We start from the raw sequence: 113,122 nt of genomic DNA, 5'->3' as shown, positions 1-113,122 counted from the left end.
CGAGCACGCCGAGGCCGTTGACCATCGTGGTGTGCGAGTCGGTGCCGACGAGCGTGTCGGGGTAGGCGCGCAGCACGCCGCCGACCTCACGGGTGAAGGTGACGCGGGCCAGGTACTCGATGTTGACCTGGTGGACGATGCCGGTTCCCGGCGGAACGACCTTGAAGTCGTCGAAGGCGGTCTGACCCCAGCGCAGGAACTGGTAGCGCTCGCCGTTGCGCTCGTACTCGATCTCGACGTTGCGCTCGAGCGCGTTCTCGGTGCCGAAGAGGTCGGCGATGACCGAGTGGTCGATGACGAGCTCGGCCGGGGCGAGCGGGTTGATCTTGTTCGGGTCTCCCCCGAGCTCGGCGACCGCCTCGCGCATCGTGGCGAGGTCGACGATGCAGGGAACGCCGGTGAAGTCCTGCATGACGACGCGGGCCGGGGTGAACTGGATCTCGGTGTCCGGCTCGGCCGTGGGCTGCCAGCCGCCGAGCGCCTCGATCTGCGACTTCGTGACGTTGGCGCCGTCCTCGGTGCGCAGCAGGTTCTCGAGCAGCACCTTGAGACTGAACGGAAGCTTCTCGTGACCGGGGACCGTGTCGATCCGGAACACTTCGTAGTCGGTGTCACCGACGCTCAACGTAGTGCGGGCGTTGAAACTGTTGACCGTCGACACTGTGGGACTCCCTCTACCGTCCGCAGCGATCTCCTCGCCGCACACTCATCCTGTTCGCGACGCCTGGCGTCGTCCAGCAAGGCAAGCCTAAGCCCCGCCGGAGTGTCTCGCCCCGGGTCACGTGCGCCGATTTATCTCGACGTCAAGATATATTAGCGCGTTTTCTCGGCGGAATCCGACGGCGACATGCCGAAGCTCCAGACGCTGCGCACCAGCAGCCACGTGATCCAGAGCACGATCGCGTAGAGCGGCACACCCAGCAGGAGCTTCGCGGTCGCCAGAGCCGAGGTCTGATCGGTGAAATACAGCGGCAGCTCGACGGCCAGTCGCACCAGCGGGAAGGTCGCCCAGATCAGGGTCGCCACCACGGCGACCCGGAACTTCGCCCTGTCCGAGCGCCACTCCCGGTCGCCGACCGCGAAGCCGACGATCACGCCGATGAACGGCCAGCGCGCCAGCAGACTCACCACCATCGCCAGGGTGATTCCAGCGTTGATGAAGAAGCCGACCACGAAGTTGTCGCGCGCCTCCCCCGTGAACAGCGCGATGCCGGCCGACAGGGCGATCCCGAAGGCACCCGCGACGGCCGAGCCGAGCGGCTCGCGACGGACGAGCCGAACCCCGATGAACACCAGCGCAACCGCGACCGGCGCGAGCACCGACAGCACCACTTCGCCTGTCAGGGTGAACAGCACCAGGAACAGCAGTCCGGGCAGGATCGACTCGACGACTCCGCGCACGCCGCCCACCGCGGCCCAGAGTGCCGCGCCCGTGGGCTCCTCACCCGGGATGACGCGGCCGACGGCCGAGCGCCGCGCCGCCTGCGCCAGCGCCTCACTCATCGCGTCGCGCGGCGCATCCTCCTCGGCACCGGGCTCCTCGGAACGAGGACCGGTCATGACGTGGCGCCACCCGGACGCGCGTCCTGGGCCGACGCGGGAACGTGCAGCGGAATGAGATCGCGCGGCGGCATCGGCGTGGTGCCGCGCACCACCACCACGCTCCGGAACAGCTCCTCGATCTTCGCCGCGGCCTCGGCGTCGACCGCGGCCTTGCCGCTGATCACGCCGCGCAGGAACCAGCGAGGGCCGTCAACGCCGACGAAGCGCGCCAGGCGCGACCCGCCCTGCTGGCCGGTCGCGGGAATCTGCGCATGAAGCTCGGGGCCGAGCGATCCGTTCGCCTCCGCGACGGAGCCGCCCTGCTTGCGGATCTGATCCGCGATCTGGGCTCGGATCTCGTGCCACAGCCCGCTCGAGCGCGGCGCCGCGAACGGCTGCACCTGCAGCGTCGACTCGGCGAAGTCCAGCGCAACCGCCACAACGCGCTTGCTGCCCTCCTCCACCTCGAGTCGCAGCGCCAACTCGGGCCGCGGCAGGATCTTGACCCCGCCGAGATCGACATAGGGCCGAACGGCGTTGGCCTCGCTCTCGTCGAGGGGGCCCGCCGTCTCACGGTCGGCCGGAGCCGACTTCGGGTGCTCGGTGGGCGCGGACGTCGCGCCCGTGCTGGTATCGCTCACGCAGAATCTCCCGTGTGTGTCGTGGACTCGCCGGAACCGTATCCCGTCGAGCCGAATCCTCGCTGACCGCGATCGCTCCCCGGAAGAACGTCGACCGGAATGAAGCGCGCGCGCACGACCGGCATCACGATCAGCTGGGCGATGCGATCGCCTGCCGAGACGGAATACGGTTCACGCGCGTCGGTGTTGAGCAGGGTGACCCGGATCTCGCCCCGGTACCCCGCATCCACCGTGCCGGGGCTGTTGACGATCGTGATGCCGTGTTTGGCCGCCAGGCCGCTGCGCGGAACGACGAACGCGACGAACCCGTCCGGAAGCGCGATCGAGACGCCGGTTCCGAGCGTCACGCGCTCGCCCGCCGGAATGGTGACGCTCTCCGTCGAGGTCAGATCGGCACCGGCGTCGCCGGGGTGAGCATAGGTCGGCTCGGCGGCTGCACGCAGCAGAACTTCGATCGACTCGGTCACGCATCGAGGCTAGTCCATGGTCGAATAAAGACATGACGAGCACTCCCGCCCCCGCACCGTATCGCGAACGACTCTGGCCCTCGGCGTGGGTGTTCCTCGCCTCGGCGCTGGTGATCCCCGCGAGCCTGCTCGTCTTTCTGCCGATCTCGGTTCCCGCCGGGATCGTGACCGCGATCGTCTTCTACGCCGCGATCGTCGCGGGGCTGATCCTGGCGACACCGACGATCGAGGTCGACGACTCGCAGCTGAGGGCCGGCAGCGCGACCATCGCGCGCGAGCTGGTCGCCGGAGCGCACGCGCACCGCGATCACGCGGCCACCGCCGAACGCGGACCGCGTCTGGATGCGCGCGCGTGGCTGCTGCTGCGCGGCTGGGTCTCGCCCGTCGTGAAGATCGAGCTCGACGACCCCAACGACCCGACGCCGTACTGGCTGGTGTCGAGCCGACGGCCGGAGGAGCTCGCGACCGCGCTCACGCGCTAGCGGGCAGCGGCCTCAGCCGCCTGTTATGAGGCGCACTCCAGGCAGACCGGACCGAGCTTGCTCTCGTGGTCGACCTGCGAGCGGTGCTTCACCAGGAAGCAGCTGACGCAGGTGAATTCGTCCGCCTGCGGCGGAAGCACCACGACGTCGAGGTCGATGTCGGCCAGATCCTGGCCGCTGAGCTCGTATCCCGGGTTGTCGGAATCGTCGACATCCACGACTCCCGACATCTTGTCGGGCACACGCTCTTGGAGGGCCTGGATGGACTCGGTTTCCTCGTCCGTCTTCCTCGGGGCGTCGTAGTCGGTTGCCATGCTCGTTCCATTTCTCGGGTGCCGTCGGTGCAAATCGGCGGGCACAGTCTGCATGATTCGCTCGTGATTCGCAAACCTTCATTTCTCCGTGCCTCAGCGCTTCCCGTGCAACTCGCGGCGCGCCCGCGTTATTCCCATGATTACCGGCGATCCCGTGGCATCCTGTGCGTGAATCGTGACGGCTGGAGGTCGTTCGACATGCACGAGTTGAAGGTCACCGGAGTTGAGAGCGGAGCGCTCCTGCTCGCGGATGATGACGGCGGCCGCTATCGGGTCCCCGTCGATGAGGCGTTGCACGCACGACTGCGGCAGGCCTCGAGCAGCGGCACGTCCACCCGCAAGGTTTCTCCCCGCGAGATCCAGGCGCAGATCCGCGCCGGAATGTCGGCCGACGACGTCGCCAGTGTGACCGGAGCCTCGCTCGACGACATCCGACGCTTCGAAGGCCCCGTCCTCGCCGAGCGCGAGTACGTGATCCAGTCGGCGCTCGCCGTGGCCGTTCGGGGTCCGGGCGAGACCGAGCCCGCCGACACGGCGCAGTTCGGCGACATCATCCGCGGTCGACTCGTGGATGCGGGCGCGGTCAATGAGCGCTGGGCCAGCTGGAAGGAACAGGGCGGCGGCTGGATCGTCAAGCTGACCTTCACCGCCGACGACGTCGACCACGACGCCCGCTGGGGCTTCGACCCCAAGCGCGGCGCCCTCTCGCCGCTCAACCGCGAAGCCGAGTCGCTCTCGCAGCACGGCGACGTGCCCGCACCCCTGATCCCCCGCCTGCGCGCCGTCGCGCCGGACGACGTCGACTCCGCCGAACCCAACTCGCGCTTCGACAGCGGAGCCTTCCGCGTCGAACACGACGAGGACGGCTCCGGGCCGCGCCTCGAGGCGATTCCCCCCGCCCCCCGCACGCGCGCGACGGCCGATCGGCCGGAGCCGGCGGCACCTGCCGCGGCTCCGCCGCGCGAGCGTGCCAGTCGCAACAACGGCCAGACCGCCGACCTCTTGGAGGCGTTGCGTCGACGCCGAGGGGAACGCGATCCGATGGATCCGGAACCGGAAGAGCAGCTCGCCGATCGTCCCGGCACCGGAACCGTCCGCGTGATCGATGTGCCCATGGAGACGGTGTCGATCGAGACGGCCATCCCCGCGAAGAAGGCCGCGCCGGGGCCAAGCGCTCCGCCCGCCGCGCCGAAGAGCGGGCGCAAGGGCCGCGCCTCCATGCCGAGCTGGGACGACATCGTCTTCGGAGCCCGGCCCGACGACGAGTAGCCTTCCGCGGCGCCTCGGCGTCAGCGCGCGAAGGCGCCGAAGCGCAGCAGCGGAATCGATCGCTCCGTCGACGTGAGCGAACCGTGCTGGCCGACCATGCCCCGTCCGCCGTCCGCCGGGTCCGCGTAGTACGCGATCGGCCGCCGCGCGAACACGAATACGTCACCGAGCCGCGGCAGCACCTCCGGGTCGACCGCGCCGAACCATCCCGCGTCGATCGCCTCCGAGCGCGTCGCCACCCACGCGCGCGTGCCCTCGCTCGCGCGCCATGCCTCCGCCACCGCCTGCGCGTCGATCCCGGCCTCCAGGTGCAGCTGCAGCCCGCGCGGCTCGCCCGCCACGTGGCGCACCCCCGCCAGCAGCTCGGCGGGGACGATCCGGTGTGCCTCGGGGGCGATGTCGAGCATTCCGTGGTCTGCGGTCACCAGCAGTCCCTGCGAGCCGGTGAGGCCGGACACCAGGGGCGCGAGCGCCGCGTCGAAGGTCTCCAGTGCGGCCGTCCACTCCGCGGAGGCCACCCCCTTGGCGTGACCGGCGACGTCCAGTTCCGGAACGTAGAGGTAGACCAGACGCGGCCCCGCCTGGCGAAGCTCCTGCTCGGCGGCCGCGACACGATCCTCGATCGTCTCGCCCGAGCGGAAGTCGGCACCGCGCAGCACCGCGGCGGAGAAACCCGAGTCGCGATACCGTTCCCGGCCGATCGCCACCGACGCGACCCCGAACTCGTGCGCGCGCTCGAACACGGTCGCCGACCGCTGCCAGTGCTCGGGGTCGAGGCCGTCCGGTCCCCATCCGGTGAGCTGGTTGACGACGCGATCGCGGGCGGCATCGAGCACCGAGTAGCCGACCATCCCGTGCTCGCCCGGCCGCGTTCCCGTCGTCAGCGACGCCAGCGCGGCGGCCGTCGTCGACGGAATGCCGCTGTCGATGGGCGCATCGCGGTCCAGCCGCGTCGAGAGAGTGCGCGCGTGACCGCGGTGCGCCGCGAGGGTCTCGAATCCGAGCCCATCGACGAGCACCACGACCGCATGCGTCACCGTGGAAAGGCCCAGCGATCCGCGTTGCCCCCGCAAGGCCTGAAGGCAATTCGGAAGAACGTCGGCAAGGCTGAACCGGTGGGATTTCGCCGCCGGTAACATTGCCCCGATCTTATGACTCCGCGCGCATCTTCTCCCGTCACCCCTGCCCAGCCGAATGGCGAGCGCATCGAGGACATCGACGTCTCTGCCGAGATGCAGGGCTCGTTCCTCGAGTACGCGTACTCGGTGATCTACGCTCGCGCGCTGCCCGACGCGCGCGACGGTCTGAAGCCGGTTCAGCGACGCATCCTCTACCAGATGAGCGAAATGGGCCTGCGTCCGGACCGCGGCCACGTCAAGAGCGCCCGCGTCGTCGGCGACGTGATGGGCCGGCTGCATCCGCACGGCGACAGCGCCATCTACGACGCCCTCGTCCGGCTCGCGCAGGACTTCACCATGCGCGTGCCGCTCATCGACGGGCACGGCAACTTTGGCTCGCTGGATGACGGCCCCGCGGCCGCGCGGTACACCGAGGCGCGGCTTCGGCCGACCGCGATGGCCATGACGGAGGGACTCGACGAAGACGTCGTCGACTTCGTTCCGAACTACGACAACCAGTTGACGCAGCCGGATGTGCTTCCGGCGGCGTACCCCAACCTGCTCGTCAACGGCGCCAGCGGCATCGCGGTCGGCATGGCCACCAACATGGCCCCGCACAACCTGGTGGAGGTCGTCGCCGCCGCGCGCCACCTCCTCGACAACCCGGATGCGACGCTCGACGAGCTGATGGCATTCGTGCCCGGGCCCGACCTTCCCACCGGCGGCACCATCGTCGGTCTGGACGGCGTCAAAGATGCCTACGCGACGGGACGCGGCTCGTTCAAGACGCGCGCGAAGGTCTCGATCGAGCCGATCACGGCACGCAAGACCGGACTCGTCGTCACCGAGCTGCCCTATCTCGTCGGACCCGAGAAGGTCATCGAGAAGATCAAAGATGGCGTGACGTCGAAGAAGATCACCGGCATCTCGGACGTCACCGACCTCACCGACCGCAAGAACGGTCTGCGCCTCGTGATCGGCATCAAGACCGGCTTCAGCCCGGAAGCGGTGCTCGAGCAGCTCTACCGGCTGACCCCGCTCGAGGACGGCTTCTCGATCAACAACGTCGCACTCGTGGAGGGCCGACCTCTCACACTCGGACTCAAGGAGCTGCTGCAGGTCTACCTGACGCACCGCCTCGAGGTCGTCACCCGTCGTTCGCGCTACCGGCTGGCGCGCCGCCAAGAGCGGCTGCACCTCGTGCTCGGCCTGCTCATCGCCATTCTGGACATCGACGAGGTGATCCAGGTCGTGCGCACCTCCGACGACACCGCGCAGGCCCGCACCCGGCTGATGGAGGTCTTCGACCTCTCGACCCTGCAGGCCGACTACATTCTCGAGCTGCAGCTGCGCCGGCTGACCAAGTTCAGCCGCATCGAGCTGGAGACCGAGCGCGACAAGCTCGAGAAGGAGATCGCGCAGCTCGAGAAGGTCCTCGGCTCCCCCACCCGCCTCCGCGCGCTCGTGTCGAGCGAGCTCGCCGATGCGGCGGAGAAGTTCGGCACCCCGCGACGCACGCTGCTCACCGAAGCCCGTCCGGCGCCGCCGCGCAGCGCCTCCGCGGCCGCCAAGCAGGCCGCCGCCGCGCTCGAGATCGCCGACGTGCCGACCCTCGTGATCCTGTCGACCACCGGCCGCGCGGTGCGCGTCGACCTCCCCGAAGGCGTCGACGCTCCGGCGGCCCCGGCGCGACGAAGCCGGCACGACGCGATCCGCTCCACCGTCTCGGCCACCTCACGCGGCGAACTCGGCGCGATCACGAACCGCGGTCGCCTGATCCGGTTCACCCCGGTCGACCTCCCGGCGGTTCCGCCCAACTCGGTGCAGCTGGCCGCGGGGGCGAAGCTTCGCGACTACCTGGGGCTCAGCGATAAGAAGGAGCACGTCATCGCGTTGGTCTCGCTGACGAGCGACGAGCCGATCGCGCTCGGCACCGCGCAGGGGGTCGTCAAGCGGGTGACGCCGGGCGTCTGGCCCAGTCGCCCCGACTTCGAGGTGATCGCTCTCAAGCCCGGTGACGAGGTCGTCGGCGTCAGCCACACCACCGAGGCGAGCGAACTCGTCTTCGTCAGCAACGACGCCCAGCTTCTGCACTTCGGCGCCTCGAGCGTGCGTCCGCAGGGACTCTCCGCGGGCGGCATGGCCGGCATCAAGCTCTCGCCCAAGGCGCGCGTGATCTTCTTCGGCGCGGTGGAGCAGCCCGACGACGCCGTCGTGGTCACCATCTCGACGCCGGACGGCGTGCTGGCGGGCACCGACGCCGGTCGCGGGAAGGTGAGCGCCTTCAGCGAGTTCCCCGGTAAGGGTCGCGCCACCGGAGGGGTGCGCGCGCAATCCTTCCTCAAGGGCGAGAGCAGCCTCGAGCTCGCCTGGGTCGGCCCGGCGCCGGCCGTCCCCGTCGGTCCCGACGGGTCGCTGCGGGCGCTGCCGGAGTCCGGCTCCAAGCGCGACGCCTCCGGCATTCCGCTCGACGCCGTCATCGGCTCGGTCGGAACGTCCCTGTAGCTCGACCGCGGCCGGGCTCCGTCCCCGCCGTCCCCGTCCCCGATCCCCGCTCCCCCGCAAACTCGGAGATTCGCCGCTGACGTCCACGACTCGTGGACGAGGTGGCCGAATCTCCGACTTTGCGGAAAGGCAGCGACCGTAACGCGGGCGCGACGCCGGCGCGAATCGAGTCCCGTCGAGGGTCAGACGTCCACGCGGGCGTGGTCGAGACCCTGCCCGGCGATGATGAACTCCTTGCGCGGGGCGACGTCGTTGCCCATGAGGAGCTCGAAGACCCGCGCGGCGTTCTCGGCATCGTCGATGCGGACACGGCGCAGGGTGCGATGCGCCCGGCTCATCGTCGTCTCGGCGAGCTGGTCGGCATCCATCTCACCCAGGCCCTTGTAGCGCTGGATCGGGTCCTGGTACTTCTTGCCGCGCTTCTCCAGTCCCTTCAGCACTCCCTGCAGCTCCGCCTCGGAGTATGTGTAGATGACGTCGTTGGGCTTCGACCCCGGATTCATCACCACCACACGATGCAGCGGCGGCACGGCCGAGAACACGCGACCGGCATCGATCATCGGTCGCATGTAGCGGAAGAACAGGGTGAGCAGCAGCGTGCGGATGTGCGCGCCGTCGACGTCGGCATCCGCCATGATGATGACCTTGCCGTAGCGAGCCTGGTCGAGTTCGAAGCTGCGACCGGAGCCGGCGCCGACGACCTGGATGATCGACGCGCATTCGGCGTTGCTCAGCATGTCCGACACGGATGCCTTCTGCACGTTGAGGATCTTGCCGCGGATCGGCAGCAGCGCCTGGAACTCGCTGTCGCGACCGAGCTTCGCGGTGCCGAGCGCCGAGTCGCCCTCGACGATGAACAGCTCCGTGTCGGCGACGTCCGTCGACCGGCAGTCGACGAGCTTCGCCGGGAGGCTGGAGCTCTCGAGCGCGTTCTTGCGGCGCTGCGTCTCCTTGTGCGCGCGAGCCGAGATGCGGCTCTTCATCTCGGCGACGACCTTGTCGAGAACGAGCGCGCCCTGCGCCTTGTCGGCCCGCGCGCTGGAGGCGTACTTCGCCGCCATCGCCTTCGCCACGGCGTTCGACACGATGTTGCGCACCGCGGGCGTGCCGAGGATCTCCTTCGTCTGCCCCTCGAACTGCGGTTCGGGCAGACGCACCGTCAGCACAGCGGTGAGGCCCGCGAGCACGTCATCCTTCTCGAGCTTGTCGTTGCCGACCTTGAGCCGGCGCGCGTTCTTCTCGACCTCGGCGCGCATGAACTTCAGCAGCCCCTGTTCGAAGCCCGCCTGGTGGGTTCCGCCCTTGGGCGTCGCGATGATGTTGACGAAGCTGCGGAACACGGTCTCGTAGCCGGATCCCCAGCGCAGCGCGATGTCGACCTCGCACTCGCGGGAGAGCTCGGTCGAGACCATGTGGCCGTTCTCCTGCAGCACCGGCACCGTCTCGGTGTAGCCGCCGGAGCCCTGGATGCGCCAGACGTCGGTGACCGCCGCGTCGGGGGCCAGGAACTCCACGAACTCGGCGATGCCGCCGTCGAAGCGGAAGCTCTCGCGCACCGGCTCGACGGAGGCGTCGCGGGCGTCGACGATCTCGATGCCGAGCCCGGGCACCAGGAACGCGGTCTGTCGTGCACGCGCGACAAGCTCGTCCATGACGAAGCCGGCGCCGCGCGCGAAGATCTGCTGGTCGGCCCAATACCGCACCCGGGTGCCGGTGACGCCCTTGGCGACCTTGCCGACGACACGCAGCTCGCTGCCCGAGATGAAAGGGCTGAACGGCGCGTCGGGGCGCGGCGTGCCGGCATCGTCGAAGACGCCGGGCTCCCCACGGTGGAACGACATCGCCCAGGTCTTGCCGTCGCGATCGACCTCGACGTCGAGTCGCTCCGAGAGCGCGTTGACGACGGAGGCGCCGACGCCGTGCAGACCGCCCGAGGCCGCGTAGGAGCCGGAGCCGAACTTGCCTCCGGCGTGCAGCTTGGTGAAGACGACCTCCACGCCCGACAGGCCCGTCTTGGGCTCGATGTCGACCGGGATGCCTCGCGCACGGTCGCGCACCTCGACGCTGCCGTCCGGGTGCAGCTCGATCTCGATGCGTGAGCCGTGACCGCCGAGCGCCTCATCGACGGAATTGTCGATGATCTCCCACAGGCAGTGCATCAGGCCGCGAGAGTCGTTCGAGCCGATGTACATGCCGGGCCGCTTGCGCACGGCTTCGAGACCCTCGAGGACGGAGAGATGACGGGCGGAATAGTCGCTGCTCATACCGGGTTAACACTATTGATCCCGGCACCGCTCAGACGGCGCCCCGCCGCGAATGCGGCTGGATACGCCCAAAGCGAAATGTAACGTCGGCGACACACGTCACAGAGAGCGACGTGTTTGACTGGATACGTCAGAATCGCACGCAACACACACCCCACGGTTCATGACGGAGAGGGAGCAGACCATGTCGCAGATCACGAGCGAAGTCGACGAGCTGGATGCCCCCGAGCTGACGGCATTCGACCGATGCGACAGCTGCGGTGCGCAGGCGTACGTCCGAGTGACCCTCGCCTCCGGCGAGTTGCTGTTCTGCGCCCACCACGGTGCGAAGTTCAAGGAGAAGCTCGCCGAGACCGCACTGGAGTGGCACGACGAGAGCGCGCGACTCAGCGCCGTTCCCGCCACCGACGAGCGGTAGGTGTCGCAGACCCGCGGGCTCGGCCTTGGACGGCGGGTTCGCTACCTTCTGACGCGCGCCAAGGCGATCAACCTCGGCAACGTCACGCGCATCGCCCGTGAGGCAGCCAAGCTGTCCCGCAGGCCGGTGCCGCTGGTGGTCGTCGACATGCTGTGGTGCTCCGTGCGCTACGAGACCGGGTTCCAGGACTACCTGGACTGGGACTTCGTCCTGCTGAACCGGCACGAGCGCCGCACCTACATCACCCATCCCAAGTCGAATCACCTGGCCAAGAAGCTGAACGACCCCGAGCTGCGGAAGATCTTCGCCGACAAGGCGCAGTTCAATCCCCGCTTCGACCGCTGGCTGGGCCGCGAGTGGCTCGATGTGCGCTCCTCGGATGCGGCAGCACTGCGCGAGTTCGTGACGCGCCGCGGGGTCGTGATGATCAAGGTGCCCGACAGCCTCTCCGGCTACGGCATCGAGCGCATCGAGGCGTCGGATGTCGCCGACTGGGATGCCTTCCGCGAGCGACTGCTGGAGCGTCGGCAGTTCCTCGTCGAGGAGTTCATCACCCAGCACGACGCGATGGCCTCACTCAACCCGTCGAGCGTGAACTCGCTGCGCGTCATCACCTACTTCGACGGCGACCGGACCCACCTGCTCGCGAGCGTGCTCAAGATGGGCAACGGCGGTCCGATCGACAACTTCTCCGGCGGCGGCATGTACACGATGCTCGACGACGAGGGCGTGGTGCACTCCCCCGCCTTCGACGAGAGCGGCACGACGTTCGCGACGCATCCGCTCTCGGGCACGCCGATCGTCGGATTCCGTGTGCCGTACTTCGACCAGGTGATCGCCTTCGTCGACGAGCTCTCGCGCGAGATCCCCGAGGTGCCGTACGTCGGCTGGGACGTGGCGATCGCGCCGGACGGACCCGTCGTGATCGAGGGCAACCCCAATTCGGGCGTCTACCAGTCGAAGCCGAGCGTGTCGGGCATCCGCACCGGGCTGCTGCCGCGCTACCGCGCCGCGATCGGCTTCTAGGCGCCGCAGCTCGTCAGCGGCGCGGCGCCGTCACCCGCTCGAACGGATGCCAGCGCTTCGCGTCGCGGAAGTCTCGCAGGCGCGCCTCATAGGCGGCCGTCGCGAGCGCCTCGTGGGCGAGGTTCGGCTCGGTGTCGGGGTCGATCGTTGCCAGCAGCCAGCGCGTCAGGTGCGGGTTGGTGATCAGCAGCGGGCCGAGCAGCGAGGTGCCGAGGAAGTTCTGACGGCGCACCCCTTCGATCGCGGTGCCCGCGTTGCGGCCGATGCCGCGCTCCGCGACCAGGAAGCCGGGCAGAGCGTCGGACGCCGTGACGGTCGAGAACTGCGACTTGTAGCCGACGATCGGCGCCTCCGCCCCCACCTCGACGAGGTTTCCCATCACCTTGCCGTTGTAGCGGCCGAACATCGACAGCGTCGACTCGAGTTCGAAGATGCCGAGGCCGGCAACGTCGTAGCCCATCTCGTCGTTGCGGATCCGCTCGCCGAGCACCTCGAGGGCGTTGTGCGTGAACAGGAACGCCGTGCCCGCCTCGATGAGCTCGACCAGTCGGTCGCGGTGCGGCCGCAGCCGCTCGAGCGCCTTGAGCTGCCCGTGCTCGGTGAGCGGACCGAGGTAGACCAGGTCGACGTCGCCGGTGGCGAATGCCGGCGTCTCGGTGAGGGCCGTGCGCACGACTCGCGCATCCGGGCGGCACTGGGCGAGATAGTCGATGTTGGCGGTGTCGCCGTGAAGATTCGCGACCTCCGGGTAGAGCATCTCGATCGTGAGAGCGCCGGTCATCGGGTCGCCGCCTCTCGCTCGGCAAGACGGGCGCGCAGGCGAGCCTGGACCGGCGTGCCGGTGATGACCGCGTTGTGCACGCTGTGCAGGTTGAAGACCTCGTCGATGCCGTCGAGGGTGACGATGTCTGCGGTCTCGATCTCCGAGGCGACGGTGACGATGCGGTCGGGGTCGACGCCGGCGATGGCCAGGCGCAGCGCCTGGTCGTGCCGGCGGATGCCGCCGACGACGATCTGCCGGACGCTGTCATCGGCCAGGTACTCGTAGTCGGCGTCGTAGGTCCACGCGGTGTTCTCGACATCGGTGGTCCGCTCGCTGACCTCGTCGATCGAGAGCACGATCGACTTGCGACCCGGGAACGACCGCAGGTAGTCGAAGGCCCGCGAGCACGCAACACCGACGAGGCCCTTGGTCAGGATCCGCACGACGCGGGTCGCCCCCACGGCGTCGGTCATGAAGCGCGTCTCTGGCGGCGCGAGTTCGTCGAACGCGCCTGCGACCGTGTCGCGGTCGTAGCCGAGCACGCCGAGCGCCGCGGCGACCGCGACCTGGTTGTACACGTTCACGATGTTCTCGTTGACGAGCGCTGCCGTCCGCGTCTCGCCGTCGAGACTCAGCACGACCTGGCGCGCAGCGGCGTCGACCTCGCGGGCACGGTAGGCGGCCGCGGGCGAGCGGAATCCGCAGGCCTCGCAGTGCGCAGCGCCGATGTGGTTGTAACGCCAGTAGTCCCAGCTGAGCCGATGGTCGCACACCGGGCAGATGGCGGCGTCGACCGCCGCGCCCGCCGGCCGATCGCCGTCGGTCGGCATCCGATCGACCGCGAAATAGACGCGCGGGTTGGATTCACCGCCGAGCCCCGCGACGATCAGATCGTCGGCGTTGAGCACGAGCGTCGTCGACGTCGGCAGCGCCGAGGAGAGGATCCACGCGATGTAGGCCGGGTGCGCGTTGCGCTTGATCGAGTCGCGCGTGAGGTTGAGCCCGACGAGCACGTCCGGTCGCAGCCCCGGCAGGACGAGCTTCGCGGAGCGCTCATCCACCTCGAACACGCCGACATCGACGCGCGAGCGACCGCGCCAGTCGACGGCGGAGATCAACGTCGCCGCCACCCCCGCCGCCAGGTTCGACCCGTTGCGGTTGCTCGCCACGCGCAGGCCCCGGGCGGCCAGCGCCGCGGCCAGCAGATTCGACGCGGTCGTCTTGCCGTTGGTGCCGGTCACCGCGATCACCTTCGGCGGATGCGCGATCGCACCGATGATGCCCGGGTGCACCCGGCGCGCGATGATGCCCGGCACGTGCGTTCCGGCACGCCCAAGCGCGCGCAGCGTCGCACTCGCGAGCTTCCCCGCCCAGATCGCGAGCAGGACGCGCAGCACGGTCGGCCTACTCGAGGTAGTCGCGCAGCGACTGAGACCGCGACGGGTGGCGCAGCTTCGCCATCGTCTTCGACTCGATCTGACGGATGCGCTCACGCGTCACGCCGAAGGTGTCGCCGATCTGGTCGAGCGTCTTCGGCATGCCGTCGCCGAGACCGAATCGCATGCGGATCACGCCCGCCTCGCGCTCGGAGAGCGAGTCGAGCAGCGACTCGAGCTGCTTCTGCAGCATCGTGAAGCCGACCGCGTCGGCCGGAACGACCGCCTCGGTGTCCTCGATCAGGTCACCGAACTCGCTGTCGCCGTCCTCGCCGAGGGGCGTGTGCAGCGAGATCGGCTCGCGACCGTACTTCTGCACCTCGACGACCTTCTCGGGCGTCATGTCGAGCTCGCGGCTGAGCTCCTCGGGCGTGGGCTCGCGGCCCAGATCCTGCAGCATCTGACGCTGAACACGAGCCAGCTTGTTGATGACCTCGACCATGTGCACGGGGATGCGGATCGTGCGCGCCTGGTCAGCCATGGCGCGGGTGATCGCCTGACGGATCCACCAGGTGGCGTAGGTCGAGAACTTGAAGCCCTTCGTGTAGTCGAACTTCTCGACCGCACGAATGAGACCCAGGTTGCCCTCCTGGATGAGGTCGAGGAACTGCATTCCGCGACCGGTGTAGCGCTTGGCGAGCGAGACCACGAGTCGCAGGTTCGCGCCGAGCAGGTGGCTCTTGGCGCGCTGGCCGTCGCGCGCGACCCAGGCGAGCTCGCGTCCGAGCTGCGAGCGCTTCTCCGCATCGGTCATGCCGCCGAGCTTCTCCTCGGCGAACAGGCCCGCTTCGATGCGCATCGCGAGCTCGACCTCTTCGGCCGCGTTCAGAAGCGCGACCTTGCCGATCTGCTTCAGGTAGTCCTTGACCGGGTCGGCCGTGGCGCCGGTGATCGCCGCGGAGTAGACCGGGATCTCGTCTTCGTCGTCGCGCGACGAGAGCCGAATCGCGCCCGAGGGCAACGGCTCGTCGAGCGAGGTCGACTTCTCCTCGTCGTCATCCTCATCGTCGGAGTCGTCGCTGTCGCCCGACTTCGCCGACTTGGCGGGGGCGGCGTCGTTGTCGTCCTTGGAGTCGACCTCGACGTCCTCGGCATCGACCTCGACCTCGTCGAGATCCTCGTCGTCCTCGGTGGCCTTGCTGGCCTTCGCCTTGCTCGCCTTGGCGGGGCTCGCTTTCGCGGCGCCCGCCTTCGTGGTGCTCGCCTTGCGCGCCGCGGGCTTCTTGGCGGGCGTCTTCGCGTCAGCCGCCTTCGCCTCGGCCGCCTCCGCGGTCGCCTTCGTGGCGCGCGCCCGCGTCGTCTTCTTCTCGCCGGTGTCGGCGGCGTCCTTCGCGGTGGTTCGGGTTGCCATTCTGACCCCTCCCGGGTGGATCTGGGCAGTACAAGGACCCATGTCAAGTCCTCCGGGCGATGCTCGCAACGCCCATCCGAAGACCTGACCGGGTCCAGAAATTCGATTATCTCACAGTCTTGAACTGACCGTTGACACCGGACCCGCTTTGACGCTAGCGGCGACCGCCAGGCCCGCCGCGGCGCGTCCGGAACAGTGCAACCCAGAGCGGGGTGATCTCTATTCCCTCATCGCGCGTCATGACCGTGCGCGCGCGGCGGCGCGTCACGACGACTCCCACCACCGCGACGGCGGCGATCGCCAGCGGCGCGAGCAGCGCCAACCTGAATGCCTCCCAGGCGTACAGGTCGGAGACGTGACCGGTCGCCACGCGGACGGTGTCGACGATGTCGAGGACGACGCCGATCAGGAACATCGACACGAAGCCGCCCAGGAATCCGCCGACGTTGACGAACCCGCTCGCCGTCCCGACCGAGTGCGACGGATTCAGCGTGCGCGCGTAGTCCATTCCGATCAGCGAGCTGGGCGCGCCCGCGCCGATCAGGAAGAACAGCACGCAGACGAGCGCGAGCGGAGGCTGGCCCGGCCAGACCAGCACCGCGACCAGCGCCCCGTAGACCAGGGCCGCCATCCCGAGTACGAGATCACCGCGCCGGAAGGGGTAGCTGGCGACCGCGTAGCCGATCAGCGGAGCCGGCAGCACGGCCCCGACGACGAGCAGCGAGAACACCCCCGCCGCGGTCGCCACGTCGTAGCCGAGAGCCGCGGTGAGGAACGGGTAGCCCCACAGCACACCCATCGTCTGCGGGGCGGTGCCGCCGAGCAGATGCGACCAGAATCCGAGCTGTGTTCCGGGTCGCGCGACGCTGGCGCGGAGGCGCGACCAGGTGGAGCTGGTGGTGATCTCCTCGGTGAGCGGAGGTCGGGTGCCGGTGCGGATCACCGCGACTCCGATGAGCACCGCGAAGAGCGAGATGCCGGCTGCGATCAGGAAGGCGAGGTTCCAACCCACGGCGTGCAGCAGGAAGGCGAACGGGATGGCCGCCACCAGTTGACCGGTCGCTCCGATCATCCCGACCCACTGCGCCAGCTGCGGCAGGATCCGTCCGCTGAACCAGTTCGGCAGCAGGCGCAGCACCGAGACAAAGGTGAACGCGTCGCCGGTTCCGACCAGCACTCGGGCGGCGATCGCGAGCCCGATGTCGTCGGCGAAGGCGAGCAGCACCTGACCGAGAGCCATGATCGCGGCGCCGCCGATCAGCAGGACGCGCGGACCGAGCCGGTCGACGAGCACGCCCACCGGGATCTGCAGCGCCGCGTAGGTGGCGACCTGGACCACGGCGACGGTCGAGAGGGTGGCCGCGCTCACCCCGAAGCGATCGGTGGCCTCGACGCCGACGATGCCGAAAGTCGTGCGCTGGGTCACGGCGATCAGATACACGGTGACGGCGCCCGCAAACACCACCCAGGAACGCCAGGAGTTCACGCCGGAGTCCCGGCCGCAGAGCTGAGGTGCACGGCAGAGAGGCTAGCGCGCCCGCGGTGCCCTCCGCCGCTCAGGACGGCTCGTCGTCGCGTCGGTTGGCGAGGAACTTCTCCAGCTCGGCCGCGATCGTGTCCGCCGACGGCACCTCGCCGTGACGATCCACGAACGGCGAGGGAAGCGGGTTCTCCTCCATGTAGCTGTCGTGCCGTTCCTCGAGCGTGCTGATCAGGCGCTGAAGCTCCGGGTTGCCGCGCACCTGGTCCTCCACCTTGACGATGAACTCGCGGCCTCGCTCACGCAGTTCATCCGTCGGGAAGATGAGGCCGGTGGCGGCGCTGATGCTCTCGAAGGCGACGACCGCGGCCGTCGGGAACTCCGTGTCGGCCAGGTAGTGCGGCACCAGCAGCACGAAGCCGGTGGTCGGATGCTCGAGCTCTTCAAGCCGGTACTGCACCAGATGCAGCGCGTTGGCCGGCAGTTCGGTCTGCGGCCGCCAGACCGACATCGCGTCGATCAGCTCGCGCCGGTTGCCGCTCACCGTCACCCCGAGCGGCCGAGTGTGCGGCGTGGGCATCGGGATCGCGTGCACCCAGGTCGTGTCCGTGACGCCGTACTTCTCGATGAGCTCGACCACTGCGGCGCTGAACCGCTCCCACTGGAAATCCGGCTCATAGCCGGTGAGCAGCAGGAAGGGCTGATGCAGTTCATCCTCGACCAGGTACAGCGAGAGCTTGGCCGGCCGGTACTCGGTCAGGTGGTCGAGATCGAAGTACATGCTGGGTCGGCGGGCGCGGTAGTCCAGCAGCGCGTCACTGTCGAAGCTGACGATCTCGCGCGCCTCGAGGTTCTCCAGGATGTACTCGCTGAACTGCGTGACGGCCGAGCCGGAGTCCGTGAAACCGGTCAGGCCGGCGACGAGGTGGAGACCGCGCGGAACCTCGACAAACTCGGACGTGAGGTCGTAGAGCCCGTGAGGATCGCGCATGCCCCCCAGTCTATTCGGGGGTCTGGGCGGGCACCGGGGGCCGCGCAAGCCGAGAGCGAACACGGCGAACGGAACCCGCATCCGGCGCGATTAGGCTGAGCGAATGCCGATGCCTTCGCTCGAACTTCGTTCCGAATCCGTTCTCGACTCGAGCGCCGAGGTGCTCGTGGTGGGGGTGGCCAAGACCCCCGCCGGGCCGCGCCTGTTCGCTCCGACCGACGACTTCTCCGGAGTAGAGGCCTCACTTGCCTCGATCGGCGTCAGCGGCGCGAACGACGAACTCCGCCGTCTGCCCGCTCGTTCGCCCCGGTACGCCGTCGCTCGCACTGGTCGGTCTCGGGACTCTGCCCGACGGCGCCGATGAGCCCACGACGGATTCGCTGCGCAACGCCGCCGGTTCGGCGATCCGTCAGCTCGCGGGCACCGGATCGGTGGCGTTCGCGCTTCCCGGAGCTGCGAGCGAGCAGATCGGCGCCGTGCTCGAAGGGGCAGCGATCGCCAGCTACAGCTTCGTCGCCTACCGCTTCTCGACCCTCGAGAGCGCCAAGCAGCCGGTGGCCGAGATCACGGTGCTGGTCGACTCGCTCCCGGATGACGCGGAGGCGCTGGTAGCCCGCGCGCGCGCCGTCGCCGGGGGCGTGCACCGCGTGCGCGACCTCGTGCACACTCCCCCGAACGATCTCTACCCGGCGAGCTTCGTGGAGCGCGCCCGCAGCTTCGCCGAGGGGCTCCCGGTCGAGATCGAAGAGCTCGACGAAAAGGCCCTCGCCGACGGCGGCTTCGGCGGCATCCTCGGTGTCGGCCAGGGCTCGAGCCGGCCCCCGCGTCTCGCGATCGTGCGCTACGCGCCGGCCGGGGCGACGAAGCACCTGGCCCTCGTCGGCAAGGGCATCACCTTCGACTCGGGCGGGCTCTCGCTCAAGCCGGCCGGTTCGATGGTCGGGATGAAGTACGACATGACGGGCGCGGCGACCGCGCTCGCCGTGATCATGGCGGTGGCCGAGCTCGAGCTCCCCGTGCGCGTCACGGCCTGGCTGTGCCTCGCCGAGAACATGCCCTCGGGCACGGCGATCCGCCCCAACGACGTGCTCCGCATCCGCGGCGGCAAGACGGTCGAGGTGCTCAACACCGACGCCGAGGGGCGCCTCGTGCTCGCCGACGGCCTCGTCGCGGCCAGCGAGGAGCAGCCCGATGCGATCATCGACATCGCGACGCTGACCGGCGCCGCGCGCGTCGCCATGGGCGAGCGCACGATCCCCGTCATGGGCGACGCTGAGCTCTCGCGGACCCTGGTCGAGGCGGGCGTGCGCGCGGGCGAGACGCTCTGGCCGATGCCTCTCCCCTCCGAACTGGCATCCCTTCTGGAGACCGAGGTCGCCGACATCGCCAACGCGAAGCCGGGCAACACGGCGGGCGGCATGCTCTTGGCGGGCGTGTTCCTCAAGTCGTTCATCGGCACCCGCGACGGGTCGCCCATCCCCTGGGCGCACCTGGACATCGCCGGGACGGCGAGCAACGGCGGCGCGCCGTATGGCGTGACCGCCAAGGGGCCGACCGGTGCCACGGTCCGCACGCTGATCGCGATGACGGAAGACTTTTCCCGACCGTAGTAGTGTCGTTCTGGCACGCAACCACGTGTCGTCAGATCGCGCCGCTCGCCACCCTGATTGCGGTGCCGCAACTGCATCTCGAGGGAGTCGCCGGGTGTCCGAGCAGAACTTTGACCTTGTTGTTCTTGGCGCAGGAAGCGGTGGCTACGCCGCTGCGCTGCGCGCGAGCCAGTTGGGGATGAGCGTCGCGCTCATCGAGAAGGGCAAGGTGGGCGGCACCTGCCTGCACGTGGGCTGCATCCCGACCAAGGCGCTGCTGCACTCGGCTGAGGTTGCCGACGTCACCCGCGAGTCCGCCAAGTACGGCGTCACCAGCACCTTCAGCGGCATCGATGTCGCGGCGGTGACGAGCTACCGCGAGGAGGTCGTCGCCAGCAAGTGGAAGGGCCTGCAGGGCCTCATCAAGGCCCGCGGCATCACCACGATCGAGGGCGCGGGTCGCCTCGTCTCCCCCACGAGCGTCCAGGTGGGCGACCAGACCATCACCGGCAAGAACGTCATCCTGGCGACCGGCTCCTACTCGCGCTCGCTCCCGGGTCTCGAGATCGGCGGACGCGTGCTCACCTCCGAGCAGGCACTCGAGCTGAACTTCGTGCCGAAGAAGGTCGCCGTGCTCGGCGGCGGCGTCATCGGCGTCGAGTTCTCGAGCGTCTGGAAGTCGTGGGGCGCCGACGTCACCATCATCGAGGCGCTGCCGCACCTGGTCCCGAACGAGGACGAAGCCATCTCGAAGCAGTTCGAGCGCGCGTTCCGCAAGCGCGGCATCGAGTTCAAGCTCGGCGTCCGCTTCTCCGGAGTCACGCAGGACGACAACGGTGTGGTCGTCACGCTCGAGAACGGCGAGACCGTCGAGGCGGACATCCTGCTCGTCGCCGTCGGCCGTGGCCCGCAGACGGCGAACCTCGGCTTCGAAGAGGTCGGCCTCGCGATGGATCGCGGCTTCGTCCTCACCAACGAGCGCCTGCAGACGAACGTTCCCGGCGTCTGGGCGGTCGGCGACATCGTGCCCGGCCTCCAGCTCGCGCACCGCGGATTCCAGCACGGCATCTTCGTGGCCGAAGAGATCGCGGGCCTGAACCCGGTGGTCGTTTCCGACGTCAACATCCCGAAGGTCACCTACTCCGACCCCGAGGTGGCATCGATCGGCCTCAGCCAGGCCAAGGCGGTCGAAGAGTACGGCGCCGACGCGGTGACCGCGTACGACTACAACCTCGCCGGCAACGGCAAGAGCCACATCATCGGGACCTCCGGATCGATCAAGGTCGTCCGGCTCAACGACGGCCCGATCGTCGGCGTTCACATGATCGGCGCGCGCGTCGGCGAGCTGATCGGCGAAGCGCAGCTCGCGGTGAACTGGGAGGCGTACCCCGAGGACGTCGCTCCGTTCCTGCACGCGCACCCCACCCAGAACGAGGCGCTCGGCGAGGCCTTCCTCGCGATCGCTGGCAAGCCGCTTCACGCCATCTGATCCCCCCCAACCTTTGCGCGAAGCGCGAACTAAGCTAGAACCGACCAGGTTTCCAAAAGGAGTTTTCCCGTGAGTGAATCCGTCACCCTTCCGGCGCTCGGTGAGAGCGTCACCGAAGGAACAGTGACCCGTTGGCTGAAGCAGGTCGGTGACCGCGTCGAGGTCGACGAACCGCTGCTCGAGGTGTCGACCGACAAGGTCGACACCGAGATCCCCTCGCCTGTTGCTGGCGTGATCGAGCAGATCCTGGTTGCCGAGGACGAGACCGTCGAGGTCGGCACCGCGCTGGTCACCATCGGTGACGGCTCGGGAGCCGCTGCCGCGCCCGCTGCTGAGCCCGAGGCTCCCGCTGCCGAGCCCGAGGCGCCCACCGCGCCGGAAGCTCCGGCACCGGCACCGGAGGCCCCTGCTGCACCCGCCGAGGCCGCGCCGGCTCCCGCCGAGCCTGCACCGGCACCTGCTGCCGCTCCGGCACCCGCTGCTGCACCGGCTCCCGCTGCTGCTCCGGCACCTGCCGCGGCGCCGGCTCCCGCTGCTGCTCCGGCACCTGCCGCGGCGCCGGCTCCCGCTGCTGCTCCGGCCGCCGCTCCGGCACCCGCTGCCGCTCCGGCTCCCGCTGCCGCCCCGGCCGCTGCACCCGCTCCGGCCGCCGCGCCGGCACCTGCCGCTGCCCCGGCAAGCCACGCCGGCTACGTGACCCCGATCGTGCGCAAGCTCGCCAACGAGCGCGGCGTCGACCTGGCCACCGTCACCGGCACCGGCGTCGGCGGACGCATCCGCAAGCAGGACATCCTCGACGCGACCCCGGCCGCACCGGCCGCCGCGCCCGCGGGCACCCCCGCTCCGGTCGAGCAGCTCGAGGTGTCGCCGCTGCGCGGCACCACGGTGCCGATGTCGCGCCTGCGCAAGGTCGTCGCCGAGCGCGCCGTGCTGTCGATGCAGTCGATGGCGCAGCTCACCACGGTGGTCGAGGTCGATGTGACCCGCGTCGCCGCCTACCGCGACCAGGTGAAGGCCGACTTCCTCTCCAAGACCGGCGTGAAGCTCAGCTTCCTGCCGTTCTTCACTCTCGCTGCCGCGGAGGCGCTCAAGGCGTTCCCGATCATCAACGCGACGGTCGAGGGCGACAGCATCGTGTACCCGGACCACGAGAACGTCAGCATCGCCGTCGACACCGAGCGCGGCCTGCTCACGCCGGTGGTGCGCAACGCGAGCGAGTTGACGCTCGCGCAGCTCGCCCAGGAGATCGCCGATCTCGCCGAGCGCACGCGTGACAACAAGCTGAAGCCCGACGAGCTCGCCGGCGGCACGTTCACCGTGACGAACACCGGTTCGCGCGGAGCGCTCTTCGACACCCCGGTGGTGTTCCTGCCGCAGGTGGCCATCCTCGGAACCGGCATCGTCGTCAAGAAGCCGGTCGTCGTCAGCGACAACGGCCTCGACGCGATCTCGATCCGCTCGACCGTCTACCTCGCGCTGTCGTACGACCACCGGATCGTCGACGGAGCCGACGCGGCGCGCTTCCTGACCACGGTCAAGAACCGCCTCGAGGGCGGCAACTTCGCAGGAGTGCTGGGCGTCTAGCCCGAACTCATCGCGAGATACTCGCGAACCCGCCACCCGGCCTCGCCCTTCATCAGAAGGAGCGAGGCCGCGGTGTTTTCCGGCCCCAAACGCACGAGCGCGGTGCCGCCGAGGCGCTCGACGAGGACCCACTCGCTCGCGCCCGAGTCGATCCTCCAGCGCGTCGCCTCGCCCTCGCCGCCGGACTGCAGTGCGAGGATCACCGCCCGATCCGCGTCCAGCGCGGTCGAACCCGGCTGGAACACCTCATCGAGGCACAGGAGGGACAGGTCGGCGAGGCAGCGCGAACGCGTCTCGACCAGCGCGTCCGCCGCGGCGAGAGGATCATCATCAACAATCGCGGTCGTGTCGTTCCTGTCCGTCTCAGCCTCGGCCGCCGGGGACCGGCCCGTCCCGGCGTCCGAGGCGGCCGGCACCTTCGAGTCATCGATCTGCGACCCGGAATCGGAGATCCCGTCCCCGGGCAGGCCGAGCACGCCGACCCCGACCACCAGCGCGGCCGTTCCGCCCGCGATCACCGCGCGACGGCGGCCACGGCTCGCGTCGGCCCAGGCTCGCGCGAGACGCGCAAAAGCGGCGCGCGCGGGCTGAGCGCCCACGGCGTCGCCCAGCTCACGCCACCGGCGCCGTCGCACCGCAGCGAGCAGGTGATGCACGCGATCCGGCAGCACCCCCGCCAGAAGCGCCGCGAGCTGGCCCGGCAGGGCGTCGTCGTCGCGACTCGCTGACTCTGGCGCGGGCGCCGGGTCACCGGCGGGCACGAGCCGCGGCGCCGTGCCCGGAGCGCCGCCGATGGCGCGGGTGGTCGGCGGCGCGCCGGGCGACAGATCCGGGTCCGTGCTGCGCAGCGGCGACGCCGCCGCGAGACCGAACAGCTCGCGTTCGCAGACCTCGAACAACCGGTCATCGGGGCAGGCCTCGATCCGGGCACAGAGCCGGTCGCGCAGCGGAGCCTCCTCGAGCTCGACCAGCGCCATGACCCGCGCCAGCAGCGCGCGCACCGCCCGTCGATCCGCGCGCACGCCCGGCTCCCGCTCGAGCACCACTTCGGCGGCGCTCGGCTCGAACAGGTCGGCGCTCCCCCACCCGATGAGTCGCGGCTCGCCGCGAGCACCCACGGCGATGTGCTCGGGAGTCACCGCGGCGTGGGCCACCCCGGCGTCGTGCAGGCGCGCCAGGGTCGCGACCACGGGCGCCAGCAGCGTGACCGCCTCACCCGCGCCCAGACGGCGACGTCGGCGAAGCAGTTCGGCGAGCGTGCCGCCCTCGCAGCGCTCCAGCACCAGGCATCCGCGGTCGTCGCCGGTGGCGGAGGAGCCGGTGGCGACATCCCGCAGCCCCACCACGTGCTCCCCGGCGGCCCTCTGCAGCGCGGCCGCCTCGCGCACCGTGCGTGCAACGGCATCGGGCCCGTGCCGAGCTTTCAGCACCACGACGCCAGCCTCAGGATCGTGGCCGATCAGCACGACCTGCTGCGCGCTGCGGGCGATCGTGCGCGTCACGCGGTATCCCGCCATCACCTCGGGCTCCACGACCGTCACCATCGAAGTTTGAACCTCTGCGCGAGTCGACGCGCGTCCGGAGCCGCCGCCGTGGACGAAGCCGGCGTTGGGTGGCGGCGGAGGACGCGTTCGCTCCCCCGCGCGCCTAAGCTGGTCGCATGGTCGACTTTGTCGACGCGGGGCTAAGCGCCAACTCCGTGTCGTATTCGACGGCCCTCGAACGTCAACGTGCCCTGCACGCCGACGTCACGAGTGGTCGGGCGCCGGACACCGTACTCCTTCTCGAGCATCCCAGCGTCTACACCGCCGGGAAGCGCACCGAACCCCACGAGCGCCCCACCGACGGCACCCCGGTGATCGACGTCGACCGCGGGGGCAAGATCACCTGGCACGGTCCCGGTCAGCTCGTCGGCTATCCGATCCTGCGCCTGCGCGACCCGATCGATGTGGTCGCCTACGTGCGGCGGCTCGAGGACATGCTCATCGCGGTCCTCGCCGAGTTCGGCGTGCCCGGGGAGCGAGTCGACGGACGCAGCGGAGTGTGGCTGCGCGGAAGCGACAAGATCGCCGCCATCGGCATCCGCGTCGCTGACGGTGTCACCATGCACGGCTTCGCCCTCAACTGCAGCAACTCCTTCGAGGCCTACCGAACAATCGTGGCGTGCGGCCTTCGCGACGCCGGTGTCACCAGCATCTCGCGTGAACTGGGCCGACAAGTGACGCCGCAGGAGGTGGTCCCGGTGATCGCCCGGGTCTTCGACTCGCACCTCGCCGACAGCCTCTCCTCGACCGAAACGGTGACCGCATGACCCTCAACGAGACCCGCGCGACCGAGCCCGCCGGCCGCAAGATGCTGCGCCTCGAGGTGCGCAACGCCTCCGTGCCGATCGAGCGCAAACCCGACTGGATCAAGACCCGCGCCAAGATGGGGCCCGAGTACACGGCGCTGCAGAGCCTCGTGAAGGACGAAGGCCTGCACACCGTGTGCCAGGAGGCCGGATGCCCCAACATCTACGAGTGCTGGGAGGATCGCGAGGCCACCTTCCTGATCGGCGGCAGCCAGTGCACGCGGCGCTGCGACTTCTGCCAGATCGACACGGGGAAGCCCGCCGACTACGACACCGACGAGCCGCGGCGGGTGGCGGAATCGGTCGTCACGATGGGCCTGCGCTACGCGACGGTCACCGGTGTCGCCCGCGACGACCTGCCCGATGAGGGCGCGTGGCTTCACGCCGAGACGGTGCGCGCGATCCACGCGGCCAACCCGGGCACCGGGGTCGAGATCCTGGCGACCGACTTCTCGGGCAACCCCGACCTGCTCGGCGAGGTGTTCTCGTCGCGGCCGGAGGTCTTCGCGCACAACGTGGAGACCGTGCCGCGGATCTTCAAGCGCATCCGCCCCGCATTCCGCTACGAGCGCTCGCTCGATGTGATCACGCAGGCGCGGCGCGCGGGACTCATCACCAAGTCGAACCTGATCCTCGGCATGGGTGAGGAGCCCGCCGAGGTCACGGAGGCGCTGCGCGACCTGCACGAGGCGGGCTGCGACATCATCACGATCACGCAGTACCTGCGACCGACCCCGCGACACCTGCCGGTCGCTCGCTGGGTGAAGCCGGAGGAGTTCGTCGAGTTCAAGGCCCAGGCGGAGGAGATCGGCTTCCTCGGGGTGCTGGCGGGACCCCTCGTGCGCTCCAGCTACCGTGCGGGGCGGCTCTGGGCGCGCTCGATGAAAGCGAAGGGCTGGGCGGTGCCTCCGGAGCTGCAGCATCTTGCCGACGCCGCCGAGTCCGACTCCGCCTTCGCCCAGGCGGTGTCCTGAGTAGCAGCGACATCGAGCGCCTTGAGTAGCGACGCAGTCGCGTATCGAAAGGCACCCCCATCGAGCGCCTTGAGTAGCGACGCAGTCGCGTATCGAACGGCGACCCCGCACCCGACTCCCCTGAGCATCCCCGGCGCACGTGTCCCGAGCATCCGCGCCGACCCGTATCCTAGTTTTCATGGCCCGCACCCCTCGCCCCGCGAAAGAACCCGGTCGTCTCAAGCAGATGTGGCAGGTCTTCCAGATGACCCGCCGCTACGACAGCAACATCGTCTGGATGCTGATCCTGGCGCTGATCGCCCCGATCGGCGCGGCGATCGTGATCTCGATCCTGTTCTCGAGCGACAACATCATCGGCATCATCCTCTATAACGTGTCGGGTGTTCTCGGCGGTGTGCTGCTGGTGCTGATCGTGCTGGGGCGGCGTGCCGAACGCGCGGCGTTCTCGCAGATCGAGGGCCAGGCGGGCGCGGTGGGCGCCGTGCTGAAGAGCTCGCTGCGGCGCAGCTGGGTCGGCAGCGAGATGCCGATCAACGTGAGCCCGCGAACCCAGGATGCGGTCTACCGCGCCGTCGGCAAGGGCGGCGTCGTGCTGATCGGCGAAGGACCGCGCTCGCGCACCCAGCCGATGCTCGACAAGGAGCGAGCCAACGTCTCGCGCATCCTCCCGAACGTCACCGTCACGCTCATGTACGTGGGCCCCGACCACGACTCGACGCCGCTGCACAAGATCGTGCCGACGCTCGCGCGTCTCAAGAAGACGCTGCGTCGCGATGAGGTCACGGCTGTCTCGAACCGCCTCGCCTCGCTCAACCGCAACACGCTGCCGATCCCGAAGGGCATGGACCCGACCAAGGTTCGCGCGCCGCGCCCGCGCTAGTCCGCGTCACCGGCTTGCCGAGCGCTACCGAAATACACCAGCGCCACCGAATTTCTGGTCGCGCTCGCGAGTTTCGGTAGCGCTCGGCGACCGCGGGGGGCGCGGGCGGGGGCTAGGTGCGGACGAGGACCGTGCCGGCGGCCACGTCGTGCATGCCGCGCTGGTTCTTGTCCCAGATCAGGGCGGGGATCGCGAGGCACAGCAGAAGCGTGCGAACGAGCGGCCGCCACATGCCGAGCGGCCCGCCCGTGATCGGCACGACGCGCATCCCGAGCATGAGGTGGCCCAGCCCGCCGCCGAAGAAGATCTGGAAGACCACCTGCAGCACGGCAAAAATGCCGAGCGTGGCGAAGGGGTCGGTCTGCCAGTCGCCGGGAGAGAAGAACGCGAGCGAGAGCAGCGTCGCCAGCGCCCAGTCGATGGCCAGCGCAGCCGCTCGGCGCCCCACGCGGGCGACCGAACGCCGCCCCGTTTCGGGGAGCCCCAACGCGCGTCCCGGCCAATTCTCAGCGGCTCCCGTACTCACCCCACGAGCCTATGCGCTCGCGCCGCCGTAACATGCCGGAAACAATTGCGTCATGGCAGAGAAACCCCCTCCGCCTAAGGTCGAGGGGCAGGCTGCACCTGCAGTCTCAACCGTTCTACGGCCCTTGGAGTCATTCCCTATGTCCAGCCCTCTGTTCAGCGACTCGTCTGAGGTCCTGAAGTTCATCAAGGACACGGATGTCAAGTTCATCGACATCCGGTTCACTGACCTTCCGGGTATCCAGCAGCACCTCACCATCCCCGCGTCGACCGTCGACGAAGACTTCTTCACCGTCGGCCAGATGTTCGATGGTTCGTCGATTCGCGGCTTCCAGTCGATCCACGAGTCCGACCTGCAGCTCGTCCCGGACATCTCGACCGCGTACCTCGACCCGTTCCGTGTCGCGCGCACCCTCGTGATCGTCTTCGACATCTACAACCCGCGCAACGGCGAGATCTACACGCGTGACCCGCGTCAGGTCGCCAAGAAGGCCGAGAAGTACATCGCGTCGACCGGCATCGCCGACACCGCGTTCTTCGCCCCCGAGGCCGAGTTCTACATCTTCGACGACGTGCGCTTCGAGGTGAAGCAGAACAAGAGCTTCTACGAGGTCGACTCGGAGGAGGCTGCCTGGAACACGGGCCGCGTCGAGGAGGGTGGAAACCTCTCCAACAAGACCCCGTACAAGAGCGGATACTTCCCCGTCTCGCCGGTCGACAAGCACGCCGACCTCCGCGACGACATCGTGCTCAAGCTGATCGACGCTGGCTTCGAGGTCGAGCGCGGCCACCACGAGGTGGGCACCGCCGGCCAGGGCGAGATCAACTACAAGTTCGACACCATGGTTCACGCCGGTGACGACATCCTGAAGTTCAAGTACATCGTCAAGAACACGGCGCTTGAGTGGGGCAAGGTCGCGACCTTCATGCCGAAGCCGCTCATGGGCGACAACGGTTCGGGCATGCACACGCACCAGTCGCTGTGGAACGACGGCAAGCCGCTGTTCTACGACGAGAGCGGCTACGGCGGCCTCTCGGACATCGCGCGCTGGTACATCGGCGGCATCCTGAAGCACGGCTCGGCGATCGCCGCGTTCACCAACCCGACGGTGAACTCGTACCACCGCCTGATCCCGGGCTTCGAGGCTCCGGTCAACCTGGTCTACTCGGCCGGTAACCGCTCGGCTTCGGTGCGTATCCCGATCACCGGCACCAACCCGAAGGCCAAGCGCATCGAGTTCCGCGCGCCGGATGCCTCGGGCAACCCCTACCTCGCGTTCGCGGCGCAGCTGATGGCGGGCATCGACGGCATCAAGAACAAGATCGAGCCGCACGAGCCGGTCGACAAGGACCTCTACGAGCTTCCGCCCGAGGAGGCGGCTGGCATCCCCAAGATGCCCGGATCGCTCGACGAGGCGCTTGCGGCGCTCGAGGCCGACCACGACTTCCTCCTCGAGGGCGGCGTGTTCACGAAGGACCTCATCGAGACCTGGATCGACTACAAGCGCGAGAACGAGCTTCTCCCCTTCGCGCAGCGTCCGCACCCCTACGAGTACGAGCTGTACTTCGGGGTCTGATCCCGCGTTTCACCGGCAACGGGCCGTTCTCCTTCGGGAGGGCGGCCCGTTCCGCGTTTCCGGCTCGACACCGCACTGAAGAACATATGATGTATGCTCTTTAGTGCGGGCGTCGCCCGCCCGAACGTCAAGGGCGATGATGAAGATCACGGGATACCACTGCCTCACCAGCTATCAGGACTGGGGACGGCCCATCGGCGACGCCAACGGCGTCATCGAATCGGGCATCACTGAGGTGCCCATCGTCGTGCTCGAAACCGACGAAGGCGTCAACGGCTACGCCACCGGATCTGCCCACGACATCGAACGCATCTTCCCGGCGATCGAGGGCGAAGACCCGCGCGCGGTGAGCGCCCTCTATGACCGGATGCTCTCCCGCGTCTTCAAGTCGGGCCATTCCGGCGCGACCTTCGGCGGCATCGGCACGCTGGATTCCGCCCTGTGGGATCTCAAGGCCAAGGTCGCCGGAGAGCCGTTGTGGCGCCTGCTGGGCGCTCGCGACCGCTACGTCGCGGGCTACGCCTCCGGACTCGACATCGCACTGAGCGACGAGCAGCTGGCGGAGTTTTATCGCACGATGTCCGATCGCGGCTTCACCAGCGGCAAGCTCAAGGGCGGCCAGAACGCCGCCACCGACCTTCGGCGACTCGACATCATGGCGGGCGAGCTCGCCGCTGCGGGCGTCGAGCCAGCGCTCATGCTCGACGCGAACGAATCCTGGAACCTCAAGCAGGCGGTGCGCTACCTGCACACCATCGAGAGCGAGGTCGAACTGACCTGGATCGAAGAGCCGCTGCGACGCTGGGACGCCGCGGGCCACGCCCGGCTCTCGAGCGCCATCCGCGCGGGGGTCGCCACCGGTGAGAACCTCACGGGATTGGAGCAGTACCGACCGCTGCTGGACGCGGGCGCCGTGGACATCGTCCAGGCGGGAGCCGGCTGGGGCGTCACCCACTTCCTGCGCGTCGCCGCGGCGGCGCACAGCCGCGACCTCCCCGTCAGCCCGGTCGGTCTGACCGCGAACGCGGCGGTTGCGCACGCGGCCGCCGCGATTCCGAATCACCTCGCCGCAGAGGTGCAGGATCTCGGCGCGCCCTTCGGCGTCACCGTCGATCAGGAATTCAGCGACGGCGGCATCGTCCTCGGCGACGAGCCGGGCGCCGGCATCCACGTCGACGAGGCCGCAATCGCGGCCCACGCCTCCGCTGACGGCTCGTGGCTGGTCGCACAGGGCCCGCACGTGCGCTCGAGTCGGGCGGGACTCTCTCTGGCCGCCGATCTGCCCTCGCGCCCGTAGAGCCGTGTTCGTCACCCTTCCGCATGCCGCACCGTGCCCAGGACAGCCGCGGAATACACTGACAGCATGACGGACCCTGCCGCAGACCTCGGCGCGCTCGGCAGCCGGACGCCCCGCGTTCCCGCCGCGCGTCTCGGCGTCGCGGTCGTTCACGACCTCGTCACCGCGATCGTCACTGGACAGGTGAAGCCCGGCGAGGTGCTGCCCCCGGAGGGCGTGCTGAGTCAGACCTTCGGCGTCAGCCGAACGGTCGTGCGCGAGTCGGTGAAGCGCGTCGAGGAGAAGGGCATGCTCACCGTCGCGCAGGGCCGCGGCACCCAGGTGAACCCGCCGTCGTCGTGGAACGTGCTGGACCCGGTCGTGCTCTCCGCTCTCGTCGAGAACGACGACTCGCTCGGCGTGCTCGATGAGCTCGCCATCGTCCGTGGGTCGTTGGAGGGTTCAATGGCCGCCGCCGTCGCGGCCCACCGCACCGAGGACGACATCCGGGACCTGACCCGCGCCTACGACGAGATGGCCGCGACCATCTCCAACATCGAAGACTTCGCCGAAGCGGATGCTCGCTTCCACTTCCTCGTGATGGAGCTCTCGAAAAACCGGCTCGCGGCGAACATCACGCAGATCCTGTTCTCGCGCGCGCTGGAGAGCATTCGCTTCGTCGGCGCTCCCCCCGTCGAGTCGCTGCAGATCACCCTCGACGAGCACCGCGAGATCCTCGCGGCGATCGAGCGCGGCGACGCCGCGGGAGCCGATCTTGCCATGCACCGCCACATCGAAGAAGCGTGGCAGCGCCGCCGATTCCCCGACTCCGCCTCCTCGTAGCGACTGCTCCCGCGGACGAGACCTCGAGGCACGTCGCCCCGCAATCAGCCCTTCGTGCCGCCCGCGGTCATTCCCGTGACCAGGAACCGCTGCGAGAAGAGGAAGACGATCAGCACCGGCGCAACCGACAGCACCGTCGCGAGCGCGAGTGCAGGAAGATCGATCGTTGTCGAGGCCGCGGTCGTGGGGTTGAACTGCGGCACGTTGGACAGGAGCTCTGCGAGGCCGACCTGAATCGGAGCGCTGCGACCTGGAACCGTCACGAACGGCAGGAAGTAGTTGGTCCAATTGCCGGTGAATGAGAAGAACCCGACGAGCGCCACCACGGGCGTTGCCAGCGGCAGCGCCACCTGGCGGAACACGCGCAGCTCGCTCGCCCCATCGATGCGAGCGGCATCGAGCAGATCTTTTGAGATCGTCGTCGAGAAGTAGATGTAGGTCAGATAGACGCCGAACGGGAAGAACGAGAACGGCAGGATCACGGCGAGCGGGGAGCCGATCAGACGCACCGCTGACAGTTCGAGGAACACCGGCAGCACGAGCGCCGTGTTCGGGATGAGCATGACCACGAGCGTCACGACGAGAAGCAGGTGACGGCCGCGGAACTCGGTGAGCGCGAGCGCATAGCCCGCGGGGATGCTGATCACCAGGGTGATGACGAGCGCGCTGAGCGAGTAGAGCGCCGAGTTGCCGAGCCACGTCCAGACCAGACCGTTCTGGTAGGTCATCAGGCTCTCCCAGTTCACCGCGAACTGTTCAAGCGTCCCGACCGAGAACGGGTTGTCGAGCAGCAGCTGTCGCCCGTCCTTCGTCGGCGCGATGAGCAGCCAGGCGATGGGAACGATGAAGAACATCAGGAAGAACACGACGACGCCGCCAGCGAGGATGCGCCCGAGGAACATCCCTGGGGTCACCGCCCGGGCGCGCCGGGCGAGCCCGGCACGTGATGTCACGTTATTCGCGTTCAAAGAGACCACCCCGGAAGACGAAGAAGACGCTCAGGCCGAGAGCGACGACCAGCAGCACGAGCGAGATCGCGGCCGAGCCATTGAAGTCGTTCTGGCGGAATGCGTAGAGGAAGGCGAGCTGGTTGAGCGAGTAGTCCTGCGTGACGACACCCTTGCTCGCCTGGGCGAGCACGCGCGGCTCCACGAACAGCTGGGTCCCGGCCGCGAGCGACAGGATCGCCATGTACGAGATCCACTTGCGCAGCAGGGGGATCTGGATGTGCCACGCGGTGTGGATGGGTCCGGCACCGTCGATGCGCGCGGCCTCCATGACCTCATCGCTGATGTTGTTCAGGGCTCCGTACATGATGACGATCCAGCCACCGGCGCCGGTCCAGAACGCGATGATCGCGAGGACGATGTGAAGCGTGTCGGTCTGCACGACCTGCACGAAGGTTTCTTTGCCGAGGGCTTCGAGAATGAAGGAGACCGGGCTTACGGCGGGGTCGAGCACGAACAGCCACAGCATGACGCTCGAGGCGCCGGCGAGAGCGCCGGGGATGTAGAACAGGAATCGGGTCGTCGTGGAGAGCCAGCGCACGCGCACCGCGTGCACGATGAGCGCCAGCAGGACGACGAAGACGATGAGGCTCAGAAGCCAGACAACCACGAAGAGCGCGACGTGCCCGACCGCCGGCAGGAACCGGTAGTCGGCGAAGACCCGGACGAAGTTGTCGAAGCCGACGAAGGCACCCTCCCGGGTGAACGCGAGGAACAGCGCGTAGACGGCCGGGCCGACGCCGAAGGCCAGAAGGAACAGCGTGTAGCCGCTCGAGAAGATGGCGCCCATGCGAGCCTGAGCGCGGGCCGGCGCGGGACGCGCACCGGCCCGCTGCCGCCCCCGGGTGGAGGAGGCGGCAGCGGCGGTTGTGGAACTCATGAAGACATCTTTCAGGTGGTGAGCGGATGACGGGGCGGATCAGCCGATCGTGTAACCGACCGTCTGCGCCTCGTTCTCCATCTCCTGCTGCCAGTCGGCCGACAGCTCGGCGATCGTCTTTCCCTCCGCGAGTCCGGGCACGATGATCTTCGCGTAGGCGGTCTCGGGCGAGAAGTTCGGGAAGCCCCAGCCGGTCCACACGGTCGCGGCGGCGGTGCTCATCGCGCCTTCGAAGTCGCCGACGAAGAACCCGCTCTCCGCCTGGCCGGCGAGCCACGCCTGGGCGGCCGACTCGTACGCCGGGAGGCCGCCGGTTCCTGCGGTCTGCTCATCCGAGACGATGAACTGCATGAACGTCTTCACCGCGTCGAGGTTGGCCGAGTGGCTCGAGGCATACCACATGCCGCCGCCGATGTTGCCGGTGACCTCGGCGCCGTCCTCCCAGACGAGCGGCGCTGCCGCGCCCCATTCGCCGGCGTCAGCACCGACGTTGTCGGGGTTCTGGAAGAGCGCGCCGCTGTACCAGGCAGCACCGGGGATCGCGAGGAGCTTGTCGGACTGGGCGACGAACTCGGCGCTGAACAGGCTGTCCTGAATCAGGGAGCCGTTGGCGACCATGTTGTCGAGCATCGTCGTCACCTTGACCGAGTTCGGGTCGGAGAGGTCCGAGCTGAAGGTGTCGCCGTCGACCGTGAAGATCGGCGCCTCGCCCGCCCAGTAGTACACGTACGGGCCGACGAACGAGTCGCCGATCGAGCCGAGGAAGTAGCCGGGGTGCTCCGCCGCGAGGGTCGCGCCGAGCGCCTCGTACTCCTCCCACGTCGTGGGGACGTCGTATCCGAACTCCTCGAAGAGCGCCGCGTTGTACCAGAACAGCACCGGCGCGAGGTCATTGCGCAGGCCGTAGACCGTGCCGTCGATGGTTGCCGGCTCGAGAGCACCGTCGGTGAATCCGTCGAGGAAGTCGTCGTCGAGGAATCCCTGGTTGAGAGGGGCGGCGAACGCCTGCTGCCCCGCATTCGACTGCGACGCCCACGACGCGTCGTTCGCCTGCGAGGAGAACACCACGTCCGGCCAGCCGTCGCCAGCCTGGTCGGCGAGAGCGATCTTGGTCTGGAAGGTGCCCGAGGCGCCCGCCGAGCCGTCGTCGACGACGAGGTCGACCTCAATGTCGGGGTACGCGGCCTGGAACGCCTCCACCGCGGGCTGACGCGTCGCGTCGACCCAGATCGTGATGGGGCTGTCGGCGATCTGCTCGACGGTCGCGAAACCGTACTCGGGGTTGATCTCCCCCGCGCCAGTGCTCGCGCATCCGGCGAGGAGCCCGACACTCGCGAGCGCGGCGCCGATCAGGAGCTTTCGAGGAGCGCGGACAGAGGTGCTGTGCTGTGGGGCCATGTCACGGGCCTTTCTGGTCGACTTCGTTGACGACGCACCGCCCCCTGTGGGCGGGCAGGACAAGTAGATCATACGTGTGATGTATTTGCAACGCGACACGATTGCTCGCCGAACTGAGCGCAACGCACCCCGCCTCTGACGGGTCTGCGCGCGCGGCGCGCGCGTCCCGGCCCGCCCCCGCACGCGTCAGTCGATGCCGTAGAAGCCGCGCTCGAACACCTGACGTGCGAGCCGCGTCAGCCGCAGGTAGTCCTCCTCGAGCTGCGAGGCGGAGTAGCGCGGGTACTCCATCAGCCGCGCCACGCCCTCCAGCGAGCGGCGGTCGCTCGGAAGCACGTCGGCGGTCTTCGCCGTCCACAAGGTCATCGCCGAGCGGGCGCGCGAGGCGATGATCCAGGCGTCGCGCAACCGCGCCGCATCCGTCGTCGACACCAGGCCCGCATCGACAGCCGCGGCCAGGGCGCCGAGCGTCGACGTCGTCCGAAGCTCCGGCACACGGGCGGCGTGCTGCAGCTGCAGCAGCTGCACGAACCACTCGACGTCGCTCAGCGAACCGCGCCCGAGCTTCAGATGGCGCGCCGGATCGGCCCCCTGCGGCAGCCGCTCGGACTCGACGCGGGCCTTGATGCGCTTGACCTCCCGCACATCCGCATCGGAGATCTGCTCCGGATAGCGCACCTCGTCGGCCAGCGCCTCGAACTCGGCGAGCAGCTCGGGGTCGCCGACGGCACCGCGCGCCCGCAGCAGGGCCTGCGCCTCCCAGGTGAGCGACCAGCGCTCGTAGTAGGCGCGGTACGAGTCGAGGGATCGCACCACCGGGCCATTCTTGCCCTCGGGCCGCAAGTCGATGTCGAGGTCCAGCGGAAGTCGCAGGTCCTGGCTGAGCTGCGACAGCTCGCGCACGATGCCTTCGGCGCGCTTCTGCGCCTCTTCCGGTTCGATGCCGGCCGGGCGGTACACGTAGAGGATGTCGGCGTCGCTGCTGAAGCCGAGCTCCTGTCCGCCGTAGCGCCCCATCGCGATGATCGCGAACTCGATGCCGTCGCCGTAGCGGTGCGCGACGCCGAGCATGCCGGTCAGGATCGCATCCGTCACGTCGCTGAGCGCCCGCCCCAGCTCCTCGACCGAGATGACGCCGAGCACGCCCGCGAGGGCGAGCCGGAGCACCTCGCGCCGCCGCGCGATGTGCAGCGCCGACTTCGCCCCGTCGGTATCATCGCGGTGCCGCGAGACGATCGCGGCCGTCTCCTCCAGCAGCGCCTCCCGGGACCGCGGACGCAGCTCCTCGTCCTTCTCCAGCCAGGCGGCCGCCTCGGGGATGCGCTCGAACAGCCCGCCGATGAAGCGCGAGCTCGACAGCGCGTGCGTGAGCCGTTCGGCGGCGCCCGAGGAGTCGCGGAGCATGCGCAGATACCAGTACGCCTCCCCCAGCTGCTCGCTGAGGTTGCGGAAGGTCAGCAGTCCGTAGTCGGGGTCGGCGCCGTCGGAGAACCACTGCAGCATGACCGGCAGCAGGGTGCGCTGGATCGCCGCACGACGCGAGACGCCACCGCTGAGCGCAGCGATGTGCCGCAGCGCGCCCTCGGGATCGACGAAGCCGATCGCCGCGAGTCGGGCGGTGGCCTGCTCGCTCGTGAGCGAGGTGCCCTCGTCGGGGAGGGACGCCACCGCCTCGAGCAGCGGACGGTAGAACAGGCGCTCGTGCAGCGACCGCACCGAGGTCTTGATCTTCTGCCACTGGCCGAGCAGATCATTCGCCGAGGTGCCGAGCCCGGCGGCGCGCGCCAGCACGCGCAGCACCCCCTCGTCGCGCGGCATCAGATGGGTGCGCCGCAGACGTGACAGCTGGATGCGGTGCTCCACCACCCGGAGGAACCGGTAGTCGCGCGAGAACTCGGCCGCTTCGACGCGCCCGATGTAGCCGCGCTCGGACAGCGCGCGGAGCGCCCCGAGCGTCGAGCGGTCGCGCACCTGGTCGTCGTTCGCGCCGTGCACGAGCTGCAGCAGCTGCACCGTGAACTCGATGTCGCGCAGTCCGCCCGGACCGAGCTTGAGCTGCACATCCACCTCGTCGCGCGGGATGTGCGCGGTCACGCGCTCCCGCATCTTCTGCACGGACTCGACGAAGCCGTCGCGCGAGGCGCTCGTCCAGACGAGCGGGCCGATGCTGCCGAGGTAGCGCTCGCCGAGCCCCGGGTCACCGGCCAGCGGACGGGCCTTCAGCAGGGCCTGGAACTCCCAGTTCTTCGCCCAGCGCTCGTAATAGGCCAGGTGCGACTCGACAGTGCGCACGAGGGCGCCGTCCTTGCCCTCGGGGCGCAGGTTCGCGTCCACCTCCCAGAGCATCGGCTCGAGCGCAAGGTCCTGGATCCCGCGCATCGTCTCGGCGGCGAGGAACGTGGCGATCTCCACCGCCCGGCCGTCCGCAAGCTGCTCACTGTCGGCGCTCTCGCCGACGAAGATCACATCGACATCGCTCAGGTAGTTGAGCTCACGGGCCCCCGACTTGCCCATCCCGATGATCGCCAGCCGCGTCAGTTCGATCTGCTCGGCAGGAAAGCGCGAGGACCGCTGCGCCACCGCGAGCGAGGCATCGAGCGCTGCTCCGGCAAGATCCGCGAGCGACGCCGCGACCTGGTCGACGACACTGAGCGAATCCTCCTGATCGAGGTCCCAGGCCGCCAGCCGCACGAGTTCGCGACGGTAGGCGAGCCGAAGCGCGTTCCAGCCGTCCTCCCCCGTCAGCCCGTCGGTCGCCGACACGATCGTGGCACGCGCCTGCTCGGGGCTGAGCAGGTCGGTCAGCGGGTCGAGCAGCGCATCCAGCTGCTCCGGATGGCGCACCAGGAAATCGAAGAGCCCCTCGGATGCGCCGGCGAGCAGCAGCAGACGCCGGCGGGCATCGACGTCATCGAGCACCCGCGCCAGCTTCTCCGGCGCACGTTCGTGGAGCGTGAGCACACCGCGCAGCGCGAGATCGGAGTCGGCGCTGACGGAGAACGAGTCCGCGAGCCCCGACGGCAACCCCTCCAGGGCGCCGTGCGCCCAGTCCAGCTCGACGAAGCCGAGTCGGGCGAGGTGGGTCAGGGTCAGCGTGGCACGCGTCATCGCAGCTCCGTCGCCGCCGGAGGGGCGGCGTCCGTCAGAGAATCTCCAGGTTGTTCTGCAGCTCGTAGGGCGTGACCTGGGCCCGGTAGCCGGCCCAGTCGCGACGCTTGTTGAGCAGCACGAATTCGAAGACCTGCTCGCCGAGGGTCTCGGCCACCAGCTCGCTCTTCTCCATCAGCCGCACCGCGTGGTCCAGGCTCGCCGGAAGGGACTCGTAGCCGAGCGCACGACGCTCGGTGTTCGTCATGTTCCAGACATCGCCATCGGCCTCGGGAGGAAGCTCGTAACCCTGCTCGATGCCCTTGAGTCCGGCCGCCAGCATCAGCGAGTACGCGAGATACGGGTTCGCGGCCGAATCGATGCCGCGGTACTCGACACGCGCGCTCTGCCCCTTGCCGGGCTTGTACATCGGCACACGCACGAGAGCCGAGCGGTTGTTGTGACCCCAGGTCACGTAGCTCGGAGCCTCGTCCCCGCCCCAGAGCCGCTTGTAGGAGTTGACGAACTGGTTCGTCACCGCCGTGATCTCCGGCGCGTGCCGGAGCAGGCCCGCGATGAACTGCTTGCCGATCGTCGAGAGCTGGTACTGCCCGCTCGGGTCGAAGAACGCGTTCGTGTCGCCTTCGAACAGCGACATGTGGGTGTGCATGCCCGAGCCCGGCTGCCCGACGATCGGCTTCGGCATGAACGTCGCGTAGACGCCCTGGTCGATCGCCACCTCCTTGACCACCGTGCGGAAGGTCTGGATGTTGTCGGCCATCGTGAGCGCGTCCGCGTAGCGGAGGTCGATCTCGTTCTGGCCGGGTCCCGCCTCATGGTGGCTGAACTCGACCGAGATGCCGAGGTCCTCCAGCATGCGCACGGACGCGCGACGGAAGTCGTGCGCGGTGCCGCCGGGAACGTTGTCGAAGTAGCCCGCCGAGTCGACGGGGACCGGCTGGCCGTTCTCCAGCTTGTTCGACTTCAGGAGATAGAACTCGATCTCGGGGTGCGTGTAGAACGTGAACCCGCGATCGGCGGCCGTGGCCAGCGTGCGCTTGAGCACGTTGCGCGGGTCGGCGACTGCCGGCTGACCGTCGGGGGTGCGGATGTCGCAGAACATGCGCGCCGTGGGGTCGATCTCGCCGCGCCACGGAAGGATCTGGAAGGTCGTCGGGTCCGGATGGGCCAGGACGTCGGCCTCGTAGGAGCGGGTGAGCCCCTCGATCGCCGAGCCGTCGAATCCGACACCCTCGCTGAAGGCGCCCTCCACCTCAGCGGGGGCGAGTGCGACCGACTTCAGGGTTCCGACGACGTCGGTGAACCACAGCCTCACAAACTTCACGCCCCGCTCTTCAATGGTGCGGAGAACGAAGTCACGCTGCTTGTCCATGCAGGCCCCTTTCTTGCTCGTCACTAGGCTATCGGTATGCCCCGCCTCCGACTGGCCTTGGCCCAGACCAACCCGATTGTCGGAGACTTTTCCGGCAACATCGTGCACATCCTCAACGCAGCGCGACAGGCCTGGGCCGACGGCGCCGACATCCTCGTCACCGGGGAGATGGCGCTCAGCGGCTACCCGATCGAAGACCTCGCCCAAGAACCCAGCTTCCTGCGCGAAGCCAGCGCCGCGGTGGAGACCCTGGCGTCCCGTCTGGTCGAGGAGGGACTCGGCGACCTCATCGTCGTCGTCGGGCACCCGGACGGCCCGCACGCGCCTCGCACCCTCGGCACCTCGAACGCCCCGACCGCGATCGCGCAGAACTGCGCGAGCGTGCTGCAGCACGGCGTCGCGCAGGCGCGATACGTCAAGCATCACCTGCCGAACTACTCGGTGTTCGACGAGTACCGCATCTTCATCCCCGGCGACGAGCTGCTGGTGATGCGCATCCGCGACGTGGACGTGGCGCTCGTCATCTGCGAGGACCTTTGGCGCGACGGGGGCCCGGTGAGCCGGGTGCTGGATGCCGACGCGGGACTGCTGCTCGTCATCAACGCGAGCCCGTTCGAGCGCGACAAGAACGAGGTCCGTCTCCCCCTCGTCACCCGCCGCGCCGTCGAGACCGAGACGGTCGTCGCGTACGCGAACATCGTCGGCGGTCAGGACGACCTGGTCTTCGACGGCGACAGCGTCGTGGTCAACGAGCGCGGAGAGATCCTGGCGCGCGCGCCGCAGTTCCGCGAACACCTGCTCGTGGTGGATGTGGAGCCGAGCGCCGCGACCGACCCGGTCGAGGTCGACCACGTCGCGCGCGTGGCGCTGACCGCGCGGCCGGCCTCCGACGCCGCCCGCGAGCCGGACATCGCCGAGCTGCCCGACGACCACGAGCAGCTCTGGAACGCTCTCGTGCTGGGTCTGCGCGACTACGTCGAGAAGAACGGATTCCGCAGCGTCGTCCTGGGACTGTCCGGCGGAATCGACTCGAGCGTCTGCGCGGCCCTCGCCGCCGACGCGATCGGCGCCGACCGCGTTTACGGCGTGAGCATGCCGAGCCGTTACAGCTCCGAGCACTCCAAGGATGACGCCGAAGACCTCGCCGATCGGATCGGGCTGCACTACTCGGTCGAGGCGATCGGCGAGCTCGTCCATCCGATCGAGACCCAGCTGGGGCTCACCGGAACCGCCGCCGAGAACGTGCAGGCACGCATCCGCGGCATCATCCTGATGGCCGAGTCGAACATGCACGGTCACCTCGTGCTGACGACCGGCAACAAGACCGAGCTCGCGGTCGGCTACTCGACGATCTACGGCGACTCGGCGGGAGGCTTCGCCCCGATCAAAGATGTGCCGAAGCTGTTGGTGTGGGAGCTCGCACGCTGGCGCAATGAGCACGCCCGCGCGCTCGGACAAGTGGAGCCGATCCCGGCCAACTCGATCGAGAAGCCGCCGAGCGCCGAGCTGCGCCCCGACCAGACCGACCAGGACACGCTGCCGCCGTACGAGGTGCTCGATGCGATCCTCGAGCTGTATGTGTCCGAGCGCCTCGGTCGGCGCGATGTGGTGGCGCGCGGATTCGACGCCGAGACGGTGAATTTCGTGGCGAATCTCGTCGACCGCTCCGAATGGAAGCGCCGCCAAGGGGCGATCGGCCCGAAGATCTCGGGCATGGCCTTCGGCCGTGACCGGCGCCTTCCGATCACGTCGCGCCCGGCGGGGTGATGGCGCGCCCGGCGGGCGGCGGATCGCTCACCCTAGACTGACGGCATGGCAGACGCGGTCGTCAAGAAGGTTCGCACCCGGCATTTTCAGAATGCCAAGGAACAGGGCATCAAGATCACCGGCCTCACGAGCTACGACGTGCTCACCGCGGGGATCTTCGACCGCGCCGGCATCGACTTCCTGCTGGTCGGCGACTCGGCGGGCAACACCGTCCTCGGCTATGACACGACGATCCCGGTCACGATCGACGAGCTGATCCCGCTGACACGCGGCGTGGTGAGCGCGGTGAAGCGCGCCTTCGTCATCGCTGACATGCCCTTCGGCTCCTACGAGACCGGCCCCGACGAAGCGCTGCACACCGCCTTCCGCTTCATGAAGGAGACCGGCGCTCACGCCGTGAAGCTCGAGGGCGGCGAGCGAAGCGCCGAGCAGATCCGCCGCATCGTCTCGGCGGGCATCCCGGTGATGGCGCACATCGGCTTCACCCCGCAGAGCGAGCATCAGCTGGGCGGACACGTGATCCAGGGCCGCGGCGACCGCGCCGATCAGCTTCTCGCCGACGCGCACGCGGTCGAGGCCGCCGGAGCCTTCGCGGTGGTGCTCGAGATGGTGCCCTCCGCGGTGGCGGCCCGAATCACCAAGGCGCTCTCGATCCCGACGATCAGCGTGGGCGCGGGCCCGCACACCGATGGGCAGCTGCTCGTCTGGACCGACTGGGCGGGACTCACCACGGGGCGCATCCCCAAGTTCGTCAAGCAGTACGCCAACGTGGCCGAGGTGCTCACGAATGCGGCGACGGCCTACATCTCTGACGTGGCGACGGGTGCCTACCCGGCACCCGAGCACGAATACGAGGAGTGAGCTAGGCCCCGTCGCCTTCTTCCTCCTCGGCCCACCGCCGGGCGCGCTCCCGCGCGATCTCCGGCGCGCGCTCCGCCTCCGCGCGGGTCGCGTACGGGCCGTCCCGGTCCGACCCGAGGGACTGCGGCCCCTCCTCGACTTCGCCGGTTCTGTGGTTGTACCACCACTGCGTCGTGTGCTCCGTCATGCCCCGACCCTACGCCGAGTGCGGAGGCGCGCGATGGGCCGTGCGCGGCTTCGGGGCCGCCGAGGGGGCCGGGCGCGCCCGGTAGACTCGCGGCATGCCTCGGGACAGCGCAGGACACCTCATTCCGGGAGCGATCTCCCCCGAGCGACCGGTCCCGCGCCACATCCCCCGCCCGGAGTACGTCGGGAAGCCCGGGCCGCAGCCGTTCACCGGCTCCGACGTGTACAGCCCCGCGGACATCGAGCGCATCCGCACCAGCGGCCGCATCGCGGCGCAGGCCGTGGAGGCCGTCGGAGCCGCGATCCGCCCCGGCATCACCACCGACGAGCTCGACCGGGTCGCGCACGAGTTCCTCATCGCCCACGACGCCTACCCGTCGACGCTCGGCTACCGCGGATTTCCCAAGTCGTGCTGCACCTCCCTCAACGAGGTGATCTGCCACGGAATCCCCGACGACACGGTCCTCGTCGACGGCGACATCATCAACATCGACATCACGGCGTTTCACGACGGCATGCACGGCGATTTGAACAAGACCTTCCTCGTCGGCGACGTCGCGCCGGAGGCGGTCGACCTGGTGGAGCGGACCCGTGAGGCGCTGAACCGCGGCATCAAGGCGGTCGCGCCGGGGCGACCCGTGAACGTCATCGGGCGTGCGATCGAGAGCTACGCCAAGCGCTTCGGCTACGGGGTGGTGCGCGACTTCACCGGACACGGCGTCGGCGCGGCCTTCCATTCGGGGCTGATCATTCCGCACTACGACGCCGCACCGGCGCACGCCGAGCTGATCGAGGTCGGCATGGTCTTCACGATCGAGCCGATGCTGACCTTGGGCACCGTCACGGCGCCCGGCCGCACCGACTGGGACGAGTGGGACGACGAGTGGACGATTGTCACGCGCAACCGCGCGCTGACCGCCCAGTTCGAGCACACCCTGGTCGTGACCGAGCGCGGCGCCGACATCCTGACCCTGCCCTAGAAAGGCGATCACCCCATGAGCACTCTCGCGATCGGCGTCGATATCGGCGGCACCGGAATCAAGGGCGCCCTCGTCGACGTCGACACCGGCGAACTCGTCAGCTCACGCGAGAAGATCGCCACCCCGCGCGGTGGCCGCCCCGACGACATCCTCGCCGCGACCGTCGAGCTGGTCTCGCGCTTCGGAGACTCGGCGGACGGCGTCCCGATCGGGGTGACGTTCCCCGCGGTGGTCCGCGACGGTCGCACGATGACCGCCGCCAACGTCTCCGACGAGTGGGTGGGACTGCAGGCGGAGAAGCTCTTCGAGAAGGCCCTGGGACGCGACATCCACTTCGTCAACGATGCTGACGCCGCCGGCTATGCCGAGGCCCGCTACGGCGCCGCGAAGGGAATCGAGGGGCTGGTGATCCTCACCACCCTCGGCACCGGGATCGGGAGCGCGTTCCTCTACAACGGAGAACTCGTGCCGAACACGGAACTCGGGCACCTGGAGATCGACGGTCGGGAGGCGGAGAAGCGCGCGTCGAACGCGGTCCGCGAGAAGCGGAACCTGAGTTGGAAGTCCTGGGCGAAGCGGCTGACCCGCTTCTACGCCCGCGTCGAGTTCCTGTTCTCCCCCGAGCTGTTCATCGTCGGCGGCGGCGTCAGCAAGCAGCACGAGGAGTTCCTGCCGCTGATCAAGGTGGAGACCCCGCTGGTGCCGGCGACGCTGCGCAACAACGCGGGAATCCTGGGTGCGGCCGCTCTCGCGGCCAAGCCGCGCGCCGCGCGGAACTAGACCCGGCGGAGGTTGCCGAGCGCCGGGCAGTTGAACGGGTCGCGTGCGTGCAGGCCGACCCGGTTCATGTACTGGATGACGTTGATGTACGAGCGCCCGATCGTCTGCTCGGTGTAGTCGATCCCCTCGACGCGGCAGTGCTCGCGCACCATCGCCCGTGCACGGGCCAGGTGCGGACGCGCCATGCTCGGGAACAGGTGGTGCTCGACCTGGTGGTTGAGCCCGCCGAAGAGGACCGTCGCCCAGGTTCCGCCGATGATGTTGCGGGAGGTCAGCACCTGCTTGCGCAGGAAGTCGAGCTTCGTGCCAGCCGGGATGACCGGCATGCCGATGTGGTTGGGGGCGAACGCCGCACCCATGTAGAAGCCGAACACGGCGAGCTGCACGCCGAGGAACGCGAAGGCCATTCCGAGCGGAAGCACGAGGAACACGGCCGCGACGACGGCGGCGAGGCGCGCGACGACCAGCGTGATCTCGAGCCAGCGACGGTCGACCTTGCCGCGGCCGAAGATGTGGCTGATGGAGTGAACGTGGAGGTTGACGCCCTCGAAGGTGAGCAGCGGGAAGAACAGGTAGCCCTGACGGCGAACGATCGCCGCGCGCCAGCCGCGCGTCGCGGCCGCATCCTCGTCGTAGAAGGAGACCGTGTCGGGGTCGATGTCGGGGTCGCGACCGATCTGGTTGGGGTTGCCGTGGTGGCGGGTGTGCTTCGTCATCCACCACGAGTAGCTGAGGCCGGCGACGCCGCTCGCGAGGATGCGGCCGAGGCGATCATTCGCCTTGCCCGATTCGAAGACCTGGCGATGCGATGCCTCGTGCCCGAGGAAGGCGAACTGCGTGAACACGATGCCGAGGGCCGCCGCGATCAGCAGCTGGAACCAGCTGTCGCCGAGCAGGATGAATCCGGTGATGCAGCCACCGAGCGCCAGCACGAGCGTGGCGAGAAGGCTCATGTAGAAGACGCGGCTGCGCTGGAGCAGACCCTCTTCGCGAACCGACGCCAGCAGGGCCGTGTACGTGCTGGTCGGATTGACCCGGTTCGGGTCGCGACGCGATGTCGCACGCACCGGGCCGAGGGTGGAGGTGTTCGTCATGGCTGGCCTTCGCAAGTCAAATTCGACTTCTCAGCCGCCGGGGTGAGCGTGTGCTCTCAGATGCTTGATGCTATCCCGCCTGCCTGCCGATCCCCCGAGAATCGCGTCACTGTCGCCAATCGTTTACGACACCGTGATAAATCCGACATGAAAACTGACTGTCCCTCTGCACGTTCGTGCACTAGCGTTGCAGACGAAGTTGTTGTGTTGCGCAGGATGTGCAGGCAGTGAGGCGCCGTCGGCGCCGTGCCGCCTTCATGAACGCGGAAGAAGAACACCGCGACGGACGGACGCGAAGTACGCGACCGGCAGTTCATGAAGGAAGTCACTATGCCCACCGGCACCGTGAAGTGGTTCAACGCCGAAAAGGGATTCGGGTTCATTACCCCCGATGACGGCAGCCAGGACCTGTTCGCCCACTACTCCGCGATCGAGGCCAAGGGATACCGCAGCCTCGAAGAGGGTCAGCGCGTCGAGTTCGACGTCGCACAGGGCCCCAAGGGGCCCCAGGCCTCGGCCATCAAGCTGGCCTGAGTCTCGCACTCACTCTGAAAAGCGTCGCCCGGTTCGCCGGGCGGCGCTTTTCGCATCTCCGGCGGTCGAAACCGTTTCTCACGCGATTCATAGCCGACAGATAGCGAGCGCGCCCACTCTGGGCTCCACGACGTCATCGTCAGGAACCCGAGGAGTCAGATGAGCGCAACACACGCCGACACCGCTCGACCGCGCGTCGTCGTCGCCGAGAGGCGCGACTCGGTCACGGACGAGTTGGCCCGGCGAACCGCGCGACGCGCCGCGCTCGCCGACGTGCTGGAGGTCGCAGCGTGGAGCTCCGGCGCCGTCGCCGCCGCGCTCGCCCTGGCCTCCGGCGTGCTCTCCGAGGTGGCCGACCTCGGCTCGGCCCTCACCGCGGCCGGCATCCTCACCGGACTCATCGCGACCGACCTGGTGCTGGTGATGCTCGTGTTGGCCGCACGGATCCCGCTTCTCGACCGCGCCATCGGCCACGACCGCGCCATCGCCTTGCACGGGCGACTCGGCAAGCCAGCTCTCTACCTGCTCCTCGCGCACGCCGTCCTCCTGACGCTCGGCTACACCATCGCCGACGGCACGGATGTGGTCAGCGAGACGCTCCTGCTGTTCTCCATCACCGACATGCCGTTGGCCTACCTCGGCCTCGGGCTGCTCATCGCGGTGGTCGTGACCTCGGTGATCGCCGTGCGACGCCACCTGCCGCGCGAGCTGTGGCACGGCATCCACCTGCTCAGCTATGCCGCCGTGGTCGTGGCGCTCCCGCACGAGCTGAGTCTCGGCGGAATCCTGATGGAGGGCACCTGGCAGCGGGTGTATTGGATCGGCCTGACCGCCATCGCGTTCGCCAGCATCCTGGTGTTCCGGTTCGCGGTGCCTGCCGTCCGCTCGCTGCGACACCGACTCGTGGTCGACAAAGTTGAGTGGATCGCGCACGACGTCGCCTCGATCTGGCTCCGCGGACGCGACATCTCCCGCCTCGCCGCGCACGGCGGACAGTTCTTCACCTGGCGGTTCTGGACCGGGCAGACCTGGTGGCACGCCCACCCCATCTCGCTGTCGGCCGCGCCCGCCGGCGACCGCTTGCGCATCACCGTGCGCCTGCTCGGCGCGGGAACTCGACGACTGACCGCGGTACCGGTCGGAACGCGCGTCAGCTTCGCGGGCCCCTACGGCCTCTTCCGCGACGCCGCGCGAACCACTCCGCGACTCGCGATCGCGGCCGCCGGCATCGGAATCACTCCCGCCCGCGCTCTGCTCGAGGGCGCCTCGACCTCACCCGGCGACGCCACCGTGCTGCTGCGCGCGTCCACCAGCGACGGCCTGTACCTGCTCGACGAGATCGTCGAGCTCGCCACCGAGCGCGGGGCGGCCGTGTACTCCTCGGTGGGCACCCGCGACCCGCACGGCTGGCTCGCCGCCCGCGATGTCGCCCGCGGCGTCACCATCCGCTCGATCTTCCCGGACCTCCTCGACTCCGACCTGTTCATCTGCGGACCCGACGCCTGGTCGGAGGCGGTCGAGCGTGACGCGCTCGCGGCCGGAGTTCCGGCCCGGCGCATCCACGTGGAGAGGTTCGCCTCATGAGCGCCCGCGCACGGGCGTTCGGCACCCTCGCGTCGCTCGGCATTCTCGGCGTCGGCTGGCAGCTCGGCGTCGCGGGACTGCCGGACGCGACGGTGTCCTCCACCGCGACCGGGGGAACGACCGACGCGACCACGGATGCTGTTACCGGCGCCGAGACCGACACGGGCGCCGCCACCGACGCCGGCGGCAGCACCGACGCGGCGAGCGATGGCACGTTCACCGGAAGCGTCGAGTCGACGCGGTGGGGCGAGGTCCAGGTCGCGGTGACGATCAGCGGCGGCCAGATCACCGAGGTGTCGGCCCTTCAGACCCCCGATGCCGACAGCCGTTCGATCCAGATCGCGGCGAACGCCACGCCGATCCTCGCCTCCGAGGTGATCAGCGCCCAATCCGCGTCGGTCTCGACCGTCAGCGGCGCCACCTACACCAGTGAGGCCTACCTGAGCTCGCTGCAGGCGGCCCTCGACGAGGCGGCCTTCTCGTGAGTCGCCATGTGTTCCCGACCATGGGCACGGTCAGCTCCCTCGAACTCGTCACCGAGGATCAGCTGGCGGCGGCGGCCGTCGCCCGCATCCTGAACGCGGCGGATGCGCGGTTCAGCCTCTTCCGCGCCGACTCCGAGCTCTCGGCCGTCGCCCGCGGACTCCCCCTGGTCGAGGCCTCTGCCGAACTGCTCGCCGCCTACGCCCTCGCGCTCGACTGGCGCCGGCGCACCGGCGGCCAGTTCACCGCACATCGCCCCGACGGCGTGCTCGATCTCTCCGGCATCGTGAAGCCGTGGGCGATGGCCGCCGCGGCCGATGCCTTGCGCGAACGGGGCGCCGAGAACTGGTGCCTGAACGTCGGGGGCGATGTCGTGACCGACGGAACCGACCAGCGGGGTCGACCCTGGGTTGCCGGTGTCGCAGACCCGGATGACCGCGCTCAGCTGCTCACCGCCGTCTCTCTCGACGATGCGCGGCGCGCGATCGCCACCAGCGGGTCGGCCGAGCGCGGCGACCACATCTGGGGAGCCCGCGCTCTCGACGCGAACGGCTTCCGCCAGGTCACGGTGATCGCCGCCGACATCGTGACCGCGGATGTGCTCGCCACCGCGATCGTGGCCGGCGGACACGACTATCTGGACGAGGCCACCTCCCGCTTCCCGATCGAGGTGCTCACCGTCGACCGTGCGGGCGAGATGCTGATCACGCCCGGCATGCGCGAAGCGATGCACGCTGCCGCGTGAGGTGAACGGGTCGACCGATACGCCGGGTTCTGTCGCCGCCCCGAAGGGCGTCGGACGGTCATCTATCTCGGACGTACGTTGCCGCACATCTCCAGCGGTCTACCCGGGAACTCGGCGAGCCGCCTCAACGTTCCCTGTCTGACCTTGCTCCAGGCGAGGTTTACCCAGCGAGCCCGATCACTCGGGCTCCTGGTGGTCTCTTACACCACCGTTTCACCCTTACCGCGGCCGAAGCCGAGGCGGTCTGCTTTCTGTTGCACTTTCTCGCGGATTGCTCCGGGTGGGTGTTACCCACCGCCCTGCTCTGTGGAGCCCGGACGTTCCTCGGCAGTCATCCCGAAGGATTCCTGACGCGACCGTCTGGTCGGCCCGTTCACTGGGTCCAGGGTACCGCTACCGGCGGAAGTCGCGACGCGTGTCCATCGCCTCGTTCGCGAGCTTGTCCGCCCGCGAGTTCTCAGCGCGCGGAATCCACTCGAACGCGACCGGGGTTCCGGTGAGCGCCTGACGCGCCTCCGCGGCGAGCGTCGCCATGTCGGGGTGCTTGATCTTCCAGCGGCCCGACATCTGCTCGACGACGAGCTTCGAATCCATGCGCACGCGCAGCACCGCCTCCGGGTCCAACTCGATCGCCGCCCGAACGCCCGCGATCATGCCCTTGTACTCGGCGACGTTGTTGCTCGCGATGCCGACGTACAGCCCCAGCTCGGCGAGCACCTCGCCGGTGGCCGCGTCGAGCACGAGCGCACCGCTTCCCGCCTGACCGGGGTTGCCGCGTGAGCCCCCGTCGGCCTCGACGATGAGCTCGCGCGCCCCGCCGCCGCTCACAGGCCGGACTCCGCCGTGCGAATCAGCACCGCGTTCGAGTCCGGGCACAGCAGCACGGCGTCCGGGGCAGCCGCACGCACCGCGCCGAGATCGGTGGAATTGAGGGCGACGCCGCTCGCACTCGAGACGCCCGCGCGAAGCAGCGAGGCTCCGACGCCATAGCGTGCGCGCTGCTTCTCGTAGAGGGCGAGCAGGTCAGCGGGCACCTTGCCGGCGACGGTGGCCCGATTGGCCTCGGCGTGGCGTCGGTCGGCCGCGATCACCTCGAGCGCCGCGTCCCGCGCCGAGATCGCGGCCGCGATGCGCTCATCGAGCTCGGCGAGTTCGGTGCGCGTGGCGGCAAGCTCCGCGTCGCGGGCCTCCACCGTTTCCATGACGGCCAGCTCGATGTCCTCCAGATCGGACTTGCGCACCGCCAGCGCGGCAAGCTCCTGTTCGAAGGCCTGGATGTCTTTCACCGAGCTGCTCGACTGCAGACGCTCGCGGTCGCGTGCGATCCGCGCGTCGACGACCTCGACATCGGACTCGGTGCGCCGGAGCTCGAGACGAGCGTCTTCGGCCGCGCCGGTCTGCTCGACGAGTCGCCGCTGCAGGGCATCACGTCCCGCGGTGAGCTCCGTCACGACGCCGGCCTCCGGCAGGGTGGACGCGCGATGCGCCAACTGGGCGAGCTTGGTATCCAGCGCCTGCAGATCAAGCAGCAGGGCCTGATCCTCGGGTGCAGCCGTCAACGCCATGGTTTCTCCTTCATCACACGATCGCAAAGTCCCAGGGATCGGTGCGCAATTCACTCACGAGCACCTCCACCGTCGGGAGCGCGGCGCGCAGTTGCGCCGCCGCAGTATCAAGCCACAACCACTCGCTCGCCCAGTGCGAGACATCCAGCAGGGCGGGACCGCCCCGAAGGCGGGCGAGCTCGCGCGCCTCGGAAGCCGGGTGGTGGCGCAGGTCACTCGTGATGTAGACGTCGGCCGCCCGCACCTGGGGATCCGCAAGCAGGGAATCGCCGGCGCCGGCGCAGAGGGCGACCGTCTCGATCGGACGGTCGAACTCGCCCGCGGCGCGGATCCCCTGCGCCGTCGCCGGGACGACGTCGGCGAGGGCGCGCGCGAGCGCACCGAGGGTCATCGGCTCGGGGAGGCGCCCGACCCGGCCCAGCCCCAGGGCCGCGTCGGCGGCCGACGGCACGATCGGACGCGTGTCGACCAGCCCGAGACGTGCGGCCAGCACCGCCGAGGTGCCGTCGGCGACGATGTCGGCGTTCGTGTGGGCGGCGATCAGCGCGCACCCGCCCCGGATCAGGCGGGAGACGACCGAACCCTTGTAGGTGTCCTCGGCGACCGTGGTGACACCGCGCAGGAACAGCGGGTGATGGACGAGCAGCAGCTGAGCGCCCTGCTCGACGGCTTCCTCCGCCGTGTCGACGACGGCGTCGACGGCGAGCAGGATGCGGGTGACCTCGGTCGTCGGATCGCCGGCCAGAAGCCCCGGCGCATCCCAGCCTTCGGCCGAGCCGATCGGCCAGAGCGTCTCGACCACATCCGCGACATCGGCAAGGGTGGGAGGCATCCCCCCAGTCTACGAGTGCGGGTCAGCCGGTGACGTCGCCGCGCGGGGTGCTGACGGCGCCAGTGTGGATCACCGAATCGGTGGCGACGCTGCGCTCCTGACGGCGAATGGACGGCAGTGCGGTCGCAAGCGTGGCAACCAGCCCGAGCGCGAGCGCGACGAAGACGCCGACGTTGCTGGTCGACCACAGGTCACTCGCCGAGATGCCGAGCGCCGAGTAGAGGAACCCCTGCCAGGACAGCCACGACACTCCGGCCGAGGTGAGCCCCCAGCCGAGCACCGTTGCCGCGACCAGGATCGCCACATTGCCCCATCGAACGTCGGGATAGTGACGCCCGCGCTCGAGCAGGGAGGAGGCATCAAGACGAGTGCTGCGGAACATCATCTCGGCCGCCAGGATCCCCACCCACGCCGCGACCGGAACAGCGATCGTGACGATGAGGTCGAACAGGATCTCACCCGGTTCGAGAGCGACGAAAGCGAGAACCGCCGCCACGACGGCGACGAGCAGCACGGCGAGGACCGCCGTCGACGTGCGCGGCGCCCGGACCCCGAGCGACTGGATCGCGAATCCAGCCGAATAGGTCGCGAGCGTCGCGCCCGAGATCAGTCCGATTCCCAGCGCGAGCACCAACGGCACCGGGTACCACAGCGGAAGGAGCGAGGCGAGCGCGCCGACCGGATCCAGAATGAGCGCCGCCCCGAGCTCCGGATCGGATGCGGCCAGCAGCGCGCCCCAGGCGATCAGCGCGAAAGGCGGCAGCGTCGCACCGAGCGAGCTCGACACCATCGCGGCCCCACCCCAGCCGTCCGGGCGCTGGTAGCGCGCGACGTCGCCGGAGGACTGAGCCCAGGCGAGCCCGACGACACTGAACACGAGCGCAGCGCCGGGAACGACCAGCAACCAGGATCCGTCACCGTTGGACAGTGCCGTGCCGAAGTCCAGCATCGGCGCGGTCAAGATCATCAGGCCCAGAATCAGCAGCAGCGAGGCGATCGTCGACACGAGCTGGACGAGCGCCAGCAGGCCGTACCCGATGACCGCGACGGTCGCGATCACGATGACCCCGACGATGATGCCGAGGAAGGTCCAGAGTTCGACCCCGAGACCGGGATCCACACCCGCGATCTCGACGATGTGGGCGGCGCTGGCGGCGAAGAGCCAGAGCAGCGCTCCGCCCCAGAACACCCGTGTCACCAGGGCGAGGGCGGCCGGTCCGAGGTTCCCCAGGTGGCCGAACACGGCGCGCGAGACGACCATCACCGGCTGCCCTGTCCACTTGCCGGCCAGCGTTCCGAAGCCCAGCGGCATCCAGGAGACCGCGACGCCGGTGAGCGCCGCCACGATCGCCTGCCGCAGGCTCATGCCCGAGGCAGCCAGGATGGCGCCCACCGCGATGGAGATCACGGAGGCGTTCGGGGCGAACCAGAGCCAGAACAGCCGCACCGAGCGGCCGGCACGACGATCGAGAGGTGTCGGCTCGACTCCGGTCGCTTCGATCTCACGCGCACTCGGCATCCGGCGCGCCTGCGCCGCCAGCAGCGGGTCGTCGTCGGCGACGCGCTGCACGGCGATCGGCTCCGAGGGCGGTGCGAGCACGTCGGCGACGCCGGCCGCGCCAACCGCGATCGGCACGGAGCCCGTCAGCCGATCGACCTCGTCCACCACGTCGTCGTTCTCGAGGTCGAGATCGACGTCTTGGGCCACCGGAGCCAGCGGCGGCACGTATGCCCTCGGCACCGTGCGGTCATCGAAGTCATGCGTCACGGGTTCGACCGCGACCGAAGGCGGCTCGCTGGCGGCGGGCGGGGAGTCGTTCGTCTCGCCTTCGGGAACGTAGGGCGGCAGATCCGCGGGCTCGATGCCGATCGGCGGCGGCATCGAGCTGAAGTCGAGCAGAGGAGGCAGCTCCTCGGCGTCGTCCGCGGGTTCCTCGTCCGCCGATTCCGAGGGCATCGGCTCGGCGAGTGTCGGCTCGAAGGGCATCGGCTCGAAGGGCGTCGGCTCGGCGGGCATGGGCTCGGCGGGCATGGGCTCGGCGAGCTCGGGGTCGAGCACGATCGCCTCGGGGTCGGGCGGCGGCATCGGCGGGCGAAGCGTCGGCACCTCGCCGGATGTCGGAAACGCGGGCGGCTCGACCAGCAGCGGAGGCGCTTCCTCGGGCGGAGCGAACCGTGACGGAAGCTGCTCCGGTTCGGGGAGTTGCTCTGCCGAGGGCTGCGGCTCGGGCTCGGCCCGATCGACCGGCGAGTCCTCCAGAAGACTCGGCATGCCCGGCAGGGAGACCGCGCCTGTCGCGAGCGCCTCCTGCCAGGCGCGGAAGGCGTCGGGATCCTCCTCGCGGAGGCGCAGCTGCTGCTCGAGGATCTCGATCGCCGCGAGCGTCGAGCTCTCGCCCATCACCGCGTCGAGGTCGCTCTCGTCGCCCGTCACCGGCGGCGTCGGGGCGGGCTCCGGCTCGACCAGTTCGACGGGTTCTGCTGCGATCGGGATGTCATGGAACGAGTTCGGGTCGGGCTCCACCAGATCGGGATCCGGCTCGGGCTCGGGCTCGGGCTCGGGCTCGGGCTCGGGCTCGGGCTCGAACGAGTCGGGCTCCTCCGAGAACGAGTCCGGCTCCTCATCGAACGCGACCGGCTCCGGCTCACTCGGCTCCGCCTCGAACGCGACCGGCTCCGGCTCACTCGGCTCCGCCTCGAACGCGACCGGCTCCGCCTGACGCGGGTCCGGCGCACCCGGCTCCGACTCGAACGCGACCGCGGGCTGCTCTGGCTCGGGATCGAAGTCCGGAAGCGGCAGGAACTCCTCATCGGCGGGCTCGGACACCGCCGGTGCGTCGAGCAGATCCGGCACGTCCGACAGATCTGGTGCATCCGGTGCATCCGGTGCATCCGATGCTTCCGGGGTCGGCGGAATCACCGAGACGGGGGCGGTGTACGTCGAGAACTGCGCCGCGAGCGCCTCGGCGATCGCATCGTCGTCGGTGAACTCCGACGGTTCGACTTCGGGCCCCGCGTCGCGCGCGCCCGACTCCTCCGCATCCACCGGCGCAGCGGGCGTCTCGAAGGCCGGCTCCACATCTCGCGGCAACGGCGTGAACGTGGATCGGCGCTTGCCTGTCGGCGCAGTGTCGTCCACGGAGTCGGGCTCCGCGCCACCATTGCCGAATGGAGCGTCGGTCATAGCAAAAGCCTAGAGGCGCTCACTCAATATCGGGGTACGACGAGCCGACACGAGAACAGTTAGCCCGACCAGGATCAGGACGATGCCGCCCCAGCCGAGCGGCGCGAGGCGCTCGCCGACGATGAGCACCGCGAGCACCGTCGCCACAACCGGCTCCAACAGCGTGATCGTGGTCACGTGGGAGCTGCGGAGCTCGCGCACCCCAACGCCGAACAGCAGATAGGCGAGCACCATCGGGCCGAGCACCAGATAGCCGGCGATGCCGACGGTGCCAGGGCTCTGCAGCAGCGGCGCCCCCGTCACCAGCAGCACCGGCAGAAGCAGCGCACCACCGAGCCCGAACATCGCCGCCATCACGCCGCGGCTCGTGCCGCCCGCCGCCATGGCCCGGCCGGACGCGTAGGTGTACAGCGCGTAGGCGAGCCCGGCGAGCAGAGCGACCGCGATCCCGAGCACCGGCGCGTCGCCCGGGCGCCCCTCCTCCGTGGAGCCGTCGCCGAAGATCGCGCGACTCGTGGCGAGCGCCGCGATTCCGAGCAGCGCGAACACGGTCGCGATGACCCAGCGCCGCGAGAGCGGTCGCCGTTCGAGCATCCACTCGAGGAGAGCCGCGAACACCGGGCCCGAGCCGAGGGCGACGACGTTGCCGACCGCCACTCCGGCGAGATCCATGCCGCTGTAGAACGCGAGCGGGTAGACGACAACGCCGAGCGCGCCGAGCGCCACCCAGCGACGCTGCACGCGATGCCGCAGCACCGCGACCGCGCGGCGGTGTGCGAAGACGAACAACAGCACCCCGCCGATGCCCATCGTGGCGGCACCCACGGCGATCGGGCTGACGTCGTCGGGGAAGAAGCTGGCCGCGGTTCCGGTCGTTCCCCAGAGCGTCGCCGCAATCACCAGCGCCACGACTGCACCCGGATTCATCGCGCCGCTCCTTCTCGTCCGAGGACGAACTGGGCCCGATACGAACGGTGGGCCCTGAGGGACTCGAACCCCCGACATCCTCGGTGTAAACGAGGCGCTCTACCAGCTGAGCTAAGAGCCCGGTCGATCGATGCTAGCGCGCTCTCCCTCCGCGCCGAGGCCGCCTCGCGCGGACCACCGGCGGTCAGAGTAGAAACTACGCAGTGACGCCCGCGGCGTGCGGCTGGGAGGGTGAGCCCGGCGCCGGCCGGGCGCTCACGCTCGCTCCCGAAGGATCCGACATGCTCATCGCGCGAAAGCGTTCCGTTCCTGCTCTTCTCACCGTGTTCGCCCTCGCGCTGACCGGATGCGCTGCCGCCGACAGCGGCGCCACGACGAACTCGGGAGGCGGGACCGAACCCGTGGAATCCGCTGCGACGTCGGAGCCGGTCGGCACGAGCTTCTCGGTCACCGGAACGGGCGCCTGCGAGTTCCTTGACGGCGCCGCGGTGGCGAGCGGGCTCGGGATTCCGGGCGCCGAGGTCTCGCTCGACGATGTGCGCGACAAGGACGACCAGAAGGTGTGCCGCTACGAGCTGCGCGACTCGGGGGCGTTCTCGGTGTTCATCCTCGCCATCGACGTCAACGACTCCGCCGACGTCACGCCGACGCCCTACACCGAGCGACTCGAGCAGGCGCTGACGGAGGGCCTCCCCGTTCCCGGATTCGATCTGATCCAGACCTTCGAACCGGTCTCCGGTCTCGGCACCGAAGCCGCGTACTCGGGAAACCTGCCCGACGACAAGAACCTCGTGCTCCGGCTCGACGACGACGTCCTGATCCAGCTCAACTACAACAGGTTCGCCGACGGCGCCGACATCGGCGACTACCGGGTTCAGCTGGTGGGGCTCGCGAACGAGCTGCTCAGCTAGCGAAACCGGCCGGTCAGCGCGACGCGGCGTCGAGGCCCGCAGGTGCGACCTCGGCGACCGCGGCGCGGTATTCCTCGAGCGAGCGCGACTCCCCCGGTGCCGTGATGAACGAGGCGCGGATGACGCCATCGACATCGATCACGAAGGTGGCCCGGTTGGCGAAGCCCTTGTCCTCCAGGAACACTCCGTACTCACGGGCGACGGCGCCGTGCGGCCAGAAGTCGGCGAGCAGGGTGAAGTCGTAGCCCTCCTGCTCGGCCCAGGCGCGCAGGCTCGCCTTCGAGTCGACCGAGATGCCGATCAGCTCGACGCCGTTCTCGCGGAACATCGCCAAGTTGTCACGCAACTCGCACAGCTCCCCCGTGCACCGGCTCGAGAACGCGAGCGGGAAGAAGACGAGCGCGACGGGCTTGCGCCCGCGGAAGTCGCTCAGCCGCACGTGCTCGCCGAACTGGTTCGCGAGATCGAAGTCGGGAGCCTGGGTGTCGTTCTCCAGCGCCATGGTCGCAGCGATTCCTCTCCGGCCGGGCATTCACCCGACAAGTCCAGCGACCGATCCTACGCCCGACGCCACGATTGCGCCGAGCGGTCCAGAACTGTGGCGTTCACACAACTAGACTGCCTTTCGATACCCCGCTCCCCACCACCGAGAACCCGGAGGGTTGTCGAGCGCGGACGCCACCGCATGGCCCACCCGCCATGCCGCGACTCCTAAGGAGAAGTCAGACGTGACGGTCAACGACCAGGACCCGTATTCGGTGAGCCACACTGACCCGGACCCGGAGGAAACCTCCGAATGGCAGCAGTCCCTCGACGCACTCGTCGAGGAGAAGGGCCGTGGCCGCGGTCGCGACGTCATGCTCAGCCTGCTCAAGCGGTCGAAGGATCTGCACCTCGGGGTTCCGATGGTGCCGACGACGGACTACATCAACACGATCGCGCCCGAGAACGAGGCGCCGTTCCCCGGTGACGAGGAGCTCGAGCGCGAGTACCGCCGCTGGATCCGCTGGAACGCCGCGATCACGGTGCACCGCGCGCAGCGCCCCGGCATCGCCGTCGGCGGACACATCTCGACCTACGCGTCGAGCTCGTCGCTCTACGAGGTCGGCCACAACTGGTTCTTCCGCGGCCGTGACCACGCCTCCGGCGGCGACCAGATCTTCTACCAGGGCCACGCCTCCCCCGGCATGTACGCCCGCGCCTACCTCGAAGGCCGTCTCTCCGAGCACCAGCTCGACGGCTTCCGCCAGGAGAAGTCGCACGCCGGCGGCGGGCTGAGCTCGTACCCGCACCCGCGGCTCATGCCGGAGTTCTGGCAGTTCCCGACGGTGTCGATGGGTCTCGGCCCGATCAACGCGATCTGGCAGGCGCAGAACAACAAGTACCTCACCAACCGCGGCATCGCCGATGCGGCCGACAGTCGCGTCTGGGCGTTCCTCGGCGACGGCGAGATGGACGAGGTCGAGAGCCGCGGCGCCCTGCAGTGGGCCGCCAACGAGAAGCTCGACAACCTGACCTTCGTCGTCAACTGCAACCTGCAGCGTCTCGACGGCCCGGTGCGCGGCAACGGCAAGATCATCCAGGAGCTCGAGAGCTTCTTCCGCGGTGCCGGCTGGAACGTCATCAAGGTCATCTGGGGTCGCGAGTGGGACGACCTGCTCGCCCGCGACGAGAGCGGTGCCCTCGTCAACCTGATGAACAAGACGCCCGACGGCGATTACCAGACCTACAAGACCGAGGACGGCGCCTACGTGCGCGAGAACTTCTTCGGCCGCGACCCCGAGGCGCTCAAGCTCGTCGAGGGCATGACCGACGACCAGGTGTGGAGCCTGCGTCGCGGCGGTCACGACTACCGCAAGGTCTACGCGGCGTTCAAGGCCGCTGTCGAGCACGAGGGCCAGCCGACGGTCATCCTCGCCAAGACGATCAAGGGCTACGGTCTCGGCAAGAGCTTCGAGGGCCGCAACGCGACCCACCAGATGAAGAAGCTCACGCTCGACAACCTGAAGCAGTTCCGCGACGAGCTGCGCATCCCGATCACGGACGCCCAGCTGGAGGAGAACCCCTACCTCCCGCCGTACTTCCACCCTGGCAACGACAGCCCGGCGATCCAGTACCTGCACGAGCGCCGCCGCGAGCTCGGCGGGTACCTGCCGGAGCGCCGCGCGACGCACGTGCCGGTCACCCTCCCCGAGGACAAGGCCTTCGAGGTCGTCAAGAAGGGCTCGGGCAAGCAGGAGGTCGCCACCACGATGGCCTTCGCGCGACTGCTCAAGGACCTGCTGCGCACGCCCGACCTCGGGCAGCGCATCGTGCCGATCATCCCCGACGAGGCGCGCACCTTCGGAATGGATGCGTACTTCCCGACGGCGAAGATCTACAACCCGAACGGCCAGCACTACACCTCGGTCGACCGCGACCTGCTGCTCGCCTACAAGGAGAGCCCGCAGGGCCAGATCGTGCACGTCGGCATCAACGAGGCGGGCGCCTTCGCCGCGTTCACGGCGATCGGCACCTCGTACTCGACGCACGGCCAGCCGCTGATCCCGGTCTACGTGTTCTATTCGATGTTCGGGTTCCAGCGCACGGGCGACGCCATGTGGGCCGCGGGCGACCAGATGGCGCGCGGATTCATCATCGGCGCCACCGCGGGACGCACCACCCTGACCGGTGAGGGTCTGCAGCACGCCGACGGGCACTCGCCGCTGCTCGCGTCGACGAACCCCGCCGTCGTCAGCTACGACCCGGCGTACGGCTACGAGATCGGCCACATCGTGAAGGCCGGCCTTCAGCGCATGTACGGCACCGACGAGAACGGGCTCACGCACCCGGACCCGAACGTCATGTACTACCTGACGGTGTACAACGAGCCGATCGTGCAGCCCGCCGAACCGGAGAACGTGGACGTCGACGGCATCCTCAAGGGCATCCACAAGGTCAGCACGGGCCCCGAGACCAGCGGACCCAAGGCGCAGATCATGGCCTCCGGCGTCGCGCTCGCCTGGGCGTACGAGGCGCAGGAGCTGCTCGCCCGCGACTGGGGCGTGTCGGCCGACATCTGGAGCGTGACCTCCTGGACGGAGCTGCGCCGCGACGGTCTCGCCGCCGACGAGCACAACTTCCTGCACCCGGAGGAGCCGCCGCAGGTTCCCTACCTGTGGAACAAGCTCAGCGGAGCCGAGGGCCCGTTCGTCGCCGTCACCGACTACATGCACGCGGTGCCCGACCAGGTGCGCCAGTTCGTGCCCGGCGACTTCGCGACGCTCGGCGCCGACGACTTCGGATTCAGCGACACGCGTCCGGCGGCTCGCCGCTACTTCAAGATCGACGGCCCGTCGGTCGTGGTGCGCACCCTGCAGTCGCTCGCGCGGCGCGGGGCTGTGGACCCGGCGACGGTGGCTCGCGCGATCGAGCAGTACCGTCTGCACGACGTGACGGCGGGAACGTCCGGATCGGCGGGCGGCGAGAGCTAAGTGGCGGAGCGCACCAAGAAGCAGACGCTCGCGTGGCTTCGCACGCTCACCGGAGAACTCTCCACCGCGACGCTGAAGCGGCTCGACGACACGCTGCCCTGGTACCGGGACATGCCCCCGGGCCGGCGCAGCGCCGTCGGGCTGGTCGCGCAGGCCGGTATCACCTCGTTCATCTCCTGGTTCGACGACCCGAAATCGACGCCGTGGATCGCCGCCGACGTGTTCGGCGCCGCCCCGCGCGAGCTGCTCCGCTCGGTGTCGCTGCAGCAGACGCTGCAGCTGATTCGCGTCACGGTCGAGGTGGTCGAGCACCGCATCAAGGACGACGATGAGGTGCTCCGCGAGGCGATCCTCCTGTACTCGCGTGAGATCGCCTTCGCGGCGGCGGACGTCTACGCCCGCGCCGCCGAGGCGCGAGGGCTCTGGGATGCGCGACTGGAAGCGCTCGTCGTCGACTCGATCCTCACCGGCGAATACGACAGCGAGCTTCCCAGCCGGGTCGCCGCCCTCGGCTGGAACGGCCACGGCGAGGTGAGCGTGCTGGTCGGCACGGCCCCGCGCAGTCTCGACGTCGATCAGCTGCGCCGCACCGCCCGTCACCTCGACGCGGACGTGCTGATCGGCGTGCAGGGCAGTCGCCTGGTGCTCGTCATCGGGCGCACCAACCCGGCGGAGGGGGAGGAATCCGCCGAGACGCGGGAGCGCCTGACCTTCCTCGAGATCGCCGCGCAGCTGGAGCCGGGCTTCGGCGACGGCCACCTGGTGCTCGGGCACACCGTGCCTTCTCTGGTCGACGCGGCGCGCTCGGCTCGGGCGGCGCTCGCCGGTTTCGCCGTCGCCAAGGCCTGGCGCAATGCGCCACGCCCCACCCACGCCGACGACCTGCTGCCCGAGCGCGCCCTGGCAGGAGATCCGCTCGCCCGCAAGGCGCTTGTCGAGCGGATCTACGTTCCGCTGCAGAACCACTCCACCGAGCTTCTGACGACGCTCTGGTGCTACCTCGACAACGGCCGCTCCCTCGAGGCCACCGCGCGTGAGCTCTTCGTGCACCCGAACACCGTGCGATATCGCCTCAAGCGCATCAGCGAGGTGATCGGCTGGGACGCCACCGGTGCCCGCGAGGCCCTCATCCTGCAGGTCGCGCTCGTCGTCGGCAGCATCTCCGACACCGACCGCAAGTGACGCGCCTGTAGGTTCCCTCCAGTCTTTTCGGCGATACTTCGTGGCACCTGTTTCGCGCCACCGGGCGACGGCTGACAGACTGGAGGGCGTGAGTGTCGTCATCGTTGCGCCCGGTCAGGGCTCGCAGACCCCCGGATTCCTGGAGCCCTGGCTCGCTGAGCCCACGATCGCCGCACACCTGGGCGAGCTCGCCGAGGCGTCGGGGGTGGATCTCGTCACGCACGGCACCGTCTCGGACGCCGACACCATTCGCGACACCGCGGTGGCTCAGCCGCTCATCGTCGCTGCCTCGCTGCTGTCGCTGCGGGCCGTGCTCGGCGACGACTCCGCGCGCGCAGGCCGTCTCGCCGGCATCGCCGGCCACTCGGTCGGCGAACTCGCCGCCGCGGCCGGAGCGGGCATCCTGAGCGACGCCGACGCCATGCGCCTGGTCGCGCTGCGCGGCCGCGCGATGGCCTCCGCCGCCGCCGAGGTCAAGACCGGCATGAGCGCCGTGATCGGCGCCGACGAGGGCGAGCTGCTCGGCATGCTCGCCGCCCTGGGCCTGGAACCGGCCAACTTCAACGGCGGCGGCCAGATCGTCGTCGCGGGCGAGCTTCCGGCGCTCGAGCGGCTCAAGGAGACCCCGCCGCCCGGCGCGCGCGTCATCCCGCTGCAGGTCGCCGGCGCCTTCCACACCCGCTTCATGGCTCCCGCCGTCGAGACGCTGCGCGTGGCCGCGGCCGACGTCGCGGTCAGCGACCCGGCCACCACCATCTGGACCAACCGCGACGGCAGCACCGTCAGCAGCGGCGCCGCCTACCTCGACCTCATCGTCGGGCAGGTCGCCAGCCCCGTGCGCTGGGACCTCACGATGGAGGCGTTCGCGGCCGCCGGAGTCACCGGACTCGTCGAGCTCGCCCCCGCGGGAGCTCTCGTCGGTCTCGCCAAGCGTGGGCTGAAAGGCCTTCCCACCGTCGCGGTCAAGACGCCCGACGACCTCCCGGCCGCGCAGGCCCTCATCGACGGAGCAGCATGAGCACCCCCACCCTGACGCAGTCCAGCGGAGCCCAGTACACCCGGATTCTGAGCGTGGGCGCGGCTCGCGGTGACCTCGTCGTTCCGAACGAGGACCTGATCGGGCCGATCAACTCCAGCGACGAGTGGATTCGCCAGCGCACCGGCGTGATCACGCGCAAGCGTGCCAGCAAGGGCATCAACGCGATCGACCTGGCTGAGACGGCGGCGAGCGAGGCGCTCGAGAAGGCCGGGGTTCCGCGCGAGAAGATCGGCGCCGTGCTGGTGTCGACGATCAGCAACGTCGCCGTCACCCCGTCGATGGCGTCCCTGCTCGCCGACCGCCTCGGCGTGACGCCGGCTCCGGCCTACGACATCAGCGCCGCGTGCGCCGGATACACCTACGGCATCGCCCAGGCCGACGCGCTCATCCGCAGCGGCGCCGCCGAGTACGTGCTCGTCGTCGGCGCCGAGAAGCTGTCCCAGTACGTGCACCCGGAAGACCGCTCGATCTCGTTCCTGCTCGGCGACGGCGCCGGCGCCGTCGTGGTCGGTCCGGCCGATGAGCCGGGCATCGCGGCGAGCGTCTGGGGTTCCGACGGCTCGAAGTGGGACGCGGTCGGCATGAACGCGACCTTCGAGGAGTACCTCGACGGCGAGAAGCCGTGGCCCACCATGCGCCAGGAGGGACAGACCGTGTTCCGCTGGGCCGTCTGGGAGATGGCCAAGGTCGCCAAGCAGGCTCTCGAGGCCGCCGGCATCACCGCCGACGACCTCGCCGCGTTCATTCCTCACCAGGCGAACATGCGCATCATCGACGAGCTCGCCAAGCAGCTGAAGCTCCCCGAGCACGTGATGATCGGCCGCGATATCGCGACGACGGGCAACACCTCGGCCGCGTCGATTCCGTTGGCCACCCATCGTCTGCTGGAAGAGCACCCCGAGCTGAGCGGCGGTCTCGCCCTTCAGATCGGGTTCGGCGCCGGACTCGTCTACGGCGCCCAGGTCGTGCGCCTGCCCTAGGATCGACACGGTCACCCCTACACCCGACTACCACGCACCACACAAGGAGAGAAACGACATGGCACTGTCCACCGAAGAGGTCCTCGCGGGCCTGGCCGAGCTCATCAACGACGAGACCGGCATCGCCACCGACACCGTCGAGTTGGACAAGTCGTTCACGGACGACCTCGACATCGACTCGATCTCGATGATGACCATCGTCGTCAACGCCGAAGAGAAGTTCGACGTCAAGATCCCCGACGAAGAGGTCAAGAACCTCAAGACCGTCGGCGACGCCGTCAACTTCATCGTTTCGGCCCAGGGCTGAGTTTCGACGCGCGCGCCGCAACCTCGGCGCGCGCGTCAACGACGGACGCCGCCCGGCGTTGTCGTCTGGCCTCGGCATGCCCGAGGATCTACGGGAGTTGGAATGACCAAGAAGATCGTTGTCACCGGAATCGGCGCGACGTCGCCGCTCGGCGGCACCGCGCGCGACAGCTGGAACGCGCTGCTCGCCGGCGAGACCGGCGTTCGCTCGCTCACCCAGGACTGGGTCGCCGAGCACGAGCTGCCCGTCACCTTCGCCGCACAGGCTCGCGTTCGCCCCGAAGAGGTGCTGGAGCGCCAGGAGATCAAGCGTCTCGACCCCTCGGCGCAGTACGCCCTCATCTCCGCCCGTGAGGCCTGGGCCGACGCGGGCATCACCGACCTCGCCCCCGAGCGGCTCGGTGTCGAATACTCCACCGGAATCGGCGGACTCTGGACCCTCCTCGACGCCTGGGACACCCTGCGTGAGAAGGGACCGCGCCGCGTCCTGCCGATGACGGTCCCCATGCTCATGCCGAACGCGGCCTCCGCGGCCGTCAGCATGGCGCTCGACGCGCGTGCGTTCGCCCGCACCGACGTGTCGGCGTGCGCCTCGAGCACCGAGGCGATCGCCAACGCCTACGACCACCTGCAGGCCGGGCTCGCCGACGTGATCATCGCCGGCGGCACCGAGGCGTGCATCCACCCGCTGCCGCTCGCCGCCTTCGCCTCGATGCAGGCGCTGTCCAAGCGCAACGACTCCCCCGAGACGGCGTCGCGCCCGTACGACGTGAGCCGCGACGGCTTCGTCATGGGTGAGGGCGCCGCCAGCATCGTGATGGAGACCGAAGAGCACGCCAAGGCGCGCGGCGCGAAGATCTACGCCGAGATCGCCGGAGGCGGCGTCACGAGCGACTCGTACCACATCACCGCGCCCGACCCCGAGGGTCGCGGAGCGGCCCGTGCGGTGCGTGCGGCGCTGGAGCAGGCCGGCGCGACCGCCGACCAGGTCACGCACATCAACGCGCACGCCACGAGCACGCCGGTCGGTGACATCGCCGAATACAAGGCGCTGTTCGCGATCTTCGGCGAGCGGGTGAAGGGCATCCCGGTCTCGGCGACGAAGGCGGCGCACGGCCACCTGCTCGGCGGAACCGGCGCCCTCGAGGCGATCTTCACGATCCTCGCGGTCCAGGAGCGCCAGGCGCCGCCGACCGCGACGCTGGTCGACCAGGATCCGGAGATCCCGCTGCTGGTGAGCGCCGGCGTGCAGAAGCTCGGCGACGAGCCGCAGCTCGCGATCAGCAACAGCTTCGGCTTCGGCGGCCACAACTCGGTCATCGCGATTCGCAGCTACGAGGGCTGACCCGCAGTCTGAGAATTCACTGGGGGCGTCGGACGAGTCCGGCGCCCCCTTTTGGCACCCTGCCAGACTGAGCGGATGAAACTGCGCGCCGGAGCCATCATCGGAATCCTCGCTGGCATCATCGCCATCGCGGTGATCGCGGTGATCGCGATTCAGGCATCGAGCGGAGAATCCGTGCTCGACACGACGCCCGAGACGACGACGTCCTCCCCGGCGACCGAGACGGACTCGAGCGATCCCTCGTCCGAGCCCGAGTCAGGCTCCGACGATTCGACCGTCGCCGGAAGCTACGTCGAGTACAGCGACACGGCGATCGCGAACGCCGACGGCCGCATCCTGCTGTTCTTCCACGCCTCCTGGTGCCCGCAGTGCCGTGACCTGGAGAGCGACATCCTCGCGCGCGGCGTGCCCGCGGGCGTCACCATCATCAAGGTGGACTACGACGACTACCAGGACCTGCGCCAGGAGTACGGCGTCACGATCCAGACGACCCTCGTCGAGGTCGACTCGACCGGATCCGCCCTGCAGAGCTACGTCGCGTACGAGGAGCCGACGCTCGCTGCCGTCGTCGCCGCGATGCTCTAGGGCGCGGCCGTGCTCACCCTCCTTCTCGTCGCGTTCGTCGCCGGCGTCCTGACGACCGCGGCGCCCTGCGTACTCCCCCTCCTGCCCGTGATCGTCGGCGGGTCGATCGCGCGCGGCCCCGGCGGCGCCCAGAGCGCCGCTGCGTGGCGACGGCCCCTGCTGATCGCCACGGGCCTCGCCGTCTCCGTCATCGCCTTCACGCTGCTCCTGAAGGCCACCACGGCGCTGCTCGGCGTGCCGCAGATCGTCTGGCAGCTCGTCGCAGGCGGGATCGTGGTGCTCTTCGGCGTGACGCTCCTGTTTCCTCACCTGTGGGAGCGCCTCATGCTCGTCACGGGACTTCAAGCGCGCTCGGGTGCCGCACTCGATCGCTCGTCACGCGTCGGCGGCCCCGCGGGCGACCTGCTGCTCGGGGCCGCACTCGGACCCACGTTCAGCAGCTGCAGCCCGACCTACGCCCTCATCGTCGCCGCGGTGCTTCCGGTCTCCTTCGGCGAAGGTCTGGCCGCGATCATCGCCTACGCGCTGGGACTCGCGATCACCCTGCTGCTGGTGGCGCTCCTCGGGCAGTCGTTCGCCCGCCGGCTCGGGTGGCTCAATCGGCCCGACGGATGGTTCCGGCGGGTCATCGGGATCATCATGATCCTCGTCGGCATCGCGGTGATCCTCGGGCTCGACAAGGTCGCGCAGACCTTCGTGCTCGATCAGGGCTGGTACGCCCCGATCGAGAACCTCGAGCGGCAGCTGTTGGGCTAGCCCGCGAACCGCGTCAGCGGGTGCGGATCGGGCGACAGCCGTCGTGCTCGGTGCAGTCGTCCTCCAGCTGGTACAGCTCGTCGGCGGTGACGAGTCGTTCGAGCTCCGCGAGGTCGAGCAGCGGCGGCGCGACGCCCTCCAGGACGTCATCCCACTCCCGGTGCAGAATTCGCATGATCGCTCCTAACCCACCTTGTGCAGCCACACCACGGGCGCCTCATCGCTCGCGTGCCGGAACACTTCCAGTTCGTCGTCCCAGGCCTGCCCCAGCGCGAGTCGGAGTTCGCGGTGGAGTTCGAAGGCATCCGAGCCGGCCGACTCCATGGCGAAGCGCACGCGGTCCTCGGGGATGACCGTGTTGCCTGCCGAGTCGGTCTGGGCGAAGTAAATGCCGAGATCGGGGGTGTGCATCCAGCGTCCGCCATCGGAGCCGGCGGACGGATCCTCGGTCACCTCGTAGCGGAGGTGCTCCCAGCCGCGCAGGGCGGAGGCGAGTTCGGCCCCGGTGCCGGCGGGACCCTCCCAGTAGTACTCGGTGCGCTGCGCGCCCTTGAGGACGGGCTGGGGACGCCAGTCGAAGTTGACCGCCCGACCGAGCGCGCGACCGGCAGCCCACTCGACGTGGGGGCACAGCGCGCGCGGCGCCGAGTGCACGTAGACAACGCCGCGCGTGAAGGCGCGACGAATAACGGTGTCATCACCGGCTACAACAGTCACAACTCCTCCGATCCTCAGATGCGACTTCCCCATCGATCTGCAATCGGATTCAGTTGTTGCTCGATTATCGCGCACAATGCTCAGGAATCACAAGCATGTGATTGCTGATCGGCGGTTGTGCTCCCGCTGTGCGCCCGCGCTCCGGCTACTTCGCCTCGGCGTAGCTCGCCGTGGTGACCACGCTCAGCGCGAACTCCACCGGGCCGTCGCCGAACAGGAGGCGCCCCGCCTCGACGGCCGAGTCACGCAGGGCGGCCTCTACCGCGGGGGCATGCGCCTGCGGCGTGTGCACGATCACCTCGTCGTGGAGGAAGAACACCAGATGCGGGCGCACCGTGAGCGGCGACGTCGACGCGTCGCCCCCGCCCAGCTCCCAGAGGCGCCGGCGCAGCGCCCCCATCCAGCACAGCGCCCACTCGGCGGCGGTCCCCTGCACGACGAAGTTGCGGGTGAAGCGGCCCCACGCGGCGGAGTCGGTGCGCGCGCGTCGCTGTTCCGCATCCGTGCGCGTCTCGTCGTAGCTGGCGGTGCTGCCCGCCGGCGAGCTTCGGCCGAGCCAGGTCGTCACCGACTCGCCGCGTTCGCCCGCCCGAGCCGCGGCCTCGACGAACTCCATGGCCCGCGGAAAGGCGCGGGCGATGCGCGGACGCATCCGCCCGCTCTCGCCCGTCGTGCCGCCGTAGATCGCGCCGAGCATGCCGTACTTCGCCTGCTGGCGGGACTCGACGGCCCCCGCGGCGACCATCCCCTCGTACATGTCGTGGGCCTGACCGGCGCGCGCCATCGCCAGATCGCCCGACATGGCCGCGAGCACGCGCGGCTCGAGCTGGGCGGCGTCGGCCACGACGAACGTCCAGCCCGGATCGGCGACCACCGCCGCACGCACCGACTTCGGAAGCTGCAGGGCGCCCCCGCCATCGCTCGCCCACCGACCCGTGACGACCCCAGCGGGCACATAGACCGGGCGGAAGCGCCCCGCGTGCACCCACTCGTCGAGCCAGTTCCAGCCGTTGGCCGTGAACAGGCGCTGCAGCGACTTGTACTCCAGCAGCGGCGTGATCGCCGGATGCTCAAGCCCGCGCAGCTCCCACTTACTGGTGCTCTGCACGCGAAGCCCCGCGCTCTGCAGAGCGCGCAGCAGGCTCGGCTGCGACTCGGGGTTGACGTCGTCGACGCCGAGCGCGTCGCGCAGCTCGGCGAGCTTGGCGGTCATCCGTGCGGGGCGCTCGCCCGGGGCGGGGCGGGGTCCGAGCGCCTCGGTCAGGAGCTCGTCATGGCGCTCGGCGTTCCACGGCAGCCCCGCGAAGCGCATCTCGGCGGCGATCAGCGAGCCGACGCTCTCCGCCGCGAGCAGCAGGGTCAGCCGACCGGGGGCATCGGAAGCCACCACAGCGGCACGCTGGCGGCGCAACTCCTCGACCGGGTCCGGATCGGGGGCCTGCGCCGGTTCGAGGTCGAACAGCCCGTCGCGGCGGATCGCGGCTCGCTCGGTCGCGGGCGCGTCCCAGTCGTCGCGCGGCGCGCGGGCCAGCGCGGTGCCGCGCGTGTGCGTCGATCCGCGCAAGATGCGGCGGCAGAGCCGCAGGTCGTGCGCCCGCTCGACGCGGACTCCCTCGGCCAGCAGCTCGGCATGCCAGCGCGTCGAGTCGCCCCACACCCAGCGCGGGTGCTGCGCCTCGCGCTCGGCGACCCAGCTCGCAAGCACGTCGCGCGGCAGCTCGTGCCGGGCGACCTCGGCGAGATCGTCATCGAGCTCGACCGCGACGACGTTCTCGCCCGCCGAGCTCAACGCGATGTGCACACCCCATCTTCGCGCCTGCCGCCGACGCGCGCCCGCGCCCGCCCTCGACGAAATGCAGGAACAACGCAGCGCGGATGCCGGGATCGCGGGGCAGGCGACCCCCGCATCCGCCAGATCTCCTGCATTTGGTGAATCGCGGAGGGTTGGCAGGCCCGCGCTCAGGTTGCCCCTCGCCGCGCGCGTCGCGCTGCCCCGCTCGACTCCCGCCCGGCTCCGCCATCGCCTCGCCTTTTGCGAAATGCAGGAGCGACGGAGCGCGGATGCCGGAATCACAGAGCCGTCGACCCCGGCATCCGTCAGATCTCCTGCATTTCTGAACGGGGGGGGGCGGGGCAGGCCTCGTGCGGGCGACAATCGGGCTCGGCGGCAGCCGGGGCCGGGACCGCCGGGCGGACGGCCTGGCTCAGTGCAGCGGCTGGCCGTCCTTGCCGAGCACGTTCTTCTCGCCCGCCTCGATGGCGAACGGGAAGCGGTTCTGCTTCGGCGGCATCGGGCAGTTGAAGGCGTAGCTGAAGGCGCACGGGGGAATCACCGCGCGGTTGAAGTCGAGCGTGATCGTGCCGTCGGCGTTCGGCGCCAGGAACAGGAAGCGCCCGACGCTGTAGGTCGACTCGCCGTTGGTGGCGTCGGCAAAGACGAGCTGCAGCGCGCGCCCCGCCTTGAACGCGGCGAGGTCGAACTCGTGGCCGTCGCGCTCGAACATGATCCGCCCGGGAACCACCTGCTCGCGCGTGACGCCGTCGTCCTTCAGGTGCTCGAAGCCGACCGTCGTGCCGGAGGGGTTCTCCTCCCAGCGCGCCGTGATCACCCAGTCGGGGTTGTAGTCGAAGACGTCGATGCCGCCGAAGTTCTGGATGCCCTCCGAGTTGGCATCCCACACCCGCAGCGCATACCCGCCGGTCGCCTGCGCGATGACCGCGCCGCGCACGGTGTCGCTGAACACGACGTCGCCCGGGGTCTCGTGATCCTTGCCGCGCACGACCGCCTCGCCGTCGACGAGTTCGCCATTGACGCGGATGCCGTCGGCCGCGGCCGCGATGACCTTGAGACCCGACTGCCCCGCCTCCAGCGGCGCCCAGCGCCCGGGAACGCCCCAGATCGGCTGCTCGGAGTCGACCACCTGCGTGTTGACCAGCGCGAGGCTGCCGAGCGGCTGCACGACCGCCTGCTCGCGCCGCGAGTGGTAGAGCGCGAAGGCGTCTTCGGCGGTGGTCGGGGCTGTCGCGGTGCTCTGCTCGGTCATGGTTCCATCCTGTCGGGTCGGCGTATGCAACGCACGCCGACACGAGCGCATTCCCCCGAGTCGGCGCGAGCCGGCGCGGGTCGCACTGCTAGCGTCATCGCGTGACCGATTCCCTCTTCGACGCCGTCGGCGATCCGCTCGACGCGATCGCCGAGCTCTCGGCCGCCTTCGCGGCCGAGTCCGGACGTCTCGACCCGGACGCAGCGGTCGCCAACCCGAACTGGGAGACCGTGGCACGGATGGTCGACCACCTCGGCGGCATCTACCGCTGGGTGGCGGCCACGGTGCGAAGCGGCGAGTGCGCCGAACGCGGCGCGCACACGACGCCGACGCAGAGCGATCTGGAGTCGTGGTTTCGCGAGTCCCGCGCGCTTCTGCTCGATGCCCTGACGACAACCGAGCCGACCCGGGCCTGCTGGACGCTCTACGACAAGCCCGGCACCGCCGGGTTCTGGCGCCGACGCATGCTGCACGAGACGACGATGCACCTGGGCGATCTGCGCACGGCCGACGGCACCGGCTACGCCCCGCCCGCGGAGGCGAGCACCGCCGTGTTCGCCGACGGCATCGCGGAGCACCTCGGGGTGTTCCTCGATCGCTCGCGCCCGAGCCTCGACCGGCTGCCGGCCCCGTTCGCCCTGCACGCGACGGATGCCGGAGTGCGCTGGACGATCCTCGAGGACTGGCAGGTGGCCCAGAACGATGGCGCCTCGTCGGCCCGCCCCGGGACCACGACGGTCGCCGGGCCCGCGGGATGGCTCGCCGCGTTCGCCTGGGATCGCGTGACGCTGGCTGACACCCCCGCGCTGACCCTCAGCGGCGACCCGGCAGTCGCGGCGGCGTACACGGCCGCGCCGGTGCACCCGTAGCGCAACGGCATCCCTAGAGTTCGGCGCCGCGGCGCTCGAGCAGCACCATGACCTCGCTGTGCGCGGTCTGCGGGAACATGTCGAACACGCGCACGCGCCGCGCCACGAAGCCGGGCAGCGCGCGCAGGTCGCACTCCAGCGAGTGCACGTTGCAGCTCGAGTAGACGATCGTCTGCACCGTGGAGGCGACCAGCCAGGTCGTGAGCCGCTCGCCGAGTCCGCGCCGGGGCGGGTTGACGATGACGAGCTCCGGATGCTCGGCGGCGGTCTCGGCGAAAGCCGTCGCGTCCAGCGCCACGAACTCGACGTCGGCGAGCCCCGCCTCGGCGGCCGTGCGCCGCGCGCTGAGCACCGCCTGCTCGCTCGTCTCGACCCCCAGCACCGCCCGGCCGGGTGCGGCGGCGTGCAGCGCGAACCCGCCGACGCCGCAGTACAGATCCCACACGCTCGACGGCGCCGCCTCGTCGACCCACTCGCGCGCCTGTGCGTACATGCCCTCGGCGATCGCCGTGTTCGTCTGGAAGAAGCCGCCCGGCCGCAGATGCAGGTCGAGGCCGCCCACGCGCATCCCGATGCTGTCGGCCTCGGTGAGCAGCTGCTCCTCGGGGCCTTCCAGCACCGCCTTGTGCTCGGGCTGCAGGTTGACACTGACCACCTCGAGCTGCGGCAGGGCGGCGCGCAGGCTCGGCAGGTGCTTGCGGATGCGCGACACCGACTCCGTCGAGCGCAGCACGAAGCGCAGCATGAGCGCCCCGCTCGGCGCCTCGGTGAGGAGGGCGTGCTTCAGCTCGCCGGCGCGCGCCGGCACGTCGTAGGGGGTGAGCCGGGCCTGCCCGATGAACTCGGCGATCGCCGGAACCGCGGCGCGCAGGCCGGGCTCGTGGATGCCGCACTGGCGCAGGTCGACCCCGCGCTGGCGCTCGTCGAGGATGCCGAGCGTGGGCGCGTCGACGGTGCCGCCGACGACGAGCTTCGCCTTGTTGCGGAAGCCGTCCTCCCGGCTGGCCACCGGCGGCAGCCACTCGGCGACGTCGGCGCCGGAGGTCTCCGCCAGCACCGCGCGCGCCGCGGACACCTTGCCCGCGAGCTGGGCCTCGTAGGGCTGCCCCATGAACTCGCACGAGCGACACACGCCCGCGTCGAAATAGGAGCACTGCATCAGGTCAGGGTATCGACAGGCACGAGTTTTAAACTGCGAGCATGTCTGCAGCGTCGCCCGAGTCGCGTGCCGAACCGGCCGCCGCGGATGACGCGCCGCTCAGCCGCCGGGAGCGCATCCGCCGCAATCCGGCGGCCAACCGCCTGTACCGCGCTGGCGTCGGCGTCGTCGGCGGCACGACGATCGTCGTCGGGTTCGTGCTCATGCCCCTGCCGGGCCCCGGCACCCTCATCGCCATCGGCGGGCTCGGCGTGCTCGCGACCGAGTTCACCGGAGCACGCAAGCTGAGCAAGAAGGTCAACCGCACCGCGAAGAAGGCGATCGACGCCGCGAAGGATGCGCGCGCACGGCACGTCGAGTCGAAGCGCGAGAGTAGGGCGGACGGGACTTGAACCCGTGACCGACGGATTATGAGTCCGCTGCTCTAACCAGCTGAGCTACCGCCCCGTGCGGGTTTGAGTGTATCGGGAGCGTGGGGGTGGGGCTCGATGCGCCGCGGTGGGGCTGTGGGGTCTCGATACGCCGCTGCGCGGCTACTCGACCGGCAAGGGCCGCTGCGCGGCTACTCGACCGGCATGAGGCCGCGCGGGGGCTGGTCTCGATACGCGGCTTCGCCGCTACTCGACCGGCTCGACCACGGGGACGCCGCGGTAGATCGCCTCGAAGGCGTCGATCGTGCGGTCGAGGTCGTGCGCCTGCACGGCCTGAAGCGAGGCGCGGCCCATGCGCTCGCGCTCGGCCTCCGGTGCGCTCAGCACGTCGGTGAGGCGCGCGGCGAGGGCGTCCACATCGCGCGGCGGGTACAGGTAGCCGTTCACGCCGGGCGTGACCAGGTGCGGCAGCGCCATCGCGTCGGCGGCGACGATCGGCAGCCCCGAGGCCATCGCCTCCATCGTGGTGATGCTCTGCAGCTCGGCGATCGACGGCATCGCGAACACGGAGGCGCGATTCAGCGTCGAGCGCAGCTCGTCGTAGCTCACCCGGCCGGGCACCCGGATGCGGTCCTGCAGTCCCAGTTCCGCCACCAGCGCGATGAGCTTCTGCCGTTGATCTCCGTCGCCGAGGATGTCGACCGCGACGTCGAGCGCCGGGTCGAGCTTCGCGACCGCGCGGATCAGATCCTCGATGTGCTTCTCCTCGTCGGCACGGCCGAGGAAGACGATGCGATTGCGCTCGCGGGCCGTGAAGTCGGGCGTGTAGGCATCCAGGCGCAGACCGTTCGAGATCGCGTAGGTGTCGCGCAGCCCGGTGTTCTCCTCCAGGTAGTCGGCGGAGCGTCGCGTCGGGCTCGTGACGGCGTCGCAGCGCTCGAACACGCGCGCGGCGGCGCGCCACTGGGCGCTGATGAGCGCCTTCAGCATTGACTTCGTCATGATCTGCACGTGCTGCGCGATGTTCTCGGGCATGGTGTGGTTGGTTCCGACGAGACGGATGCCCTGCTGCTCGGCGACGATCGACAGTCCGCGCCCGAGCACGAAGTGCGACTGGAAGTGCACGACGTCGGGCTTCGACAGCGCGAGCACGCGCTTCGAGTTGGCGACGGCGCGCCACGGCAGCGCGAAGCGCAGCCACGGGTGGAAGATCCAGCGCCAGCTGTAGATGCGGTAGACCGTGAACTCGGTGCCGCCGTGCATCTCGCGGTAGGTGCCAGCGCGCACGCCCTTCGGGGCGGGCGCCATGATCTCGACATGGTGGCCGCGGCCAGCCATGCCGACGGCGAGTTGGCGGGCAAAGCTCGCCGATCCGTTGACGTCGGGCGCGAACGTGTCGCAGCCCAGCAGAATTCTCAGCGGCGCGCTCGCGGCGGCCGGGGAGGCGTCAGGCACGCGGGGATTCCTTCGCTCGGGTGTCGGGCACCCTTCAAGGTACCCCAGTGCGGGGGGAACGCCGACGCGACTAGCGGTGAGTCTGCGGGTGGTGCCGCGCGAGCTGGAAGACGCCGATCACGGCGACGGTGCCCACGACGAGCCAGGTCAGGATCACCCAGAGCGGAACCTCGGATGCCTCACCGAACACGGTGATGCCGATCACGACCGCGACGAGCGGGTCGACGACCGTGAGCCCCGCGATCACCAGGTCGGGCGCGCCCACCGAGTACGCCGTCTGCACGAAGTAGCCGCCGAGCGCCGCGGCCGCCAGCAGCGAGACGATGCACAGCACGGTGAGCCACTCGAAGTTGCCGTTGCCGAGCCGGTTGATGACCGCCTTGGCGAGCGTGGCGACGAAGCCGTAGAGCACGCCGGCGGCGAGGATGTAGAAGATCGCGCCAGCGCTGGTGCGCCAGCGGACGAAGGCCAGGCCGAGCGCGACGAGGATCGCGGCGAGGGCCGAGAGCACGATGATGAGCTGCGCATCCCCGAGCACGTGCTCTTTGGCGTAGACGGCGGCGATGGCGACGAAGACGCCGATCCCGCCGACGCACATGAAGATCGCGTTCCGCGCCCGGTGCTCGAGCCGGTGCCCCGACAGCCGAGCGTTGAGGATCGAGGTCAGCACGAGAGCGACCACGCCGAGCGGCTGCACCACGATGAGCGGCGCGAAGGTGAGGCTCGTCAGCTGAAACACGATCGCCAGGCCGAGCATCAGGGTTCCGAGCGCCCACCACGGCCGCGCCAGAAGGCGGAACAGCTGCCCCGGGCTGAGGCCGGCTTTCGCCCCGGACCCGTGCGACTCCTCGACCTGTTCCACGCCGCGATGCTGGAACTGCGCCCCCAGCGAGAGGAACACCGCGCCGATCAAGGCGATCACGATGCCGACGGGGGCGAGCGAGCCGACGAAGCTCGAGGCATCGAAATCGCTCAGGACGGGGGGCACCAATCGAATCTAGCGGCATCCGCGCCGATATCCTTGACCCATGGCCGTTCTCCCTATCGTCATCACGGGAGATCCCGTACTCCACACCACCGCCGCCGCGGTGACCGACTTCGGGCCGAAGCTCGCCGAGCTGGTGCGCGACATGGTCGACACCATGGATGCCGCCCCCGGCGTCGGTCTCGCCGCCCCGCAGGTGGGGGTGCCGCTGCGCGTCTTCGTCTACCGCTGGGACGACGAGGACGGCGTGCACCATGAGGGCACCGCGGTCAACCCGGAGCTCTGGATCTCGCCCCCCGAGCCGGGCGAGCCCGACGAGGACGAGGAGTCGGAGGGCTGCCTGTCGATTCCCGGCGAGCGGTTCCCGCTGCGCCGTTCAGCTCGGGCGCTGCTGCGCGCTCAGGACGCCTCCGGGGCGCCCTTCGAGATCGAGGCCGAGGGCTGGCTCGCGCGCATCTTCCAGCACGAGTACGACCACCTCGACGGCGTGCTCTACGCCGACCGGCTCAGCTACCCGCACAACCGTGCGGTGGTCAAGGCGATCAAGAAGCAGAGCTGGGGCTCCCCCGGCAAGTCGTGGATGCCCGGCGTCGACGACCTCGACGCCTGACCGCTCAGCTCGGGCGGTACGCGGCCGCCGAACGGATCGCGTCGAAGAGTGCCTCGGGCTCGACATCCTTGAAGAGCACCGCGTAGGCACCTGCCTCGGCGGCGGCCGGCAGCTGCTCGTCCAGGTCGACCGTGGCGAACAGGATGACGCGCGGCGGGGTGCCCTGTTCGGCGACCCGCTCGTCGCTGCGGATGCGCTCGGCGGCGACGGCGCCTCCGACACGTCGCATGTGCAGGTCCATCAGCACCACGTCGACCGCGTTGCGGCGGGCGAACGCGAGCGCCCCCGCCCCGTCGCTCGCCTGCCCGACGACCTCGAACTCGGACTGGGAGCCGAGCAGCAGCGCCCAGCCTTCCCGCTGCCGACTGGAGTCGTCGACGATCAGCACCCGGATGGGCGGGGCCGGCGGACGCCGAGGGCTCACCGGTTCTCCGCGCGCGGCTCGCGGTGGATCCCGGGGAAGATCGCCGAGACCGAGAACCCGACCCCGGGCACCTCGTAGGCGTTGAACACGCCGCCGAACAGCTCGGCGCGCTGGCGCATGTCGGAGATCCCGCGACCGGTCGGGCGCTGGGTGAGCGCGGCCAGGTCGTCGTCCTGGGAGTAGGCGCGCTGCTGCGCTTCGACGTTCGGGTCGAGACCTTCGCGACGCGCGTGCGCGCGGATCCCGTCGTCGTCGACGAGCACCTCCAAGCCGTGGTCGGTCCACTTGAAGCTGACGCGCACCTCGGTGCCTTCGCCGCCGTGGCCGAGCGAGTTCGCGAGCGCCTCCTGCAGGATCCGGTAGATCGCCAGCTCCGTGCCCTGCTTCAGGTCGAGCCGCGTTCCCGTCTCGACGAACTCGATGACGAGGCCGGCGTCGCGCATCACCTTGAACAGCTCGCGGACGGACGAGAGACTCGGCTGAGGTCCGGCCTGCGCCTCCCCGGCCCGCACAACATCCATGACGCGCCGCAGGTCGCCGAGCGTCGTGCGGGCGGTGTCGGCGATCGTCGCCGCCGTGCGCGCCGCCACCTGCGGGTCGGCCGCGGCCGCATACCGGGCTCCGTCGGCCTGGCTGATGATCACCGAGACGGAGTGCACGATCAGCTCATGCAGCTCGCGCACGATCGTGAGGCGCGAGCCCTGCTCGGCCAGCTCCAGCTCGAGGTCGAGCCGCTCGCGCTCGAGGGTGACGCGGTCGCTGCCATCGCGACCGTTCGCGCGACGAGCGCGGCGCCAGAGCACCGCCAGCACGAGCGCCGCAACGAGAAAGACGCCCGCCGCCACCGCCAGTCCGACGATGACAACGAACGAGTTGTCCTGAATCCAGTCGTTCACGCGGGTCTCTCCTTCGGGCGTTCGGGCCCGAAGGAGAGACTACCGGCGCCGTGCGGCGCGCGGTCGCGTTATTCGACCGGCGGCGTGGGCCGGTTGGCGCGCAGCACCTCCAGGCGGGCGCGGTATTCGACCTCGTCGATGTCGCCGTTGGCGAAGCGCTCGGCGAGCGTCTTCTCGGCGCCGCGAGCGCCCTCGTGCGCGGCAGCGTGCCAGGCGGCCCCGGCGAATCGACGACGCGAACGGGCGAGCACGATGATCAGCACCACGATCGGTGCGAACCAGAGGAGGAAGAACAGCGGCGCCAACCAGAACGCTGCGTGGCCGCCGGTGTGGGCGATCGAACCGGCAATGGCGAGGGAATTCAGCACGAGTGCTCCTTGTGTTCGGGGTTCCAGCGGAACCTGATGACTCCACTCTCGCCGTCGCGGCGCCGCGGCGAATCTGCCGACGGGAGCCTTCTCGCTACTCCCCCAGGTGCACGTTCGGGCGGCGGACTACTCCGCGCGGCCGGGCGCCACCAGTCCCGTCTCGTAGGCGATCACGACGAGCTGCACGCGGTCGCGGGCGAGGAGCTTCGACATGATGCGCGAGACGTGGGTCTTCGCGGTGAGCGGGCTCAGAAAGAGCTCACGTCCGATCTCGTCATTCGTCATGCCCTGCCCGACCAGCGCCAAGACCTCGCGCTCACGATCGGTGAGCACCGCCAGTCGGCTGGCGTCGGGGGCCGTGGTCAGCCCGCTGGCGACCTGCTCGAGAAGGCGCTTGGTGACACGCGGACTCAGCAGCGCCTCCCCCGCGGCCACGACGTGCACCGCACGAAGCAGCTCCACCGGTTCGGTGTCCTTGACGAGAAAGCCGCTCGCCCCCGCGCGGATCGCCTGGGCAACATACTCGTCGAGCTCGAACGTGGTCACGACGACGACATGCGTGCCGGTGAGCGCGGGGTCGGCGGCGATCTGCTCAGTCGCCCAGAGCCCGTCCCCGTCCGGCATGCGGATGTCCATCAGCACCACATCCGGCCGCTCTCGCCGCACGAGCGACACGGCCTCGCGCCCGGTCGAGGCCTCGCCGACGACATCGAGATCGGGCTCGGCCTCGAGCAGGCTCCGAAAGCCCGCCCGGATCAGGTGCTGGTCGTCGGCGAGAGCAACGCGAATGGTCATGAATCCTCCGGAAGGTCGGACGGCACCGGGAACTCGGCGACGACCCGGAAGCCGCCCTCGGGCGCAGGTCCTGCCGTCAGCTGGCCGCCGAGCAGCTCGGCGCGTTCGCGCATGCCGAGCAGCCCGCGACCTCCGGATTCGCTGGCAGGGCCGGGCGCAGCGGTCCCGTCGTCGACCACCTCGAGGTGGAGACGCGACCCGGACTGCGCCAGGCTCACCGAGACCGTCCGAGCGCCGTGCCCGTGCCTCTGGGTGTTGGTGAGCGACTCCTGCACGACGCGGTAGATGGCCAGCTGCACCGGCTTCGGCACGGCGTGGTGCGCGACGCGATCGTCGAGTGTCACTCGAAGTTCGCTGGCCTCCACCGACGCGATCAGCCCGGGCAGCCGGCTCAGGTCCGGCTCGGGCACGAGCGGCGCACTCGGGTCGGCGCCGCGCTCGGCGCGCAGCACGCCCAGCACGGCGCGCACCTCGTCGAGCGCGGACTTGCTGGTCTCCTTGATGCTCGCCAGAGCATCCGCCGCCTTGTCGGGCTGACGCTCCATCAGATGCAGACCGACCCCCGCCTGCACGTTGATCTGACTGAGCGAATGCGCAAGAACGTCGTGCAGCTCTCGGGCGATGCGCACGCGCTCGGCCTGCACCTCGTTGCGCTGACGCTCGCGCTCCTCGCGCAGGTACTCGCGCGCCCGCTCGGTCCGCGAGCGGATTCCTTCACCGACCCCCAGCAGAATGAGGATCCCGAGCGTGGTGACGGCCACGCGCCCCGGCGTCCACGCGCCGAACGGCGGCAGGAGCGCGATCGCGAGAGTCGCGACCCAGGCGATCGAGATCGAGACCCATGCCCAGACGCGAGCACCCCGCACGATCGCCCCCACCACTGCGAAGGCAAGCGCGACGTACGGCGGACTGGCGTCGGCGCCGAACAGCAGATCGAGTGACGCCGCCGCGGAGATGAGCGCGATCACAGGACCGGGATACCGGCGCGCGCCGGCGAGGATGATCGGCGCCAGCACCGCGAGCACCAGTGAGACGATCGCCTCGCGCGGCTGCACGACGAACAGCCCGCCGAACGTGTCGGCGGGGAGCAGAGACACGCGCACGCGGATCAGCGCGATCGGCACCTGCACCACGAAGCTGATGATCACCGGGAGCCACAGCGTCGCCCACCGCGGCGGATGCATCCACGGCGGCGTCGTCACCCGAGTCACCTCGGACGGGGTCGAAGAGCCGGGCATCCCCCGATCGTACGCGCGACCGTCGGCACCGGCATCGGCCCGAGGGTGCGCGACGACTACTCCCGAAGGAGTAGCGCGCGGAATCAGCACCTGATTCGTGAAGTGGCTCCCCGGCTTGGACTCGAACCAAGAACCTATCGGTTAACAGCCGATTGCTCTGCCAATTGAGCTACCGAGGATTGCTGCGAACAGCCGGTCTAGCTTAGCAAACCTGCGAGGCCATTCTGTCCGCCTGCGTCCCCGTCACGAAAGCGCCGCAAGACATGTCGGCGAGGGCGCGAAAACCGGCTCGCCGAGGGACGTCAGCGCGCCCTCGGGACCGAGAGCGAAGCTCGTCACCGAGTCGGAGAGCTGGTTGGCCACGTGCACGAAGCGCCCGTCGCAGACCAGATGGCGGGGCCAGTCGCCCCCGCAGTCGACGTCTCCGACCGCGGTGAGTTCCGCGCCGTCCCAGCCGGTGACCGCGATCCGGTTCGCGCCGCGCACGCCCGCGATCAGGAAGCGGCCGTCGGCCGACAGCGCCAGCGCCGCGGCCTGGCTGCGCCCCGGCTCGCCGGGAAGCGGCACCGAACCGCCGAACTCGAACGAGTCCTCGGCCGGTTCCAGCACGCTCACCGTCAGGCCCCACTCCCCCAGCACCGCGAGGCGTCCGCCGGAGAGCGCCAGCAGGTCGCGCGGACCCGTGCCCGCCGGAAGCGCGATCGATGCCACGCGCTCCAGTCGCGCTCCTCTCCAGCGATGCAGATGCACGCGATCCGCCCCGAGGTCGGCCGTGGCAATGCGCCCGTCGTCGAGCACCAGCACGTGGTGGGCGTGCGGCGATGCCTGCGCCGGCCACGGGCCGCCGCCGATCGCGTCGAGCTCCTGCTCGGCGGGCCCCAGCCCCTCACCCTCGCCGGCGCCCTCGCTCGCACCCACGCCGTGCACCGCCACGACGCCATCGCCGTAGCGCGCGGCGACGAGTGCCTCGCCGCCGGACGGGCGTGCCGCAACCGCGAGATGGCACGGCGACGCCGCCGTGCCGCTGTCGCGCACCGCGACCTCGCGAAGGGCGCCGTCCTCCGCCCGGTCCCAGGCGGCAATGGCCGAGTCGGCCTCCAGCGCGGCGAACACGCGACGCGGAGTCACCGTCACCCACGACGGCGACTCGACCTCCGCGACGAGGCCGAGGTACTCGAAACGCCCGTCGGCGTGGCTTCGACCACGGCCGATGCCACGGGCACGGCCGCCCATGGCGGCGCCGTAGCCGCCCAGCAGGAACTCCGTCATCGCTGCAGGGCTGCCAGGGTGCGCACGTAGGGATGCAGCGGGTCGCTGAGCACCTGATCGACCTTGCCGTACCCGACAAAGTGGCCCGCGTGCATGATCGCGATCCGGTCGGTGATCGTGCGCAGCTCGCGCAGATCGTGGCCGACGACGATGGCAGAGAAGCCGTGCTCCCGCTGCATCTCCTTGATCACGTCGAGGATGCGCCCGCGCATCAGCACATCGACGCCCATCGTCGGGTCGTCGGCGACGAGAATCTCGGGCGTCACGACGAGGGCGCGCGCGAGCGCGATGCGCTGACGCTGGCCTCGACTCAGTTCGTGCGGGAACTTGTCCATCACGCGAAGCGGAAGCCGCACCGCGTCGATGAGAGCCGCCGCGCGCCGACCCGCGTCGTCGGGATCCGCGTGACGGTCGCGCTCGAACAGCGGCGAGGCCACGTTCTCGCCGATCGTCATCCGCGGCTCCAGGGTCGATCCGCCGTCCTGCGGCAGATAGCCGACGCGCCAGACCAGTTGGGCACGAGCGCGAGCGGATGCGTCGCGCAGCGGAACGCCGAGCACCGACAGTCCGCCCCCGAAGATCCGCGGCGGAACGGTCTCGCCCACCAGCGTCTGACCGGCCACGGCGCGCGCGAGCGTGCTCTTGCCAGAGCCCGCCTCTCCGACGATGCCGAGGATCTCGCCCGCGAACAGTTCGAAGTTGACCCCGTCGACGGCGACCTCGCGGACGCCGTAGCCAAGCGTCAGGTCGTCAGCGCGAACGGTGACGGCGGAGTGACTCACGCTCACAACTTACGCCACGTCACCGCCGAGTGAGGCTGCCGAGCCAGCCCTCACCCAACTCGGCGATCGTGGCGAGGGTGACACCCGGGGCGAGGTACATGGTCTGTCGGCCCGACAGCAGCGGCAGCGTCGGAAGACGCGAGGCGAGGCGCTCCTCGAGGGTGGCGATCGTCTCCTGACGATCATCCACGTTCGCGGTCGTGCCCTGCAGCGCGATCAGCTCGTCCGTCGTCTCGTCGTCGATCCCGGTCGGCAGCCCCAGATCCGACGAATAGAGCCGGGTGAGGGCGTCATCGACGTCGACCCCCGCGGGCGTGGTGGTGTACAGGAAGATCGGGTAGCGCTCAGCGCCCAGAGTCGCGCGAGTGAACGGGCCGTCGACTTCGTCGAACGTGACCGCGAACAGGCCGCCCTCCTCCAGCTGCGACTCGAGCTCGGCCCGGATCGCCTCGCCCGAGACATCAGCGGCGCTTGCCACGTAGCTGATCACGAGCGGAACCGGCGTCTCGACGTCGGCGTCCGACAGCCGCGCCGCCGCGCGCTCGACATCCGCCCCGCCCTCGGTGTCACCGTAGACGGCGAGCACACCCTGCTCACCCGGGGCGGTTCCCGCCTCGAGCGAGCCGGTGCGCAGGGCAACCGGAAGGAACCCGTAACTGGGCGACCACTCCGCGGGGGCGATGTCGGCGAGCGAGACGCGGTCCACCAGGTCCGCCATCGCCTTGCGCACGGCGAGCGCCGCCTTCGAGCTGGCCTCCTCCGTGGCGGAGCCGAACGGCATCGTGCTGAAGTCGAACGCCAGCATCCGCATGCTGTTCGTGGGCTGAACTCGCGTCGTCAGGCCCGAGGTCGCCATCAGGTCCGCCCGCTCCTCGGCGGTGAAGCTGCCGAACGCGACATCCACCTCCGCTGACGCCACCCGCTCGGCCAGGCTCGCCGCCTCGAGCTCCGTCTCCAGCACGATGACGGTGCCGGTCGGCTCCTCGATGTCGTCCTCGAAGCCGACGACGGTGAAGGCGGTTCCGTCGACGCTCGCGATCTTCCACTCGCCCGCGAACCCCCCGCCGGCGATGATCACCGCGTCGTCGGTGATCGCGTCGGCGGCGAAGATCTCCTCGTCGAGGATGGCCCCGGCCGGTCCCGCCAGCACGCTGGGGAACGTCACATCATCCTCTTCGCGCAAGGTGAAGACGACCGTGTTGGTGTCCACTGCCGCCACCGACTGCAGTCCGCGCAGCAACGTCACCGGACCCGAGGCGTCGCTGATCGCGAGCTGGCGCTCGAAGCTGAAGACCACGTCGGAGGCCGTGAGGTCGTCGCCGTTGGGAAACTCCAGCCCCGACGGCAGCGTCACCGTGTACTCGGTGTCGGAGGTGAACTCGGCGCTCTCGGCGAGTGAGAGCTCGATCTCACCGGTATCAGCCACGATCTCAACCAGACGCGGGTACAGCTGGTGCAGGAACTCGCTGGTCGCCGCGTCGCGCGTCGCAGCGGGGTCGAGCGAGACGATGTCCGCGGTCGTGCCCACCACGATCGGGCGCGGGGCTCCCGCACCGGCGCAGCCGGACAGCAGCAGGGCGACGGATGCCGCGGCGATCGCCACGACACCTCTCCGTCGAAGAGCGAACAGGTGATTCACGCGCGGCCTTTCAGGTGGGGTGTCGGACTCGGACCGGTGTCACCGCGTCGAGACCACGTCTCTTGATAACACACCGAGCCTGAGGCGCGCGCGCTGAGCGGAGCTCAGCTCTCCCGAAGGCGCCGCCGCTCCGTCTCCAGAGCCGCCGATTCGCGCGCCAGAATCGACCAGCGCTCCTGGTCTCCATCGGACTGCGCCCGCTGCATCGCCCCGAGCACCTCCGCCTTCAACCGCAGCAGATCGCGATCAATGAGCGAGGTCACCACGTCTCGGCAGTAGGCCGCGATCTGGTCCGGTCGCTGCGGAATCGGCGCGATCGCCAGCTGCGAGACGAGGCTCGTGAAGCCCGACGGAGCCTGCTCGGCGACGCTCGCGACCCAACGGTCCTCGGCGGCGGGATCGCCCTCGACCTCGGCGAGAGCGGCCGCCACTGCGTCGCGCACCACGCCGAGCGCCGCATTGCCGACCTTCACCTGGGTGACGCGTTCGAGCAGCTCGCGACCGACGTGCTCGGGATGCTGCAGGATCGCCATGAGCGCATCGCGTTCGCCGCGGGTCAGCGGATCGGTCGGCAGCTCCATCAGCCGGAACTCCGGGGCCGGTTCTGCCGTCTCTTCGGCGCCCGCGCGCGGCGGCGCGGAGCGCTCCGGGGCGCGCGTCGAGGTGCCGCGGCTCGTTGAGACCGCGCGACTCACCTCCCGCGGGTCCAGGCCGAGCCAGCCCGCCAGGCTGCGCACGTATCCGACACCCATCGCGCTGTCACGGATGCCCGCGACCACCGGAGCGGCCGCTCGCAGCGCCGCCACCCGGCCCTCCACCGTCTCCAGGTCGTGCCCGGCCAGCTGTCGGCGGATCATGAACTCGAACATCGGCTTGCGGGTCGCGATGAGCGACTGCACGGCCTCGTCGCCGCGGTGCAGGCGCAGGTCGCACGGGTCCAGGCCGTCCGGGGCGACCGCGACGAAGGTCTGCGCCGCGAAGCGCTGCTCCTCAGCGAAGGCGCGGCTCGCGGCCTTCTGCCCCGCCTCGTCCGGATCGAAGGTGAAGATCACCTGGCCGGTGCCCTGGGTGTTGCTGTTGTCGACATCGCCGAGCACGCGGCGCAGCACCTTGATGTGGTCGACGCCGAACGCCGTCCCGCAGGTGGCGATCGCCGTCGTCACCCCCGCCAGATGGCAGGCCATCACGTCGGTGTAGCCCTCCACCACCACGACCTGCTTGCTCTTGGCGATGTCGCGGCGGGCCAGATCGAGCCCGTAGAGCACCTGGCTCTTGTGGTAGATCGGCGTCTCCGGCGTGTTCAGGTACTTCGGCCCCTGGTCGTCGTCGAGGAGCTTGCGAGCGCCGAAGCCGACCGTCGCGCCCGTGACGTCGCGGATCGGCCACACCAGCCGTCCGCGGAAGCGGTCGTAGACGTTGCCGCGCTCCCCCGTGCTGAGCAGGCCGGATGCGGTGAGCTCGTCCTGGCTGAAGCCGCGGCCCTTCAGATGGTCGCCGAGCGCCGAGAACGACTTCGGCGCGAAGCCGACGCCGAAGCGCTCGGCCGCGGCGGCGTCGAAGCCGCGCGAACCGAGGAAATCGCGGCCCACCTGCGCGGCCGGCGTGCGCAGCTGCTCGCGGAAGAACTCCTCCGCCGCCGCGTTCGCGGCGATCAACCGCGCCCGGTTGCCGTGGTCAGGGGCAGCCCCGCCGCCCTCGTAGTGCAGTTCGTAGCCGAGCCGGGCCGCCATCCGCTCCACCGCCTCGGTGAAGCTGACGTGATCCATCTTCTGCAGGAAGCTGAAGACGTCGCCATCCTCCCCGCAGCCGAAGCAGTGGTAGCGGCCGACGCTCGGCCGCACGTGGAAGCTGGGGCTGCGCTCCTCATGGAACGGGCACAGGCCCTTCATCGAGTCCACGCCGCCGCTCTTCAGGGTGACGAAGTCGCCCACGATGTCGGCGATGTTGATGCGGCTGCGCACTTCGTCGATGTCGTTTCGACGAATGAGCCCGGGCATGCCGCTGATTCTACGGCGCGCGGCGCGGACGCCGCGGTCTACCGCAGGCGCTCGTGCTGCTGATTGGCGGAAACGTCGGTGAGCGAGGCCACCTGGTCGACGATCACGCGCCGCCGCGCGGTGTCATCCGACGCGGTCGCCCAGTCCGCCGCGAACCCGGTATCGAGGTGCTCGGGACGCCTCCACAGCGCATCCGCCAGCTCGGTGAGGATCTCGCGCTGCCGCTCGTAGTACGGCTGCCGCGAGTTCGTCGACATCACGTTCGCCGCGACGATGCCCTTCAGCACGGCGATCTCGGCCTGCGTCTCCGGCGGCACCCGCACATCGCCGCCGAACCGCGCCAGGGCGACCTGCGGATGCGCGGCGCGCGTTGCGTGGATCGCCGCGTGCGAGAACCGCCCGATCAGCTGGCTCGTCAGGTTCTTCAGCTTGGCGAGGTCGCGCCGCGAACCGTCCCAGGAGTCGATCCACCACGGAAGCCCGTCGAGCCGGTCGAAGGCCGCGAGCAGCTCGTCGCGCGAGATCTCGCCGCCGATCCAGCCGAACATCGAATCCACCAGCGCCTCATGATCGACGCGAGCGCTCAGCGCCGGCACATCGAGGTAGCCGTTGACGATCGCGTCCTCGAAATCGTGCACCGAGTACGCGATGTCGTCCGAGAGATCCATCACCTGCGCCTCGATGCAGCGCACCCGCTCGGGCGCCCCCTCGCGCATCCACTCGAAGACGGGCGTGTCGTCAGCGTAGAAGCCGAACTTGCTGCGACCGCTCGGATCGGGGATCCCCTGCGCCTGCGGCCACGGGTACTTGCAGCTCGCGTCCAGGCTCGCACGCGTCAGGTTCAGACCGTAGCTGCGCCCGTCGGGGCCGAACACCTTCGGCTCGAGACGGCTCAGCAGCCGCAGCGTCTGCGCGTTGCCCTCGAAGCCGCCGTAGGGCGCCGCCCAGTCGTTGAGCGCCTTCTCGCCGTTGTGCCCGAACGGCGGATGCCCGAGGTCGTGGGCCAGGCACGCCGCGTCGACCACATCGGGGTCGAGCCGCAGTCGCATCGCCAGCTCACGGCCGATCTGCGCCACCTCGAGCGAGTGCGTCAGCCGGTTGCGCGCGAAGTCGAGCCCCGCCGTCGGGCTGAGCACCTGCGTCTTCACCGCCAGCCGACGCAGCGCGCTCGAGTGCAGGATGCGCGCGCGGTCGCGAGCGAAGTCGGTGCGCGGGGTGGTGTGGTGATCTTCGGGAAGCCAGCGCTCGATGTCGTGCTCGGAGTAGCCGACCGGCGGCTGCGCCTCAGCCACCGCTGGTGTCGCCTTCGCCCTCGGTCAACTCGCTGCGCTGGGCGCCCTCGAGCTCCCGGCTGTCCAGCCAACCGTACGGCAGTGTCGGCACCTTCGGCGTTCCGGCGCGGCCGCGCTGACCCTCCGCCTCGGCACCCGGATACGGCTGGGCCGGGTCGAGCTGCGAGAGCAGCTCGGCGATCTCATCGAGGCTGGACGAGCGTGCCAGCGCCGCGCGCAGCTCACCGCCGACCGAGTAGCCCTTGAAGTACCAGGCGACGTGCTTGCGGATGTCGCGGCAGGCGCGGCCCTCGTCGTCAAAGAACTCGACGAGCAACTCGGCGTGACGCTGGAACGCTGTCGCCACCTCGCCGAGCGTCGGCTCCGCCTTGAGATGGCCGCCCTGGAACGCCGCGGCCAGGTCTCCGAACAGCCAGGGGCGGCCCAGGCATCCGCGTCCGACGACGACGCCGTCGCAGCCGGTCTCGGCCACCATACGCAGGGCATCCTCGGCGCTCCAGATGTCGCCGTTGCCGAGCACCGGAACGCTGTGGATGGTCTCCTTCAGTTTCGCGATCGCCGACCAGTCGGCGTGGCCGGAGTAGAACTCGGCCGCCGTGCGGGCGTGCAGCGCGATCGAGGCCACGCCGGCGCCCTCGGCGGCCTTCGCCGCCTCCAGGTAGGTCAGATGCTCGGCGTCGATGCCCTTGCGCATCTTCACCGTCAGCGGAATATCGCCGGCGGCCTTCACCGCGCCCTCGACGATCTCGCGGAACAGCCCGAGCTTCCACGGCAGCGCCGAGCCTCCGCCCTTGCGGGTGACCTTCGGCACCGGGCACCCGAAGTTCAAGTCGATGTGGTCGGCGCGATCCTCGGCCACCAGGAAGGTGACCGCCTCGGCAACCGTCTTCGGGTCGACCCCGTAGAGCTGGATCGAGCGGGGCGTCTCCGACTCGTGGTGCTGAATCAGCCGCAGGCTTGCCGGAGTGCGCTCGACCAGCGCGCGGCTGGTGATCATCTCGGAGACATACAGCCCCGCGCCGTACTCGCGGCACAGCCGCCGGAACGCCGTGTTGGTGATGCCCGCCATCGGCGCGAGCACGACCGGAACGTCCAGTTCGATCGGCCCGATCCGCAGCGGCGTGGCGCGCGCGTCGGGAATCGACGCCGGGCTCTCGGCGTTGCGGTCTGTGACGGTGAGAATGGACATCGTCTCGATTCTCCCAGAAAGGTCCTGAGCACGTGACGAACGGGCGTGAACGCGTCGAAGCGGATGCCGCTGCGCGCGGAATCGAGATCGAGATCATCGAGCGCACCGCCGCCCGGTCACTCGAGGAGGCCGCCGAGATCCTGGGCATCACCCCGGCCGACATCGTGAAGACGCTCGTCGTCAAGCGCAGCGACGGAACGTACCTGTTCGCGCTGGTGCCCGGCGACCGGCAGATCTCCTGGCCGAAGCTGCGCGCCCTGCTCGGCGTCAACCGACTGAAGCTCCCGGATGCACAGGTCGCCTTCGAGGCGACCGGCTATGAGCGCGGCACGATCACGCCGTTCGGCTCCACCACCGCATGGCCCGTCGTCGCCGACGCGAGCATGGTGGGGCGACGGGTGTCGATGGGAGCCGGGGAGCACGGACTCAGCCTGTTCGCTGACGCGGACGCGGTGATCCGATCGTTCGAGGCGACGCTCGCCGATATCACCGAGCCGATCGCGGCGCGAGACTAGTCGAGTTCGGCGCTCAGACCGCGTCCGCGTCGAGGGCGCGCGTCACGAGCGCGTGCTCCGGGTGCGCATTGACGACGCAGGCATCGCCCTCGCAGGCCGCCGCATCCGAGGCTCCCACCATCTCAAGCGGGCTCGGGGTCGTGGGCTGAGTCATGCTGCGGTCTCCTTCTCGGCGCTGAGCTGGCGAAGCACGTCGGCAAACACGGTGGTGTCTTGTGCCCCCGACACACCGTAGCGCTCTTCGAAGACGAAGAAGGGCACCCCCGAAATTCCGTAGGCGGCGGCCTGGGCCACGTCCGCCTTCACCGCGGGCAGATAGCGCTCGCTCTCGAGCGCCTCGACGACCTCGTCGCGGTCGAATCCGAGGCGGGCCGCGACGTCGGCCAGGTCGGGGATGCGACCCACGTGTCCGCCGTCGACGAAGTACGCCTTCAGCAGCGCCTCCTTCATCTCCGCCTGGCGGCCGCGCTCCTTCGCGAAGTGCAGCAGTTCGTGCGCCTTGACCGTGTTGGTCTGGTGCACGTGATCGAAGTCGTAGGCGAGCCCGACGCTCGCGGCGATGTCGGTGACGCGCTGGATCATCTGCTCGACCTGCGGCATCGGCAGTCCCTTGCGCTCGGCGAGGTACTGCGCGGTCGTGCCCTCGTAGTCGACCGGGGTGTCGGGCGACAGCTCGAACGAGTGGTACTCGATCTCGACCTCACCGTCGAACTCGGCCACGGCCGCCTCGAACTTCCGCTTGCCGATGTAGCACCAGGGGCACTGCACGTCCGACCAGATGTCCACCTTGATCACGTCACTCACCTCACCCTCAACGCCCCCGCCCCGCGCATATTCCCACCGAGCGCTACCGAAACTCACGAGCGCACCCGGTTCTCCGGTGGCGGTCGCGTGTTTGGGTAGCGCTCGGCGGAGGGGGGCGGGGGGTTAGGCGCCGAGGAGGTGGCCGGCGAGGTAGCGCTCGAGGCCGTCGAGCGGGATGCGCTCTTGGCTCATCGTGTCGCGCTCGCGCACGGTCACCGCGTTGTCGTCGAGGGTGTCGAAGTCGACGGTGACGCAGAACGGCGTGCCGATCTCGTCCTGGCGACGGTAGCGGCGCCCGATCGCACCCGCGTCGTCGAACTCGATCATCCAGTGCTGGCGCAGGCGGGCGGCGAGCTCCTTCGCCACCGGCGAGAGCTTCTCGTTGCGCGACAGCGGCAGCACCGCGACCTTGACCGGCGCGAGACGACGGTCGAGACGCAGCACGGTGCGCTTGTCGACGCCGCCCTTGGTGTTGGGGGCCTCGTCCTCGCTGTAGGCGTCCACCAGGAACGCCATCAGCGCGCGCGTCAGGCCGAACGCCGGCTCGATCACGTACGGGATCCAGCGCTCGTTCTTGGTCTGGTCGAAGTACGACAGGTCGACGCCGGAGTGCTCGGAGTGCGTCTTCAGGTCGAAGTCGGTGCGGTTGGCGACACCCATCAGCTCGCCCCACTCGGATCCGGCGAAGCGGAAGCGGTACTCGACGTCGACGGTGCGCTTCGAGTAGTGGCTGAGCTTCTCCTTCGGGTGCTCGTAGAACCGCAGGTTCTCCTCGTGGATGCCGAGGTCGCGGTACCACTTCATGCACGCGTCGATCCAGTACTGGTGCCACTCCTCGTCGGTGCCGGGCTCGACGAAGAACTCCATCTCCATCTGCTCGAACTCGCGCGTGCGGAAGATGAAGTTTCCGGGGGTGATCTCGTTGCGGAAGCTCTTGCCGACCTGGGCGATGCCGAACGGCGGCTTCATGCGGGCGCTCGACATCACGTTCGCGAAGTTGACGAAGATGCCCTGCGCGGTTTCGGGCCGCAGGTAGTGCATGCCGGCCTCGTCATCCACCGGGCCGAGGAAGGTCTTCAGCAGTCCGCTGAAAGCACGCGGCTCGGTCCACTGGCCGCGGGTGCCGCAGTTGGCGCAGGCGATGTCGGCGAGGCCGTTCTCGGGCGCGCGGCCCTTCTTCTCCTCGAACTCCTCGAGCAGGTGGTCTTCGCGGTAGCGCTTGTGGCAGCTCTGGCACTCGACGAGCGGATCACTGAAGACCTCGACGTGACCGGAGGCCTCCCAGACCTTCTTCGGCAGGATCACCGAGGAGTCGATGCCGACGATGTCGTCGCGCGTCTGCACCATGAACTTCCACCACTCGCGCTTGATGTTCTCCTTCAGCGCGGTGCCGAGCGGGCCGTAGTCCCAGGCGGAACGGGAGCCGCCGTAGATCTCACCCGCCTGGTAGACGAAGCCTCGGCGCTTGGCGAGGGAGATGATCGAATCGAGCGGGTTGGGCGTTGCCACGAAGAAACTCCAGAGGTCAGCCGCGCTGGCTGCGCGGTCGATGGTGCGCGGGATGCGTCAACGGCGAACGCCGGACGCTTCCCGTCAGCCTACCGGCGCTCACGCCCCCCAGAGCGCCTGAGTGACGGCCCGAACGTCGGACTCGTCATTCCAGAGGTGGAACGACGCCCGCAGACGTCCCGCCCGACCGGAGACCCGGATGCCCGCCGCGATGAGCGTGCGCAGGTCTTGCCCGCTGGTGTCGGGCCAGGTGACGATCGGCTGGTGCTGCGGCGGGATGCCGAGCGCCTCGCAGAGCGCATCGCCCAGCCCGCTGGTGCGCTCCCACACCTCCGTCATGTCGAGCCCGGCGAACAGCTCGATCGCGTGCTCGGCGCCGACCCACGCCTGCCAGGCGGGCGAGACGTCGAAGCGCCGGGCGTTCGTCGCGAGATGCATCTCGGGCCCGTAGGTGCTCTTCCAGACGTCGTCGCCGGCGTACCAGCCCGCCTGCAGCGGCCGCAGCGCCCGCGCGCCGCGCTCGCTGACGGTCAAGAAGCCGACGCCGCGCGGCGAGCACAGCCACTTGTAGGTGTGGCACGAGGTGATGTCGAACAGCGAGGCGTCGACCGGGTACACGCCCGCGGCCTGGGTGACGTCGCAATAGGTGAGCGCACCGACCCGCGCGGCCGCCTCCGTGATCGCGCCGACGTCGGCCACCTGCCCGGTCGCCGACTGCACGAGCGAGAACGCCACCAGGTGGGTGTCATCGCGGATCTCGTCGGCGAGAGCGTCGAGGGCGACGACGCGCACGCGGATGCCGCCCTCCCCCTGGCGCTGCAGGAACGGGAAGTGCACCGACGAGAAGTCGTGGTCGGCGATCAGCACCTCGGCCCCCGGCGGCACCGCCTCGGCGACGAGCGAGGTCATGACCGAGACGGCCCCGCCGATGGCCACCTGGTCGACGGGCACCCGCACCAGCCGCGCATAGGAGGCGCGCGTCCGCTCGATGACCGGGTCATAGCCCTGCGGGTCGCGGTCGGCCGCCGCCCACGCCTCGAGGTCGGCCATCATGGCGTCGACGGAGCGCTGCGGCGGGAGTCCGATGGAGGCCACCGCGAGGTACCCCCGCGGGTCTCCGAACTGATCGATCGCCGCGGCGAGTGCCTCAGATGTCATGCTCCGAGCATTGCGCCCGTCTCGCGCCACGGCAAGAGCCACGCCGCACGGTCTGGCCGTCTCAGAACAGCGACGGCTGCAGCACCGCGGCGGCTCGCGGCGACAACTCGGTCGCGAGCAGACGCGAACCGCGGATCGTGGCCTCCGGATGCGCCGACGACGCGGGCACTCCGGTTCCGGGCGCGAGCCGGGTGCGCTCGAATCCGTACTGGCGCATGAACGGTCGGATGCGCTCGGCGAGCCAGCGCCGGTACTCCTTCGGCGCGTAGGTGCCGCCCGCGTAGAGCGCGCGGGTGCGCTCCAGGTGCTCCGGATGCGCCCGCTCGATCCACGCCAGGTACCACTCCTTCACGCCGGGTTTCAGGTGCAGCGCCGAGTGGGCGACGCTGGTGGCGCCCGCCTCGGCGAGCATCCGGAACGCGCGGTCGAGGTGCTCCCGCGTGTCGGTGAGGAACGGCAGCACCGGCATCAGCAGCACCGCGCAGTCGAAGCCCGCCTCGCGCACCGCCCGCACGGTCTGCAGCCGCGCGGCGGCGGTCGGGGTGCCCGGTTCGACGGAGTGCTGCAGGTCGGGGTCGAAGATCGCGATCGACATCGCCAGATCGACGGGCACGTGCTCGCGCGCCTCGGCCAAGAGCGGCAGGTCGCGCCGCAGCAGCGTGCCTTTGGTGAGGATGCTGAGCGGGGTGCCGGAGGCCGCCAGCGCCGCGATGATGCCCGGAATCAGCCGGTAGCGACCCTCGGCGCGCTGATACGGGTCGGTGTTGGTACCGAGCGCGACCGGGTGGTGCTGCCAGCTGGGCCGGGCGAGCTCGCGCTCGAGCACCTCCGCGACGTTCGTCTTGACGATGATCTGGCTGTCGAAGTCGCGGCCCGCGTCGAGGTCGAGATACTCGTGGGTGGGCCTCGCGAAGCAGTAGGTGCAGGCGTGCTGGCAGCCCCGGTAGGGGTTGATCGTCCACCCGAAGGGCAGCGCTCCCCCGCCGCCGGGCACCTTGTTGAGGGCGGACTTCGCGAGCACCTCGTGGAACGTGACACCCGCGAACTCGGGCGTCTGCACGCTGCGCACCAGGTTGTTGAGCCGCGCGAGGCCGGGCAGCGCCTCGACGTTCTCTGCGCTCAACTGCTGCCCGCTCCACCGCATGCCTCATTCGAACATATGTTCTAGTGATCGTCAACCAGGCGCCCCGCCTGCATCCGGATGCGACGCCCGCCCCACCGCGAGCGCAGCCAGCGATCGTGACTGGCCACGACCACCGCACCGGGATATCTGCCGAGTGCCTCCTCCAGTTCGGTGGCGAGTCCGACCGAGAGGTGGTTGCTCGGCTCGTCGAGCAGGAGCACGTGCGGCGGCTGGGCGATCACCAGCGCGAGGGCGACGCGGCGCTGCTGGCCGATCGACAGCGCGCCGACCGGACGATCGAGGTCAGCGGCGGCAAGCAGGCCGAGGTCGGCGAGCGGTCGCCGGTCGGCGCGCGCCTCGCCGAGCTGACGCGCGTACAGCTGGCGCGCGGTGACATCGGGGTCGCGCCAGCGCACATCCTGTTCGAGCACGGCGACGCGCAGCCCCCGACGGCGCCGGAGCCGCCCGGCATCGAGCGGAATCGTCCCGGCGAGCACACCCAGGAGCGTCGACTTGCCGGCCCCGTTCTCACCGGTCAGCAGGACGGCGTCCCGCGGCGCCAACGAGAACGAGTCGATGTCGAGTCGGCGATCGACCAGCGCCCGGTCGAGCGCGAGCACCGGCTCATCCCCGGGCAGCGGATGCGCGCCACCGGGGATCCCGGCGAAGCTCAGCGGAGGAGGCGGCGGCGCGACGCGCGTCTCGGTCAGCTCCTGGAGCCGTCCACGCGCATCCCGCACCCGCCGGGCCACGGTGCGCTCCACGTTCGCCCCCTTGAAGTGGTGCACGAAGCGGTCGTTGTCGCGGGGGCCGCGCCCCGGTGCGACGCGTCGCCCGGTCTCGGCGACCACGAGCTCGAGCCGGGCCGCCTCCTCCGTCTCGCGGGCATGCTGCTCCTCCCAGCGTCGACGCTCGCCGGCCTTGGCGCTCAGGTAGTCGGTGAAGCCACCCCCGAAGCGCGTCGCGCCGTGACGCGCCGGGTCAATGTCGAGCAGGTCGGTCGCGACCTCGTCGAGGAACACCCGGTCGTGGCTGGTGAACACGACCACGCCGTGCCAGCCGCGCAGGGTCTGCGCCAGAAACTCGGCCGCCGCGTCGTCGAGGTGGTTGGTGGGTTCGTCCAGCAGCAGGGCCTCGGGGCGCGCCAGCAGCAGCCCGGCCAGGGCGACGCGGGCGCGCTGGCCGCCCGAGACGGTGCCGATCGCGCGGTCGAGGCCGAGAGCGTCGACGCCGAGCCCGGTGAGGAGTGCGTCGCGCCGGGCGTCGAGCGTCCAGAGTTCGGCCCGCTCGGCGGCGTCGAGAGCGCACGCGAAGCGTTCGGAGCTCGAGGCTGATCCGTCGAGCCCCGCCGCGGCGGACTCCACCTCCTGCTCCAGGGCGCGCAGCGGCGCGACGGCCGCCTCGACGATCGATCCGAGCGAGTTCTCGGCCGGCAGGTCGACCTCCTGCGCAAGCAGCGCGGTGCGAGGCGGGCGTTCCACGAACCCCGCATCGGGGGTGTCGAGTCCGGCGAGCAGGCGCAGCAGCGTGGACTTCCCGGCGCCGTTGTCGCCGATCAGGCCGAGCCGGGTGCCGGGCGCGGCCACCAGGCTGAGATCGGTCAGGACGCGGCGATCACCGAAGGTGCGGGAGAGCCCGACGGCGCGCAGCGCCGCCGCAGAGCGGGGAGACATGGGGTTCCTGTTCGTGAGATCGGAAAGCCCCGCCGGGCACAGCCACGGACGCGGGACGGATCACGATTCACAGGAACACGTCGACGAGAATACCAAAGATCGCTCAGGATGCCGAGAGTCCGCCGACCGCCGCCACCGACTCGGCCACCCGGGCGGCCACGCTCTCGGCGTCGGCGGGCGTGAACTCCGCCCCGAACGTGAACCGCACCGCCGTCTGCGCCACCTCGGGCGCGATGCCGATCGCGGTGAGCACGTGCGAGGGCTCGTCGCTGCCCGCCGCACACGCCGAGCCGCTGGAGCACACGACCCCGCGGCGCTCGAGCTCCAGCAGCACCGCCTCGCCGCTCGTGCCCGGAAAGCAGAAGGAGGCGTGGCCCGGCAGCCGCGGCTCGCGCGGCCCGGTCAGCAGCGCGCCCGGCACCGCGGCGAGCACGCCGTCGATCAGCGCATCGCGGGCGGCGGCGGTGTCGTCGGCCGCGACGCGCGCCGCGGCCGCCAGGTCGAGCGCCGTCGCCAGGCCCACCGCTCCCGCGACGTTCTCGGTGCCCGAGCGGCGCCCGCGCTCCTGCCCGCCGCCGTGGATGAGCGGCTCCAGCGCGATACCGCGGCGCACCGCCAACGCCCCGACGCCCTTCGGCGCGCCGAGCTTGTGGCCGGCGATGCTGACGGCGTCGACGCCCAGGCTCGCCAGACCGACGTCGAACCAGCCGGCGGATTGCACCGCATCCGTGTGGAACGGGATGCGGGCCTCGCGCGCCACGGCGGCGAGTTCGGCGATCGGCTGGACGCATCCGATCTCGTTGTTGCCGTGGTGGATGCTGACGAGCGTCGTGTCGTCACGCAGAGCCGCCGTGAGCGCCGCCGGGGTGACGAGCCCCTCCGGCGTGAGGTCGACGAAGGTCACCTCGAAGCCGTGCAGGCGGCGCAGGTACTCGGCGCTCTCGAGCACCGCCTCGTGCTCGATCGCCGTCGTGACCAGGTGACGGCCACGCGGATTCGCCAGGGCGATGCCCTTCAGCGCGAGATTGTCCGCCTCGGTGCCGCCGGAGGTCAGAATCACCTCGCCGGGCCGGCAGCCCAGATGCCCTGCGATGCGGCCGCGGGCCTCCGACAGCGCCCGCGCGGCGCGGTCGCCGATCTCGTGGCGACTCGACGGATTCCCGAACTCGCCCTCGTACTCCCCCGCCAGGAAAGGCCACATCGCCTCGAGCACCTCGCGGCGCACGGGACGGGTCGCCGCCTGGTCGAGGTAGCTCATGAGGGCAGCTGCACCTCGACGTCGAGACCGAGGTCGAGGGCGCGAACGCTGTGGGTCAGCGCGCCCACCGAGATGACGTCGACGCCGGTGGCGGCGATGTCGGCGACCGTGTCGAGCGTCACGCCGCCGCTGGCCTCCACGACCGCGCGGCCGGCGACCATCGCCACTCCCTGGCGGAGCTCGTCGACGGTGAAGTTGTCGAGCATGATCGTGTCGACCCCCGCCGCCACGACCTCCTCGATCTGGTCGATCCGGTCGACCTCCACCTCCAGGTGGACGGTGTGGCCGAGCTTCGCGCGCGCGGCGCGGATCGCGTCGCCGGTGCCGATGCCCTGCGCCGCCAGCACGGCGAGGTGGTTGTCTTTGGCCATCACGGCGTCGGACAGCGAGAAGCGGTGATTGTGCCCGCCGCCGTCGCGCACCGCCTGTCGTTCGAGCGCACGCAGGCCCGGCGTCGTCTTGCGGGTGTCGACGATCCGGACGCTCGTGCCCGCGACCGCGTCGACGTAGCGCCGCGTCGCGGTGGCGATGCCTGACATGCGCTGCGAGAGGTTGAGCGCGATGCGCTCGGCGCGCAGAATCGCGCGCGCCGGTCCCGTCACGCGGGCCAGGGTCGTTCCCGGCTCGACGTCGTCGCCGTCACTCGCGAGCAGGTCGATGCCGATCGAGGCATCCACGAGCTGGAACACGCGCTCGAACACCGTCAGGCCGCTGAGCACGCCCGGTTCGCGCGAGGAGAGCGTGGCGGTGGCCCGCGCATCCGCGGGAACGAACACCTCGCTGGTGACATCGCCCCAGGGGGCGTCCTCGGCCAGTGCGCGACGGATCAGGTCGTCGAGGTACTCGGGGGTCATCGCGCCGCTCATCCGAGCACCTCCGCTACGACGCGCTCGGCGGCGCGAGCCGACTCATGCACCCACAGGAATGAACGCGCGAAGGCTTCCTCGGTCTCGGGGAAGTCGCGGCGGGAGTGCGCGCCCCGCGACTCCTCGCGGCGCAGTGCCGCCGCCACCATGAGGCGGCCGAGTTCGAGCAGGTTGCGGTCTTCGTGGTCGTCGATGGTGTCGCCGACGACCCGCATCTCGCCGAGTCGCGCGGCCGCGGCGCGCAGCCCCTCGGCGTCGCGCTCCAGCCCCACCTGCTCCCACATCAGCTGACGAAATGCAGGACGCGCGAAGACCTCGCCGCCGGTTTGCTGCGGGGCGAGGTCGGCATCCGCCCGTTTTTCCTGCATTTCGTCGACACGGGCGGCAGGTGTGCTCGCCACGGCGGCCGGGTCGAGACCGGCGGGGTCCAGTTCGGCGGGATCCAGGGCGAGCGGATGCGGCGGAAGATCCAGGGCGTCCGCGGCCCGCCAGGCGAAGACGAGCGACTCCAGCAGCGAGTTCGAGGCGAGCCGGTTGGCACCGTGGACGCCGGTGCAGCTGGTCTCGCCGACCGCGTACAGCCCGGCGAGGCTCGAGCGTCCGGAGGTGTCGGTGCGCACCCCGCCCATCCAGTAGTGCGCCGCCGGGGTGACGGGGATCGGCTGGCTCCCCCAGTCGAAGCCGTGCTCGGTGACCACGCGCGTGATCCCGGGGAAGCGCTCGGCGAGGAACTCGCCGCCGAGGGCCGTCGCGTCGAGGAGCACCGGTCGGCCGCCCTGCGCCGCCATGGCGGCGGCGATGCCGCGGGCCACGACGTCGCGCGGGGCGAGCTCGCCGTCGGGGTGCACGTCGAACATGAAGCGGTGCCCGTTCTCGTCGACGAGGATCGCGCCCTCGCCGCGCACCGCCTCCGAGACGAGCGGATTGCCGGGCACGGCGAGCGAGGTCGGGTGGAACTGGAAGAACTCCAGATCCTGCACCGCGGCCCCGGCGCGGTAGGCGATGGCCACCCCGTCGCCGGTGGTCACCTCGGGGTTGGTGGTGTGGCGGTAGAGCTGGCCCGCACCGCCACTGGCGAGTACCACGGCGTCGGCAGCGATGGTCATCTCGCGCCCGTCGGGATCGATCGCCTCGACACCGACGACGCGGCGGGCGCCGGTCTCATCGGTGTCGACGATCAGGTCGCGCAAGAAGGTGTGCTCGTGCACCTCCACCGCGAGTCGCTTGACGGCGCGCAGCAGCGCCACCTCGATCGCGAGCCCGGTGGCGTCGCCGCCGGCGTGCAGCACGCGGCGGTGCGAGTGCGCCGCCTCGTGGCCGCGCGCGAGCTCGGCACCCGGCTCCTCGCTCGCGCGGTCGAACTCGACGCCGAGCGCGATCAGGTCGCGCACCCGCTGCGGCCCCTCGCCGCAGAGCACCTCGACGGCGTTCCGGTCGCACAGGCCCGCCCCCGCGACGAGCGTGTCTTCCACGTGGGAGTCGATGCTGTCGTCCGGGAACATCGCCGCGGCGATGCCGCCCTGCGCGTACTTCGTGTTGCTCTCGGCCAGCTCGGCCTTCGTCACGAGCACCACGTCGTGGTTCGCGCTCGCGCGGTAGGCGGTGATGAGGCCGGCGATCCCGGTCCCGACGACGACGACGCGCATCCTCAGTCCTTCGTGGTGGGGGCCGCGTCCTTGGGCAGCGCGGCCAGCATGCGCTCGAGGGCGATGCGGGCATCGGCCGCCACCTCCTCGGGAACGCGGATCTGGTTCAGCACCTCGCCGCGCACGAGCGCTTCGAGCACCCAGGCCAGGTAGCCGGGGTGGATGCGGTACATCGTCGAGCACGGGCACACCACCGGGTCGAGGCAGAAGATCTCGTGCTGCGGGAACTCGGCCGCCAGGCGGTTGACCATGTTGATCTCGGTGCCGACGGCGAAGGTGGTCGGCTCGGTGGCGGCCGCGATCGCCTTGCGGATGAAGTCGGTCGACCCGGCCGAATCGGCGGCGTCGACGACCGGCATCGGGCATTCGGGGTGCACGATCACCTGCACGCCCGGGTGCTCGGCGCGCGCCTGGTCGATCTGCGCGACGCTGAAGCGCTTGTGCACGCTGCAGAAGCCGTGCCAGAGCACCACGCGCGCATCGAGCAGCTCGTCGACGGTGTTGCCGCCCTGGGGCTTCCGCGGATTCCACATCGGCATGCACTCCAAAGGCACGCCCATCTTCTTGGCGGTGTTGCGCCCCAGGTGCTGGTCGGGGAAGAACAGCACGCGCTGCCCGCGCTCGAACGCCCACTCGAGCACCGTCTCGGCGTTCGAGCTGGTGCAGACGATGCCGCCGTGACGGCCGCAGAACGCCTTGAGCGCGGCGGAGGAGTTCATGTAGGTGACCGGGATGATCGGGGCCTTGCCGTCGGCATCCGGCTCGGTGCCGTAGATCGCCTCGAGCTCGGCCCAGGCCTCCTCGACAGAGTCCTCGTCGGCCATGTCGGCCATCGAGCAGCCGGCGGCGAGGTTCGGCAGGATGACCGCCTGGTCGTCACGGGCGAGGATGTCGGCGGTCTCGGCCATGAAGTGCACCCCGCAGAAGATGATCGCCTCGGCGTTCGGCACCGTCTGGGCGGCGTTGGCCAGCTGGAAGCTGTCGCCGAGGAAGTCGGCGTGCTCCACCACCTCGTCGCGCTGGTAGAAGTGTCCGAGCACGACGACGCGGTCGCCGAGGGTCTGCTTGGCGGCGCGGATGCGCGCATCCAGCTCCTCAGGAGTGGCGTCCTGGTACTCCCGCGGGATCGCGCCCTGGCGGGGCGAGCCCGTGGGGATCACGTCGCCCATCGACGAGCCGGGTCCGTACTGGAGCTCGCGATCGAAGTCCCACGGGCTCTTCGCGAGCGCCGGGCTGCACGCCTCCTGCGGCTGCCCCTCGGCGTTGCGACCCGTGGTGCGAATCAGCTGAATGGTGGTGTCAACGGAGGCCATGATCGGCGTCCTCTCCTGCGGGGGTGGTGGTCGGGGCGGCCGCGCGGGCGAGGCCGTGGTGCTCGGTCAGGGGTCCGTGGTCGACGAGAGCGGCCGCGGAGTCGTAGCGGTAGAGACGTGGCGGACGGTGGCGCCCGCCGACGACGCGCTGGTCGGTGGCCACGAGGGCGCCGGAGGACTCCATCTGGCGCCGGAAGTTGGCGGGGTCGAGTTCTCGATCGAGCACCGCCTCGTGCACCTGGCGCAGTTCGCTGAGCGTGAAGGTCTCACCGAGCAGCGCGTGCGCGATCTGGCTGTACTCGAGCTTGTTGCGCAGCCGCCAAAGCGCGTACTCGACGATCAGGTTGTGGTCGAAGGCGAGCTCGGGCAGCTCGTCGGCGGCGAACCAGCGCACGTTGTCGGCTTCGCGGTCGGCGTCGGTCTGCTCGGGGGCGACGAGCGCCCAGTAGACGACGCTGACGACGCGGCCGCTGGGCGAGCGGTCGGGGTCGCCGAAGCAGTAGAGCTGCTCGAGGTAGCCGGGGCGCACGCCGGTCGTCTCGACGAGGTTGCGCGCGGCGGTCTGCTCGAACCCTTCGGACGGGTCCGCCCAGCCGCCGGGCAGCGCCCAGCGCTCGGCGAACGGCTCGCGCGTGCGGCGCACGAGCGGCAGGCTGACGACGCTGCGGCCAGAGATCGGATGCGGGCGGAGCGCGAAGATCACGGTCGAGACCGCGAGCGAGATCTGTCGATCGGCATCCATCGCGACTCCTTCCGTGCCGTTCCCGGGCGACTCGGTGTAAGAGTCATTTCAACCCGAACAGATTCTAGCACTTCGGGTCACGCTGACCTGAACCCGCAGAGACGGGACCCGGGCCGCCGCTCGGCCCGCCGGGCTCAGCGGGGCGTCGGGGCGTCGACGGCGCCGCCGAACCGGCGGTCGCGGCCCACATACATTCCGATCGCGCGCCACAGGTCCTCGCGCGAGAAATCGGGCCACAGCGTGTCCAAGAACACCATCTCGGCGTACGCCGCCTGCCAGAGCTGGAAGTTGCTGGTGCGCTGCTCCCCCGAGCTGCGCACGAACAGGTCGACGTCCGGCAGATCCGGCACGTAGAGGTGCTTTTGGATCGTCTTCTCGCTGATGCGGGCCGGGTTCAGCCGCCCCGCCGCCGCCTCGGCCGCGATCTGGCGCACCGCATCCGCGATCTCGGTGCGTCCGCCGTAGTTGACGCACATCGTCAGGGTCAGGGTCGAATTGCCGGCGGTGAGCCGCTCGGCGAACTGCAGCTCGTCGATCACACTGCGCCACAGCTTCGGACGCCGCCCGGCCCAGCGCACCCGCACACCCCACTCGTTGAGCTGATCGCGCCGCCGGTGCAGCACCTCGCGGTTGAAGCCCATCAGGAAGCGCACCTCGTCGGGGCTGCGCTTCCAGTTCTCGGTCGAGAAGGCGTAGACGCTGAGGTGCTTCACCCCGGCCTGGATGGCGCCGGCGACCACGTCGAGCAGCGCCACCTCGCCCGCCTGGTGCCCCTGCGTGCGGGTCAGCCCGCGCTGGTTGGCCCAGCGCCCGTTGCCGTCCATCACGATCGCCACGTGCGCGGGCACCGACCCCGCGGGGAAGGCGGGCGGATAGAGCCCGGTCCAGTCCAGGGGCCGGAACGGCTCCGCATCGGGATGCGTGGTCGACGTCACCGTGTCAGCCTAGCCAGCCTCGTGCTCGGCCTCGCTCAGCGGTGCAGCAGGATGACGCCGCGGTAGCCGCGCCCCCAGCGCACGACCCCGTCCAGGGCGTCCGTCGTCATCGGCAGCTCGTGGGTCACCACCCAGCTCTCCCCGATCTCGGTTTCGACCCAGGGGTCGTCGATCAGCAGCACGCCGTCGCGCACCGCGGAGGCGACCACCCAGTGCGGGGTCGGGTCGTCGATGAGCGGCTCCAGGTCGATCAGCAGCAGCGCCACGGCGCCCCCCGCCACCGCCTCAGCGACCTCGGTCATGCCGAGCCTCTCGTGATGCCAGGTGACGTGGCGCTCGTCGAGCTCGATCGCGGCGAGGCGCTGCAGATCGGCGCGGAACGACAGCTCCTCGGGCTCGTCGAGCTGCTCGAGCAGCACGGGCTCGTCGGTGTCGAGGTAGACCTCGACCCGGTGCGCGTCGCCGCGCAGCCGGTCAACCGTCACGGCGAGGGCCAGCGGATCGCAGGCGGGAACGTTCGTGGCGGCCCGCCAGGTGCGCAGCTCGGTCAGCCGGTTCGCGTCCGCGTCATCGCCGAGCAGGCGCTCCCCCACCGCCTCGAGCGCCAGCAGCGCCGAGACGCCGCCGCAGGTGAAGTCGGTGGTCTGGCGGTAGTAGACGACCTCCTCGCGCGGCCAGTCGACCAGATCGCGCACCCAGCCGTGGATGCCGGGCTCGGTCCCGTCGCCCGAGCGGTGCGGGGTGCGCAGCGGCCGGAACCCATGCGCTGAGGGGTCGACGTCCTGCCCCGGTCGCACCTCCCACTTGAGCAGCGGATGCCCGGCCTCGGTCTCGCGCGCGACGAGCGCCTCGATCACGAACGCCAGGTCATCGGGCGCGCCGAACGCACCGGTGATGACCGAGCCGACCGTCTGCGGTCGACGGCGCAGCAGCGCACCGGCGAGCGGCGCCTTGGCCTCCCCGAGCAGCGCGCGGTGCACGATCGCACTGCCGGTGGGGCGAGCCCAGACCTCGGCCACGGCATCCGGCAGCACGAGCCCCGTCGACTGCTCACGCGCGGGAATCGCGGGGGCGAGCTCGGCGATGGTCGGCACGCGGGGCTCCGATGTCGTCTCGGTCATGCGCGGGTCGGCTCCTTCCGTTCGGCCGTGATCTCGCTGGCGGCGAGCAGGGAGGCGGTGTACGCATGCTCGGGCGCATCGAACACGCGGGAGACCGTCCCCGACTCCACCATCTCACCTCGGCGCAGCACGAGCACCCGGTCGCACACCTGGCGCACGACGGCGAGGTCGTGCGTGATGACAAGCACGGGAGTGCCGAGTTCGTCGCGGAGGCGCAGCAGCAGCGCCAGGATCTGCGCCTGCACGGACACGTCGAGCGCCGACACCGACTCGTCGCAGATCAGCAGCCGCGGCCGCGGCGCGAGAGCCCGCGCGATCGCGACGCGCTGGCGCTCGCCACCGGAGAGGTCGCGCGGCCGCCGGGCGGCGTAGCGCGCGGGGAGCCCGACGCTCTCGAGCAGCTCACCGACGTCGCCGGGCGGGCGACCGCCGACGGCGAGGGCCTCGCGCAGCGCATCGCCGACAGTGAGTCGCGGGTTGAGCGCCGAGTACGGGTCCTGGAAGACGATCTGCACGTCCCGCGGGTCGCGGTCCGCGAGGCGTCGCGACAGCGCGCGGCCGTCGAGGCTCACCTCGCCGTCCGACGGCGCGTGCAGGCCGGCCACGCAGCGCGCGAGCGTCGTCTTGCCCGACCCAGACTCGCCGACGACGCCGACGATCTCGCCCTGACCGACCTCGAGGTCGACGCCGTGAAGAATCTCGGTCGGTCCGTGCTGGGCTCGCAGCCCGCGCACCGCCAGCAGCGCCTCGGCGGGTGCCGCCGTCGCCTGGACGGCACGTCCGCGCTCCTCGAAGGTGAGCGGCGTCCGGCTGTGGTGGCACGCGACGACACCGCCGCGGGGCACCGCCTCGAGCGCCGGGGCCTCGGTGTGGCAGAGCTCGGTCGCCATCAGGCAGCGTGGCGCGAACGCGCAGCCGTCGGGTCGCTGCCCGGGCGCGGGAACCGAACCCGGGATGCCTTCCAGCTTCTCCAGCCGGTGATCCAGCGGCGGGTCGGCGGCGAGCAGTCGCGCCGTGTACGGATGCACCGGCGCGTCGAGCACCACACCGGCGGGGCCGCGCTCGGCGACCGTTCCGGCGTAGAGCACGACGATCTCGTCGGCGCAGCCGCGCACGACGCCGAGGTCGTGCGAGATGAGGATCAGCCCGAGCCCGCGACGCTGCTGCAGCTCGGCGAGCACCGCGAGCACTTCGCCCTGGGTGGAGGCGTCGAGCGCCGTCGTCGGCTCGTCGGCGATCAGCACATCCGGGTCTCCGGCGATCGCGGCGGCGATGGCGACGCGCTGTCGCATGCCGCCGGACAGCTCGTGCGGGTAGCGACGCGCGATGGCGGGGTCGAGACCGACCTCGCGCAGTCGATCCTCGACAAGCGTGCGAATCGCGGCCCCGGTCATCCGCTTTCCACGTCGACGCGCGAGCGCCCGCACGGTGTCGGCGATCTGCGTGCCGCAGCGATGCACCGGGCTGAGCGAGGTGAAGGGGTCCTGGAGCAGCAGCGAGATCGCCGAGCCGCGCAGTCCCGCCCACGGGACGGTGCCCGCCAGGTCGAACTCACGGTCGCCCCAGAGCACGGTTCCCGACGCCTCGAGGGCGGGATCGAGCAGGCCGGTGAGGGCGCGCGCCGTCAGCGATTTGCCCGACCCGGACTCACCGACCACGGCGAGGGTGTGACCCGCCCGCACCTGCAGGTCGACCGGTTCGACGATCGTGCCGCGCGGGCCTCGCACGCTGAGCCCCCGCGCGTCGAGCAGAATCGGGTGCTCGCTCACTCGGCGCCTCCCTTGCGTTCGGCCCGGGCCGCGATGGCATCGCCGAGCAGGTTGGCCGCGCACGCGACGACGACGATCGCGATAGCCGGGGCGATCGTGGCGGCGGGGTTGATCGGGAGCAGTCCGCGCCCGTCATCGAGCTGCCGCCCCCAGTCGGCGGCGCCGGGCGAGACACCGACACCGAGGAACGACAGCGACGAGAGCGCGACAATCGCGATCGCGAAGTTGACGAGGGCGTTGGTGACGATGATCGGCGACACGTTGGGCAGGATGTGGCGGAACATGATGCGGAACGGGCCGAGGCGCAGCATGCGAGCCGACTCGATGTACGGCCTCGCCGACTGCTCGATCACCGCCGAGCGGACGAGCCGGATGTCGGAGGGGGCGAACAGCACGACGAGCATGGCGACGGTTACCCAGTAGCCGCTGCCGAACACACCGGCGACGACGATGGCGACCACCACGACGGGAAGCGCCAGCAGCAGATCCGTGACCCGACCGATCGTGAAGTCGAGCCACCCCTGCGCGTAGCCGGTGATCGTCCCCAAGACGACACCGAGCAGCATCGAGCCGAGCGCGATCACCACCGGTCCCGCGAGCGCCGAGCCGGACCCCGCGATCAGCAGCTGGAGGACGTCGCGCCCGAGCTCGTCGGTGCCGAGCGGATGACCGGGAGTCCCCGGCGGGGTGGCCCCGAGCAGGATGTCCTGCACGAGCGCGTCGGGCGCCAGCAGCGTTCCGAACGCGGCGAGCACGAGCGCGACCGCGAGGATGCCGCCGGTCACGATGAGGCCGAACAGGCCGCCGCGGCCCGCGCGCAGCGTGGGGCGCAGCGCGATGGCCGTGGTCTTGGGCGCGGTCATGCGACGCTCCTTCGGCTGCGAACGCGCGGATCGAGAACCGCGTAGGTGAAGTCGACCGCCACCGTGAGCAGGGCGATGACGGCCGCGACAAGCAGCACCAGCGCCTGCACGAGCGCGATGTCCTTGAACAGCACGGCGTCCTGCAGCATGAGTCCCAGTCCGGGCAGCGCGAACGCGGCCTCGACGAGGATGGTGCCGCCGATGACATAGGTGAAGACCAGTCCGGCCGCCGTGACGATCGGAATCGCCGAGTTCCGCAGCGCCAGCAGCAGCACGCGGCCCTCGCCCAGCCCGCGCGAGCGCGCGAACGTGATGTAGTCGCTCGCGAGCGACTCGATCATCGCGGCCCGCGTCAGCCGCATCAGGATGGCGCCGAGGCCGGCCGCGAGGGCGGTGGAGGGAAGCACGAGGTAGTACAGCTGCGAGAGCAGGTCCCCGCCCCCGCCGCCGTACACCGGGAAGATCGGCAGGTAGTACGCGAAGACGTAGAGCAGCAGCAGGGAGACGACGAAGGCGGGCGCGCTGAGTCCCAGCACCGAGAAGCCGGTGACCGCGCGATCGACGGGCTTCTGATGGAACCGCGCCGCGACGACGCCGAGCGGGATCGCGGTCACGGCGGCGATCAGCATGGCGAGCACCGACAGCGTGGCGGTGAGCGGGATGCGCTGCGCGATCGCGTCGGCGACCGGCAGCTGGTAGCGGATCGAGGTGCCGAAGTCGCCGCCCAGGGCGTTGCCGAGCCACGTCGCGTACTGCACCCAGAACGGATCGTCGAGGCGGTACTGCTCGCGGATGGCCGCGATCGTCTCCTCATTCGCGGGCCGCAGACCCAGGAGGTTGCGCACCAGATCCCCGGGGATGAGATGCATCATGCCGAAGATCAGCACGGACAGCACGAAGACGATCGCGACAACTCCGAGGAGTCGCAGGGTGAGCATCCCCCAGAAGGAGGATGCCCACCCGGCGAGGAGCGCGCGCCGAGGCGCACCGCTCATGTCATTCGCCTCGCGTCAGCAGCGCGGGCCACGGGTTGGTGTAGACGAACGGGGTGTCCGTGTCGATCGTCCACCCGTCGAGGAACGCGGTCGCCGACTGGCCCCACCAGAGCGGGAAGCTCGCCAGGTCGGTCTGCGCCAGCTCTTCGGCGCCGAGGATGAGGTCGGCGCGCACCGTCGGGTCGCTCTCGACGAACGCCTCCGCCAGCAGCGACTCGACCGCCGAGTTCGAGTAGCGGGACGGGTTCTCCGGTCCGTACAGGTAGCTGATCACTTCGCCGGGGTCGCCCGTCGTCGAGAAGTACCACATGTAGCCGAGCCCGTGCTCGCCGTCGCCAATCGTGGCCAGCCACTCCTCGATCGTGACCTCGCGCACGTCGATCGTGACGCCGATCTCGGCAAGGTTCGCCGAGAGCGCGAGCGCCGCGCGGCCGAGCTCAGGACCGGTCGCCGGGTAGGTCAGCTCGGCGGTGAAGCCGTCCGGCACCGACGACTTCGCCAGTGCCGCCGCGGCCGCGTCGAGGTCGAAATCGCGCTGCGGCAGGGCCGCGAGCCGGGCGTCCGCCTGGTCACCGTAGGCGGCGATCAGCGATTCCGGCGTCGGAATGGCCAGGGCCACCTCGCCGTGCCCGTCAAGCACGCTCTCGACGACGGCCGAGCGGTCCATCGCGTGGGCGACCGCCTCGCGGACGTTGACATCGTCGAACGGCGCGACCTCGAGGTCGAAGAGCAGACCGACGTAGGAGAGGTCGTTGAGGAACTGGACCTCGGCGCCGTCGATGGCCGCCCACTGGTCGGCCTGCTGGAACGGCACGTTGAAGGCGACATCGATGTTGCCGGTCTGCGCCGCCAGCAGCCGGGTGTTCTCATCCGGGATGAAGTCGACGCGCACGTTCTCGATCTCGGGAACGCCACCCCACCAGGTGTCGACGCGTTCGAACGACACGTGCGAGTCGGGAACGAACTCGGTCACCCGGTACGGGGTGGTGCCGAGCAGCAGCCCCTCGCCGGTGCCGACCGTGCCCTCGTTGGCCTCCCAGTACGCCTTCGAGGTCACGTACAGCGCACCGGTGGTGCTCATCAGGGTGGCGAAGGTCGCATCCGGCGACGACAGCGTGATGGTCAGCTCACGCTCGGCCGTCTCCTCCATCGAGGCGATGCCGCCGAGGTAGTACGAGAAGCCGGGCGAGAGCTCCGGGTCCTGCGCCATCTCGATCGAGAAGATCACGTCGTCGACGGTGACGGCCGTGCCGTCCTGGAAGGTCGCGTCCTCGCGGAGCGTGTAGCGATAGGTCAGGTCATCGACCTGCTCCCAGCTCTCGGCAAGGGCCGGCTGGATCTCACCCTCGGCATCGAGGGTGACAAGACCCTCCTGCGCGATCGAGGCGATGTAGTAGTTGAGGATCCCGTTCTCCTGACCGACGTACAGGTTGGAGAGCGACCCGGGCAGGGCCACGGTGATCGAGGTGTTGTCGTCGGGCGTCGAGGTCGACACGCACGCCGACAGCGCGAGAGTCGCGGCGAGCGCCGCTGCGGCGACGCCGATGCGTCGTGAGGTGAGTTTCATGGCCGGGGTCCTCCATCAGTCATCTGTGACCACTACTCCTCGAGTCGGGAGTTGGGTTCACTCTAGGGGTTCGCGAAGGCCCCCCGAACGCTCACCTCGACGGCGCGTCTCAGACCCCGGAGCGGTCGACGTGCGGCAGCGAGCGCAGCGCCCGTTCGAGGTGGAACTGCGTGTACGCCGCGACCACCCCGGTCGCCTGCGCGAGCGCCCGCTCGTCGGCGGACTCCGCGACCGGCCAGTCGCCCGCCAGCAGCGCCCCGAGCACCTCCAGCGTCGCCGCGTCCAGCCGCACCGCTCCGGGCGGAGCGACCTCGTCGGCGACCACGCCGCCGAGCTGCGCGACGAAGGCCGAGTGCGGGCCGGGCGCCCCGGTGACGGCGCAGTCGACGAAGCTCGGAGCCCAGCCGGCGATCGACAGTGCACGGAGCAGGTAGGCGTCGAGGGTCATGCCGGCGGCGTGCTCTCGACGCGCCAGTGACCGCAGCGCCCCCACCAGGAGCAGGTAGTGCTGCGTTCCGGCTTCGTGATCCGTCAGCCGGTCGGCCGTCTCCAGCATCGCCATGGCGACGGTGTAGCGGCCATAGTCGTCGGCGATGTCCGCGCCATACGAGCCGATCGTGTCCGCCTGCTGCACGATGTCGAGGCTGCGACCGACGTAGAACTGGGCGTCGACGACCATGCCCGGTTCGAGTCTGGCACCGAAGCGGGAGGCCGTGCGGCGCACGCCCTTCGCGACGGCGCGCACCTTGCCGTGCTGGCGGCTCAGGAGCGTGACGATGCGGTCGGCCTCGCCCAGCTTGTGGGTGCGAAGCACGACGCCCTCATCACGGTAGGTCGGCACTCCCCTAGTCTCCCCCGCGAGCCGGGTGCGTGGCACACTGGAGTAAGCGCGGCGATTCGCGAAGGGGCGATCATGTCGACGACTCTGGTGACGGGCGGAACAGGCGGGCTCGGACGCCCGACCGTGGAGGCGCTGCGCTCGCGCGGCCACGAGGTTGAGATCCTGAGCCGCCATCCCGGCGCGATGCGCGTGGCGGGCGACCTCGACCGGAACGCGGGCCTGGAGGCGGCCGTCGCCAGCGCCGCCACGATCGTCCACCTCGCGACCAACCGGCGTCGCGACTGCCACGGCACCGAGAACCTGCTGCGCGCCGCGGCGCACGCCGGAGTCGAGCACATCGTGTACATCTCGATCGTCGGCGTCGAGGAGATCCCGTACTTCTACTACCGCGACAAGGTGCGGTGCGAGGCGGTGATCGAGAGCAGCGGGATCCCGTTCACGATTCTGCGCGCCACCCAGTTCCATTCCTTCCCGGTCGAGCTCATCGAGATGCAGGGCCGCTTCGCCACCACGCGTGTGCTCGACATTCCGCTGCAGACGATCGCGGTCGAGGAGGTCGCCGACCGCCTGGCGGAGCTGGCCGGCGGGCCCCCTGCCGGGCGCGTCGAGGAAGTCGGCGGGCCGGAGATCCTGTCGTTTCCCGAGATCGCCGAGATCTGGCACCGGGCGCACGGGGCAGCGAAGCGGGTGCGCGCGCTGCGGCTCGGCGGGCGCACGGTCCGCGCCTTCCGGGCCGGGCATCAGCTGGCGGGCCTGCCCGGCTTCGGACGAGAAACCTTCGAGGAGTTCGCGGCGCGCTCGGCGCGTGCTAGCAATGGACCGTGACCTCCTCCTTCGAGATCCCCATCTGGATCGGCGTGCTGGCTGTCGCGATCGGGAGCATGCAGGGGGCCGCCTTCGCCGCGCAGTTCCGTGATCGGCGACTCGACCTGCTGGGCGTCGCCATCATCGGACTCGCGACCGGCTTCGGCGGAAGCGTGCTCCGCGACGTCCTGCTGGTCGAGGTGCCCGCCACGCTCCTGAGCAACTGGTATCTGCCGGTGGCGACCGCCGCCGCGCTGCTCGGGATGCTGCTGGAGCGGCTGGTCAACCGGATCGCCCCCTTCATCACCGTCCTCGACGCCTTGACGATCGGCCTGTTCGGCGCGCTCGGCACGACGAAGGCGCTCTCGCTCGGGCTTCCCGCGGTGCCCGCGATCTTCGTCGGCGTGCTCGCCGCGGTCGGCGGGTCCATCCTCCGCGACCTGCTGCTCGGGCTCCCGATCGCCCTCATGCACGTCGGCTCGCTCTACGCGGTCGCGACGATCGTCGGCACCACCAGCTTGGTCGTGCTGGTGGCGCTCGGCGTGCCCGTCTTCATCGGCGCCGTCGTCTGCGTCGCCCTCACCTTCGTCGTGCGGATCCTCGCCGTGCTGTTCCACTGGAGCCTGCCCGAGCAGCGGCCGATCACCCGCAACCTGTGGCCGCGGCGGCTGGGCCGCGACGCCCCCGACGCCGAGATCTGACGCCCCGCCCTGTCGTTCCGCCCTGAGATCCCGCTCCGCTCCCGATCCCGCTCCGCTCCGCTCCGCTCCCGCCACCTCCGCCGCCCCGTCAACGAAATGCAGGAGATTCGTCGACGGACGGCGCCGCGGTCCCCGGGATCACGGCATCCGGCCGCGTTTTCTCCTGGCTTTCGGAAGAAACGGGCCGCGGGACTGTCGGCTCGCCGGGTGGTGAGCCCTGGACTATGCCGAGACGAGCTCGCGATCGGCGGTCCGCATCCGCACCGCGCGGTTGACCGCCGACACGACCGCCTTGAGCGACGCCGTCGAGATGTCGCCGTCGATGCCGACGCCCCAGAGCCGAACCTCGCCGACCTGCAGCTCGACATAGGCCGCCGCGAGCGCGTCGCCGCCCTCCGAGAGGGTGTGCTCGACGTAGTCGTAGAGCCTGATGTCGTGCCCCTGCTCGGCCATCACGCCGAGGAAGGCCGCGATCGGACCGTTGCCGACGCCGCGCACCTCCTCGAGGTTGCTGCCGATGCGCAGGCGCGCGTCCAACTCGACCGAGCCGGACATGTCGCTCGCCGTGCGCGTGGACAGCAGCTCGAAGCGGCCCCACTTGTCGTCGGGGCGTTCCGCCGGCGCCGGCAGGTACTCATCCTGGAAGATCTCCCAGATCTGCTCGCTCGTGACCTCGCCGCCCTCGGCATCGGTCTTGGCCTGCACGACCTGGCTGAACTCGATCTGCAGACGACGGGGCAGGTCGAGCGCGTGGTCCGACTTGAGCAGGTACGCGACGCCGCCCTTGCCGGACTGCGAGTTGACGCGCACGACGGCCTCGTAGCCGCGACCCACATCCTTCGGGTCGATCGGCAGGTAGGGAACGGCCCACTCCAGCTCGGAGACGTGCTTGCCTTCGGCCTCGGCGCGCGCATCCAGGGCCTCGAAGCCCTTCTTGATGGCGTCCTGGTGAGATCCGCTGAAGGCGGTGTAGACCAGGTCGCCGGCCCAGGGGCTGCGCTCGTGCACCTTGAGCTGGTTGCAGTACTCGGCGGTGCGGCGGATCTCGTCGAGGTCGCTGAAGTCGATCTCGGGGTCGATGCCCTGCGTGAACAGGTTGAGCCCCAGCGCGACCAGGTCGACGTTGCCGGTGCGCTCGCCGTTGCCGAACAGGCACCCCTCGATGCGGTCGGCGCCGGCCTGGTAGCCGAGCTCGGCGGCCGCGACGGCCGTTCCGCGGTCGTTGTGCGGGTGCAGCGACAGGAGCACGTTCTCGCGGTGAGCGAGGTGGCGACTCATCCACTCGATCGAGTCGGCGTAGACGTTCGGCGTCGCCATCTCGACGGTGGCGGGCAGGTTGATGATCACCTTGCGCTCGGGGGTGGGCTCGAGCACCTCGAGCACCTCGTTGCAGACCTTCACCGCGAAGTCGAGCTCGGTGCCGGTGTAGCTCTCCGGCGAGTACTCGTAGTAGACGCTCGTCTCGGGAATCGTCGCCTCGTACTGCTTGCACCAGCGCGCGCCCTGAAGCGCGATGTCGAGGACGCCCTGCTGATCGGTGCGGAACACGACGTCGCGCTGCAGCACGCTCGTCGAGTTGTAGAAGTGCACGATGGCCTGCTTGGCGCCCGCGATCGACTCGTAGGTGCGGGCGATCAGCTCTTCGCGCGCCTGGGTGAGCACCTGGATGGTGACATCGTCCGGGATCAGGTCTTCTTCGATGAGCTGCCGGACGAAGTCGAAGTCGGTCTGGCTGGCCGACGGGAACCCGACCTCGATCTGCTTGTAGCCCATCTTGACGAGCAGCTCGAACATGATGCGCTTGCGCTCGGGACTCATCGGATCGATGAGCGCCTGGTTGCCGTCGCGCAGGTCGACGGCGCACCAGATGGGAGCCTTGTCGATGACCTTGTCGGGCCAGGTGCGGTCGGCCAGGTGGGTCCGGAACTGGTCGGCGTACGAGCGGTAGCGGTGAGCCGGCATTCCGCTGGGCTGTTGGGTGTTCTTCATGGTCTTCTGCTTCTCTACGAGTCGGGTCTCAGCCAACGACGAACTCCGCGACGAGGAAGGCCGTTGAACTAGGCCTCGTCGCGGCAGCTAAGAAGAAGCAGGCCGAACAGCACGCATCCAGGGTAGCACTGCGCGACCGCGAGTCACCTGACGTCAAAGTCGTGGCAAAGGTTGGGTGGTCGCCGGCGGGATCGAACTCGAAACTGGATGCATGACAATTCGACGTTTCGCGCCCGCGGTTGCGGGCGCAGCACTTCTGCTGCTCGCCGGCTGCGCGGGCATGGGCCCGGGCGGTCAGGCGGCCGTTCCGCCCGCCGTTTCGCCTGCCGCCCCCGGCACCGTGGTCGGTCAGGGCACGGTTCTCCAGGTCGGCGACGCCGCACCCCAGCTCTGCCTGGGCGCCATCGCCGAGTCGTACCCGCCGCAGTGCGCCGGCGCCGAGATCGTCGGCTGGAACTGGGACGCGATCGAGATCAAGGAGACGGAGAACGACGTCACCTGGGGCTCCTTCGCGGTCTTCGGGACCTGGGACGGCGAGACCTTCACGGTGACCGAGGACCCCGTGCCGCTCGCGCTCTACGACCCGATGATGAGCGACCCGGATCCGCGACTCGACCCGGAGAACGCCGGCGAGAGCTCCGATGCGGAGCTGCGTGAGATCCAGGAGGTGGTGTCGACGGACCTTCCCGTTGACGTGCTGTTCTCGTTCACGGAGAACGGGTACCTGTTCGTCACCGTGTACTACGACGACGGGTCGATTCAGGAGTACTTCGACGCCATCTACGGGCCGGACGTGGTCGCCGTCCAGTCGGCGCTCGTCGCGATCTAGAAGGCCAGCGACTGCGCCACTCGGCGCACTTCGGACTTGCGACCCTGCCGAAGTGCGTCGATGGGCGCGGCGCCGAGGATCTCGTCCTCGTCGAGGAGCCAGTGCATCGCTTCCTCGTCGCTGAAGCCCGCGTCGGCGAGGACCATGAGCGTGCCGCGGAGCTCGTGCAGGGGCTCGCCGTCCTTCAGGAAGTCGGCGGGGACGCGCAGCACGCCGTCACGGCGCTCCGCGAGCAGGATGCGGTCTTCGAAGAGCCGGCGAACGCGGCTGGTGGAGACGCCGAGCATTTCGACGAGGTCGGGGACGGTCAACCATTCACGGTCGGCAAGGGAACTCACGGGTCAAGAGTGCCATGTGGCGCGCGGCTGCGGGCGAAGGCTCCCCCAGGGACGCGCGAGTCACATCAATCACATTAGTCACTTTGATTGACAGTAATTGCCATCTGTGACAGCGTTATTCCGGACACAGCCAGGTGAATCCCGGGGGCGGGGAGAAAGGCGGTCGATGTGTCGAACCTTCGCGAGCGCGACGAGATCGCTCGCGCCGTCTTTGCGGGCCTCACGCCGAGCGCGCAGTCGCGCGTCGCCGACCCCAGGGCCGAGCTCGACCGCGACCGCGCGACGCGACGCGTCACCCGCGGCATGCGCGCCACGATGCCGCTCGTCCTCGCGGGGGCTCTCACCGTGAGCATGAACGTGACGGCGCCGCTGCCGCCCGCGTCGGCACAGCCCAAGAAGCCCACGCTTCCGCAGAATTCCGGTGCGCGCGCCCTCGCTGCCGCCGTCACCGCCGTCGTCGCCACGACGACCGTGCCGAGCACGTACCGCGTCGCCACCGGCGACACCGTCTCCGCGATCGCCAGCCGATACGGGCTCTCCACGGCGTCCGTGCTGGCCCTCAATGGCCTCGGCTGGAAGTCGCTCATCTTCCCCGGACAAGTCCTCAAGCTGCCCGGAACGACGACCACCTCCACGACGCCCGCCGTTGACACGACGAACAAGTACACGATCGTCAAGGGCGACACCATCTCGGGCATCGCCGCCCGCTTCGGCATCGCGACGTCGAAAGTGCTGTCGGCCAACGGCCTGAGCTGGTCGAGCATCATCTACCCCGGTCAGCGCATCGTCATCCCGCAGGACACCACCACGCCGAGCGCACCCGCCGATGAGCCGTCGATCGACGTCGAGGAGGTCGTCAGCACGACGCCCACCGAGCCGGACTCGTCGACCGAGCCGGAGACCGCGACGGAGACACCGACGGCCACGCAGTACTTCCACACGGTGGTCTCCGGAGACACGATCTCGAAGATCGCCGCCGCGTACGGACTCGGCACGCAGTCCGTGCTCACGGCGAACGGCCTCAGCTGGTCGAGCATCATCTACCCCGGCCAGAAGGTCCTGATCCCCGGCAAGACGTCGACGAGTACGGCCGGCACCTCGGTGACCGCTCTCACGAGCGAGATGAAGGCCAACGCCCAGATCATCATCGACGTGGGCCGCTCGCTCGGGGTTCCCGACCGGGGCATCATCATTGCCCTCGCCGCGGCCATGCAGGAATCGAGCCTTCGCAACATCAGCTACGGCGATCGCGACTCGGTCGGGCTGTTCCAGCAGCGCCCGAGCACCGGGTGGGGCACCGTCGAGCAGCTCACCACGCCGAGCTACGCCGCGAAGCTCTTCTACGGCGGTCCGAGCAACCCGAACAAGGGCAAGACCCGCGGACTGCTCGACATCTCCGGCTGGCAGAGCATGACCGTCACGCAGGCCGCCCAGGCCGTGCAGATCTCCGCCTACCCGGACGCCTACGCCAAGTGGGAAGCGAGCGCGACCGCGTGGCTCGCCCAGCTCGGCTGAGCGCCGGGCCCATCCGCGGAGCTCGTCGCCCGCCGTGTGGCAACAGGTTCGGTCGGCCGGCGCAATCTAGACTTCCGGCGTGAGCGCGAATACGACCGATCCGATGATCGGCCGCCTGATCGACGGGCGGT

At 69.9% G+C, this 113,122-nt stretch carries 104 protein-coding genes, 3 tRNA genes, 1 other RNA gene and 1 pseudogene (2 of these 109 cut by a window edge); 40 read left to right on the top strand and 69 right to left on the bottom strand.

Going from position 1 to position 113,122, the window contains the following annotated elements:
- The 4 genes from acnA to dut form a co-directional block, all read right to left on the bottom strand.
- On the bottom strand, positions 1-661 hold the 5' portion of the coding sequence (acnA, locus tag ACR3ZA_RS01345; protein ID WP_473659393.1) for an aconitate hydratase AcnA. Its footprint begins 2,156 nt before the window's first position; the window shows 661 of its 2,817 coding nt (coding positions 1-661); it begins with the start codon at positions 659-661; the stop codon falls past the left edge of the window.
- Between the two features lie 152 nt (positions 662-813).
- Positions 814-1,560, bottom strand: coding sequence for a DUF3159 domain-containing protein (locus tag ACR3ZA_RS01340; RefSeq protein WP_473659391.1), 747 nt, complete (start codon positions 1,558-1,560; stop codon positions 814-816).
- Positions 1,557-2,183, bottom strand: coding sequence for a DUF3710 domain-containing protein (locus tag ACR3ZA_RS01335; protein ID WP_473659389.1), 627 nt, complete (start codon positions 2,181-2,183; stop codon positions 1,557-1,559). Before ACR3ZA_RS01335 ends, ACR3ZA_RS01340 begins: the two co-directional genes overlap by 4 nt.
- Positions 2,180-2,650, bottom strand: coding sequence for a dUTP diphosphatase (gene dut / locus ACR3ZA_RS01330; protein ID WP_473659387.1), 471 nt, complete (start codon positions 2,648-2,650; stop codon positions 2,180-2,182). The genes ACR3ZA_RS01335 and dut overlap by 4 nt, the downstream gene beginning before the upstream one ends.
- A 32-nt stretch (positions 2,651-2,682) precedes the next feature.
- Here dut and ACR3ZA_RS01325 point away from each other — a divergent pair, with 32 nt between their 5' ends.
- Positions 2,683-3,132 carry a DUF3093 family protein gene (locus ACR3ZA_RS01325; protein WP_473659385.1) on the top strand — a complete coding sequence of 150 codons (450 nt, stop codon included), beginning with the start codon at positions 2,683-2,685 and terminating at the stop codon, positions 3,130-3,132.
- 23 nt (positions 3,133-3,155) lie between these two features.
- Here ACR3ZA_RS01325 and ACR3ZA_RS01320 read toward each other — a convergent pair whose 3' ends face one another.
- A complete protein-coding gene (locus tag ACR3ZA_RS01320; protein WP_294181229.1) occupies positions 3,156-3,446 on the bottom strand; it encodes a DUF4193 domain-containing protein in 291 nt (96 codons plus the stop codon).
- A gap of 198 nt (positions 3,447-3,644) precedes the next feature.
- Between ACR3ZA_RS01320 and sepH the strand changes: the two genes are divergently transcribed.
- The gene (gene sepH / locus ACR3ZA_RS01315) at positions 3,645-4,715 is read left to right on the top strand and encodes a septation protein SepH (protein WP_473659383.1); all 1,071 of its coding nucleotides are present in this window, start codon (positions 3,645-3,647) and stop codon (positions 4,713-4,715) included.
- A 20-nt stretch (positions 4,716-4,735) separates the two neighbouring features.
- Here sepH and ACR3ZA_RS01310 read toward each other — a convergent pair whose 3' ends face one another.
- A complete protein-coding gene (locus ACR3ZA_RS01310) occupies positions 4,736-5,737 on the bottom strand; it encodes an alkaline phosphatase family protein (protein WP_473659381.1) in 1,002 nt (333 codons plus the stop codon).
- Positions 5,738-5,866: 129 nt separating this feature from the next.
- Between ACR3ZA_RS01310 and ACR3ZA_RS01305 the strand changes: the two genes are divergently transcribed.
- A complete protein-coding gene (locus ACR3ZA_RS01305; protein WP_473659379.1) occupies positions 5,867-8,338 on the top strand; it encodes a DNA topoisomerase (ATP-hydrolyzing) in 2,472 nt (823 codons plus the stop codon).
- A gap of 182 nt (positions 8,339-8,520) precedes the next feature.
- Here the strand turns inward: ACR3ZA_RS01305 and ACR3ZA_RS01300 are convergent, their stop codons facing one another.
- Positions 8,521-10,602: a toprim domain-containing protein gene (locus ACR3ZA_RS01300; protein WP_473659377.1), complete on the bottom strand. Its 2,082-nt coding sequence runs from the start codon at positions 10,600-10,602 to the stop codon at positions 8,521-8,523.
- Positions 10,603-10,786: 184 nt separating this feature from the next.
- On the opposite strand from ACR3ZA_RS01300, the gene ACR3ZA_RS01295 reads away from it, so the two are divergent.
- Both ACR3ZA_RS01295 and ACR3ZA_RS01290 read left to right on the top strand, forming a co-directional pair.
- Positions 10,787-11,020: a DUF7455 domain-containing protein gene (locus ACR3ZA_RS01295; protein ID WP_473659375.1), complete on the top strand. Its 234-nt coding sequence runs from the start codon at positions 10,787-10,789 to the stop codon at positions 11,018-11,020.
- The gene (locus ACR3ZA_RS01290; protein ID WP_473659373.1) at positions 11,021-12,046 is read left to right on the top strand and encodes a sugar-transfer associated ATP-grasp domain-containing protein; all 1,026 of its coding nucleotides are present in this window, start codon (positions 11,021-11,023) and stop codon (positions 12,044-12,046) included. It begins immediately after the preceding gene.
- A gap of 13 nt (positions 12,047-12,059) precedes the next feature.
- On the opposite strand, the gene ACR3ZA_RS01285 is transcribed toward ACR3ZA_RS01290, so the two are convergent.
- The 5 genes from ACR3ZA_RS01285 to ACR3ZA_RS01265 all read right to left on the bottom strand — a co-directional run bounded on the left by ACR3ZA_RS01285 (position 12,060) and on the right by ACR3ZA_RS01265 (position 18,067).
- Positions 12,060-12,827: a hypothetical protein gene (locus ACR3ZA_RS01285; RefSeq protein ID WP_473659371.1), complete on the bottom strand. Its 768-nt coding sequence runs from the start codon at positions 12,825-12,827 to the stop codon at positions 12,060-12,062.
- Positions 12,824-14,206 (bottom strand): MurT ligase domain-containing protein, encoded by a 1,383-nt coding sequence (locus ACR3ZA_RS01280; protein ID WP_473659369.1) that lies wholly within the window; start codon positions 14,204-14,206, stop codon positions 12,824-12,826. Before ACR3ZA_RS01280 ends, ACR3ZA_RS01285 begins: the two co-directional genes overlap by 4 nt.
- Before the next feature lie 7 nt (positions 14,207-14,213).
- Complete coding sequence (locus tag ACR3ZA_RS01275; RefSeq protein WP_473659367.1) at positions 14,214-15,596, bottom strand: RNA polymerase sigma factor; 1,383 nt, start codon at positions 15,594-15,596, stop codon at positions 14,214-14,216.
- 154 nt (positions 15,597-15,750) lie between these two features.
- Positions 15,751-17,082: an MFS transporter gene (locus ACR3ZA_RS01270; RefSeq protein ID WP_473659365.1), complete on the bottom strand. Its 1,332-nt coding sequence runs from the start codon at positions 17,080-17,082 to the stop codon at positions 15,751-15,753.
- A gap of 70 nt (positions 17,083-17,152) precedes the next feature.
- Positions 17,153-18,067, bottom strand: a complete 915-nt coding sequence (locus ACR3ZA_RS01265; protein ID WP_473659363.1) for a PAC2 family protein — start codon at positions 18,065-18,067, stop codon at positions 17,153-17,155.
- A gap of 103 nt (positions 18,068-18,170) precedes the next feature.
- Between ACR3ZA_RS01265 and ACR3ZA_RS01260 the strand changes: the two are divergent.
- The 3 genes and pseudogenes from ACR3ZA_RS01260 (at position 18,171) to sucB (ending at position 22,729) form a co-directional block, all read left to right on the top strand.
- Positions 18,171-19,677, top strand: a pseudogene (locus tag ACR3ZA_RS01260) (leucyl aminopeptidase).
- 94 nt (positions 19,678-19,771) lie between these two features.
- Positions 19,772-21,145 carry a dihydrolipoyl dehydrogenase gene (gene lpdA, locus ACR3ZA_RS01255; protein ID WP_473659359.1) on the top strand — a complete coding sequence of 458 codons (1,374 nt, stop codon included), beginning with the start codon at positions 19,772-19,774 and terminating at the stop codon, positions 21,143-21,145.
- Positions 21,146-21,214: 69 nt separating this feature from the next.
- Positions 21,215-22,729, top strand: coding sequence for a 2-oxoglutarate dehydrogenase, E2 component, dihydrolipoamide succinyltransferase (gene sucB / locus ACR3ZA_RS01250; protein WP_473659357.1), 1,515 nt, complete (start codon positions 21,215-21,217; stop codon positions 22,727-22,729).
- Here the strand turns inward: sucB and ACR3ZA_RS01245 are convergent.
- The gene (locus ACR3ZA_RS01245) at positions 22,726-24,273 is read right to left on the bottom strand and encodes a protein kinase domain-containing protein (protein ID WP_473659355.1); all 1,548 of its coding nucleotides are present in this window, start codon (positions 24,271-24,273) and stop codon (positions 22,726-22,728) included. The two genes, sucB and ACR3ZA_RS01245, sit on opposite strands and share 4 nt — an antisense overlap.
- A gap of 116 nt (positions 24,274-24,389) precedes the next feature.
- Between ACR3ZA_RS01245 and lipB the strand changes: the two genes are divergently transcribed.
- The 3 genes from lipB (at position 24,390) to ACR3ZA_RS01230 (ending at position 26,933) form a co-directional block, all read left to right on the top strand.
- Positions 24,390-25,040: a lipoyl(octanoyl) transferase LipB gene (lipB, locus tag ACR3ZA_RS01240; RefSeq protein WP_473659353.1), complete on the top strand. Its 651-nt coding sequence runs from the start codon at positions 24,390-24,392 to the stop codon at positions 25,038-25,040.
- Entirely contained in the window at positions 25,037-26,053 is a 1,017-nt protein-coding gene (gene lipA, locus ACR3ZA_RS01235; protein ID WP_473659351.1) for a lipoyl synthase, read from the top strand. Before lipB ends, lipA begins: the two co-directional genes overlap by 4 nt.
- Positions 26,054-26,231: 178 nt before the next feature.
- Positions 26,232-26,933: a DUF4191 family protein gene (locus tag ACR3ZA_RS01230; protein WP_473659349.1), complete on the top strand. Its 702-nt coding sequence runs from the start codon at positions 26,232-26,234 to the stop codon at positions 26,931-26,933.
- Between the two features lie 112 nt (positions 26,934-27,045).
- Here ACR3ZA_RS01230 and ACR3ZA_RS01225 read toward each other — a convergent pair whose 3' ends face one another.
- On the bottom strand, positions 27,046-27,381 hold the full coding sequence (locus ACR3ZA_RS01225) for an RDD family protein (protein WP_473659347.1): 336 nt from the start codon (positions 27,379-27,381) through the stop codon (positions 27,046-27,048).
- A 229-nt stretch (positions 27,382-27,610) separates the two neighbouring features.
- Between ACR3ZA_RS01225 and glnA the strand changes: the two genes are divergently transcribed.
- The 3 genes from glnA to ACR3ZA_RS01210 all read left to right on the top strand — a co-directional run bounded on the left by glnA (position 27,611) and on the right by ACR3ZA_RS01210 (position 31,154).
- The gene (gene glnA, locus ACR3ZA_RS01220; protein WP_473662256.1) at positions 27,611-29,035 is read left to right on the top strand and encodes a type I glutamate--ammonia ligase; all 1,425 of its coding nucleotides are present in this window, start codon (positions 27,611-27,613) and stop codon (positions 29,033-29,035) included.
- 136 nt (positions 29,036-29,171) lie between these two features.
- Positions 29,172-30,332 carry an enolase C-terminal domain-like protein gene (locus ACR3ZA_RS01215; RefSeq protein ID WP_473659345.1) on the top strand — a complete coding sequence of 387 codons (1,161 nt, stop codon included), beginning with the start codon at positions 29,172-29,174 and terminating at the stop codon, positions 30,330-30,332.
- Positions 30,333-30,398: 66 nt separating this feature from the next.
- Positions 30,399-31,154: an FCD domain-containing protein gene (locus ACR3ZA_RS01210; protein WP_473659343.1), complete on the top strand. Its 756-nt coding sequence runs from the start codon at positions 30,399-30,401 to the stop codon at positions 31,152-31,154.
- Between the two features lie 44 nt (positions 31,155-31,198).
- Here the strand turns inward: ACR3ZA_RS01210 and ACR3ZA_RS01205 are convergent, their stop codons facing one another.
- The 5 genes from ACR3ZA_RS01205 to ACR3ZA_RS01185 form a co-directional block, all read right to left on the bottom strand.
- Positions 31,199-32,107, bottom strand: coding sequence for an ABC transporter permease subunit (locus tag ACR3ZA_RS01205; protein ID WP_473659341.1), 909 nt, complete (start codon positions 32,105-32,107; stop codon positions 31,199-31,201).
- Between the two features lies 1 nt (position 32,108).
- Positions 32,109-33,041 carry an ABC transporter permease subunit gene (locus ACR3ZA_RS01200; RefSeq protein ID WP_473659339.1) on the bottom strand — a complete coding sequence of 311 codons (933 nt, stop codon included), beginning with the start codon at positions 33,039-33,041 and terminating at the stop codon, positions 32,109-32,111.
- Positions 33,042-33,080: 39 nt separating this feature from the next.
- Entirely contained in the window at positions 33,081-34,439 is a 1,359-nt protein-coding gene (locus ACR3ZA_RS01195; RefSeq protein WP_473659337.1) for an ABC transporter substrate-binding protein, read from the bottom strand.
- Positions 34,440-34,625: 186 nt separating this feature from the next.
- Positions 34,626-37,547, bottom strand: coding sequence for a bifunctional [glutamine synthetase] adenylyltransferase/[glutamine synthetase]-adenylyl-L-tyrosine phosphorylase (locus tag ACR3ZA_RS01190; RefSeq protein ID WP_473659335.1), 2,922 nt, complete (start codon positions 37,545-37,547; stop codon positions 34,626-34,628).
- A gap of 34 nt (positions 37,548-37,581) precedes the next feature.
- Positions 37,582-38,919, bottom strand: a complete 1,338-nt coding sequence (locus ACR3ZA_RS01185; protein WP_473659333.1) for a glutamine synthetase beta-grasp domain-containing protein — start codon at positions 38,917-38,919, stop codon at positions 37,582-37,584.
- A gap of 36 nt (positions 38,920-38,955) precedes the next feature.
- Between ACR3ZA_RS01185 and ACR3ZA_RS01180 the strand changes: the two genes are divergently transcribed.
- Both ACR3ZA_RS01180 and panB read left to right on the top strand, forming a co-directional pair.
- Positions 38,956-40,686, top strand: a complete 1,731-nt coding sequence (locus ACR3ZA_RS01180) for an NAD+ synthase (protein ID WP_473659331.1) — start codon at positions 38,956-38,958, stop codon at positions 40,684-40,686.
- A gap of 45 nt (positions 40,687-40,731) precedes the next feature.
- Positions 40,732-41,547, top strand: a complete 816-nt coding sequence (gene panB, locus ACR3ZA_RS01175; protein ID WP_473659329.1) for a 3-methyl-2-oxobutanoate hydroxymethyltransferase — start codon at positions 40,732-40,734, stop codon at positions 41,545-41,547.
- Position 41,548: 1 nt separating this feature from the next.
- Here panB and ACR3ZA_RS01170 read toward each other — a convergent pair whose 3' ends face one another.
- Positions 41,549-41,734 carry a methionine aminopeptidase gene (locus tag ACR3ZA_RS01170; protein ID WP_473659327.1) on the bottom strand — a complete coding sequence of 62 codons (186 nt, stop codon included), beginning with the start codon at positions 41,732-41,734 and terminating at the stop codon, positions 41,549-41,551.
- Between the two features lie 94 nt (positions 41,735-41,828).
- On the opposite strand from ACR3ZA_RS01170, the gene map reads away from it, so the two are divergent.
- Positions 41,829-42,713: a type I methionyl aminopeptidase gene (gene map / locus ACR3ZA_RS01165; protein ID WP_473659325.1), complete on the top strand. Its 885-nt coding sequence runs from the start codon at positions 41,829-41,831 to the stop codon at positions 42,711-42,713.
- 15 nt (positions 42,714-42,728) lie between these two features.
- The gene (gene ppgK / locus ACR3ZA_RS01160) at positions 42,729-43,493 is read left to right on the top strand and encodes a polyphosphate--glucose phosphotransferase (protein WP_473659323.1); all 765 of its coding nucleotides are present in this window, start codon (positions 42,729-42,731) and stop codon (positions 43,491-43,493) included.
- Here the strand turns inward: ppgK and ACR3ZA_RS01155 are convergent.
- Entirely contained in the window at positions 43,490-44,587 is a 1,098-nt protein-coding gene (locus tag ACR3ZA_RS01155; protein WP_473659321.1) for a fatty acid desaturase, read from the bottom strand. The two genes, ppgK and ACR3ZA_RS01155, sit on opposite strands and share 4 nt — an antisense overlap.
- A 330-nt stretch (positions 44,588-44,917) precedes the next feature.
- On the opposite strand from ACR3ZA_RS01155, the gene ACR3ZA_RS01150 reads away from it, so the two are divergent.
- The 4 genes from ACR3ZA_RS01150 to ACR3ZA_RS01135 all read left to right on the top strand — a co-directional run bounded on the left by ACR3ZA_RS01150 (position 44,918) and on the right by ACR3ZA_RS01135 (position 47,933).
- Positions 44,918-45,121, top strand: a complete 204-nt coding sequence (locus ACR3ZA_RS01150) for a cold-shock protein (protein WP_294180555.1) — start codon at positions 44,918-44,920, stop codon at positions 45,119-45,121.
- A 159-nt stretch (positions 45,122-45,280) separates the two neighbouring features.
- The gene (locus ACR3ZA_RS01145; protein WP_473659319.1) at positions 45,281-46,705 is read left to right on the top strand and encodes a ferric reductase-like transmembrane domain-containing protein; all 1,425 of its coding nucleotides are present in this window, start codon (positions 45,281-45,283) and stop codon (positions 46,703-46,705) included.
- Positions 46,702-47,190 carry an FMN-binding protein gene (locus ACR3ZA_RS01140; protein WP_473659317.1) on the top strand — a complete coding sequence of 163 codons (489 nt, stop codon included), beginning with the start codon at positions 46,702-46,704 and terminating at the stop codon, positions 47,188-47,190. Before ACR3ZA_RS01145 ends, ACR3ZA_RS01140 begins: the two co-directional genes overlap by 4 nt.
- Positions 47,187-47,933 (top strand): FAD:protein FMN transferase, encoded by a 747-nt coding sequence (locus ACR3ZA_RS01135; RefSeq protein WP_473659315.1) that lies wholly within the window; start codon positions 47,187-47,189, stop codon positions 47,931-47,933. Before ACR3ZA_RS01140 ends, ACR3ZA_RS01135 begins: the two co-directional genes overlap by 4 nt.
- A 2-nt stretch (positions 47,934-47,935) precedes the next feature.
- Here the strand turns inward: ACR3ZA_RS01135 and rnpB are convergent.
- The 7 genes from rnpB to ACR3ZA_RS01100 form a co-directional block, all read right to left on the bottom strand.
- Positions 47,936-48,305: RNase P RNA component class A (rnpB, locus tag ACR3ZA_RS01130), an RNA gene on the bottom strand.
- Between the two features lie 21 nt (positions 48,306-48,326).
- Entirely contained in the window at positions 48,327-48,761 is a 435-nt protein-coding gene (locus ACR3ZA_RS01125; protein WP_473659313.1) for a reverse transcriptase-like protein, read from the bottom strand.
- Positions 48,758-49,498 carry a CT398-like coiled coil hairpin domain-containing protein gene (locus ACR3ZA_RS01120; protein WP_473659311.1) on the bottom strand — a complete coding sequence of 247 codons (741 nt, stop codon included), beginning with the start codon at positions 49,496-49,498 and terminating at the stop codon, positions 48,758-48,760. Before ACR3ZA_RS01120 ends, ACR3ZA_RS01125 begins: the two co-directional genes overlap by 4 nt.
- A 13-nt stretch (positions 49,499-49,511) precedes the next feature.
- Positions 49,512-50,330, bottom strand: a complete 819-nt coding sequence (locus tag ACR3ZA_RS01115) for a Nif3-like dinuclear metal center hexameric protein (RefSeq protein ID WP_473659309.1) — start codon at positions 50,328-50,330, stop codon at positions 49,512-49,514.
- Between the two features lie 22 nt (positions 50,331-50,352).
- Positions 50,353-53,514 carry a cytosine permease gene (locus ACR3ZA_RS01110; RefSeq protein ID WP_473659307.1) on the bottom strand — a complete coding sequence of 1,054 codons (3,162 nt, stop codon included), beginning with the start codon at positions 53,512-53,514 and terminating at the stop codon, positions 50,353-50,355.
- Between the two features lie 9 nt (positions 53,515-53,523).
- Positions 53,524-54,441, bottom strand: coding sequence for an EamA family transporter (locus ACR3ZA_RS01105; protein WP_473659305.1), 918 nt, complete (start codon positions 54,439-54,441; stop codon positions 53,524-53,526).
- Between the two features lie 48 nt (positions 54,442-54,489).
- A tRNA-Val gene (locus ACR3ZA_RS01100) sits at positions 54,490-54,562 on the bottom strand.
- A 160-nt stretch (positions 54,563-54,722) separates the two neighbouring features.
- On the opposite strand from ACR3ZA_RS01100, the gene ACR3ZA_RS01095 reads away from it, so the two are divergent.
- Complete coding sequence (locus ACR3ZA_RS01095) at positions 54,723-55,352, top strand: DUF3558 domain-containing protein (protein WP_473659303.1); 630 nt, start codon at positions 54,723-54,725, stop codon at positions 55,350-55,352.
- 13 nt (positions 55,353-55,365) lie between these two features.
- Here the strand turns inward: ACR3ZA_RS01095 and ACR3ZA_RS01090 are convergent, their stop codons facing one another.
- On the bottom strand, positions 55,366-55,854 hold the full coding sequence (locus tag ACR3ZA_RS01090; RefSeq protein ID WP_473659301.1) for a redoxin domain-containing protein: 489 nt from the start codon (positions 55,852-55,854) through the stop codon (positions 55,366-55,368).
- Between the two features lie 226 nt (positions 55,855-56,080).
- Between ACR3ZA_RS01090 and aceE the strand changes: the two genes are divergently transcribed.
- From aceE to ACR3ZA_RS01050, 8 genes are all read left to right on the top strand, one after another.
- On the top strand, positions 56,081-58,825 hold the full coding sequence (aceE, locus tag ACR3ZA_RS01085) for a pyruvate dehydrogenase (acetyl-transferring), homodimeric type (RefSeq protein ID WP_473659299.1): 2,745 nt from the start codon (positions 56,081-56,083) through the stop codon (positions 58,823-58,825).
- Entirely contained in the window at positions 58,826-60,007 is a 1,182-nt protein-coding gene (locus tag ACR3ZA_RS01080; RefSeq protein WP_473659297.1) for a helix-turn-helix domain-containing protein, read from the top strand.
- Between the two features lie 88 nt (positions 60,008-60,095).
- On the top strand, positions 60,096-61,025 hold the full coding sequence (locus ACR3ZA_RS01075) for an acyltransferase domain-containing protein (RefSeq protein ID WP_473659295.1): 930 nt from the start codon (positions 60,096-60,098) through the stop codon (positions 61,023-61,025).
- Positions 61,022-62,026, top strand: coding sequence for a beta-ketoacyl-ACP synthase 3 (locus ACR3ZA_RS01070; protein WP_473659293.1), 1,005 nt, complete (start codon positions 61,022-61,024; stop codon positions 62,024-62,026). The genes ACR3ZA_RS01075 and ACR3ZA_RS01070 overlap by 4 nt, the downstream gene beginning before the upstream one ends.
- Before the next feature lie 58 nt (positions 62,027-62,084).
- Complete coding sequence (locus ACR3ZA_RS01065) at positions 62,085-62,333, top strand: acyl carrier protein (protein ID WP_473557037.1); 249 nt, start codon at positions 62,085-62,087, stop codon at positions 62,331-62,333.
- A 102-nt stretch (positions 62,334-62,435) separates the two neighbouring features.
- Positions 62,436-63,677: a beta-ketoacyl-ACP synthase II gene (locus ACR3ZA_RS01060; protein ID WP_473659291.1), complete on the top strand. Its 1,242-nt coding sequence runs from the start codon at positions 62,436-62,438 to the stop codon at positions 63,675-63,677.
- 75 nt (positions 63,678-63,752) lie between these two features.
- Positions 63,753-64,262 (top strand): thioredoxin domain-containing protein, encoded by a 510-nt coding sequence (locus ACR3ZA_RS01055; protein ID WP_473659289.1) that lies wholly within the window; start codon positions 63,753-63,755, stop codon positions 64,260-64,262.
- Between the two features lie 9 nt (positions 64,263-64,271).
- On the top strand, positions 64,272-65,018 hold the full coding sequence (locus ACR3ZA_RS01050; RefSeq protein WP_473659287.1) for a cytochrome c biogenesis CcdA family protein: 747 nt from the start codon (positions 64,272-64,274) through the stop codon (positions 65,016-65,018).
- A gap of 13 nt (positions 65,019-65,031) precedes the next feature.
- On the opposite strand, the gene ACR3ZA_RS01045 is transcribed toward ACR3ZA_RS01050, so the two are convergent.
- The 4 genes from ACR3ZA_RS01045 to ACR3ZA_RS01030 form a co-directional block, all read right to left on the bottom strand.
- A complete protein-coding gene (locus tag ACR3ZA_RS01045; RefSeq protein ID WP_473659285.1) occupies positions 65,032-65,193 on the bottom strand; it encodes a hypothetical protein in 162 nt (53 codons plus the stop codon).
- 8 nt (positions 65,194-65,201) lie between these two features.
- Entirely contained in the window at positions 65,202-65,735 is a 534-nt protein-coding gene (locus ACR3ZA_RS01040) for a DUF3145 family protein (protein WP_473659283.1), read from the bottom strand.
- A 145-nt stretch (positions 65,736-65,880) separates the two neighbouring features.
- Positions 65,881-67,536 (bottom strand): bifunctional 3'-5' exonuclease/DNA polymerase, encoded by a 1,656-nt coding sequence (locus tag ACR3ZA_RS01035; RefSeq protein ID WP_473659281.1) that lies wholly within the window; start codon positions 67,534-67,536, stop codon positions 65,881-65,883.
- Between the two features lie 403 nt (positions 67,537-67,939).
- Positions 67,940-68,779 carry a DUF1684 domain-containing protein gene (locus ACR3ZA_RS01030; protein WP_473659279.1) on the bottom strand — a complete coding sequence of 280 codons (840 nt, stop codon included), beginning with the start codon at positions 68,777-68,779 and terminating at the stop codon, positions 67,940-67,942.
- 101 nt (positions 68,780-68,880) lie between these two features.
- Between ACR3ZA_RS01030 and ACR3ZA_RS01025 the strand changes: the two genes are divergently transcribed.
- On the top strand, positions 68,881-69,648 hold the full coding sequence (locus tag ACR3ZA_RS01025) for a maleylpyruvate isomerase N-terminal domain-containing protein (RefSeq protein WP_473659277.1): 768 nt from the start codon (positions 68,881-68,883) through the stop codon (positions 69,646-69,648).
- Between the two features lie 13 nt (positions 69,649-69,661).
- On the opposite strand, the gene rlmC is transcribed toward ACR3ZA_RS01025, so the two are convergent.
- Positions 69,662-70,807: a 23S rRNA (uracil(747)-C(5))-methyltransferase RlmC gene (rlmC, locus tag ACR3ZA_RS01020; RefSeq protein ID WP_473659275.1), complete on the bottom strand. Its 1,146-nt coding sequence runs from the start codon at positions 70,805-70,807 to the stop codon at positions 69,662-69,664.
- A gap of 41 nt (positions 70,808-70,848) precedes the next feature.
- Between rlmC and ACR3ZA_RS01015 the strand changes: the two genes are divergently transcribed.
- Entirely contained in the window at positions 70,849-71,199 is a 351-nt protein-coding gene (locus ACR3ZA_RS01015) for a PGPGW domain-containing protein (RefSeq protein WP_473659273.1), read from the top strand.
- On the opposite strand, the gene ACR3ZA_RS01010 is transcribed toward ACR3ZA_RS01015, so the two are convergent.
- From ACR3ZA_RS01010 to ACR3ZA_RS01000, 3 genes are all read right to left on the bottom strand, one after another.
- Positions 71,181-71,254: transfer RNA gene (locus tag ACR3ZA_RS01010), tRNA-Ile, on the bottom strand. The genes ACR3ZA_RS01015 and ACR3ZA_RS01010 overlap by 19 nt on opposite strands.
- 170 nt (positions 71,255-71,424) lie before the next feature.
- Positions 71,425-72,633 (bottom strand): glycosyltransferase, encoded by a 1,209-nt coding sequence (locus ACR3ZA_RS01005; RefSeq protein ID WP_473659271.1) that lies wholly within the window; start codon positions 72,631-72,633, stop codon positions 71,425-71,427.
- Between the two features lie 70 nt (positions 72,634-72,703).
- Complete coding sequence (locus ACR3ZA_RS01000) at positions 72,704-73,621, bottom strand: DMT family transporter (protein ID WP_473556981.1); 918 nt, start codon at positions 73,619-73,621, stop codon at positions 72,704-72,706.
- A gap of 40 nt (positions 73,622-73,661) precedes the next feature.
- Between ACR3ZA_RS01000 and def the strand changes: the two genes are divergently transcribed.
- Complete coding sequence (def, locus tag ACR3ZA_RS00995; protein WP_473659269.1) at positions 73,662-74,228, top strand: peptide deformylase; 567 nt, start codon at positions 73,662-73,664, stop codon at positions 74,226-74,228.
- Positions 74,229-74,232: 4 nt separating this feature from the next.
- Here the strand turns inward: def and ACR3ZA_RS00990 are convergent, their stop codons facing one another.
- The 12 genes from ACR3ZA_RS00990 to dusB all read right to left on the bottom strand — a co-directional run bounded on the left by ACR3ZA_RS00990 (position 74,233) and on the right by dusB (position 86,117).
- Entirely contained in the window at positions 74,233-74,652 is a 420-nt protein-coding gene (locus ACR3ZA_RS00990; RefSeq protein WP_473659267.1) for a response regulator, read from the bottom strand.
- Positions 74,649-75,548: a histidine kinase gene (locus tag ACR3ZA_RS00985; RefSeq protein ID WP_473659265.1), complete on the bottom strand. Its 900-nt coding sequence runs from the start codon at positions 75,546-75,548 to the stop codon at positions 74,649-74,651. The genes ACR3ZA_RS00990 and ACR3ZA_RS00985 overlap by 4 nt, the downstream gene beginning before the upstream one ends.
- A 68-nt stretch (positions 75,549-75,616) precedes the next feature.
- Positions 75,617-75,916, bottom strand: coding sequence for an SHOCT domain-containing protein (locus ACR3ZA_RS00980; protein ID WP_473659263.1), 300 nt, complete (start codon positions 75,914-75,916; stop codon positions 75,617-75,619).
- Between the two features lie 126 nt (positions 75,917-76,042).
- A complete protein-coding gene (locus ACR3ZA_RS00975) occupies positions 76,043-76,711 on the bottom strand; it encodes a response regulator (protein WP_473659261.1) in 669 nt (222 codons plus the stop codon).
- Positions 76,708-77,949 carry a histidine kinase gene (locus ACR3ZA_RS00970; RefSeq protein ID WP_473659259.1) on the bottom strand — a complete coding sequence of 414 codons (1,242 nt, stop codon included), beginning with the start codon at positions 77,947-77,949 and terminating at the stop codon, positions 76,708-76,710. The genes ACR3ZA_RS00975 and ACR3ZA_RS00970 overlap by 4 nt, the downstream gene beginning before the upstream one ends.
- A 103-nt stretch (positions 77,950-78,052) precedes the next feature.
- Positions 78,053-78,128, bottom strand: a tRNA-Asn gene (locus ACR3ZA_RS00965).
- Between the two features lie 64 nt (positions 78,129-78,192).
- On the bottom strand, positions 78,193-79,218 hold the full coding sequence (locus ACR3ZA_RS00960; protein WP_473659257.1) for a beta-propeller fold lactonase family protein: 1,026 nt from the start codon (positions 79,216-79,218) through the stop codon (positions 78,193-78,195).
- Complete coding sequence (locus tag ACR3ZA_RS00955) at positions 79,215-80,000, bottom strand: ATP-binding cassette domain-containing protein (protein ID WP_473659255.1); 786 nt, start codon at positions 79,998-80,000, stop codon at positions 79,215-79,217. Before ACR3ZA_RS00955 ends, ACR3ZA_RS00960 begins: the two co-directional genes overlap by 4 nt.
- A gap of 19 nt (positions 80,001-80,019) precedes the next feature.
- Positions 80,020-81,639, bottom strand: a complete 1,620-nt coding sequence (locus ACR3ZA_RS00950; protein WP_473659253.1) for an ABC transporter substrate-binding protein — start codon at positions 81,637-81,639, stop codon at positions 80,020-80,022.
- A gap of 104 nt (positions 81,640-81,743) precedes the next feature.
- The gene (gene dnaG, locus ACR3ZA_RS00945; RefSeq protein ID WP_473659251.1) at positions 81,744-83,636 is read right to left on the bottom strand and encodes a DNA primase; all 1,893 of its coding nucleotides are present in this window, start codon (positions 83,634-83,636) and stop codon (positions 81,744-81,746) included.
- Between the two features lie 38 nt (positions 83,637-83,674).
- Entirely contained in the window at positions 83,675-84,928 is a 1,254-nt protein-coding gene (locus tag ACR3ZA_RS00940) for a deoxyguanosinetriphosphate triphosphohydrolase (protein WP_473659249.1), read from the bottom strand.
- Positions 84,921-86,117 carry a tRNA dihydrouridine synthase DusB gene (dusB, locus tag ACR3ZA_RS00935; protein ID WP_473659247.1) on the bottom strand — a complete coding sequence of 399 codons (1,197 nt, stop codon included), beginning with the start codon at positions 86,115-86,117 and terminating at the stop codon, positions 84,921-84,923. Before dusB ends, ACR3ZA_RS00940 begins: the two co-directional genes overlap by 8 nt.
- A 32-nt stretch (positions 86,118-86,149) precedes the next feature.
- Here dusB and ACR3ZA_RS00930 point away from each other — a divergent pair, with 32 nt between their 5' ends.
- On the top strand, positions 86,150-86,632 hold the full coding sequence (locus ACR3ZA_RS00930) for a YbaK/EbsC family protein (protein ID WP_473659245.1): 483 nt from the start codon (positions 86,150-86,152) through the stop codon (positions 86,630-86,632).
- A 13-nt stretch (positions 86,633-86,645) separates the two neighbouring features.
- Here the strand turns inward: ACR3ZA_RS00930 and ACR3ZA_RS00925 are convergent, their stop codons facing one another.
- The 18 genes from ACR3ZA_RS00925 to recO form a co-directional block, all read right to left on the bottom strand.
- Positions 86,646-86,786, bottom strand: a complete 141-nt coding sequence (locus ACR3ZA_RS00925) for a hypothetical protein (protein WP_473659243.1) — start codon at positions 86,784-86,786, stop codon at positions 86,646-86,648.
- The gene (locus ACR3ZA_RS00920) at positions 86,783-87,436 is read right to left on the bottom strand and encodes a DsbA family protein (RefSeq protein WP_473659242.1); all 654 of its coding nucleotides are present in this window, start codon (positions 87,434-87,436) and stop codon (positions 86,783-86,785) included. Before ACR3ZA_RS00920 ends, ACR3ZA_RS00925 begins: the two co-directional genes overlap by 4 nt.
- A gap of 123 nt (positions 87,437-87,559) precedes the next feature.
- Complete coding sequence (locus ACR3ZA_RS00915) at positions 87,560-88,945, bottom strand: glycine--tRNA ligase (protein ID WP_473659240.1); 1,386 nt, start codon at positions 88,943-88,945, stop codon at positions 87,560-87,562.
- 99 nt (positions 88,946-89,044) lie between these two features.
- Positions 89,045-90,103, bottom strand: a complete 1,059-nt coding sequence (locus ACR3ZA_RS00910; protein ID WP_473659238.1) for an aminotransferase class V-fold PLP-dependent enzyme — start codon at positions 90,101-90,103, stop codon at positions 89,045-89,047.
- A 61-nt stretch (positions 90,104-90,164) separates the two neighbouring features.
- On the bottom strand, positions 90,165-91,247 hold the full coding sequence (locus ACR3ZA_RS00905) for an Rv2578c family radical SAM protein (protein ID WP_473659236.1): 1,083 nt from the start codon (positions 91,245-91,247) through the stop codon (positions 90,165-90,167).
- A gap of 20 nt (positions 91,248-91,267) precedes the next feature.
- Entirely contained in the window at positions 91,268-92,899 is a 1,632-nt protein-coding gene (locus ACR3ZA_RS00900) for an ATP-binding cassette domain-containing protein (protein ID WP_473659234.1), read from the bottom strand.
- Positions 92,900-93,002: 103 nt separating this feature from the next.
- Positions 93,003-94,157, bottom strand: coding sequence for an aminotransferase class V-fold PLP-dependent enzyme (locus tag ACR3ZA_RS00895; RefSeq protein WP_473659232.1), 1,155 nt, complete (start codon positions 94,155-94,157; stop codon positions 93,003-93,005).
- Complete coding sequence (gene nadC, locus ACR3ZA_RS00890; RefSeq protein ID WP_473659230.1) at positions 94,154-95,023, bottom strand: carboxylating nicotinate-nucleotide diphosphorylase; 870 nt, start codon at positions 95,021-95,023, stop codon at positions 94,154-94,156. Before nadC ends, ACR3ZA_RS00895 begins: the two co-directional genes overlap by 4 nt.
- The gene (gene nadB, locus ACR3ZA_RS00885; RefSeq protein WP_473659228.1) at positions 95,020-96,669 is read right to left on the bottom strand and encodes an L-aspartate oxidase; all 1,650 of its coding nucleotides are present in this window, start codon (positions 96,667-96,669) and stop codon (positions 95,020-95,022) included. Before nadB ends, nadC begins: the two co-directional genes overlap by 4 nt.
- 2 nt (positions 96,670-96,671) lie before the next feature.
- Complete coding sequence (nadA, locus tag ACR3ZA_RS00880; RefSeq protein ID WP_473659226.1) at positions 96,672-97,982, bottom strand: quinolinate synthase NadA; 1,311 nt, start codon at positions 97,980-97,982, stop codon at positions 96,672-96,674.
- The gene (locus ACR3ZA_RS00875; protein ID WP_473659224.1) at positions 97,969-98,724 is read right to left on the bottom strand and encodes an NrtR DNA-binding winged helix domain-containing protein; all 756 of its coding nucleotides are present in this window, start codon (positions 98,722-98,724) and stop codon (positions 97,969-97,971) included. Before ACR3ZA_RS00875 ends, nadA begins: the two co-directional genes overlap by 14 nt.
- A 134-nt stretch (positions 98,725-98,858) precedes the next feature.
- Entirely contained in the window at positions 98,859-99,659 is an 801-nt protein-coding gene (locus tag ACR3ZA_RS00870) for an isoprenyl transferase (protein ID WP_473659223.1), read from the bottom strand.
- 35 nt (positions 99,660-99,694) lie between these two features.
- Positions 99,695-100,780: a peptidase C39 family protein gene (locus ACR3ZA_RS00865; protein WP_473659222.1), complete on the bottom strand. Its 1,086-nt coding sequence runs from the start codon at positions 100,778-100,780 to the stop codon at positions 99,695-99,697.
- Positions 100,777-102,549 carry a dipeptide ABC transporter ATP-binding protein gene (locus ACR3ZA_RS00860; protein ID WP_473659220.1) on the bottom strand — a complete coding sequence of 591 codons (1,773 nt, stop codon included), beginning with the start codon at positions 102,547-102,549 and terminating at the stop codon, positions 100,777-100,779. Before ACR3ZA_RS00860 ends, ACR3ZA_RS00865 begins: the two co-directional genes overlap by 4 nt.
- The gene (locus ACR3ZA_RS00855; protein ID WP_473659218.1) at positions 102,546-103,412 is read right to left on the bottom strand and encodes an ABC transporter permease subunit; all 867 of its coding nucleotides are present in this window, start codon (positions 103,410-103,412) and stop codon (positions 102,546-102,548) included. The genes ACR3ZA_RS00860 and ACR3ZA_RS00855 overlap by 4 nt, the downstream gene beginning before the upstream one ends.
- Positions 103,409-104,407, bottom strand: coding sequence for an ABC transporter permease subunit (locus ACR3ZA_RS00850; protein ID WP_473659216.1), 999 nt, complete (start codon positions 104,405-104,407; stop codon positions 103,409-103,411). The genes ACR3ZA_RS00855 and ACR3ZA_RS00850 overlap by 4 nt, the downstream gene beginning before the upstream one ends.
- Position 104,408: 1 nt before the next feature.
- Complete coding sequence (locus ACR3ZA_RS00845) at positions 104,409-105,974, bottom strand: ABC transporter substrate-binding protein (protein WP_473659214.1); 1,566 nt, start codon at positions 105,972-105,974, stop codon at positions 104,409-104,411.
- 109 nt (positions 105,975-106,083) lie between these two features.
- Positions 106,084-106,815, bottom strand: a complete 732-nt coding sequence (gene recO / locus ACR3ZA_RS00840) for a DNA repair protein RecO (RefSeq protein ID WP_473659212.1) — start codon at positions 106,813-106,815, stop codon at positions 106,084-106,086.
- A gap of 72 nt (positions 106,816-106,887) precedes the next feature.
- On the opposite strand from recO, the gene ACR3ZA_RS00835 reads away from it, so the two are divergent.
- Both ACR3ZA_RS00835 and ACR3ZA_RS00830 read left to right on the top strand, forming a co-directional pair.
- Positions 106,888-107,640: an NAD(P)H-binding protein gene (locus tag ACR3ZA_RS00835; protein WP_473659210.1), complete on the top strand. Its 753-nt coding sequence runs from the start codon at positions 106,888-106,890 to the stop codon at positions 107,638-107,640.
- A complete protein-coding gene (locus tag ACR3ZA_RS00830) occupies positions 107,637-108,320 on the top strand; it encodes a TRIC cation channel family protein (RefSeq protein ID WP_473659208.1) in 684 nt (227 codons plus the stop codon). Before ACR3ZA_RS00835 ends, ACR3ZA_RS00830 begins: the two co-directional genes overlap by 4 nt.
- 222 nt (positions 108,321-108,542) lie before the next feature.
- On the opposite strand, the gene leuA is transcribed toward ACR3ZA_RS00830, so the two are convergent.
- The gene (leuA, locus tag ACR3ZA_RS00825; RefSeq protein ID WP_473659206.1) at positions 108,543-110,309 is read right to left on the bottom strand and encodes a 2-isopropylmalate synthase; all 1,767 of its coding nucleotides are present in this window, start codon (positions 110,307-110,309) and stop codon (positions 108,543-108,545) included.
- A 211-nt stretch (positions 110,310-110,520) separates the two neighbouring features.
- Here leuA and ACR3ZA_RS00820 point away from each other — a divergent pair, with 211 nt between their 5' ends.
- Positions 110,521-111,138 (top strand): hypothetical protein, encoded by a 618-nt coding sequence (locus tag ACR3ZA_RS00820; protein ID WP_473659204.1) that lies wholly within the window; start codon positions 110,521-110,523, stop codon positions 111,136-111,138.
- Here the strand turns inward: ACR3ZA_RS00820 and ACR3ZA_RS00815 are convergent.
- Positions 111,135-111,425 carry an Rv2175c family DNA-binding protein gene (locus tag ACR3ZA_RS00815; RefSeq protein ID WP_473662255.1) on the bottom strand — a complete coding sequence of 97 codons (291 nt, stop codon included), beginning with the start codon at positions 111,423-111,425 and terminating at the stop codon, positions 111,135-111,137. The genes ACR3ZA_RS00820 and ACR3ZA_RS00815 overlap by 4 nt on opposite strands.
- 366 nt (positions 111,426-111,791) lie before the next feature.
- Between ACR3ZA_RS00815 and ACR3ZA_RS00810 the strand changes: the two genes are divergently transcribed.
- Both ACR3ZA_RS00810 and pknB read left to right on the top strand, forming a co-directional pair.
- Entirely contained in the window at positions 111,792-112,991 is a 1,200-nt protein-coding gene (locus tag ACR3ZA_RS00810; RefSeq protein ID WP_473662254.1) for a LysM peptidoglycan-binding domain-containing protein, read from the top strand.
- A 79-nt stretch (positions 112,992-113,070) separates the two neighbouring features.
- Positions 113,071-113,122, top strand: partial view of a Stk1 family PASTA domain-containing Ser/Thr kinase gene (gene pknB / locus ACR3ZA_RS00805; RefSeq protein WP_486179538.1) — the 5' portion only. Its footprint extends 1,928 nt past the window's final position; the window shows 52 of its 1,980 coding nt (coding positions 1-52); it begins with the start codon at positions 113,071-113,073; its stop codon lies beyond the right edge, outside the window.

Source organism: Herbiconiux sp. J20-20 (assembly GCF_057365085.1).
The sequence above is the reverse complement of the archived record's forward strand: the minus strand, read 5'-3'. Positions and strand labels throughout refer to the sequence as shown.

What these genes read in the sequence shown, in the direction of transcription:
- ACR3ZA_RS01245 (WP_473659355.1), bottom strand. Translation starts at nt 24,273, where the DNA reads ATGGTGACGGTCGTGGAGCCCGAGGTGATGGCGGGATACCGCGTGACG.
- ACR3ZA_RS00960 (WP_473659257.1), bottom strand. Translation starts at nt 79,218, where the DNA reads ATGACGGAGTTCCTGCTGGGCGGCTACGGCGCCGCCATGGGCGGCCGT.
- ACR3ZA_RS01140 (WP_473659317.1), top strand. Translation starts at nt 46,702, where the DNA reads ATGAGCGCCCGCGCACGGGCGTTCGGCACCCTCGCGTCGCTCGGCATT.
- ACR3ZA_RS01150 (WP_294180555.1), top strand. Translation starts at nt 44,918, where the DNA reads ATGCCCACCGGCACCGTGAAGTGGTTCAACGCCGAAAAGGGATTCGGG.
- ACR3ZA_RS01190 (WP_473659335.1), bottom strand. Translation starts at nt 37,547, where the DNA reads ATGACGCGTGCCACGCTGACCCTGACCCACCTCGCCCGACTCGGCTTC.
- ACR3ZA_RS01095 (WP_473659303.1), top strand. Translation starts at nt 54,723, where the DNA reads ATGCTCATCGCGCGAAAGCGTTCCGTTCCTGCTCTTCTCACCGTGTTC.
- ACR3ZA_RS00820 (WP_473659204.1), top strand. Translation starts at nt 110,521, where the DNA reads ATGACAATTCGACGTTTCGCGCCCGCGGTTGCGGGCGCAGCACTTCTG.
- ACR3ZA_RS01055 (WP_473659289.1), top strand. Translation starts at nt 63,753, where the DNA reads ATGAAACTGCGCGCCGGAGCCATCATCGGAATCCTCGCTGGCATCATC.
- nadC (WP_473659230.1), bottom strand. Translation starts at nt 95,023, where the DNA reads ATGAGCGGCGCGATGACCCCCGAGTACCTCGACGACCTGATCCGTCGC.
- ACR3ZA_RS01305 (WP_473659379.1), top strand. Translation starts at nt 5,867, where the DNA reads ATGACTCCGCGCGCATCTTCTCCCGTCACCCCTGCCCAGCCGAATGGC.
- ACR3ZA_RS01230 (WP_473659349.1), top strand. Translation starts at nt 26,232, where the DNA reads ATGGCCCGCACCCCTCGCCCCGCGAAAGAACCCGGTCGTCTCAAGCAG.
- ACR3ZA_RS01120 (WP_473659311.1), bottom strand. Translation starts at nt 49,498, where the DNA reads ATGGCGTTGACGGCTGCACCCGAGGATCAGGCCCTGCTGCTTGATCTG.
- ACR3ZA_RS01115 (WP_473659309.1), bottom strand. Translation starts at nt 50,330, where the DNA reads ATGCCTCCCACCCTTGCCGATGTCGCGGATGTGGTCGAGACGCTCTGG.
- def (WP_473659269.1), top strand. Translation starts at nt 73,662, where the DNA reads ATGGCCGTTCTCCCTATCGTCATCACGGGAGATCCCGTACTCCACACC.
- ACR3ZA_RS01155 (WP_473659321.1), bottom strand. Translation starts at nt 44,587, where the DNA reads ATGACGAACACCTCCACCCTCGGCCCGGTGCGTGCGACATCGCGTCGC.
- panB (WP_473659329.1), top strand. Translation starts at nt 40,732, where the DNA reads ATGGCAGACGCGGTCGTCAAGAAGGTTCGCACCCGGCATTTTCAGAAT.
- lipA (WP_473659351.1), top strand. Translation starts at nt 25,037, where the DNA reads ATGACCCTCAACGAGACCCGCGCGACCGAGCCCGCCGGCCGCAAGATG.
- rlmC (WP_473659275.1), bottom strand. Translation starts at nt 70,807, where the DNA reads ATGCAGTGCTCCTATTTCGACGCGGGCGTGTGTCGCTCGTGCGAGTTC.
- ACR3ZA_RS00850 (WP_473659216.1), bottom strand. Translation starts at nt 104,407, where the DNA reads ATGAGCGGTGCGCCTCGGCGCGCGCTCCTCGCCGGGTGGGCATCCTCC.
- ACR3ZA_RS00835 (WP_473659210.1), top strand. Translation starts at nt 106,888, where the DNA reads ATGTCGACGACTCTGGTGACGGGCGGAACAGGCGGGCTCGGACGCCCG.
- ACR3ZA_RS01045 (WP_473659285.1), bottom strand. Translation starts at nt 65,193, where the DNA reads ATGCGAATTCTGCACCGGGAGTGGGATGACGTCCTGGAGGGCGTCGCG.
- ACR3ZA_RS01210 (WP_473659343.1), top strand. Translation starts at nt 30,399, where the DNA reads ATGACGGACCCTGCCGCAGACCTCGGCGCGCTCGGCAGCCGGACGCCC.
- ACR3ZA_RS01300 (WP_473659377.1), bottom strand. Translation starts at nt 10,602, where the DNA reads ATGAGCAGCGACTATTCCGCCCGTCATCTCTCCGTCCTCGAGGGTCTC.
- dnaG (WP_473659251.1), bottom strand. Translation starts at nt 83,636, where the DNA reads ATGCCCGGGCTCATTCGTCGAAACGACATCGACGAAGTGCGCAGCCGC.
- ACR3ZA_RS00910 (WP_473659238.1), bottom strand. Translation starts at nt 90,103, where the DNA reads ATGACATCTGAGGCACTCGCCGCGGCGATCGATCAGTTCGGAGACCCG.
- ACR3ZA_RS00855 (WP_473659218.1), bottom strand. Translation starts at nt 103,412, where the DNA reads ATGACCGCGCCCAAGACCACGGCCATCGCGCTGCGCCCCACGCTGCGC.
- dusB (WP_473659247.1), bottom strand. Translation starts at nt 86,117, where the DNA reads ATGTCCATTCTCACCGTCACAGACCGCAACGCCGAGAGCCCGGCGTCG.
- ACR3ZA_RS00975 (WP_473659261.1), bottom strand. Translation starts at nt 76,711, where the DNA reads ATGACCATTCGCGTTGCTCTCGCCGACGACCAGCACCTGATCCGGGCG.
- nadB (WP_473659228.1), bottom strand. Translation starts at nt 96,669, where the DNA reads ATGCGCGTCGTCGTCGTCGGGACCGGGATCGCCGGCCTCATCACCGCC.
- ACR3ZA_RS01285 (WP_473659371.1), bottom strand. Translation starts at nt 12,827, where the DNA reads ATGACCGGCGCTCTCACGATCGAGATGCTCTACCCGGAGGTCGCGAAT.
- ACR3ZA_RS01070 (WP_473659293.1), top strand. Translation starts at nt 61,022, where the DNA reads ATGAGCACCCCCACCCTGACGCAGTCCAGCGGAGCCCAGTACACCCGG.
- ACR3ZA_RS00970 (WP_473659259.1), bottom strand. Translation starts at nt 77,949, where the DNA reads ATGCCCGGCTCTTCGACCCCGTCCGAGGTGACTCGGGTGACGACGCCG.
- ACR3ZA_RS01065 (WP_473557037.1), top strand. Translation starts at nt 62,085, where the DNA reads ATGGCACTGTCCACCGAAGAGGTCCTCGCGGGCCTGGCCGAGCTCATC.
- ACR3ZA_RS01340 (WP_473659391.1), bottom strand. Translation starts at nt 1,560, where the DNA reads ATGACCGGTCCTCGTTCCGAGGAGCCCGGTGCCGAGGAGGATGCGCCG.
- ACR3ZA_RS01145 (WP_473659319.1), top strand. Translation starts at nt 45,281, where the DNA reads ATGAGCGCAACACACGCCGACACCGCTCGACCGCGCGTCGTCGTCGCC.
- ACR3ZA_RS00845 (WP_473659214.1), bottom strand. Translation starts at nt 105,974, where the DNA reads ATGAAACTCACCTCACGACGCATCGGCGTCGCCGCAGCGGCGCTCGCC.
- ACR3ZA_RS01275 (WP_473659367.1), bottom strand. Translation starts at nt 15,596, where the DNA reads ATGGCAACCCGAACCACCGCGAAGGACGCCGCCGACACCGGCGAGAAG.
- ACR3ZA_RS01105 (WP_473659305.1), bottom strand. Translation starts at nt 54,441, where the DNA reads ATGAATCCGGGTGCAGTCGTGGCGCTGGTGATTGCGGCGACGCTCTGG.
- ACR3ZA_RS00895 (WP_473659232.1), bottom strand. Translation starts at nt 94,157, where the DNA reads ATGAGCTACCTCGACCAGGCGGCGACCCGTCCCGTGCGCCGCGAGGTG.
- nadA (WP_473659226.1), bottom strand. Translation starts at nt 97,982, where the DNA reads ATGGCCTCCGTTGACACCACCATTCAGCTGATTCGCACCACGGGTCGC.
- ACR3ZA_RS00900 (WP_473659234.1), bottom strand. Translation starts at nt 92,899, where the DNA reads ATGTCTCCCCGCTCTGCGGCGGCGCTGCGCGCCGTCGGGCTCTCCCGC.
- ACR3ZA_RS01030 (WP_473659279.1), bottom strand. Translation starts at nt 68,779, where the DNA reads ATGACCGAGCAGAGCACCGCGACAGCCCCGACCACCGCCGAAGACGCC.
- ACR3ZA_RS00865 (WP_473659222.1), bottom strand. Translation starts at nt 100,780, where the DNA reads ATGACCGAGACGACATCGGAGCCCCGCGTGCCGACCATCGCCGAGCTC.
- ACR3ZA_RS01195 (WP_473659337.1), bottom strand. Translation starts at nt 34,439, where the DNA reads ATGGCCCCACAGCACAGCACCTCTGTCCGCGCTCCTCGAAAGCTCCTG.
- ACR3ZA_RS00815 (WP_473662255.1), bottom strand. Translation starts at nt 111,425, where the DNA reads ATGCTCGGCGTCTCCACCAGCCGCGTTCGCCGGCTCTTCGAAGACCGC.
- ACR3ZA_RS01185 (WP_473659333.1), bottom strand. Translation starts at nt 38,919, where the DNA reads ATGGACAAGCAGCGTGACTTCGTTCTCCGCACCATTGAAGAGCGGGGC.
- ACR3ZA_RS00925 (WP_473659243.1), bottom strand. Translation starts at nt 86,786, where the DNA reads ATGACTCAGCCCACGACCCCGAGCCCGCTTGAGATGGTGGGAGCCTCG.
- ppgK (WP_473659323.1), top strand. Translation starts at nt 42,729, where the DNA reads ATGAGCACTCTCGCGATCGGCGTCGATATCGGCGGCACCGGAATCAAG.
- ACR3ZA_RS01265 (WP_473659363.1), bottom strand. Translation starts at nt 18,067, where the DNA reads ATGCGCGATCCTCACGGGCTCTACGACCTCACGTCCGAGTTTGTCGAG.
- ACR3ZA_RS01170 (WP_473659327.1), bottom strand. Translation starts at nt 41,734, where the DNA reads ATGACGGAGCACACGACGCAGTGGTGGTACAACCACAGAACCGGCGAA.
- ACR3ZA_RS01325 (WP_473659385.1), top strand. Translation starts at nt 2,683, where the DNA reads ATGACGAGCACTCCCGCCCCCGCACCGTATCGCGAACGACTCTGGCCC.
- leuA (WP_473659206.1), bottom strand. Translation starts at nt 110,309, where the DNA reads ATGAAGAACACCCAACAGCCCAGCGGAATGCCGGCTCACCGCTACCGC.
- ACR3ZA_RS00810 (WP_473662254.1), top strand. Translation starts at nt 111,792, where the DNA reads ATGCCGCTCGTCCTCGCGGGGGCTCTCACCGTGAGCATGAACGTGACG.
- ACR3ZA_RS00905 (WP_473659236.1), bottom strand. Translation starts at nt 91,247, where the DNA reads ATGCGGTGGAGCGGGCAGCAGTTGAGCGCAGAGAACGTCGAGGCGCTG.
- ACR3ZA_RS01320 (WP_294181229.1), bottom strand. Translation starts at nt 3,446, where the DNA reads ATGGCAACCGACTACGACGCCCCGAGGAAGACGGACGAGGAAACCGAG.
- ACR3ZA_RS01180 (WP_473659331.1), top strand. Translation starts at nt 38,956, where the DNA reads ATGCCCCGCCTCCGACTGGCCTTGGCCCAGACCAACCCGATTGTCGGA.
- ACR3ZA_RS01110 (WP_473659307.1), bottom strand. Translation starts at nt 53,514, where the DNA reads ATGACCGACGCTCCATTCGGCAATGGTGGCGCGGAGCCCGACTCCGTG.
- ACR3ZA_RS01015 (WP_473659273.1), top strand. Translation starts at nt 70,849, where the DNA reads ATGTCTGCAGCGTCGCCCGAGTCGCGTGCCGAACCGGCCGCCGCGGAT.
- lipB (WP_473659353.1), top strand. Translation starts at nt 24,390, where the DNA reads ATGGTCGACTTTGTCGACGCGGGGCTAAGCGCCAACTCCGTGTCGTAT.
- ACR3ZA_RS01215 (WP_473659345.1), top strand. Translation starts at nt 29,172, where the DNA reads ATGATGAAGATCACGGGATACCACTGCCTCACCAGCTATCAGGACTGG.
- ACR3ZA_RS01200 (WP_473659339.1), bottom strand. Translation starts at nt 33,041, where the DNA reads ATGAGTTCCACAACCGCCGCTGCCGCCTCCTCCACCCGGGGGCGGCAG.
- ACR3ZA_RS01090 (WP_473659301.1), bottom strand. Translation starts at nt 55,854, where the DNA reads ATGGCGCTGGAGAACGACACCCAGGCTCCCGACTTCGATCTCGCGAAC.
- ACR3ZA_RS01295 (WP_473659375.1), top strand. Translation starts at nt 10,787, where the DNA reads ATGTCGCAGATCACGAGCGAAGTCGACGAGCTGGATGCCCCCGAGCTG.
- sepH (WP_473659383.1), top strand. Translation starts at nt 3,645, where the DNA reads ATGCACGAGTTGAAGGTCACCGGAGTTGAGAGCGGAGCGCTCCTGCTC.
- map (WP_473659325.1), top strand. Translation starts at nt 41,829, where the DNA reads ATGCCTCGGGACAGCGCAGGACACCTCATTCCGGGAGCGATCTCCCCC.
- ACR3ZA_RS01060 (WP_473659291.1), top strand. Translation starts at nt 62,436, where the DNA reads ATGACCAAGAAGATCGTTGTCACCGGAATCGGCGCGACGTCGCCGCTC.
- ACR3ZA_RS00875 (WP_473659224.1), bottom strand. Translation starts at nt 98,724, where the DNA reads ATGGATGCCGATCGACAGATCTCGCTCGCGGTCTCGACCGTGATCTTC.